105 protein-coding genes, 2 tRNA genes, 1 rRNA gene and 3 riboswitches (1 of these 111 only partly in view) are annotated in these 113,595 nt (G+C 65.9%); of the genes, 35 read left to right on the top strand and 73 right to left on the bottom strand.

Translation table 11 applies throughout. The features are described from left to right. The 4 genes from RW112_RS17870 to RW112_RS17855 all read right to left on the bottom strand — a co-directional run. Positions 1-154: the 5' end (the start) of an SDR family NAD(P)-dependent oxidoreductase gene (locus RW112_RS17870; protein ID WP_317783046.1), read on the bottom strand. Its footprint begins 620 nt before the window's first position; the window shows 154 of its 774 coding nt (coding positions 1-154); it begins with the start codon at positions 152-154; its stop codon lies off the left edge, out of view. 38 nt (positions 155-192) lie between these two features. Next, positions 193-1,575 carry an MFS transporter gene (locus RW112_RS17865; protein WP_411709935.1) on the bottom strand — a complete coding sequence of 461 codons (1,383 nt, stop codon included), beginning with the start codon at positions 1,573-1,575 and terminating at the stop codon, positions 193-195. Between the two features lie 229 nt (positions 1,576-1,804). Further along, positions 1,805-2,512 carry a FadR/GntR family transcriptional regulator gene (locus RW112_RS17860; protein WP_317783045.1) on the bottom strand — a complete coding sequence of 236 codons (708 nt, stop codon included), beginning with the start codon at positions 2,510-2,512 and terminating at the stop codon, positions 1,805-1,807. Between the two features lie 47 nt (positions 2,513-2,559). Continuing rightward, positions 2,560-3,048 (bottom strand): polyketide cyclase / dehydrase and lipid transport, encoded by a 489-nt coding sequence (locus tag RW112_RS17855; RefSeq protein WP_317783044.1) that lies wholly within the window; start codon positions 3,046-3,048, stop codon positions 2,560-2,562. Positions 3,049-3,087: 39 nt separating this feature from the next. Here RW112_RS17855 and RW112_RS17850 point away from each other — a divergent pair, with 39 nt between their 5' ends. Genes RW112_RS17850 through iolB form a run of 3 tightly spaced genes read left to right on the top strand, consistent with a single transcriptional unit; the run spans position 3,088 to position 5,677 of the window. Further along, a complete protein-coding gene (locus tag RW112_RS17850) occupies positions 3,088-3,921 on the top strand; it encodes a type 1 glutamine amidotransferase (RefSeq protein ID WP_317783043.1) in 834 nt (277 codons plus the stop codon). A 53-nt stretch (positions 3,922-3,974) separates the two neighbouring features. Beyond that, positions 3,975-4,715, top strand: a complete 741-nt coding sequence (locus tag RW112_RS17845) for a GntR family transcriptional regulator (RefSeq protein WP_305939894.1) — start codon at positions 3,975-3,977, stop codon at positions 4,713-4,715. Positions 4,716-4,768: 53 nt separating this feature from the next. Beyond that, entirely contained in the window at positions 4,769-5,677 is a 909-nt protein-coding gene (gene iolB / locus RW112_RS17840) for a 5-deoxy-glucuronate isomerase (RefSeq protein WP_317783042.1), read from the top strand. Positions 5,678-5,821: 144 nt separating this feature from the next. Here the strand turns inward: iolB and RW112_RS17835 are convergent, their stop codons facing one another. The 6 genes from RW112_RS17835 to RW112_RS17810 form a co-directional block, all read right to left on the bottom strand. Further along, on the bottom strand, positions 5,822-6,856 hold the full coding sequence (locus RW112_RS17835) for a Gfo/Idh/MocA family oxidoreductase (protein ID WP_317783041.1): 1,035 nt from the start codon (positions 6,854-6,856) through the stop codon (positions 5,822-5,824). Then, positions 6,853-7,974 carry a Gfo/Idh/MocA family oxidoreductase gene (locus RW112_RS17830; RefSeq protein ID WP_317783040.1) on the bottom strand — a complete coding sequence of 374 codons (1,122 nt, stop codon included), beginning with the start codon at positions 7,972-7,974 and terminating at the stop codon, positions 6,853-6,855. The genes RW112_RS17835 and RW112_RS17830 overlap by 4 nt, the downstream gene beginning before the upstream one ends. Positions 7,975-8,102: 128 nt before the next feature. Continuing rightward, on the bottom strand, positions 8,103-9,023 hold the full coding sequence (locus tag RW112_RS17825) for an ATP-binding cassette domain-containing protein (RefSeq protein WP_317783039.1): 921 nt from the start codon (positions 9,021-9,023) through the stop codon (positions 8,103-8,105). A 12-nt stretch (positions 9,024-9,035) separates the two neighbouring features. Next, on the bottom strand, positions 9,036-10,085 hold the full coding sequence (locus RW112_RS17820) for an ABC transporter permease (protein ID WP_305939888.1): 1,050 nt from the start codon (positions 10,083-10,085) through the stop codon (positions 9,036-9,038). Positions 10,086-10,157: 72 nt separating this feature from the next. Beyond that, positions 10,158-11,153, bottom strand: coding sequence for a substrate-binding domain-containing protein (locus RW112_RS17815; protein WP_317783038.1), 996 nt, complete (start codon positions 11,151-11,153; stop codon positions 10,158-10,160). Positions 11,154-11,386: 233 nt separating this feature from the next. After that, a complete protein-coding gene (locus tag RW112_RS17810) occupies positions 11,387-12,616 on the bottom strand; it encodes an MFS transporter (protein WP_317783037.1) in 1,230 nt (409 codons plus the stop codon). A 164-nt stretch (positions 12,617-12,780) separates the two neighbouring features. Here RW112_RS17810 and RW112_RS17805 point away from each other — a divergent pair, with 164 nt between their 5' ends. Beyond that, on the top strand, positions 12,781-13,230 hold the full coding sequence (locus tag RW112_RS17805) for a MarR family winged helix-turn-helix transcriptional regulator (protein ID WP_317783036.1): 450 nt from the start codon (positions 12,781-12,783) through the stop codon (positions 13,228-13,230). Positions 13,231-13,342: 112 nt separating this feature from the next. Here the strand turns inward: RW112_RS17805 and RW112_RS17800 are convergent, their stop codons facing one another. The 9 genes from RW112_RS17800 to RW112_RS17760 all read right to left on the bottom strand — a co-directional run bounded on the left by RW112_RS17800 (position 13,343) and on the right by RW112_RS17760 (position 23,851). Beyond that, complete coding sequence (locus tag RW112_RS17800; protein ID WP_317783035.1) at positions 13,343-14,833, bottom strand: sugar porter family MFS transporter; 1,491 nt, start codon at positions 14,831-14,833, stop codon at positions 13,343-13,345. Positions 14,834-14,843: 10 nt separating this feature from the next. Beyond that, positions 14,844-15,716, bottom strand: a complete 873-nt coding sequence (locus RW112_RS17795; RefSeq protein ID WP_317783034.1) for a sugar phosphate isomerase/epimerase — start codon at positions 15,714-15,716, stop codon at positions 14,844-14,846. Between the two features lie 46 nt (positions 15,717-15,762). Beyond that, positions 15,763-16,776, bottom strand: a complete 1,014-nt coding sequence (locus RW112_RS17790) for a Gfo/Idh/MocA family oxidoreductase (protein ID WP_317783033.1) — start codon at positions 16,774-16,776, stop codon at positions 15,763-15,765. A 35-nt stretch (positions 16,777-16,811) separates the two neighbouring features. Beyond that, positions 16,812-17,723, bottom strand: coding sequence for a sugar phosphate isomerase/epimerase (locus RW112_RS17785; RefSeq protein WP_317783032.1), 912 nt, complete (start codon positions 17,721-17,723; stop codon positions 16,812-16,814). A gap of 37 nt (positions 17,724-17,760) precedes the next feature. Further along, positions 17,761-19,278, bottom strand: coding sequence for a CoA-acylating methylmalonate-semialdehyde dehydrogenase (locus tag RW112_RS17780; protein ID WP_317783031.1), 1,518 nt, complete (start codon positions 19,276-19,278; stop codon positions 17,761-17,763). 44 nt (positions 19,279-19,322) lie between these two features. Beyond that, positions 19,323-21,251 (bottom strand): 3D-(3,5/4)-trihydroxycyclohexane-1,2-dione acylhydrolase (decyclizing), encoded by a 1,929-nt coding sequence (gene iolD / locus RW112_RS17775; protein WP_317783030.1) that lies wholly within the window; start codon positions 21,249-21,251, stop codon positions 19,323-19,325. Positions 21,252-21,290: 39 nt separating this feature from the next. Then, entirely contained in the window at positions 21,291-22,241 is a 951-nt protein-coding gene (locus tag RW112_RS17770; protein ID WP_317783029.1) for a deoxyribose-phosphate aldolase, read from the bottom strand. Then, complete coding sequence (gene iolC, locus RW112_RS17765; protein WP_317783028.1) at positions 22,238-23,239, bottom strand: 5-dehydro-2-deoxygluconokinase; 1,002 nt, start codon at positions 23,237-23,239, stop codon at positions 22,238-22,240. The genes RW112_RS17770 and iolC overlap by 4 nt, the downstream gene beginning before the upstream one ends. A gap of 207 nt (positions 23,240-23,446) precedes the next feature. Continuing rightward, positions 23,447-23,851 (bottom strand): tautomerase family protein, encoded by a 405-nt coding sequence (locus RW112_RS17760; RefSeq protein ID WP_317783027.1) that lies wholly within the window; start codon positions 23,849-23,851, stop codon positions 23,447-23,449. A 190-nt stretch (positions 23,852-24,041) separates the two neighbouring features. Here RW112_RS17760 and RW112_RS17755 point away from each other — a divergent pair, with 190 nt between their 5' ends. From RW112_RS17755 to RW112_RS17745, 3 genes are read left to right on the top strand one after another with little or no spacing between them, the layout of a single operon-like run. Further along, a complete protein-coding gene (locus tag RW112_RS17755) occupies positions 24,042-24,404 on the top strand; it encodes a metalloregulator ArsR/SmtB family transcription factor (protein ID WP_317783026.1) in 363 nt (120 codons plus the stop codon). Then, the gene (locus RW112_RS17750; protein WP_317783025.1) at positions 24,401-24,928 is read left to right on the top strand and encodes an SRPBCC family protein; all 528 of its coding nucleotides are present in this window, start codon (positions 24,401-24,403) and stop codon (positions 24,926-24,928) included. The genes RW112_RS17755 and RW112_RS17750 overlap by 4 nt, the downstream gene beginning before the upstream one ends. Continuing rightward, positions 24,925-25,398, top strand: coding sequence for an SRPBCC family protein (locus RW112_RS17745; RefSeq protein ID WP_317783024.1), 474 nt, complete (start codon positions 24,925-24,927; stop codon positions 25,396-25,398). The genes RW112_RS17750 and RW112_RS17745 overlap by 4 nt, the downstream gene beginning before the upstream one ends. A 175-nt stretch (positions 25,399-25,573) precedes the next feature. Here the strand turns inward: RW112_RS17745 and sucD are convergent, their stop codons facing one another. The 5 genes from sucD to RW112_RS17720 form a co-directional block, all read right to left on the bottom strand. After that, positions 25,574-26,476, bottom strand: coding sequence for a succinate--CoA ligase subunit alpha (sucD, locus tag RW112_RS17740; protein WP_305939873.1), 903 nt, complete (start codon positions 26,474-26,476; stop codon positions 25,574-25,576). An 11-nt stretch (positions 26,477-26,487) separates the two neighbouring features. Continuing rightward, positions 26,488-27,657, bottom strand: a complete 1,170-nt coding sequence (gene sucC / locus RW112_RS17735) for an ADP-forming succinate--CoA ligase subunit beta (RefSeq protein WP_305939872.1) — start codon at positions 27,655-27,657, stop codon at positions 26,488-26,490. Positions 27,658-27,881: 224 nt separating this feature from the next. Next, positions 27,882-28,589, bottom strand: a complete 708-nt coding sequence (locus RW112_RS17730) for a hypothetical protein (protein WP_317783023.1) — start codon at positions 28,587-28,589, stop codon at positions 27,882-27,884. A 14-nt stretch (positions 28,590-28,603) separates the two neighbouring features. Beyond that, complete coding sequence (gene pcrA, locus RW112_RS17725; RefSeq protein WP_411709938.1) at positions 28,604-31,087, bottom strand: DNA helicase PcrA; 2,484 nt, start codon at positions 31,085-31,087, stop codon at positions 28,604-28,606. Between the two features lie 62 nt (positions 31,088-31,149). Next, the gene (locus RW112_RS17720) at positions 31,150-32,028 is read right to left on the bottom strand and encodes an inositol monophosphatase family protein (protein WP_317783021.1); all 879 of its coding nucleotides are present in this window, start codon (positions 32,026-32,028) and stop codon (positions 31,150-31,152) included. A gap of 56 nt (positions 32,029-32,084) precedes the next feature. Here RW112_RS17720 and RW112_RS17715 point away from each other — a divergent pair, with 56 nt between their 5' ends. After that, a complete protein-coding gene (locus RW112_RS17715) occupies positions 32,085-32,705 on the top strand; it encodes a hypothetical protein (RefSeq protein ID WP_317783020.1) in 621 nt (206 codons plus the stop codon). Here RW112_RS17715 and RW112_RS17710 read toward each other — a convergent pair. Then, entirely contained in the window at positions 32,680-33,480 is an 801-nt protein-coding gene (locus RW112_RS17710) for a DUF998 domain-containing protein (RefSeq protein ID WP_317783019.1), read from the bottom strand. The two genes, RW112_RS17715 and RW112_RS17710, sit on opposite strands and share 26 nt — an antisense overlap. An 85-nt stretch (positions 33,481-33,565) precedes the next feature. Here RW112_RS17710 and RW112_RS17705 point away from each other — a divergent pair. The 3 genes from RW112_RS17705 (at position 33,566) to RW112_RS17695 (ending at position 34,553) form a co-directional block, all read left to right on the top strand. Beyond that, positions 33,566-33,638 (top strand) — tRNA-Arg (locus tag RW112_RS17705). Position 33,639: 1 nt separating this feature from the next. Next, complete coding sequence (locus RW112_RS17700) at positions 33,640-34,143, top strand: DUF6314 family protein (protein ID WP_317783018.1); 504 nt, start codon at positions 33,640-33,642, stop codon at positions 34,141-34,143. Continuing rightward, positions 34,140-34,553 carry an NUDIX domain-containing protein gene (locus RW112_RS17695; protein WP_317783017.1) on the top strand — a complete coding sequence of 138 codons (414 nt, stop codon included), beginning with the start codon at positions 34,140-34,142 and terminating at the stop codon, positions 34,551-34,553. Before RW112_RS17700 ends, RW112_RS17695 begins: the two co-directional genes overlap by 4 nt. Here RW112_RS17695 and RW112_RS17690 read toward each other — a convergent pair. Beyond that, entirely contained in the window at positions 34,550-36,463 is a 1,914-nt protein-coding gene (locus RW112_RS17690; protein WP_317783016.1) for an ABC transporter ATP-binding protein, read from the bottom strand. The genes RW112_RS17695 and RW112_RS17690 overlap by 4 nt on opposite strands. Continuing rightward, the gene (locus RW112_RS17685; protein ID WP_317783015.1) at positions 36,460-38,157 is read right to left on the bottom strand and encodes an ABC-F family ATP-binding cassette domain-containing protein; all 1,698 of its coding nucleotides are present in this window, start codon (positions 38,155-38,157) and stop codon (positions 36,460-36,462) included. The genes RW112_RS17690 and RW112_RS17685 overlap by 4 nt, the downstream gene beginning before the upstream one ends. Positions 38,158-38,340: 183 nt before the next feature. Between RW112_RS17685 and RW112_RS17680 the strand changes: the two genes are divergently transcribed. Both RW112_RS17680 and RW112_RS17675 read left to right on the top strand, forming a co-directional pair. After that, positions 38,341-39,081, top strand: a complete 741-nt coding sequence (locus RW112_RS17680; protein WP_317783014.1) for a hypothetical protein — start codon at positions 38,341-38,343, stop codon at positions 39,079-39,081. Then, the gene (locus RW112_RS17675) at positions 39,078-39,812 is read left to right on the top strand and encodes a hypothetical protein (RefSeq protein ID WP_317783013.1); all 735 of its coding nucleotides are present in this window, start codon (positions 39,078-39,080) and stop codon (positions 39,810-39,812) included. Before RW112_RS17680 ends, RW112_RS17675 begins: the two co-directional genes overlap by 4 nt. Positions 39,813-40,010: 198 nt before the next feature. Here the strand turns inward: RW112_RS17675 and RW112_RS17670 are convergent, their stop codons facing one another. The 10 genes from RW112_RS17670 to RW112_RS17625 form a co-directional block, all read right to left on the bottom strand. Next, positions 40,011-43,037, bottom strand: a complete 3,027-nt coding sequence (locus RW112_RS17670) for an alpha-mannosidase (RefSeq protein WP_317783012.1) — start codon at positions 43,035-43,037, stop codon at positions 40,011-40,013. 173 nt (positions 43,038-43,210) lie between these two features. Then, entirely contained in the window at positions 43,211-44,083 is an 873-nt protein-coding gene (gene fdhD / locus RW112_RS17665) for a formate dehydrogenase accessory sulfurtransferase FdhD (RefSeq protein ID WP_317783011.1), read from the bottom strand. 70 nt (positions 44,084-44,153) lie between these two features. Further along, the gene (locus RW112_RS17660; protein WP_317783010.1) at positions 44,154-45,695 is read right to left on the bottom strand and encodes a molybdopterin molybdotransferase MoeA; all 1,542 of its coding nucleotides are present in this window, start codon (positions 45,693-45,695) and stop codon (positions 44,154-44,156) included. Continuing rightward, positions 45,692-46,075, bottom strand: coding sequence for a DUF6457 domain-containing protein (locus RW112_RS17655; RefSeq protein WP_317783009.1), 384 nt, complete (start codon positions 46,073-46,075; stop codon positions 45,692-45,694). The genes RW112_RS17660 and RW112_RS17655 overlap by 4 nt, the downstream gene beginning before the upstream one ends. Positions 46,076-46,151: 76 nt before the next feature. Further along, positions 46,152-46,769: a molybdenum cofactor guanylyltransferase gene (locus RW112_RS17650; protein WP_317783008.1), complete on the bottom strand. Its 618-nt coding sequence runs from the start codon at positions 46,767-46,769 to the stop codon at positions 46,152-46,154. Positions 46,770-46,812: 43 nt separating this feature from the next. Further along, complete coding sequence (locus RW112_RS17645; protein WP_028271305.1) at positions 46,813-47,313, bottom strand: HNH endonuclease; 501 nt, start codon at positions 47,311-47,313, stop codon at positions 46,813-46,815. 223 nt (positions 47,314-47,536) lie between these two features. Then, positions 47,537-48,304, bottom strand: coding sequence for an NlpC/P60 family protein (locus tag RW112_RS17640; RefSeq protein ID WP_317783007.1), 768 nt, complete (start codon positions 48,302-48,304; stop codon positions 47,537-47,539). Positions 48,305-48,458: 154 nt separating this feature from the next. Continuing rightward, positions 48,459-49,133: a C40 family peptidase gene (locus tag RW112_RS17635; protein ID WP_317783006.1), complete on the bottom strand. Its 675-nt coding sequence runs from the start codon at positions 49,131-49,133 to the stop codon at positions 48,459-48,461. Between the two features lie 70 nt (positions 49,134-49,203). Next, a riboswitch (cyclic di-AMP (ydaO/yuaA leader) is annotated at positions 49,204-49,397 on the bottom strand. 113 nt (positions 49,398-49,510) lie between these two features. Then, positions 49,511-50,335 (bottom strand): M23 family metallopeptidase, encoded by an 825-nt coding sequence (locus tag RW112_RS17630; RefSeq protein WP_317783005.1) that lies wholly within the window; start codon positions 50,333-50,335, stop codon positions 49,511-49,513. A gap of 3 nt (positions 50,336-50,338) precedes the next feature. Next, a riboswitch (cyclic di-AMP (ydaO/yuaA leader) is annotated at positions 50,339-50,582 on the bottom strand. A 110-nt stretch (positions 50,583-50,692) separates the two neighbouring features. Beyond that, on the bottom strand, positions 50,693-51,388 hold the full coding sequence (locus RW112_RS17625) for a metal-dependent transcriptional regulator (RefSeq protein ID WP_317783004.1): 696 nt from the start codon (positions 51,386-51,388) through the stop codon (positions 50,693-50,695). A 280-nt stretch (positions 51,389-51,668) separates the two neighbouring features. Between RW112_RS17625 and serC the strand changes: the two genes are divergently transcribed. Further along, positions 51,669-52,799, top strand: a complete 1,131-nt coding sequence (serC, locus tag RW112_RS17620; RefSeq protein ID WP_317783003.1) for a phosphoserine transaminase — start codon at positions 51,669-51,671, stop codon at positions 52,797-52,799. Between the two features lie 24 nt (positions 52,800-52,823). Here the strand turns inward: serC and RW112_RS17615 are convergent, their stop codons facing one another. From RW112_RS17615 to RW112_RS17605, 3 genes are read right to left on the bottom strand one after another with little or no spacing between them, the layout of a single operon-like run. Beyond that, positions 52,824-54,188: an MFS transporter gene (locus RW112_RS17615; RefSeq protein ID WP_317783002.1), complete on the bottom strand. Its 1,365-nt coding sequence runs from the start codon at positions 54,186-54,188 to the stop codon at positions 52,824-52,826. Between the two features lie 41 nt (positions 54,189-54,229). After that, positions 54,230-54,766 carry a DUF3027 domain-containing protein gene (locus RW112_RS17610; RefSeq protein WP_317783001.1) on the bottom strand — a complete coding sequence of 179 codons (537 nt, stop codon included), beginning with the start codon at positions 54,764-54,766 and terminating at the stop codon, positions 54,230-54,232. Positions 54,767-54,774: 8 nt separating this feature from the next. Next, complete coding sequence (locus RW112_RS17605) at positions 54,775-55,158, bottom strand: cold-shock protein (protein ID WP_011690655.1); 384 nt, start codon at positions 55,156-55,158, stop codon at positions 54,775-54,777. Between the two features lie 184 nt (positions 55,159-55,342). Between RW112_RS17605 and RW112_RS17600 the strand changes: the two genes are divergently transcribed. From RW112_RS17600 to RW112_RS17590, 3 genes are read left to right on the top strand one after another with little or no spacing between them, the layout of a single operon-like run. Further along, positions 55,343-55,576 carry a hypothetical protein gene (locus RW112_RS17600; protein ID WP_317783000.1) on the top strand — a complete coding sequence of 78 codons (234 nt, stop codon included), beginning with the start codon at positions 55,343-55,345 and terminating at the stop codon, positions 55,574-55,576. 10 nt (positions 55,577-55,586) lie between these two features. After that, the gene (locus RW112_RS17595; RefSeq protein ID WP_317782999.1) at positions 55,587-58,091 is read left to right on the top strand and encodes a helicase-associated domain-containing protein; all 2,505 of its coding nucleotides are present in this window, start codon (positions 55,587-55,589) and stop codon (positions 58,089-58,091) included. A gap of 40 nt (positions 58,092-58,131) precedes the next feature. Further along, entirely contained in the window at positions 58,132-59,787 is a 1,656-nt protein-coding gene (locus tag RW112_RS17590) for a DNA repair helicase XPB (RefSeq protein ID WP_317782998.1), read from the top strand. A gap of 21 nt (positions 59,788-59,808) precedes the next feature. On the opposite strand, the gene RW112_RS17585 is transcribed toward RW112_RS17590, so the two are convergent. Next, on the bottom strand, positions 59,809-60,657 hold the full coding sequence (locus tag RW112_RS17585; RefSeq protein ID WP_317782997.1) for an FHA domain-containing protein: 849 nt from the start codon (positions 60,655-60,657) through the stop codon (positions 59,809-59,811). Between the two features lie 28 nt (positions 60,658-60,685). Further along, positions 60,686-60,943, bottom strand: coding sequence for a hypothetical protein (locus RW112_RS17580; protein WP_317782996.1), 258 nt, complete (start codon positions 60,941-60,943; stop codon positions 60,686-60,688). A 275-nt stretch (positions 60,944-61,218) separates the two neighbouring features. Here RW112_RS17580 and RW112_RS17575 point away from each other — a divergent pair, with 275 nt between their 5' ends. The 3 genes from RW112_RS17575 (at position 61,219) to RW112_RS17565 (ending at position 63,820) form a co-directional block, all read left to right on the top strand. Beyond that, positions 61,219-61,929: a response regulator transcription factor gene (locus RW112_RS17575; protein WP_317782995.1), complete on the top strand. Its 711-nt coding sequence runs from the start codon at positions 61,219-61,221 to the stop codon at positions 61,927-61,929. Positions 61,930-61,931: 2 nt separating this feature from the next. Further along, positions 61,932-63,413, top strand: coding sequence for a HAMP domain-containing sensor histidine kinase (locus RW112_RS17570; protein WP_317782994.1), 1,482 nt, complete (start codon positions 61,932-61,934; stop codon positions 63,411-63,413). A gap of 116 nt (positions 63,414-63,529) precedes the next feature. After that, entirely contained in the window at positions 63,530-63,820 is a 291-nt protein-coding gene (locus RW112_RS17565; RefSeq protein WP_305939842.1) for a WXG100 family type VII secretion target, read from the top strand. Positions 63,821-63,825: 5 nt separating this feature from the next. Here the strand turns inward: RW112_RS17565 and RW112_RS17560 are convergent, their stop codons facing one another. After that, complete coding sequence (locus RW112_RS17560; protein WP_317782993.1) at positions 63,826-64,788, bottom strand: ribonuclease HI family protein; 963 nt, start codon at positions 64,786-64,788, stop codon at positions 63,826-63,828. Between the two features lie 254 nt (positions 64,789-65,042). Here RW112_RS17560 and RW112_RS17555 point away from each other — a divergent pair, with 254 nt between their 5' ends. Next, the gene (locus tag RW112_RS17555; protein ID WP_317782992.1) at positions 65,043-66,353 is read left to right on the top strand and encodes an ABC transporter substrate-binding protein; all 1,311 of its coding nucleotides are present in this window, start codon (positions 65,043-65,045) and stop codon (positions 66,351-66,353) included. An 85-nt stretch (positions 66,354-66,438) separates the two neighbouring features. Here the strand turns inward: RW112_RS17555 and groL are convergent, their stop codons facing one another. The 5 genes from groL to RW112_RS17530 all read right to left on the bottom strand — a co-directional run bounded on the left by groL (position 66,439) and on the right by RW112_RS17530 (position 71,039). Next, positions 66,439-68,067, bottom strand: coding sequence for a chaperonin GroEL (groL, locus tag RW112_RS17550; protein WP_305939839.1), 1,629 nt, complete (start codon positions 68,065-68,067; stop codon positions 66,439-66,441). 292 nt (positions 68,068-68,359) lie between these two features. Beyond that, positions 68,360-69,673 carry an ABC transporter substrate-binding protein gene (locus RW112_RS17545; protein ID WP_317782991.1) on the bottom strand — a complete coding sequence of 438 codons (1,314 nt, stop codon included), beginning with the start codon at positions 69,671-69,673 and terminating at the stop codon, positions 68,360-68,362. Next, positions 69,673-69,876, bottom strand: coding sequence for a cold-shock protein (locus RW112_RS17540; protein ID WP_305939837.1), 204 nt, complete (start codon positions 69,874-69,876; stop codon positions 69,673-69,675). Before RW112_RS17540 ends, RW112_RS17545 begins: the two co-directional genes overlap by 1 nt. A gap of 163 nt (positions 69,877-70,039) precedes the next feature. Further along, entirely contained in the window at positions 70,040-70,684 is a 645-nt protein-coding gene (locus RW112_RS17535; protein WP_317782990.1) for a LytR C-terminal domain-containing protein, read from the bottom strand. Positions 70,685-70,733: 49 nt separating this feature from the next. Continuing rightward, the gene (locus RW112_RS17530) at positions 70,734-71,039 is read right to left on the bottom strand and encodes a DUF3263 domain-containing protein (RefSeq protein ID WP_317783232.1); all 306 of its coding nucleotides are present in this window, start codon (positions 71,037-71,039) and stop codon (positions 70,734-70,736) included. A 175-nt stretch (positions 71,040-71,214) separates the two neighbouring features. Here RW112_RS17530 and RW112_RS17525 point away from each other — a divergent pair, with 175 nt between their 5' ends. Continuing rightward, on the top strand, positions 71,215-71,982 hold the full coding sequence (locus RW112_RS17525; RefSeq protein WP_317782989.1) for a uracil-DNA glycosylase: 768 nt from the start codon (positions 71,215-71,217) through the stop codon (positions 71,980-71,982). Between the two features lie 15 nt (positions 71,983-71,997). Beyond that, the gene (locus RW112_RS17520; protein ID WP_317782988.1) at positions 71,998-72,837 is read left to right on the top strand and encodes a siderophore-interacting protein; all 840 of its coding nucleotides are present in this window, start codon (positions 71,998-72,000) and stop codon (positions 72,835-72,837) included. Positions 72,838-72,882: 45 nt separating this feature from the next. Here the strand turns inward: RW112_RS17520 and RW112_RS17515 are convergent, their stop codons facing one another. From RW112_RS17515 to RW112_RS17505, 3 genes are all read right to left on the bottom strand, one after another. Beyond that, positions 72,883-74,379 (bottom strand): threonine/serine exporter family protein, encoded by a 1,497-nt coding sequence (locus tag RW112_RS17515; protein ID WP_317782987.1) that lies wholly within the window; start codon positions 74,377-74,379, stop codon positions 72,883-72,885. A 31-nt stretch (positions 74,380-74,410) separates the two neighbouring features. Continuing rightward, a complete protein-coding gene (locus tag RW112_RS17510; RefSeq protein WP_317782986.1) occupies positions 74,411-75,484 on the bottom strand; it encodes a lipid II:glycine glycyltransferase FemX in 1,074 nt (357 codons plus the stop codon). Between the two features lie 116 nt (positions 75,485-75,600). Beyond that, positions 75,601-76,422: a DNA/RNA non-specific endonuclease gene (locus tag RW112_RS17505; RefSeq protein WP_317782985.1), complete on the bottom strand. Its 822-nt coding sequence runs from the start codon at positions 76,420-76,422 to the stop codon at positions 75,601-75,603. A gap of 144 nt (positions 76,423-76,566) precedes the next feature. Here RW112_RS17505 and RW112_RS17500 point away from each other — a divergent pair, with 144 nt between their 5' ends. Continuing rightward, positions 76,567-77,124: a TspO/MBR family protein gene (locus RW112_RS17500; protein ID WP_317782984.1), complete on the top strand. Its 558-nt coding sequence runs from the start codon at positions 76,567-76,569 to the stop codon at positions 77,122-77,124. A gap of 25 nt (positions 77,125-77,149) precedes the next feature. Here the strand turns inward: RW112_RS17500 and RW112_RS17495 are convergent, their stop codons facing one another. From RW112_RS17495 to RW112_RS17470, 6 genes are all read right to left on the bottom strand, one after another. Continuing rightward, positions 77,150-78,586 (bottom strand): L-serine ammonia-lyase, encoded by a 1,437-nt coding sequence (locus RW112_RS17495; RefSeq protein ID WP_317782983.1) that lies wholly within the window; start codon positions 78,584-78,586, stop codon positions 77,150-77,152. 160 nt (positions 78,587-78,746) lie between these two features. Further along, on the bottom strand, positions 78,747-80,075 hold the full coding sequence (glyA, locus tag RW112_RS17490) for a serine hydroxymethyltransferase (RefSeq protein WP_317782982.1): 1,329 nt from the start codon (positions 80,073-80,075) through the stop codon (positions 78,747-78,749). After that, positions 80,072-80,455, bottom strand: coding sequence for a glycine cleavage system protein GcvH (gene gcvH, locus RW112_RS17485; RefSeq protein WP_317782981.1), 384 nt, complete (start codon positions 80,453-80,455; stop codon positions 80,072-80,074). Before gcvH ends, glyA begins: the two co-directional genes overlap by 4 nt. A gap of 210 nt (positions 80,456-80,665) precedes the next feature. After that, positions 80,666-81,814 (bottom strand): glycine cleavage system aminomethyltransferase GcvT, encoded by a 1,149-nt coding sequence (gcvT, locus tag RW112_RS17480; RefSeq protein ID WP_317782980.1) that lies wholly within the window; start codon positions 81,812-81,814, stop codon positions 80,666-80,668. 11 nt (positions 81,815-81,825) lie between these two features. Continuing rightward, positions 81,826-84,684 carry an aminomethyl-transferring glycine dehydrogenase gene (gene gcvP / locus RW112_RS17475; RefSeq protein ID WP_317782979.1) on the bottom strand — a complete coding sequence of 953 codons (2,859 nt, stop codon included), beginning with the start codon at positions 84,682-84,684 and terminating at the stop codon, positions 81,826-81,828. 172 nt (positions 84,685-84,856) lie between these two features. After that, positions 84,857-84,955: riboswitch (glycine riboswitch) on the bottom strand. 104 nt (positions 84,956-85,059) lie between these two features. Next, the gene (locus RW112_RS17470) at positions 85,060-85,599 is read right to left on the bottom strand and encodes a helix-turn-helix domain-containing protein (RefSeq protein WP_317782978.1); all 540 of its coding nucleotides are present in this window, start codon (positions 85,597-85,599) and stop codon (positions 85,060-85,062) included. Between the two features lie 69 nt (positions 85,600-85,668). Between RW112_RS17470 and RW112_RS17465 the strand changes: the two genes are divergently transcribed. Next, positions 85,669-87,273: an MFS transporter gene (locus RW112_RS17465; protein WP_317782977.1), complete on the top strand. Its 1,605-nt coding sequence runs from the start codon at positions 85,669-85,671 to the stop codon at positions 87,271-87,273. Positions 87,274-87,416: 143 nt separating this feature from the next. On the opposite strand, the gene RW112_RS17460 is transcribed toward RW112_RS17465, so the two are convergent. Then, a complete protein-coding gene (locus tag RW112_RS17460; RefSeq protein WP_317782976.1) occupies positions 87,417-87,908 on the bottom strand; it encodes a DNA starvation/stationary phase protection protein in 492 nt (163 codons plus the stop codon). 417 nt (positions 87,909-88,325) lie between these two features. On the opposite strand from RW112_RS17460, the gene RW112_RS17455 reads away from it, so the two are divergent. The 3 genes from RW112_RS17455 to RW112_RS17445 are packed head-to-tail and all read left to right on the top strand — an operon-like array spanning position 88,326 to position 92,001. After that, the gene (locus tag RW112_RS17455; RefSeq protein WP_317782975.1) at positions 88,326-89,360 is read left to right on the top strand and encodes a nitrilase-related carbon-nitrogen hydrolase; all 1,035 of its coding nucleotides are present in this window, start codon (positions 88,326-88,328) and stop codon (positions 89,358-89,360) included. After that, positions 89,357-90,418: an agmatine deiminase family protein gene (locus tag RW112_RS17450; protein ID WP_317782974.1), complete on the top strand. Its 1,062-nt coding sequence runs from the start codon at positions 89,357-89,359 to the stop codon at positions 90,416-90,418. Before RW112_RS17455 ends, RW112_RS17450 begins: the two co-directional genes overlap by 4 nt. Then, positions 90,415-92,001: an APC family permease gene (locus RW112_RS17445; protein WP_317782973.1), complete on the top strand. Its 1,587-nt coding sequence runs from the start codon at positions 90,415-90,417 to the stop codon at positions 91,999-92,001. Before RW112_RS17450 ends, RW112_RS17445 begins: the two co-directional genes overlap by 4 nt. Before the next feature lie 32 nt (positions 92,002-92,033). On the opposite strand, the gene RW112_RS17440 is transcribed toward RW112_RS17445, so the two are convergent. The 3 genes from RW112_RS17440 to RW112_RS17430 form a co-directional block, all read right to left on the bottom strand. Further along, positions 92,034-92,576 (bottom strand): hypothetical protein, encoded by a 543-nt coding sequence (locus tag RW112_RS17440; RefSeq protein WP_317782972.1) that lies wholly within the window; start codon positions 92,574-92,576, stop codon positions 92,034-92,036. A gap of 223 nt (positions 92,577-92,799) precedes the next feature. Then, positions 92,800-93,102: a DUF4193 domain-containing protein gene (locus RW112_RS17435; protein WP_305939816.1), complete on the bottom strand. Its 303-nt coding sequence runs from the start codon at positions 93,100-93,102 to the stop codon at positions 92,800-92,802. A gap of 155 nt (positions 93,103-93,257) precedes the next feature. Next, positions 93,258-93,479 (bottom strand): hypothetical protein, encoded by a 222-nt coding sequence (locus RW112_RS17430; protein WP_317782971.1) that lies wholly within the window; start codon positions 93,477-93,479, stop codon positions 93,258-93,260. Positions 93,480-93,632: 153 nt separating this feature from the next. Here RW112_RS17430 and RW112_RS17425 point away from each other — a divergent pair, with 153 nt between their 5' ends. Then, complete coding sequence (locus RW112_RS17425; RefSeq protein ID WP_317782970.1) at positions 93,633-93,983, top strand: hypothetical protein; 351 nt, start codon at positions 93,633-93,635, stop codon at positions 93,981-93,983. A gap of 40 nt (positions 93,984-94,023) precedes the next feature. On the opposite strand, the gene RW112_RS17420 is transcribed toward RW112_RS17425, so the two are convergent. The 4 genes from RW112_RS17420 to RW112_RS17405 all read right to left on the bottom strand — a co-directional run bounded on the left by RW112_RS17420 (position 94,024) and on the right by RW112_RS17405 (position 96,138). Further along, the gene (locus tag RW112_RS17420) at positions 94,024-94,497 is read right to left on the bottom strand and encodes a GyrI-like domain-containing protein (protein WP_317782969.1); all 474 of its coding nucleotides are present in this window, start codon (positions 94,495-94,497) and stop codon (positions 94,024-94,026) included. Between the two features lie 82 nt (positions 94,498-94,579). Beyond that, a complete protein-coding gene (locus tag RW112_RS17415) occupies positions 94,580-94,921 on the bottom strand; it encodes a hypothetical protein (protein ID WP_317782968.1) in 342 nt (113 codons plus the stop codon). Positions 94,922-95,012: 91 nt separating this feature from the next. After that, a tRNA-Thr gene (locus RW112_RS17410) sits at positions 95,013-95,089 on the bottom strand. A 158-nt stretch (positions 95,090-95,247) separates the two neighbouring features. Then, complete coding sequence (locus tag RW112_RS17405; RefSeq protein ID WP_317782967.1) at positions 95,248-96,138, bottom strand: DsbA family protein; 891 nt, start codon at positions 96,136-96,138, stop codon at positions 95,248-95,250. 180 nt (positions 96,139-96,318) lie between these two features. Between RW112_RS17405 and RW112_RS17400 the strand changes: the two genes are divergently transcribed. The 4 genes from RW112_RS17400 to RW112_RS17385 all read left to right on the top strand — a co-directional run bounded on the left by RW112_RS17400 (position 96,319) and on the right by RW112_RS17385 (position 101,520). After that, the gene (locus RW112_RS17400; protein WP_317782966.1) at positions 96,319-97,818 is read left to right on the top strand and encodes a trehalose-6-phosphate synthase; all 1,500 of its coding nucleotides are present in this window, start codon (positions 96,319-96,321) and stop codon (positions 97,816-97,818) included. Continuing rightward, positions 97,808-98,626, top strand: a complete 819-nt coding sequence (gene otsB, locus RW112_RS17395; RefSeq protein ID WP_317782965.1) for a trehalose-phosphatase — start codon at positions 97,808-97,810, stop codon at positions 98,624-98,626. The genes RW112_RS17400 and otsB overlap by 11 nt, the downstream gene beginning before the upstream one ends. Before the next feature lie 278 nt (positions 98,627-98,904). After that, positions 98,905-99,987, top strand: a complete 1,083-nt coding sequence (locus RW112_RS17390; RefSeq protein WP_309980441.1) for a sn-glycerol-3-phosphate ABC transporter ATP-binding protein UgpC — start codon at positions 98,905-98,907, stop codon at positions 99,985-99,987. Between the two features lie 117 nt (positions 99,988-100,104). Beyond that, complete coding sequence (locus RW112_RS17385; protein ID WP_317782964.1) at positions 100,105-101,520, top strand: DUF4032 domain-containing protein; 1,416 nt, start codon at positions 100,105-100,107, stop codon at positions 101,518-101,520. A 9-nt stretch (positions 101,521-101,529) separates the two neighbouring features. On the opposite strand, the gene RW112_RS17380 is transcribed toward RW112_RS17385, so the two are convergent. The 5 genes from RW112_RS17380 to RW112_RS17360 all read right to left on the bottom strand — a co-directional run bounded on the left by RW112_RS17380 (position 101,530) and on the right by RW112_RS17360 (position 108,935). Continuing rightward, positions 101,530-102,900: an FAD-binding oxidoreductase gene (locus RW112_RS17380; RefSeq protein WP_317782963.1), complete on the bottom strand. Its 1,371-nt coding sequence runs from the start codon at positions 102,898-102,900 to the stop codon at positions 101,530-101,532. Between the two features lie 34 nt (positions 102,901-102,934). Continuing rightward, positions 102,935-104,809: a glycoside hydrolase family 13 protein gene (locus tag RW112_RS17375; RefSeq protein ID WP_317782962.1), complete on the bottom strand. Its 1,875-nt coding sequence runs from the start codon at positions 104,807-104,809 to the stop codon at positions 102,935-102,937. A gap of 2 nt (positions 104,810-104,811) precedes the next feature. Then, on the bottom strand, positions 104,812-105,780 hold the full coding sequence (locus tag RW112_RS17370) for a sugar ABC transporter permease (RefSeq protein ID WP_317782961.1): 969 nt from the start codon (positions 105,778-105,780) through the stop codon (positions 104,812-104,814). Beyond that, a complete protein-coding gene (locus tag RW112_RS17365; RefSeq protein ID WP_317782960.1) occupies positions 105,777-107,468 on the bottom strand; it encodes an ABC transporter permease subunit in 1,692 nt (563 codons plus the stop codon). The genes RW112_RS17370 and RW112_RS17365 overlap by 4 nt, the downstream gene beginning before the upstream one ends. Positions 107,469-107,636: 168 nt before the next feature. Beyond that, a complete protein-coding gene (locus tag RW112_RS17360; RefSeq protein WP_317782959.1) occupies positions 107,637-108,935 on the bottom strand; it encodes a maltose ABC transporter substrate-binding protein in 1,299 nt (432 codons plus the stop codon). Between the two features lie 302 nt (positions 108,936-109,237). Between RW112_RS17360 and RW112_RS17355 the strand changes: the two genes are divergently transcribed. Then, on the top strand, positions 109,238-110,995 hold the full coding sequence (locus RW112_RS17355) for a glycoside hydrolase family 13 protein (protein ID WP_317782958.1): 1,758 nt from the start codon (positions 109,238-109,240) through the stop codon (positions 110,993-110,995). Positions 110,996-111,040: 45 nt separating this feature from the next. Then, positions 111,041-112,072 carry a LacI family DNA-binding transcriptional regulator gene (locus RW112_RS17350; protein ID WP_317782957.1) on the top strand — a complete coding sequence of 344 codons (1,032 nt, stop codon included), beginning with the start codon at positions 111,041-111,043 and terminating at the stop codon, positions 112,070-112,072. A gap of 13 nt (positions 112,073-112,085) precedes the next feature. Here the strand turns inward: RW112_RS17350 and RW112_RS17345 are convergent, their stop codons facing one another. The 3 genes from RW112_RS17345 to rrf all read right to left on the bottom strand — a co-directional run bounded on the left by RW112_RS17345 (position 112,086) and on the right by rrf (position 113,593). Beyond that, positions 112,086-112,610 (bottom strand): N-acetyltransferase, encoded by a 525-nt coding sequence (locus RW112_RS17345; protein WP_317782956.1) that lies wholly within the window; start codon positions 112,608-112,610, stop codon positions 112,086-112,088. Between the two features lie 43 nt (positions 112,611-112,653). Then, positions 112,654-113,145, bottom strand: coding sequence for an SRPBCC domain-containing protein (locus tag RW112_RS17340; protein ID WP_317782955.1), 492 nt, complete (start codon positions 113,143-113,145; stop codon positions 112,654-112,656). A gap of 331 nt (positions 113,146-113,476) precedes the next feature. After that, positions 113,477-113,593 (bottom strand): 5S ribosomal RNA (rrf, locus tag RW112_RS17335). Positions 113,594-113,595: the final 2 nt, after the last annotated feature.

Genomic DNA, 113,595 nt, shown 5'->3' with positions numbered 1-113,595 from the left:
CGGCGGCCTTGGCGTCCTCGGCGTTGATGTCCAGGATCGCGATGGACCAGCCCTCGCTGGCCATCCGGTCCGCGGCCGCGCGGCCGATGCCGCGGGCGGAGGCTGCCCCGGTCAGTACGACGGTGCGTTCGGCGGGAAATGTGCTGGTTGTCATGGTGTATCTTTCGTCGGGATTCGTCGGAATTCGGTAGATCAGGAAGGGACTTTGCCGGTGTTCACCTTCACGGCGGCTGCGGCCGCAACGGCGGGATCCAGGCCGGCGTCACCTTCCGGCCGCTTCCGGGCATAGAGGTAGGTGGCCACGGCGGTCACACACAGGCAGAAGGACAGGAAGAGCAGGCCGCTCTGGTTGTTGCCCGTGGCGTCCTTGAGCAGGCCGACGGCGTAGGGTGCCACGAAGCCGCCAAGGTTGCCCAGGGAGTTGACCAGTGCCAGGCCGGATGCAGCTGCCGCGCCGGTGAGCGCCGCGGACGGCATGGACAGGAACGGTGCAATGGCGCCGTAGATCCCCATGGCGGAGGCGGTGAGGGCGATCAGGGCAAGGATGGGGTTGACCGGGAGCAGGTAGCCCGCGGCGAGCAGGCCCATGCCGGCCAGGACCATGCTGACGGAAGTGTGCCAGGCACGCTTGCCGGTCCGGTCCGCCCGCTTGCTCCAGAAGTACACGAAGACCGCTGCGATGGCGTAGGGAATGAGGACGATGAAGCCCACCTCGGCGGTGGAGAACTTGCCCAGGGCAGCCACAATGGTGGGCATCCAGAGGCCCAGGCCGTAGATGCCGCAGACCAGGCCGAAGTACAGCGCCGAGTAGATGAGGGTCCGCTTGTCCTTGAGGCCGGCCAGGAAGTTGTGGTTTCCGCCCTTGGACTTGGCGGCAAGTTCGGCGTCCATGGTGGTGGCCAGCCATTCGCGCTCGTCAGCGTTGAGCCACTTGGCGTCCCGCGGCCGGTCGGTCATGAGGATCGGGGTCAGCAGGCCAAGAAGGATGGCGGGGATGCCCTCGATGATGTAGAGCCACTGCCAGCCGTGCAGGCCCATGATGCCGTCCATCTGCAGCAGCAGGCCGGACACGGGGGCACCAAGCGCGTTGGAAATCGGCTGGGCCAGGATGAAGATACCCAGGACCGTGACGCGCTGGGCGGCAGGGAACCACAGAGTCAGGTAGAAGAGGATGGCGGGGAAGAACCCGGCCTCGGCCGCACCCAGCAGGAACCGGATGATGTAGTAGGTGCTTTCGCCGTTCACCAGGGCCATGGCAGTGGCGAAGATGCCCCAGGTGATGAGGATCCGGGCGAGCCATTTGCGTGCGCCGAAGCGGTACATTCCGGCGTTGCTGGGAACTTCCAGCAGCGCGTAGCCGAGGAAGAAGATACCGGCGCCAAGGCCGTAGGCTGCGGCGCTGAGGCCGATGTCCTCGCTCATGGTGAGTTTGGCGAAGCCCACGTTGTTGCGGTCAAGGTAGGCAACAAAGTAAAGCAGGACAATCAGCGGCATAACGCGGCGGCGTACCTTACGGAGCGTGCGCTCGCCGAGCTCACCGAGTCCTGCGGTGTGCATGGAGAGTGAAGTCATCATCGACCTTCTGTCTGACGGATGCGGCACCTTGACGGCGGCGGGATCCGAGGGGCTGTTGGGGAATTCCGTCGGTTGACTAGCTAAGTCTGATGTCTGACATCTGACGGAAGAACATGAGAAAGATCATAGAAGCGTGATCCGGGTTACGTCAAGCGTTGCGCGCTTAGGCGCCTCGCGCAAGGCTCTGGGCAAGGGTCAGCGCGCTTGGCTGAGCGCGCAATGCCCCGGGTCAGGGCTGGGAGTGGTGGACGTAACGCTCATAGTCGCGGTACGTCTGGTCCATGTGGTCGTCCATGGTGCGCCGGGACAGTTCGGCGTCGCCGCTGAGGATGCTGTCCATGACCTTCTGGTGATACTCGATGGCGTGCAGCTGGATCTCGGGCACGGCCGACGTTTCCCGCCGGGTCATGTAGAGCAACTGCCCGAGCTGCGCGAACAGGGCACGCACGAACGGGTTGCCGGAGGCTTTCAGCACGGCGTCATGGAAGGCGATGTCAGCCTCCACAAAGCGGTCCAGGTCCCCGGATTGGTGGAAGCGCTTCATGTCCGCGATGCACTGCCGCATCTGTTCGGCGTGCTCGGCCGTATGCCGCTTGGCAGCCAGCGATGCCGCGCCGGTTTCCACCATGCGCCGCATCTCGATCAGCCCCACGGACACCTGGTCCGCACCGTTGCCGTGGGAGGCAGCCTTGAAGATCGCGTCCAGCCCGGTCCAGTTGTCCGAGGGATTAACGAAGGTTCCGCGGCCGGCTTTGACGTAAAGAATGTTTTGCGCCCTCAGCGCCTTGAGTGCCTCGCGGACGGTCAGCCTGCTGACGTCGTAGGCTTTCGCAATGTCGGCTTCAGGCGGGATGGCATCGTGCGGCTTCAGCTTGCCGTCGAGGATGTCATCGAGCAGGCCGTCGACGAGGTCGTCAACGAGTGTCCTGCGGCCCATCCTGGCTCCTGCCGTCGGTCTTGCCCCCTTGTTAGGGTCCTTCAACATTACTGTCGAATGCGGCCCGGATCAGCATCATGGCCCGAACCGGCGACATACTGGTCAAGCTTCGCCAGGGTGGCTTCCAGATTGGCGGGGTGTCGGCGCAGGTAGCCGGCCAGCCGGAGCAGGGACTTCCCGCGGACGTTCCGGGCGTCCCACTCCTCCGTGACCAGCGTGCCGGGAGTTCCCGCGGCGTCGGCGGAGGGTTCCAGCACGTAGCGCCAGACGTGGCCGAAGAAATGCCGCCAGGCGATGCGCCTGCCTTCCTCGAACTCACAGACCGTATTGAGGATCTTGTAATCCACCATGACGTTCATCTCCATACCGAACCTGGCGCCGGCGGACAGCCGCTCCGGGCCCCGCGGCTGCGCCGACTTCACGGTGTCCGACCCGTCAATCACACTGTGCAGGGCAGGGGTTGCAAGGACCTCGAAAATGGCCTCCGGACCTGCCGCGATGAAGCGCTGGCGGGACACAAGGTATCGGCTGTTCATCCGGCAAGCCTAACCGTTCCAGCTGTTGCAGAATGAGTCATGCGCATTCCTCCCCTGCCCGCTGACGGACGCCCCCGGATCGGAATTCCGGTCCGGCTCAGCAGCTCCCGGGACCCCGACCCGCGGGTCGGGGAAGCCAATGAGCTGTTCGGCTACATCGTGGATCTGGTCCGCGAAGGCGGCGGGGAGCCGGTGCTCCTCACCGACGGTTCCGACGCTCACGGTTCGGGCGCGACCGGTTCCGACGGCGGCCGGCTGGCCGAAACGCTCAAGGCGCTCGACGGCGTCGTCCTTCCCGGCGGTGGAGACCTGGACCCGCGCCTCTACGGCGAAAGGCAGGGCACATACTGTTACGACGTCAACCTCGCGCAGGACGCATTGGACCTGGCCGTGGCGCGCGGCAGCATCGAGGCAGGCCTGCCGCTGCTGGGGATCTGCCGCGGACACCAGCTCCTTAACGTCCTCTATGGCGGCACGCTGGTGCAGGACATGGCAGCCGGCCCTGTAACGCACCACCAGCCGGCGTCGGGCGAGGGACCGTGGGCCTGGCACGACGTGGACATCATTCCCGGCTCCAAGGTGGGCCTCCTGTACGGCGCGGCGGGCGCGCCGGAAGGGCTCACGGTCAAGATCGCCTCCGGCCATCACCAGGCCGTTGCCCGGGTTGCCGACGGACTCATGGTGACGGCCGTTGCCGGCGACGGCACAGTGGAAGCATTGGAGGACCCGGCACGCTGGGTGGCGTCCGTTCAATGGCATCCCGAAGTACTGGAGCTCCCGGCCGATGAACGCGTGGCACCCTTTCGGGCGTTCGTGGAGGCCTGCTATTATCGTCAAAAAGGCAGTATGTCCTATCAAGAGAACATACGCTGACATACGCGGGCCCACCGGCACCCCGGAGCTCGCGGAGCACAAGGGAGCGCTCAGTGGCGAATCAACTTAATCTCAGCATCGACCGCTCTTCACCGGTGCCCCTCTACCACCAGGTGGTCCAGGGCATCGAGTCCGCCATCCACACCGGATTACTCCCCCCGGGCAGCCGGCTGGACAACGAAATCGACCTCGCGGCGCAGCTCAACCTGTCCCGGCCCACCATGCGCAAGGCCATGGACGAACTGGTGCGCTCAGGCCTCCTGGTGCGCAAGCGCGGCGTGGGGACACAGGTGGTTTCCAGCCAGGTCCGCAGGCCGCTGGAACTCTCGAGCCTCTACGACGACCTCACCAACAACGGGAGCAAGCCCACCACCGAGGTGCTCAGCTTTTCCCACATCGAGGCCGATGCCGCCACCCGTGAAGCCCTCCAGCTTCCCGCCGGCGCCAAGGTCTACCACTTCACCAGGCTGCGCAAGGTGGGCGGCAAGCCGCTGGCCCTGATGGAAAACTGGGTCCGCGACGACATCACCCCGATCGACGAAGCCCAGCTCGCCGCCCAGGGCCTGTACGCGATCCTGCGCAACGGCGGCGTGAATTTCCGGCTGGCCTCGCAGCGCATCGGCGCCATGGTGGCCAACGACTACCAGGCTCCCCTGCTGGACACCGAGCCCGGCCTGGCGCTGGTGACCATGGAACGCACCGCCGTGGACGACACCGGACGCATGGTTGAAACCGGCCACCACGTCTACCGCGGCGACTCGTACAGCTTTGAAATGACCCTTGTCCAGCGTTAGGCGCCAGCGCTAACCGCTGCGGCAGCAATCACTTAAACGAAAGAACAAAATCTATGGCCAACTGGGTATATCCGCTGGGTTCCGCTGCCGACGGCACATGGGACGTCTCCCTGGGAACGTCAGACTCCGCCGTCGAGGTGGACGGCTGGGCCCACACCGGGCTCAAGGTCGCGACGCTGGCGGCGGGCGCCGCCGTCGAACTTCCTGCCGCCGGCGAGGAACGCATTGTGGTTCCGCTCAACGGTTCCTTCACCGCCACCGTTGACGGGCAGGACTACCGGCTGGCGGGCAGGGCCAGCGTCTTCCACGGCCCCAGCGACGTCCTGTACACCGGCACGGACAAGGCCGTCACCATCAGCTCCGCCGACGGCGGCAGGGTTGCGGTGGCAACGGCACCGGCGAAGACCTCCTACCCCACCCGGCTGGTAACGGCCGCCGAGACCCCCGTGGAACTGCGGGGTGCCGGGAACTGCTCCCGGCAGGTCCACAACTTCGGCACCCCGGCGGCGCTGGAAGCGGACCGTTTCATCGTTTGCGAAGTCATCACCCCGGCAGGCAACTGGTCCTCCTACCCCCCGCACAAGCACGACGAGGACAAGGACGGCGAAACCAGCCTCGAGGAGATCTACTACTTCGAGACCCGTGTGGCACCGGACGGCCCGGCGGCCGCGGCCGGTTCCGGGGCGCAAAGTGACGCCATCGGCTATCAGCGCGTATACGCCTCTGATGAGCGGCCCATCGACGTCTCGGCCGAGGTCCGCACGGGCGACGTCGTACTGGTTCCCTACGGCTGGCACGGGCCGGCGATGGCAGCCCCGGGGTACGACCTCTACTACCTGAACGTGATGGCCGGTCCCGGACCCGTGCGGGACTGGCTCATCAGCGATGACCCCCACCACGGCTGGATCCGCCAGACCTGGGAAAGCCAGGACATTGACCCGAGGCTGCCGTTCGGAGCGTAGGCAGTCCGCCACCCGGGCAGCACGCCAGAAGCCCCTGACCGATGGTCAGGGGCTTCGTCGTTGCCGGGGGCCGGGCCGGGCCGGGGCCTGGGCGGGCGGGGCCGGCGGCCCGCGCCTGGGCCGGGCCGGGCCGCAAGCCAGGTACTAGCTCGCCACTTTCTGCGCGACCCGCACCGGCACACCGGTCACCAGCGATTCCTGGGCGGCGTCGGCCACCCTGGATGCCGCCACGGCGTCCTCGGGGGTGCACGGGTTCTCCCTGCGGCCCAGGATCAGCTCCACGAAGGCTTCCATCTCGGAGCGGTATGCCTGGTCGAAGCGTTCGGCGAAGGTCTTGTGCGGCTCGCCCGCGGGGAATCCGACGCCGGCTTCGGCCGAGTCCATCGCGGTCTTATCGTCCAGCCCCACCATCAGCGAACGGCGCGAACCCTGGATTTCGAGGCGGACGTCGTGGCCCGCCCCGTTGTACCGGGTGGCTGACACGGTCCCGACCGTCCCGTCGTCGAACGTCACCAGTGCAAGGGCCGTGTCAACGTCCCCCACCTCCCCGATGGCGGGGTCGCCGTTGTTGGAGCCCCTGGCGTACACCTCGACGATTTCGCGGCCGGTCAACCATCGCAGGATGTCGAAGTCATGGACGGAGCAATCCCGGAAGAGGCCGCCCGAGCTGGCCAGGTACTCCACGGGCGGCGGCGCCATGTCGCAGGTGACGGCCCGGAGCGAATGGATCCACCCCAGTTCGCCCGCCCGGTAGGCCCGCCGGGCTTCCAGATAGCCTGCATCGAAGCGGCGCTGGTGCCCGATCTGCACCACTCCGTGCCTGTCCCGGATGTACTCCAGCACCGGCAGTGCGTCCGCCACGTTGAGGGCCACCGGCTTTTCGCAAAATATGGGGACCCCGGCGTCCACCCCGGCCTTGATCAGCTCCGGGTGCGTGGCCGTTCCCGTGGCGATTACCAGGCCGTCCGGCCCGGATGCCAGGAGCGCTTCCACTGAGGGGAGGAACTCGGCACCGAGCCCGGCCGCGACCGTCCGGGCGTGGTCTGCGGCCACGTCGGTGAGGCGGAGCCTGACGTTGATGCCTTCCGGGTTGAGGACACGGTTCAGCGCGGCGATGTTGTTGGCGTGCATGACGCCGATCCGCCCCACACCCACCAGGCCAAGGACAACATGTTTCATGCGTTCTCCCCTGCATAGACGGTGGGCGCCGCCCGGAAGGCGTCGAGTCCCGCGACGGCCACGGGAGCGCCCCGCTTGACGGACTCGATGCAGGCCAGCGCCATGGCCAGCGCGCGCCGGGCGTCCGCTGCGCCGGGGGTGAGGGTGACGTCGGACGACGACGGCACACCGTCGCGCTGTGCACGCACCGCGTCTGCGAAGTCGGCAAGTTCGTCCGTGTAGGCCTGCCGGAACAGTTCCACATTGAGCCGCGGCGTATCGGCGGACATGCCCTCCGCGGTGTAGCGGCGGGCAGCGGTCTCCGTGGCGCGGCCGGCCTGGACCATTCCCCGGGAGCCGAAGACCTCGCCGCGGATGTCGTAGCCGTACAGCGCGCTGAAGCTGGCTTCCGCCACGGCAATGGCTCCGTTGCTGTAGCGGATGGTCACCACTGCCGTGTCCAGGAAGCCCTGATCCCGAAGGCCGGGTTCCACCAGCGCGTCCGCCACGGCGTAGACCTCCACGGGCTCTGCTCCTTCGTTGAACCAGTTGAGGGTGTCGAAGTCGTGGATCAGGGTTTCGAGGAAGATGGTCCATGCCGGGACCCTGGCGGCGTTCGGGATGCTTCCGTTCCCGGGGTCCCGGGTCAGCGAACGCAGGAGTTGCGGCGTTCCGGCGACACCGGCCGCAAGGTCCTTCTTGGCAGCCTGGAAATCGTCCGCATACCGGCGGTTGAAGCCGATCTGGAAGTGCACGCCGGCCGCCTCCACTGCGGCGAGGGCGGCGTCCAGTTCCGCAAGCCCCTGGCCGGCCGGCTTCTCACAGAAAATGTGTTTTCCCGCGGCGGCCGCCTGCGCGATGAGGGAAGAGTGGAATCGGACCGGACTCGCGATGATGACTGCGTCGATCCCGGGATCCGCCAGGATGTCCTCGGCGTTGGGAGTCACTTTGGCAGCGCCCAGGGAACGGGCCAACGTCTCCGCGGCTTCAACGTTCGGGTCAGCGATGGCAGCCAGGACGGCGCCTGGGACACGGCGGGCGATGCTTTCTGCATGGAACGCCCCCATCCAGCCGGAGCCGATGAGTCCGATCCGCACGGGGGCCGGAGCTCCGGCGGGATTCTGGGTGATGTAAGCCAAGGGGTTGGTCCTTTCGATGGATATGGCGGCTTGCCCGCGGAACCGCCCCGGGTCCTCGTGGGCGGTGCCAACAACACGGCGGAGCAGGGCCGGTCCCCTTACGGGCTGGCCCTGCTCCTTCCGCGGCATTAGCTGCTGTAGGCCTTGCCGGTGGTCTGGGCCACGTCTGCTACTTCGCTCTTGACTTCCTTGACCACATCGCCGTGGCCGCCGATCTGTTCGAGTTCGTGGGCGAGCTCGGCGAGCTCGGCTCCGCCGGCCATCTGGGCGGTGAGCTCGTCGAGGGTGATGTCCTTCTTCTCGTAGTACCCGATCGACTTGCCGCGCTTGAGCAGCAGGAACCGGTCCCCCACGGGGAAGGCGTGGTGCGGGTTGTGCGTGATGAAGATGACGCCCAGGCCGCGGTCGCGGGCCTGCAGGATGTAGCGCAGCACCACGCCGGACTGCTTCACGCCCAGGGCCGCCGTCGGCTCATCGAGGATCAGCACCTTCGCGCCGAAGTACACGGCGCGGGCGATGGCCACACACTGGCGTTCACCGCCGGAGAGCTGGCCGATGGGCTGCTCCACGTCCCGGAGGTCGATACCCATCTCGGCGAGTTCGTGCTTGGTGATGTCCTTCATCTTCTGGACATCCAGGCTCTTGAACGGGCCAAAGCCGGACGTCAGCTCGGAACCGAGGAAGAAGTTCCGCCAGATCGGCATCAGCGGCACCACGGCGAGGTCCTGGTACACCGTGGCGATACCGACGTCCAGGGCGTCACGCGGGGAGGTGAACTTCCGATCCTCCCCCATGACCTTCAGGACGCCTTCGTCGTGCTGGTGCAGGCCGGCGATGATCTTGATCAGGGTGGACTTTCCGGCACCGTTGTCGCCCAGGACGCAGGTGACGCGGCCGTTGTCCACGGCCATGGTCACGTCGGTGAGGGCGACGATGTTGCCGTAGTGCTTGCCCACCTTGTCCAGGGAGAGCAGGTGCACCGGGGTGTGGGTCAGCGGATCCGTTTCGTTCTGCAGCAGGGTCTTCTGGTCGATCTGTTTGGCGTTCATTTCTCCGGCCCCTTACTTCAGTTCCGCGCGGCGCTTGACGATCAGGTTGACGATGGTGGCCAGCAGCAGCATCAGGCCCAGGAAGAACTTGAACCAGTCGGGGTTCCACTGGGCGTAGACAATGCCCTTGTTGGCCATGCCGAAGATGAAGGCGCCGATCGCGCCGCCCACGGCCGAGCCGTACCCGCCGGTGAGGAGGCAGCCGCCGATGACCGCGGCGATGATGTAGAGGAATTCGTTGCCCACGCCTTCGCCGGACTGCACCGAGTCGAAGGCGAACAGGTTGTGCATGCCCAGGACCCAGCCGCAAAAGCCCACGGCCATGAACAGACCGATCTTCGTCTTGGTGACCGGAACGCCCACAGCGCGGGCGGCGTTGGCGTCGCCGCCGGAGGCGAAGATCCAGTTGCCCACCTTGGTCCGCAGCAGCACCCAGGAGGCCACGGCCACGAGGATGATCCAGAAGAACACGGTGATCTTCACTTCGACGCCGGCAATGTTCACTGAGGAGGCGAAGACGGCGCGTGCGGAGGCAAAGCCGTCCATCTGGGCGATCGAGGGCGAGGAGACTCCGTTGGAGATCATGCGGGTCAGCGCCAGGTTCAGGCCGGTCAGCATCAGGAAGGTGGCCAGGGTGACGATGAAGCTGGGCAGCTTGGTCTTCACCAGGATCCAGCCGTTGACGAAACCGATGCCGAGTGAGACCACCAGGGCCAGGGCCACACCCACCCAGACGTTGAGCGAGAAGTACCACGCGAACATGGAGGCGGTCAGGGCCGAGCTGATGACGGCGACGCCGGTGGACAGGTCGAACTCGCCGCCGATCATGAGCAGGGAAACCCCCACGGCCATGATGCCGATGGTGGAGGAGCCGTACAGCACAGTGGCGAACGAACTCGGCTGGATGAAGGTGGAGGAAACGACTGAGAAGAAAACGAACAGGACAATGGCACCCACCAGGGCGCCGACTTCCGGGCGTCCCAGCAGCTTTTGAAACGGACTGCGGCGGCCGACCCGCTCATCCGGCGCCAGCGGTGCCGGCTTGGCTAACGTCTGTGTCATGGAAAACTCCTTGTTGGTCCGGCTGCGGGAAGACCGGAGACCGGTCCTCCCGCGGCCGGGGCTGCCTGCGACTTAGCGGACGCCCTGCTGGGCGAATTTGAGGACATCGGCGGCGGATTCCTTGTCCACGACGGTGGGGCCGGTGAGGACAGGCTGGCCGCCTCCGAGTTCAAAGCCGCCGCGGTTGTACTGCCACAGGGCGTCAATGGAGCCGTATCCCTGCAGCCAGGGCTGCTGGTCGACGGTGAACAGGACGGTTCCGTCAACGATCTTCTGTGCCAGGTCGGCATTCATATCGAACGATGCCGCCTTCGCGGAGCTGCCGGAGTCCGTGATGGACTTCAGTGCCGTCAGGGTGATGGGAGCGCCGAGGCCGATGATAGCGTCGGCGTCCTTGGTTGCCTGGAGTTTGGCCGTGATGGTGGAAGCCACTTCCGTCATGTCACGGCCGTTGACGTAGAGGATCTCCGTCCCTGCTACCTTCGCTTTCACGCCGGCGCACCGCGCCTCGAGGCCAACGTGGCCCTGCTCCTGGATGACGCAGATGGGGTGCTTGAAGTTTTGCGAGGCCAGTTTCTCACCTACCGCCTGGCCGGCGAGCTGCTCATTCGAGCCGAAGTGCGTGAAAGCGCCAAGCTGTGATGAAACGGATTCGCCGGCATTGAGGCTGACCACGGGGATGCCGGCGTCGGTTGCCTTCTTCAGGGCGTCCTTGAGGGCGTCCGGCTTGGCCAGGGTGACGGCAATGCCGTCCACTTTCTGGTCCACGGCCTGCTCGATCAGCTGGGCCTGGCGGCCGCCTTCAGGATCCGAGGTGTAGAGCAGTTCGACGTTGTCCTTTGCGGCAGCCTCTTCGGCGCCCTTACGGACGATGTCCCAGAACGTGTCGCCGGCTGCGGCGTGGGTGATGAGGGCGATCTTGATCCGGTCAGTCGTTGCGACCTGGCCGCCGCCTGCGCCACCACCGGTTTCGGCGGGCTTGCCGCCGGTGCTTGAACAGGCGCTCAACGCCATCATCGGCACCACTGCTGCAACCAGGGCCGCCTTGCGCCAGGAAAACTTAGCCACCTTAATCTCCTTTGATCTCAGGTCCCGGGCTGCCACTTTGCAACCGCCGGAGCACTGTCTACCTCGATCATGGTGATTCAGCTCACTAATGTCAATAGTTTGTCCTGACATTAGGATGTTTTGACTTGAAATGGCTTCTGGAGGGCGGCAAAAACGCCGGGGATGAAAGTCTCAGCCTTCGTCCCCGGCGCTGCAATGAGGGCACCCCGCATGCACCCCCCGGCGGATTCCCGTCAGCCGACGACTGCCGGCTCCTCGGCCGCGGCGGGAGTGGAGGCTGCCGCCGTCGTCCGGTCTTCGCCGTGCCGTTTGGCGCTGGCCGCGGCGTACGCCATCACGCCGACCCCGAGGAAGGTGATGGCGGCACCGGCCCAGATCGGCGACGTGTAACCGAGACCGGCGGTAATGGTCACGCCGCCGAGCCAGGCACCGAGGGCGTTGCCAACGTTGAAGGCGCCGATGTTCGCGCCGGAGGCCAGGGTGGGCGCGCTGCTGGCGTACTTCATGACCCGCATCTGCAGGCCGGGGACGGTGGCGAAGCCGAAGCCGCCCATCAGCACGATCGAGGCGATGGTGAGGGGCTGGCTGCCGGCGTTCAGCGCGAATGCCACCAGGATGACCACCAGCATGGCAAGGACAACCAGCAGCGTCCGGTCCACGTTGCGGTCCGCAGCCTTCCCGCCCACGGTGTTGCCAATGAACAGTCCCACGCCGAAGAGGATCAGGAGCCAGGGCACGGTGGAGGCCGCAAACCCGCTGACCTCGGTGAGGGTGAACGCGATGTAGGTGAAGGCGCCGAACATGCCGCCGTAGCCCAGGATGGTCACGAGGATGGACAGCCAGACCTGGCCGGACCGGAAGGCGCGCAGTTCGCCGCGGAGCCCGCCGGAGGCGGCACGGCCGGCACCGTCGCCCTGCCCGGTCCGGGGCACCAGGGCCAGGATGCCAATGAGCGCCAGGACCCCGATGCCGGTGATCGCCCAGAAGGTGGAGCGCCAGCCGGCCGCCTGGCCAAGCATGGTGCCGAACGGGACGCCCAGGACATTGGCGGCCGTGAGTCCGGTGAACATGATGGCGATGGCGCCGGCTTTCCTGGTGGGTGCCACCATGTCCGCGGCCACCACGGCCCCGATGCCAAAGAATGCACCGTGGGCCAGGGCGGCAACGATCCGGCCGATCATCATCAAGGAGTAGTCGGGGGCGACGGCGGAGATCAGGTTGCCGGCAATGAACAGAACCAGCAGGACGGCGAGCACGGGCTTGCGCTCAAAGCGCGTCACGGCCGCCGTGAGCAGCAGGGCACCGACGACGACGGCGAGGGCGTAGCCGGAGATCAGCCAGCCGGCCGTGGCCTCGCTGACGCGGAAGTCGGCAGCAACCTCGGGCAGCAGGCCCATGATGACGAACTCGGTGAGTCCGATCCCGAACCCGCCGAGGGCGAGGGCTAACAGGCCAATGGGCATGGCGGAGCTCCTTCAAAACTGTACGGAAAGGGGTAGGGCGCGTAAGCTATTAGTTGCAGACGCGTTATTTATTGTTGCACAAGCAGATACCACGCGCAAGCAACTATTATTTGTTGTGCCCTGTTTCATATCCGTGGGGTACGCGATTCGAAGGGAAGTACACGATGGGCATCAAGGACGACGCCGTTGAAGTCCGCGCGCAGGGGTGGCGGACCCTCGCAGCCCTGCACGGCCTGATCGAGTCGGAGCTGGAACGCTCCCTGCAGGCCGAAGCCCAGTTGTCCGTTGTCGAGTACACCGTGCTCGACGCCCTGAGCCGGCAGGACGGCTGGCACATGCGCATGCAGCAGCTGGCCCGCGCCACCGCACTCAGTGCCAGCGCCACCACGCGGCTGGTCAACCGGCTCGAGGACCGCGGCCTGCTCACACGCATCCTGTGCGCGGATGACCGCCGCGGCATTTACACGGAACTGACGGAGAGCGGCATCAGGCTGCTCGACGAGGCACGGCCCGCCCACGACGCCACGCTGGAACGGGCCCTCGCCGAAGCGCAGGAGATCCCCGAGCTGGCCCCGCTGGTGGACGCGCTGCCCCGGCTGCACGCGCACGCGTAGACCCGTCCCCCAGCCACATCCCAAGCTCCGCTTAAAGAGTTTTTGTCCAGATAATGCCCCTTTGAATCGTTCAAAGGGGCATTATCTGGACAAAAACTATTGGCGGTTGTGGTTACTTTACTGCGGTGCTTACCCGAGTTCCGCCGTCGGACGCCGCGTCCTTGACCGCAGCGTTCTTGAAGTAGTGCTCCAGGTCCTCAAGGCTCTTGTCCTTGGTCTCCGGCACCACCCGCTTCACCCACACGATGGCGGCCAGCTGGACGGCCACGAAGATGAAGAACGTCGTTGAAACGCCAATCCCGGCCACCATCTGGGGGAAGAAGAACCCGATCAGGAAGTTGATCATCCACAGCACGAACACGCAGATGCCCATGCCGATGCCCCGGACATGCAGCGGGAAGATCTCGGACATGGTCAGCCACGTCACCGTGCCGATGCAGGACTGCATGGATGCTAGGAACGTCACCATGAACAGCAGCACCAGGTAGCCGCGGAGCGTGCTTTCCGGGATCAGCATCGAAATCAGGCCGATCGCCAGCAGCGACGATGCCGTGCCCGCCAAGCCCACGATCAGCATGGACTTCCGGCGCACCTTCGTCATGAGCGACATGCCGATGATGACGGCGACCACGGACGTAACGCCGTTGACCACGTTGGCGAGCAGCGCGCCCTGGTCCCCGAAGCCTGAGCTGGAGAGGATCGAGGTGCCGTAATACATGATGGCGTTGACGCCGCTGATCTGGTTGATCACCGCCATGCCCAGGCCCACCACGAAGATGCGGCGGATCCATGGAACGGTGAGGTCCCGGAACGTTCCGAGCTTGGACTGGTAGTCTTCCCTGGCCGCCTGCCGCACTTCATCAAATTCCGTGGAGACGTCCGCCGGCGCGCGGGTCTTGCGCAGCACGTCCAGGACCTCGCCAAAGCGTCCGGCCGATGCCAGCCAGCGGGGGCTTTCGGGAAGGACCAGCATGCCGAACCAGAGCACGACGGCGGGCAGCGTCGCGATGACCAGCATCCAGCGCCACACGTGGGAGGCCTCGGGGAAGGCGTTGCCCAGGACGGCGTTGAACGTGAACGCCAGGAACTGGCCCGTGACGATCATCAGCTCGTTCTGGGTGACGATCCGCCCGCGCTGGGCTGCCGGCGACATTTCCGCAAGGTACACGGGGACGATCACGGATGCCCCGCCCACCGCCAGGCCCAGCACCGTACGGGCCAGCACCAGCAGCTCAGTGGTTGGTGCGAGGGAACAGGCAACGGTGGAGAACGCGAAAATGAGCGCGAGCGCCATGATGGTCCTGCGTCGGCCAAAGCGGTCGGACAGGCGGCCTGCGGTGATGGCGCCGAAGGCCGCGCCGAACAGCAGGGTGGACGTGACAAGCCCTTCCGTCAGCGGCGTCAGCCCGAGGTCCCGCTGCATGAACGGCAGGGCACCGTTGATGACACCGGTGTCGTAGCCGAAGAGCAGGCCGCCGAACGTCGAGAACAGGGCCACCCGACGCATGAACCCCTTGGGATTGGGAGCTGCCGTCGCAGAAGCTGCCGGACCGGCCAGGGACCGGGTCGAACTATCGGAGAGCGTCTTTTCTGTTTGCTTCATAGGGCAGCCGCTACCGTGCCTTCGCGATGTAGTTATTCATCGTGTCCAGCTGGTAGCGGGAAACCTCCGCGGCGTTCTCGTCTTCGGCGAACACGCTGGACACCATCACGGTGTCTTCACGGTCCAGGAAGCCGATTTCCTGCAGGCCGCCGAAGAATTCTTCCCAGTTCACGTCGCCGTCGCCGATTTTCAGGTGCTGGTGGACGCGGACCGGGTTGCCGGGCGGGTTGGTGATGTAGCGCAGGCCGTGCGAGGCGTGGTGGTTCATGGTGTCGGCAACGTGGACCAGCCGGAGCTTGTCCCCCGCGGCGCGCATGATGTCCAGCGGCTCGTTCTTCATGTGGAAGCTGTGCGAGGCCACGTAGACGAGGCCCACGTTCTTGGAGTTCAGTCCGCGGATGACGCGGATGGCGGCCAGGCCTTCTTCCACGAAGTCGTCCGGGTGCGGATCGATGAGGACGTCGAGGCCTTCGCGTTCGATGATGGGCAGCAGTTCTTCCATGGAGCGGTAGAAGGCGCGCTCCGATTTCTCCGCCTTCTCCGGACGTCCGCTGAATTCGGTGTTGATGGTGCCGACGCCGAGGTCCACGGTGATCTGGATGACGCGCTTCCAGTAACGGACAGCTGCTTCGCGGGCATCCTCATCCGGCCCGGACCAGCGGAGCACCGGCAGAACGGAGGCAATCTCGATCCCCACGTCCTTGCAGGCCTTGTTGAGCTGGCCCACCAGTTCGTCGTCAGCCTTCGGGTGGTTATAGAACGGGATGAAGTCGGCGTGCGGGGTCATCTGCATGTACTTGTAGCCGAGGTCCGCCACCACCCGGGGGAATTCGAGCAGGCTGTGCGAGTGGTGGAACGGCGTTGGATCAAGTGCGATTTTCACGTGGAACACTCCATTGTGGATGAGTCAGTTTTCGAACCGGGTTGGCTTAGCTGTAGAGGGCGGGCTTGGCGTTCAGTTTCACGGCGACCTTTTCGCCGTTCTTCTGCGCTTCCACGCCGGCTTCGCAGCATGCTGCGGTGGCGTAGCCGTCCCAGGCGGTGGGGCCGCCGATTTCACCGCGGAGGGCGGCGTCCACCCAGGACTGGATTTCGACGTCGTATGCCGCACCGAAACGCTCTTCGAAACCGGGGGTGACGTTGCCGCCCCAGCGGCCGGCGCTGCGGGTGTAGGGTCCCTTGTCACCGCCGATGCTGACGATGCCGTCTTCGAAGGAGGCCTGCGTGGCCACTTCGTAGCCGAACTTGGCGTTGACGTAGATTTCGACGTCGGCGAGGACGCCGGACTCGGTTTCCACAAGGACGTGCTGGGGATCGTGCTGGCCGGCCGGGGCGTTCTTCGTGGCCTTGCCCAGGCGGACCTGGACGCTGGTGATTTCTTCGCCCGTGAAAAACCTGATGGCGTCGAACTCGTGCACCACCGAGTCATTGATCAGCATCTCGTTGGTGAAACCTGCCGGAGTGGTGGGGTTCCGGTGCTGGTGGTGCAGCATCAGCAGCTCGCCGAGTTCGTGGTCGCGAATGACCTGGCCCAAGGCAGCGTATTCGGCGTCGAACCGGCGCATGAAGCCCACCTGGATGCGCTTGTGGCCCAGCTTTTCCTCGGCCTGGACGATCTTCCAGGCCGACTCGGCGTCGGGCGTGAGCGGCTTCTCGCAGAGGATCGGGATGTCCTTTTCGAGGGCCTTCAGCAGGATGTCCTCGTGCAGGAAGCCGGGCGTGGCGATGAGGACGGCGTTGACGTCCCCGTTGTTGAGGGCCTCGTCGGCGTCGGCCAGGGCCACTGCGCCCGGGATGCCTTCGATGGCTGCCTGCGCACGCGCCAGGTCTACGTCGACGACGGCGGCAACTTCAGCGCCGTGGATCCGCTTGCTGAGGCGCTGGATGTGGTCCGCGCCCATGCGGCCGGCGCCGATGACGGCGACGCGAAGGGTTTCAGTCATTGTTCTTTCCTTACGTTTCGGTGCCTGGGCGGCTGTTAGTTGACTGCCGTGCGGGAGCCGCAGGACAGCAGGTAGTTGCGGGTGCGCTTGGCGATCGGCATGGGGACGTCGAAGGCCACCGGGTACATGTCCTGCTCCACGATGCCGAAGATGGGGCGGTTCAGTGCCTCCACGGCCTCGATGACGGCGCGCAGGTCAGGCAGCCCGTTCGGCGGTTCGGTCATGACGCCGGCAAGGTTGGCTGCGGCCCAGGTCATGTTCTCCTCGTTGACCTTTTTGAGGATGTCCGGGTTGATCTGCTTCAGGTGCAGGTAGCCGATGCGGTCCGGGTAGTTCTTGATGAGCTCCAGGCTGGACGCGCCGCAGTATTCGGCGTGGCCGGTGTCCAGGCACAGGTTCAAGTACTTCGGGTCCGTGGCTCCCAGGAGGGTTTCGATGTCTTTCTGGGCTCCGACATGGGAATCAGCGTGCGAGTGGAACTGCTGCTTCAGGCCGAAGTCATTGAGCAGGGTCTTGCCCAGGCGGTTGTGGCCGGCGAACAGGTCGCTCCACGCCTTTTCGGTGAGCTGGCCGCTTTCCACTGCCTCGCCGGTGACGTCATCGCGCCACATGGCCGGGATGACCACGATGTGCTCGCCGCCCATGGCCGCCGTGAGTTCGGCGACCTTGCGGGCGGGCTCCCAGGCAGCCTCCCACTGGTCCAGGCCGCGGTGGAACGCGGTGAACACCGTTCCCGCGGTGACCTTCAGGTCGCGCTGCTTGAGTTCTTCGGCCAGGCGGGCGGGGTCGGTGGGCAGGTAGCCGTACGGGCCGAGCTCGATCCACTTGTAGCCGGATTCGGCCACTTCGTCGAGGAAGCGTTCCCACGGGGTCTGCTTGGGATCGTCCGGGAACCAGACACCCCAGGAGTCCGGTGCGGTGCCGATGATCAGCTTGTTGTCGGTCATGACAGCGTTGTCTCTCTTTTCTTACCGGCGGCGGGGATCAGTTGGACGGGAAGTTGTAGGAGGCACCCGAGGCGTGGGTGGGCTCGGGCCAGCGTGACGTAACCACTTTGCCACGGGTGTAGAAGGACACGCCTTCGGGGCCGTAGATGTGCTTGTCTCCGAACAGCGAAGCCTTCCAGCCGCCGAAGGAGTGGTAGGCCACCGGTACCGGGAGCGGCACGTTGATGCCGATCATGCCCACGGTCACGGAGCGCTGGAATTTGCGGGCGTTGGCGCCTGAGGAGGTGAAGATGGCGGTGCCGTTGCCGTAGGGGTTGGAGTTGATCAGCGCGATGCCTGCATCCAGGTCCTCCACGCGGACCACGACGAGGACGGGTCCGAAGATTTCCTCGGTGTAGGCGGTCATTTCGGTCTTGACGTGGTCCAGGACGGTGGGGCCGACCCAGAAGCCTTCCTCGTGGCCCGGGACCACCAGGTCGCGGCCGTCCACCACCATGGCGGCGCCGGCGGCTTCCGCTTCGGTGACGATCTTGACGATCCGGTCCTTGGAAGCGGGCGTGATGACCGGGCCCATTTCGGCGTCGGGCGCGGTGCCGTTGTTGACCTTGACGGCGAGGGCGCGCTCCTCGACCTTCTTGACCAGCAGGTCGGCGGCATCGCCGACGGCGACGGCAACGGAGATGGCCATGCAGCGTTCGCCGGCGGAGCCGAAGGCGGCCGCGGCGAGGTGGTCGGCGGCGTTGTCGAGGTCGGCGTCGGGCAGCACGATGGCGTGGTTCTTCGCCCCGCCCAGGGCCTGGACGCGCTTGCCGTGCTTGGTGGCGGTCTCGTGGACGTACTGCGCGATCGGAGTGGAGCCGACGAAGGAGATGCCGTCCACGTCCGGGTGGGTCAGCAGGCCGTCAACGGTTTCCTTGTCGCCGTGCAGGACCTGGAAGACGCCGTCGGGCAGGCCGGCCTGCTTCCAGAGCTTGGCCAGCAGCATGGACGCGGAGGGGTCCCGTTCGGAGGGCTTGAGGATGAAGGCGTTGCCGGTGGCGATGGCCATCGGAGCCATCCACAGCGGCACCATGACCGGGAAGTTGAACGGGGTGATGCCGGCGACGACGCCGAGGGGTTCGCGGAAGGAGAAGACGTCGATGCCGGTGGAGACCTGGTCCGAGTAGTCGCCCTTGAGCAGCTGCGGGATGCCGCAGGCGAACTCGATGACTTCCAGGCCGCGGCCGATCTCGCCCTTGGCGTCGGAGAGGACCTTGCCGTGCTCGGCGGTGATCAGTTCAGCGAGGTCGTCTACATGGGCGGCCACGAGTTCACGGAACTTGAACAAAACGGCGGTGCGCTTGGCCAGGGAGATGTCCCCCCAGGTGTCAGCGGCGGCGCGCGCGGCGGCGACGGTGGCGTCCAGGTCCGCCCGGTTGGCCAGCCGCAGCTCGCCGGAGACCTGGCCGGTGGCCGGGTTGTAGACGGGCTGGGTGCGGGTGCCTTCGCCGGCGGTCTCGGCGCCGTTGATGAAATGGTTGATGGTGGCGGTGCTCTGATGCGTGGTGGTAGTCATGGGACTCTTCCTTGAGTGGTTGAAGGGGGCGGCGTGTCCGGGCGTTAGCCCAGTAGCTTGCGCTGGCGGTTCTTGTGGTCGGTGTAGGTCTGGTACGCCTGCTGCGTGGAGTCGAGGTCGGAGACCTGGGAGACCGGAACGTCCCACCAGGATTCGGAGCTCGGGGCATCCAGCAGGGGGTCCGATTCGACGTGGATCAGGATGGGTCCTCCGCGCTCCGGGGCGGCCTTGGCGTCACGGATGGCCTGTTCGAGTTCGGCGATGACCTTCTCCCCCGGTTCGATCCGGATCACCTTCACGCCGAGGCTTTCGGCGTTCAGGGCCAGGTCCACCGGCAGGGTGTCGCCTTCGTCGAAGCTGTGCTGTTCCTCGTTCAGTGCCCGGTACTGGGTGCCGAACCGCTGAGAACCGAGCATTTCGGAGAGTGAACCGATGGAGGCGTAGCCGTGGTTCTGGATGAGGACCACGATCAGTTTGATCCGCTCGGCGACGGCGGTGACCAGTTCGGTGTGCATCATCAGGTAGGAGCCGTCCCCCACCATGACCACGACGTCGCGCTGCTGGCCCCCGGCTGCGGCTTCCGCCAGCGCTGCGCGCTTAACGCCAAGGCCGCCGGGGATTTCGTAGCCCATGCAGGAGTACGCGTACTCCACGTGGTAGCCGAATGCGTCCCGGACGCGCCACATCTTGTGCAGGTCACCGGGCAGCGACCCTGCCGCGCAGATGACGACGTCCTGGGCGTCCATGGCCCGGCTGGTGGCCCCGATGATTTCGTTCTGGGCCGGCAGCGGCGTGAACCGGGTGTCGAACGCCTCGTCAACCGTGGCGTCCCAGCGCTTTTTCTCGGCAGCAACCTGCCGCTCCAGATCGGCGCCGACGCGGTAGCCGCCCAGCGCCTGGTTCAGCTTGACCAGTGCCTTGCGTGCATCGGCCACGATCGGCAGCGTGGTGCCGTGCTTGTACGCGTCGATGGCAGCCACGTTGATGTTGATGAACTTCACGTCCGGGTTCTGGAACGCGGTGCGCGACGCGGTGGTGAAGTCCTCGTAGCGGGTGCCGATCCCGATGATCAGGTCCGCCTCGGCAGCGATGGCGTTGGCGGCCGTCGTGCCGGTGGAGCCGATGGCTCCGAGGGAGAACTTGTGGTCCCACGGCAGGACGCCGACGCCGGCCTGGGTGTTGCCCACCGGGATGCCGGTGAGTTCCACGAACTTCGCGAGTTCGTCGTTGGCGAAGGCGTAGAGGACGCCGCCGCCGGCGATGATCAGCGGGCGCTTCGCAGCGCGGATCGCTTCGGCGGCACGGCGGATGTCCTCGTCGTCGGCGTCGGGGCGGCGGATGCGCCATTCCCGCTCGGCCAGGAATTCCTCGGGCACGTCAAAGGCTTCCGCCTGGACGTCCTGCGGCAGCGAGATGGTGACGGCGCCGGTTTCGGCCGGATCCGTCAGGACGCGGAGGCCGTGGTGGAACGCGGAGAACAGCTGTTCGGGCCGGTTGACGCGGTCGAAGAACTTGGACAGCGGCCGGAAGGCGTCGTTGACCGTGATGTCGTAGGCGTAGGGCTGCTCGAGCTGCTGCAGCACCGGATCGGCCGCACGGGTGGCGAACGTGTCGCTGGGGAGCAGCAGCACCGGCAGGCGGTTGGTGGTGGCCAAGGCCGCACCGGTCAGCAGGTTCGAGGAACCGGGCCCGATCGAGGTGCTGATGGCGAACGTCTGGCGGCGCCGGGTGTGGCGGGCGTAGCCCACGGCCTGGTGGGACTGCGCCTGCTCGTTGCGGCCCTGGTAGTACGGCATGATCGCCGGGTCAAGCTGCTGGTACTGCTTCAGGGCCTGGCCGACGCCGGCAACGTTGCCGTGGCCAAAGATGCCGAATGTACCGGGGATCAGGCGTTCCCGGTAGTCCAGCCCGCCGACGGAATCAACGGTGTACTGCTTGGAAAGATATTCGACGACGGCCTGCGCGACCGTCATCCTGCGTGTTGCAGTTCCTGTATTCGTCCCCATGGGAAGTTACTCCGATACTTCTGCGGTACGGGCTGATGCCGTGTGGTTAAGGAGGGAGGCGGCGGTGGTCACGGCACCGGCGACGTCGCCGTCCTGCGGGTACAGGAGCGTCCGGCCGACGGTGAGGCCCTGCACGCCGGGAAGGGCCAGGGCGGCTTCCCAGGTGGCGAAAACTTCGTCCTGGGTTCCTTCCGGGTCTCCGCCCAGCAGCACGGTGGGCATGGTGGTGGCAGCCATGACGCGCTCCATTTCGGCCACCACGGGCAGCTTCATCCAGGTGTAGGCGCTCGTGGAGCCGAGGCCTTCGGCGATGGCGATGGACTTGATGACCGCGTTGGTGGACAGGTCGTTGCGGACCTTGCCGTTTTCACGGACGGACAGGAAGGGCTCCACCATCGCGATCAGCTTGCGCTCCGCGAGCGAGTCGATGGCCTTGGCCGTCGCCTCCAGCAGGGAGACGGTGTCCGGGTCTCCGAGGCAGATGCGGGTGAGCATCTTGCCGCCGTCAGCTCCCAGTGCCTCCAGGGCAGCGGCCGTGTGGCCGGTGAAGCGGTCATCGAATTCGTTGACCAGGCCGGAGAGCCCGCCGCGGTTCATCGACCCGAAGATCAGCTTGCCCTCGAGCGCCCCGAGCAGCAGGAGATCGTCCATGATGTCCGGGGAGGCAAGCACACCGTCCACATCCGGGTTGGCCAGCGCAATCTGCAGCCGGTCCAGCAGCTGGCGGCGGTCCGACATGGCCACGGGATCGTTGCCGACGGCGAGCGCCCCGCGGGCGGGGTGGTCCGCTGCGACGATGAAGTTCTGCCGGCCGTACTTGAGCCCGGGGTGGCGGCGGCGTGCCTTGGCAGCGCGGGCCACGGCGTCCGGGTCCTCCAGGCGGATGGTGCTCAGGTGCGCGTACCGGCGGGGGTCGTCGTCCAGGGCATTGTTCGAGGCGAGGGGCGTGAGGGTCACAGTGCTGCTCCTTCGGTGGCAAACTGGCCGGGCACCAGGCGTCCGCGTTCAGCAAGCAGCGAGGTGACCTCGTCCGGCGTCGGCATGGCGTCGGCGCAGGACAGGCGGGACGCGACGATGGCGCCGGCGGCGTTCGCGTAGTCGAGGATCTCGGCGAGGCTCCAGCCGGACAGCAGGCCGTGGCAGAACGCTCCGCCGAACGAGTCGCCGGCGCCGAGGCCGTTGACGGTCTCCACCGGGACGGGGGCTGACACGACGCGCTCGGTGCGGGTTTTGGCCATGACGCCTTCGGGACCGAGCTTGACGACGGCGATCTCGACGCCCGCGGCCAGGAGCCGGTCTGCCTGCTCGTCGGGGGTTCCCTCCCCCACTGCGACGGCGCATTCCTTGTCATTGCCGATGGCAACCGTGACGTGCGGCAGGATCTTGGCGACCTGGGCCCGTGCTTCCTCTTCCGACGCCCAGAACATGGGACGGTAGTCAAGGTCCAGGATGGTGTACTGGCCCTCTTTCAGGCCGGCGTGCGGGCGCGCCTCGTGGGCCTTGATGTGCGCTTCGCGGCTGGGCTCCTGGCACAGACCGGTCACGGTGGACCAGAAGATCCGTGCGTCCCGGATGGCGTCGAGGTCCAGTTCCGCGGCCTTGATCTGCAGGTCCGGGGCCGTGGGGAAACGTCCGTAGAAGTAGAGCGGGAAGTCCTCCGGAGGTTTGATCGCGCAGAACGTGACTGCGGTGGGCCACTCCTTCACCGGCGTGACGAATGTGTCGTCCACGTTGAATTTCCGGAGTTCCCGGTGGAGGTATTTTCCGAAGGCGTCGTCTCCGGTGCGTGTGATCACTCCGGTCCGGCGGCCGTGCCGGGCGGCTGCGACAGCCACGTTGGAGGGTGATCCGCCGAGGTACTTTCCGAAGGACGTGACGTCCTCCAGATCCACCCCGATGTCGTTCGGGTAGATATCAACGCTGATGCGCCCGATCGTGAGCAGTTCGTGGGTCACGGTAATCGCGGACCTTTCTGGTTTGAACTCTGTACCTCTGAACAGATAGAGCTCCGGTTCCTGGCGGGCCCCCGTGAGCGGGGCCACAACCACTACTTTGCCCTAGAATTATTGTCCTGTCAAAGGTTTGTACTGACATATTTACAACTTGGCATAGCGGCTGCAAACCGGCCCTTTCGGGCAGCTCATCAGGAGCCGGAAGCAGTGCTATTTCCGTGGCACAGCCAGCTCGCCGGTGACATACTGGGCCCGCCCGAAGCCGAACGACCAGTCGCCGGCACTGTTTTCCACATAGCCGATGAACACGTCCTCGCCGGCCACCCCCAAGTCCGCCAGCTTCCCGGCGATTGCGGCAAATAGGGACTGCTTTGCCTCCTGGGTCCGGCCACCCTGGGTAAAGATCTGGATCATCACGACATCAGGCGTGCGCTCAAAGCCGAGCCCCGCATCCTGGGCAAAGATCTGCCCGCGGGGGTGCTCGGTGAGGACGTGGAAGTAGTCGCGCTCGGGAATGCCGTACTCGGCCAGGATCGCATCGTGGATCCCCTGGCTGAGACGGCGCAGATCCTCGGGGCTGCGCCCCTGATTGACATCAATTCGTACCAGCGGCACCGTAGCTCCTAAAGTAGTTTGTCCTGACATACTAACAAAGTACGTAGTTTCGGCGCAAGGTATCACGGAACCCCTCTTGCCGCCGCCGGCTTTGAGGCGTAGCCTTAAACAATCAACAGGTTGATAAAGCAATTGATTGATTACACGGCATTCTTTGACGGGTAACGGCGGGAAGGGGTGATTGCAGGCCATGGACACCGGCGACGACGGACTGCTCGATGCAGCTTTCCTGGCCCTTGCCGACCCTGTCCGCCGCCGCATCATCGCCCGGCTCAGCCGGGGCCCGGCCACCGTCAACGAATTGGCGGAACCCTTCGCGATCACCAAGCAGGCGGTCTCGAAGCACATCCAGGTCCTCGAGCAGGCACAACTGGTCACCCGAACACGTGATGCCCAGCGCCGGCCCGTCCACCTGAACCCCGCACGGCTGGAGGCACTCACCGCATGGATCGACCAGTACCGGTTGGTCCGCGAGGAGCAGTTCCGCAGCCTTGACGCCGTGCTTCGTTCCACAGCCGCGGAACGCGGCTCGCAGGTAAAGGAATCACGATGAGCAATTCCCTGAAACTCACTGTTCCCGAGGGGCAGCCCTTCATCGACTATCAGCGCGAGTTCGATTTTCCCGTCGCGGACGTGTTCCGCGCCCACAAGGAGCCGGACCTGATTGTCCAGTGGCTCGGCCCCCGGGGACTCAAGATGGACATCGACCACTACGACTTCCGCACCGGCGGCAGCTACAGCTACCTGCACACGGGGCCCGACGGCGTGGCCTACGAATTCAGCGGTGTCTTCCACACCGTGCGCGAAAACGAGTTCGCCATCCAAACGTTCGAATTCGGCGGCTACCCGGACGTGGTCAGCCTGGAGTACATGACGTTTGAGGACCTCGGCGGCGGAAGGTGCCGGCTGACGGGCCACTCCGTCTACCCCAGCCAGGAGGCCCGCGACGGCATGGCGCAGTCCGGCATGGAGGGCGGCATGACGGAGGGCTACGAGCGGCTCGACGAACTGCTCGGCGGCGCCGCCACAAGCACCTCCACCACCGGTCAGCCGGAAGCCGGAAAGGTCACGGCATGAGCAACGCACTGAAACTGGTGGCCCCGGAGAATGCGCCGTATGTGGACTCGGAACGGGAGTTTGATGCTCCGGCGGCGGCGGTCTTCCGGGCCCACTCCGACCCGGAAGTTTTCCGGCAATGGATCGGGCCGAGGGAACTGAGCACGCGGATTGATGAGTTCGACTGCCGTCCCGGCGGCATGTACCGCTTTATCCAGGAGGGCAGGGACGGCCGCCAGCACGCCTTCCGCGGCGTCTTCCATACGGTCCGCGAGAATACGTTCGTGCTGCAGACCTTCGAGTACGAGGGATACCCGGATGTGGTCACCCTGGAATTCGCTAAGTTCGAAGACCTCCCGGGCGGCCGCTCCAAACTCACCGGCAGGTCCGTGTACCCCAGCACCGAAGCCCGTGCGAGGTTCCTCGCCCACGGCATGGAAGCGGGCATTGCCGCCGGTTACGAGCAGCTGGACGAACTCCTCGTCACATAGCGCGAACGGACACTTCGGGCCCCTCCGCCCGGGGCCGCAACTGTCCGCTCGCGCTTCCCCGGAGGTGGGCGGCCAGGAACTTCGGGTTAAAGAACGACGGCGTCCGGTCACCTTCCCTGGGGAAGGCGGCCGGACGCCGTCGTACTTTGTGCAGTTCTAGCCTTAGGGGCAGGACCTACAGGGCTGCGTAGACTTCGCGCAGGAGCTTGGCAGTCTCGGACGGCGTCTTGCCGACCTTGACGCCGGCAGCCTCGAGGGCTTCCTTCTTGGCCTGGGCGGTGCCGGCGGAACCGGAAACGATGGCGCCTGCGTGGCCCATGGTCTTGCCTTCCGGAGCGGTGAAGCCTGCCACGTAGCCGACAACCGGCTTGGTGACGTGTGCCTTGATGTAATCAGCGGCACGCTCTTCGGCGTCGCCGCCGATTTCGCCGATCATGACGATCGCCTTGGTTTCGGGGTCGGCCTCGAAGGCTTCGAGCGCATCAATGTGCGTGGTGCCGATGACGGGGTCGCCGCCGATGCCGATGGCGGTGGAGAAGCCCAGGTCGCGCAGTTCGTACATCATCTGGTAGGTCAGGGTACCGGACTTGGACACCAGGCCGATGGGGCCCTTGCCCGTGATGTTGTTCGGGGTAATGCCCACCAGTGCCTCGCCCGGGGTGATGATGCCGGGGCAGTTCGGCCCGATGATGCGGGTGACCTGCTTGCCGTCGGCGTCGACCGTGGCCTGGGCCAGTGCCCAGAACTCGGCGGAGTCCTGGACCGGCACGCCTTCGGTGATGACAACGACCAGGCCGATGCCGGCCTCAATGGCTTCAACGACGGCGTTCTTGGTGAATGCCGGGGGGACGAAGACGATCGAGACGTCGGCGCCGGTCTCGGCCATGGCTTCCTTGACGGTGCCGTAAACGTTGATTTCAGCATCGCCGTGCAGGACCGTGGTGCCGGCCTTGCGGGCGTTGACGCCGCCCACAATGTTGGTGCCGGCCTTGAGCATCAGGGCGGTGTGCTTGGTGCCTTCGCCGCCGGTGATGCCCTGGACGATGACCTTGGAGTCCTTGTTCAGATAGATAGACATGGTGCGTCCCTTTACTTAGCTGCGTTGGCGAGCTCGGCGGCCTTGTCGGCGCCCTCGTCCATGGTGGCGGCCAGGGTAACCAGCGGGTGGTTGGCCTCGGCCAGGATGCGGCGGCCTTCCTCGACGTTGTTGCCGTCGAGGCGGACGACCAGCGGCTTGTTCGCGGAGTGGCCCAGCTCGGCCAGTGCTCCGACGATGCCCTTGGCCACGGCGTCACAGGCGGTGATTCCGCCGAAGACGTTCACGAACACGGACTTGACCTGCTCGTCGCCCAGGATGACGTCGAGGCCGGCTGCCATGACCTCGGCAGAGGCTCCGCCGCCGATGTCCAGGAAGTTGGCGGGCTTGACGTTGCCGTGGTTTTCACCGGCGTAGGCAACAACGTCCAGGGTGGACATCACGAGGCCGGCACCGTTGCCGATAATGCCCACTTCGCCGTCCAGCTTGACGTAGTTCAGGTCCTGCGCCTTGGCCTTGGCCTCGAGCGGATCTGCAGCGTCCTTGTCCTCCAGGAGCGCGTGCTTGGCGTGGCGGAACTCGGCGTTCTCGTCCAGCGAGACCTTGCCGTCAAGGGCCACGATGTCGCCCGCGCCGGTCTTGACCAGCGGGTTGACCTCCACCAGGGTGGCGTCTTCCTTCTTGAAGACGTCCCAGAGCTTGAGGATCACGGCGGCGACTTTGCCGCGCAGTTCCTCAGCGAAGCCTGCGGCTGCAACGATTTCGTCAGCCTTGGCCTGGTCGATGCCCACTGCGGGATCGATGGCAACCTTGGCCAGGGCGTCGGGGCGTTCGACGGCGAGCTGTTCGATTTCCATGCCGCCTTCAACCGAGCACATGGCCAGGTAGTTGCGGTTGGCCCGGTCCAGCAGGACGGAGAAGTAGTATTCCTCGGCAATGTCCGCGCCCTGGGCAATCATGACCTTGTTGACCGTGTGGCCCTTGATGTCCATGCCCAGGATGTTGGTGGAGTGTTCCAGCGCCTCATCGGCGGTCTTTGCGACCTTAACGCCGCCGGCCTTTCCGCGGCCACCGACCTTAACCTGTGCCTTGACGACAGTTACGCCGCCGATCTTCTCGGCAGCTGCCTTTGCTTCTTCAGGGGTGTGCGCCACGATGCCAGCAAGCACGGGTACACCGTGCGCCTCGAACATATCGCGCGCCTGATATTCAAACAGGTCCACGGTTTAGTGTCCTTCTACGTCGAAGTAGTTTCTGTACAGCCGGACCCCACGTAATCGCGGTTACCGGGCTGCGGAATAAACGCACCCTGCGACAGGCTTGGAAACGAGCCACACGGCGCAATGCTCCTTTGGGAACTCTAGTCCTTCCTGCGGACCGGCCCGTTCCAGAGTACCCGTTATGTGAGTAAGGACACTATTCTATGAAGCGTAGAAAATCCCCTAGATTACGGGGTTTTTGGCGCCTCTGAGTGCGTCCCTGCGGTCTTTTTGCCGCCGTCGGAAATTAGTTCGTAACGGTCCCGCGAAACGAAGAAGCCAACCCCTGCAGACACGTTTCCGCAGGCCACTCCGCCGTTGTACGCCGAGCAGCGCAGGCCGTTGCGTTCGAGGTTCTGCCCCTCCTCCAGCACGGGAAGCCCGGCCACCGGCCCGTTCCTGCTGCCCTTCGGCCCGAATTCAGCTTCCATCTGCGTGACCCCCGAGCGGCACTCGCCGTATCCCGCCTTGTCCGGCGTGAGCAGCGCGACGCCGCCAAGGTAGCCCAGGCCCGTGCCGGCACAGTCGTCCGTGACGTCCGCGGCCTCGGGTTTGGGATATACGGCCAGCTCGCAGTGTGCCACGGGGACGATCGCAAGCTTGTTGTTGGCAGCGTCGCTGTAGGCGTTCTGCTCGTACGGCAGGTTGAGGTGCTCGCCGCGCGCCGAAGTCAGCGAGCAGACGGCACTGTGATCGGCGGTGACGAAGCTGAGGACGCCGTCCCCCGCGGAGAATGGCGTGGCGTCCGTCACGGGAGCCTGTTCGAGCTGCTCCAGCGCGGGGAGCGGCGGCGGCGGAACGTAGTCCGGGTCCTCCTGGGTGATGGTGCACGCCGTGCAGGCCAGCAGGATGAGGGCGGCCAGGATCCCCGGTACAGTCCGTCGCATGGGCTCCATTATGCCTGTCGGCGCTACGCGTCCAGTTTGGTCAGGGGTGCGTACCTCAGCAGGAGCCGCTTTTCGCCGACGCTGAACTTCACCTTGGCCACGGTCTTGTCCCCTGCGCCTTCAACTGCCAGGACCGTGCCGTTTCCGAAGCTCGTGTGGTTGACCTTGTCCCCCACGCTGACGGCCAGCACTTCCTTTTGCGGCTGGACGCGGTTCTTCGCGATGGCGGCGGGCACATCGGCGTTGAAGCCGGCCGACGGGCTCGGCGCGTTGCCGCGGGCGGTGCCGGCGCCCCAGAACGAACCGCCGTAGCGGCTGGATCCGATGGAGGCGCCGCTCCCCCAGCCGCCCACCTGCCGGCTGGTTCCTTCGCGCCGCCATTCCACCAGCTCGGCCGGAATTTCCTCGATGAACTGGCTGGCCGGGTTGTACTGGCTCTGGCCCCACATGCTGCGGACTTCCGAACGGGTGACGTAGAGGCGCTTCCGGGCACGGGTGAGCCCCACATAGGCCAGCCGGCGCTCCTCCGCGAGCTCCTTGGGGTCGGTGGCCGAACGCTGGTGCGGGAAGAGGCCGTGCTCCATTCCGGTGAGGAACACCACCGGGAACTCCAGCCCCTTGGCGGTGTGGAGGGTCATCAGCGTCACGACGCCCAGCCGTTTGGCTTCCGCCACTGCGGCGTCGATATCCGCGCCCGGGGCGTCCGGGATCTGGTCGGCGTCAGCCACCAGCGACACCTGTTCCAGGAAGGCGCCCAGGGAACCTTCGGGGTTCTCCTGTTCGTATTCGCGGACGACGGCGACGAGTTCAGCAAGGTTCTCCACCCGGGACTCGTCCTGGGGATCGGTGCTGGACCGCAGGCCGGCCAGGTAGCCGGTCTGCTCGAGGACGGCTTCCAGGGCGGCTGCCGCCCCCGACCCGCTGGCCACTTCGGCGAGGTCGTCGAGGAGTTTCACGAAGCCCAGAACTGCGTTAACGGAGCGGGTGGCCATGCCGGGAGCCTGGTCGGCGCGGCGGGCGGCGGCCATGAACGAGGTCCGCTCGCGCTCTGCCAGTGCTGCCACGGCGCCTTCGGCGCGGTCGCCGATGCCGCGCTTGGGTTCGTTGAGCACCCGGCGCAGATTGACGTCGTCGTCAGGGTTGACCAGAACACGCAAGTACGCGAGGGCGTCCTTGATTTCCTTGCGCTCGTAGAAGCGCGTGCCACCCACCACTTTGTACGGCAGTCCGACGCGCACCAGGACGTCTTCGATGGAACGGGACTGCGCGTTGGTGCGGTAGAAGATGGCGACGTCCCCGGGGCGGAGGTTGTCCTCGTCCTGGAGCCGGTCGATTTCCTTGGCGATGAACTGCGCTTCGTCGTGTTCGTTCTCGCCCACGTAGCCGATGATCTTGTGGCCTTCGCCCTCGGCCGTCCACAGCCGCTTCTCCGGTCGGTTGGGGTTGCGGGAGATCACCGAGTTGGCGGCCGAAAGGATGTTCTGGGTGGAGCGGTAGTTCTGTTCCAGCTTGATGGTGCGCGCCTCGGGATAGTCCTTTTCGAACTCCACGATGTTCCGGATGTCCGCGCCGCGGAAGGCATAGATGGACTGGTCCGAGTCACCCACCACAGTGAGTTCGGACGCCCCGGGGCCTTCGCCCACGATTTCGCGGACCAGCGCGTACTGGGCGTGGTTGGTGTCCTGGTATTCGTCCACCAGGACGTGCCGGAAGCGCCGGCGGTAGGACTCGGCGAGCGCGGGAAAGGCCCGGAACATGTACACGGTCTCGGCAATGAGGTCGTCAAAGTCCATGGCGTTGGCCTGGCGCAGCCGCTGGGTGTAGCCCTTGAAGACGTCGGCCACGGCGGATTCGAAGGGATCGTTGTGGTTGGCGGACAAGGCATAGGAATCGGCGTCGACGAGCTCGTTCTTAAGCGCCGAGATCTTGTGCTGGATGGCCTTGGGCGCGAACTTCTTGGGGTCCAGGTCCAGGCTCTTTGACACCTGGGTGACCAGCCGCAGGGAGTCCGCCGAGTCGTAGATGGAGAAGTTGGACTTCAGCCCGACGTTGGCCGCTTCCTGCCGCAGGATGCGCACGCACGACGAGTGGAAAGTGGAAATCCACATGATCTTGGCCCGGCCGCCGACGAGGGCCTCGATGCGTTCCCGCATTTCCGCAGCTGCCTTGTTGGTGAAGGTGATGGCCAGGATCTCACCGTGATGGGCACGCCGGGTGGCGATGAGGTAGGCGATCCGGTTGCTGAGCACGCGTGTCTTGCCTGATCCGGCTCCGGCGACGATAAGCAGCGCGCTGCCGGCGTGCTTGACCGCCTCTTCCTGCTGCGGGTTGAGGCCCTGCAGGAGTTCGTCCGCGCCGGGCAGCTTAGGACGCCGGTGGTCTTCGGATTCCGGCCCTCCGCTGCCGTAGCCTGCCGGATTTTGTGCGTCCCCCGGGCGCGACTTGGTGAGCGCTGCCGCTTGCGGGGCAGCCTTGAACGGTCCGTCAGCATACGGGTCAAACAACATATCCATGGTGCTACAAGTCTAGGCGGTGGGGCCGACACTATCGTCCGGGCCGCCCGGCGTGCTCACTCCACAGAGCCGGCCTCAAGGGCGGTCCGGAGCTGCCGGACCGCCGTCGTTCCGCCCGCCATGAACCATTCGAGTCCGTTGACGCGGACCGTCTCGGCGGCTCCGCCGGCGGCGAGCACAATGGCTTTCCCGGGCAGCCAGTCCCATTCGGGACAGCTGTGCTGGAACCAGCAGTCAAGTTCGCCGTCGGCCACCCGGCCCAGGTCGCAGGACCCTGATCCGAACATCCGCAGCGCCGCTGCAGCGGTGGCCGCCGCGTGCCAGGGCATGGCGCAGAGCGGGTCCGCGAGCCACGTCGGGTGGATATACGTCGCCGCCCCCTGCTCGGCCAGGGGCTTCAGCGGCCTGGCTCCGCCGTCGTCCTGGAAGGAGGTGAGCCGTTCACCGTTGAGGGTCGCGGGACGGGCGCTCCCGCCGAGCCAGAGTTTGTCCTCTTCGGGCTGGAAAATGGCGCCAAGGACGGTGCCGTCCGCGCTCTTGAGCGCGAGCGCGGAGCACCAGTAGGTGGAGCCGTGCAGGAAGTTGTAGGTGCCGTCCACGGGGTCGATCACCCAGGTCCGCCCGCTGCGCCCCTCGACGGAGGCGCCTTCCTCCCCCAGGATGCCGTCATCCGGCCGGCAGCGCCGCAACTGCTCCAGCACATAGGCTTCTGCGGCATGGTCGGCGGCCGTAACCACATCGGAAACCGACGTCTTTTGCTGCCCTTCCAGGCCGCCCTGCCGCATCATGAGCGCCAGCATCCCGGCTTCCCGGACCAGCGCCTCGGCCAGCTGGTAGTCGTCCAGTCCCGCGTTGAGTTCCGCCGCGCTGTGCCTGCCAAGTTTGTGTCTTCCAAGTTCCGTCACGCGTCCCAGCCTATAGGCGGCCGCTGGCATGGAACAGGCCACGCCGGCAGGGAACAGGAACGGGAACGACCAGCGATAATGAACGCATGGCCAAGACACCAGCACAGCGGATCAAGAAACACGGCGCCAAGGCGTCTGTTCCCCAGCACCACCTGCCGCCGGTGATCAACCCCACCACCCAACGGACACCGGAAAAAGCGCAGAACAACAGCAGCCTGATCCTGATCGCAGGGGTGGTGGTCAGCCTCTTCCTGTTTTGGTACCTGCATCTGCTGACGCTGAACCAGCTCACCCAGCTTTCCGGCGGCCTGCCCATGCCCGATTCGCTGGTCGGCGGCTTTGACCAGGGCTTCGTGGACCGGCTGAGGGCGGCCATGAACGAGGACGCCCGCGGCCAGCTCAACTACCTCCACAAAACGGCCGGCACCCTGTTCCCGCTGATATTCGCTTTCACCTGGCTGCTGCTGATCGGGACGAACGTTGCGCGCAAGGCGCTCCGCTGGGCGCTCTGGGCGCTCCCGCTCCTGTTCGCAGCCGTCCGCTTGTGGGGGAACGCCGCCATCGATTCGATGATGTCCGCGTCAACGGCCGACGCCGGCCAGGTAGCGCTCGCGTCCGCGCTCACCGTTTCCGGCTGGGTGCTGCTGGTCCTGAGCCTGCTGGCTGGCGGCGCTGCGGTGTTTATCGGCCGGAGGCCGCGGAAGTAGTTGCCCGGGCGGCTGCCCGCGCAGTTTTTCCCGCCCTCAGTTCCTGCCGCACCCGCTGGGCGATCACCAGCCCCGCAGCGGCCAGGCCGATGGTCACCGGATATCCCATGAACCGCTCCAGGGTGCCCGGCTCCGGGACGTCCATTCCGGTGACCCCGCCGATGACCAGCGCCGCAAAGGAGACCGCTCCGCAGGCAAGGATGAACCAGCCCAGGGGTGACTGCCTTCGCCAGAGCACCCCCAGCAACAGCAGCGCCAGCGCTCCCCCGATGAAATACATCAGGGCCCCGGTCAGGTGCACGGCGAACATTCCGGCGTCTTCGGGCACCAGTCCCACGATGATGGTTCCTGTCCCTGCGGTGAATGTCAGGACTTTGGCGCCGAGGGCCGTGAACCATGGCGCGCGGTGGCCGCTGCCGACGGCGAGCCGGACGCCGGGCCGGGCGGCGACGCACAGGAGTGCTGAGCTGAGGAGCAGGGCCCCCACCAGCATGCCCAGGCCCTGCACCACGAACGAGGCATTCATCAGCAGGTGCAAGGGTGAACAGACGTCCCGGTCTTCATAGGTTCCGCAATGGACGGCCCCGAGGTCGCTGATGTAGCCGGTCCGCCGGTCATAAGGCTCCGGACCCGCCCAGGCCGCGATCACTGCGGACTCGGCCACGAAGTACTGCAGCACGCTGAGCTCCGCCCACGCCCCGAAATATTCGCGCCGGGACGCGATATCCGGGAGGAATCCGGCCCGGTAGGAAGTTGCTGGTGTTGCTGCAGTCATGCCAAGAGCGTAGTACGGGCCGTCACCTTGTATGCTTGTATCCGTGCCCGAACAGGACGGCCTGTGCCAACCGCTTCGGGCGCCCGCCCTCGTAGCTCAGTGGATAGAGCACGGCTCTCCTAAAGCCGGTGTCGTTGGTTCGATTCCAATCGAGGGCACTTGAATTTCCCGCCGTTCCCCGACCTGCGTGCCTACCTGCTGGGCAGCTGGTCCGTGGAACGCACCCTGTGGGACCGCAGCTCCGGCGCCCGCGGGACCTTCACCGGGGTGGCCCGCTTTTCCCCAAGGGACGACGACGGCGGCCTCGACTTCCACGAAGAAGGCACCATGCGTTGGCCTGCTCCGGACGGCGGGACGTTTACAGGCCCCGCCAGCCGGGACTACCTGCTGCAGCCTGCGGATTCCCCCGATGCGATGGACATGGCCTTCCCTGACGGGCGCCCGTTCCACCGGATGAGCTTCCGGGAAACGGCCAGCCAGGACCAGCACTGGTGTGATCCGGACACCTACCGCGTGACGTATGCCCGCCGCGGTCCCGACGAATTCAGCTATTCCTGGGATGTCCAGGGACCGCGGAAGGACCTGCTCCTGGAATCGACCCTGCGCCGGCTCAGGCCGGTTTCGGATGAGCCGGGATCGGATGAGCCGGGGTCGGCGGCATGAGGGACCGCATCGTGGTGTCCGCGGTCTGCGTTTACGACGACGCCGGCCGCCTGCTGACCGTTCGAAAGCGCGGCACGGACAAGTTCATGCACCCGGGCGGCAAACCCGAACCCGGCGAAACCGCGGCCCAGGCCGCCTCGCGTGAACTGCTGGAAGAGGTAGGCATCGCCGTGGCTCCGGAAGACCTGCACCTCATGGGCGTCTGGCTCGCCGACGCCGCCAATGAGGCCGCAACGGACATCGAAGCGACGGTTTTTGCCGCCCCGGGAACCTGGAGTGCGCACCCTTCAGCGGAGATCGCCGAAATCCGCTGGCTGGACCTGGCCGGGGAGCTGCCGTCCGACCTTGCACCCCTGCTGACGGAGCACATCCTGCCCGTCCTGGCAGCGGGCCGCAGTTTCCGGAACTAGAACTCCGGAACGGCCTCTTCCACCACGGCACTCGCTTCCGCGAACTGCGTGCGGTAGAGCTCCGCGTACCGGCCTTCCGCCGCAAGCAACTCGGTGTGGGTTCCGCGCTCCACGATGGTGCCGTCCTCCACCACCAGGATCATGTCCGCGGCCCGGATAGTGGACAGCCGGTGGGCGATCACCACGGCGGTGCGGCCCTCGAGCGCTGCCCCCAGGGCAGCCTGTACGGCCGCCTCGTTGGTGGAGTCCAAGGCTGCCGTGGCCTCATCCAGGATGACGACGCGCGGCTGTGCAATGAGCAGCCGGGCTATGGTGAGGCGCTGGCGTTCGCCGCCGGAGAGCCGGTAGCCGCGCTCCCCCACCACGGTGTCCAGGCCGTCCGGCAGGGACCGGATCATGTACTCGAGCCGGGCGCGGCGCAGGACGTCCCACATGTCCTCTTCGGTGGCGTCCGGACGGGCCAGCCGCAGGTTGGACGCGATGGATTCGTGGAACAGGTGGCCGTCCTGGGTCACCATGCCCAGCGTGGCCCGCATCGAATCGAAGGTGGTGTCACGGACGTCCAGTCCGCTCCCGGGCACGGTGCCGCCGAGGCGCACGGCGCCGGAGTCGACGTCGTACAGCCGTGACAGCAACTGGGCGATCGTGGATTTACCGGCGCCCGAGGAACCAACCAGGGCCACCGTCTGGCCGGGTTCCACCCGGAAGCTGATGCCGTGCAGCACTTCTTCGCCGCCCCGGGTGTCCAGCGTGGACACGTCCTCCAGCGAAGCCAGCGACACCTTGTCCGCTGAGGGGTAGGCGAAGCGGACGTCGTCGAACTCCACCGCGACGGGGCCCGGCGGCACCTCCACGGCGTCCGGCTTCTGCTGGATGAGGGGGTTGAGGTCAAGGATTTCGAAGACCCGCTCGAAACTGACCAGGGCGCTCATGATTTCCACCCGGGCGTTAGAGAGGGCCGTGAGCGGCGCATAAAGGCGGGTGAGCAGCAGCGCCAGCACCACGACGTCGCCCGCGGCCAGCTGCCCCTGCAGCGCCAGGAAGCCACCCAGCCCGTAAACCAGCGCCAGCGCCAGCGCCGAGACAAGCGTCAGCGCGGTGACAAACGTGAACTGCAGCATGGCGGTGCGCACACCGATGTCCCGGACGCGGCCGGCACGGACGGCGAACTCACGTGATTCCTCATCGGGCCGTCCGAACAGCTTGACCAGCGTGGCACCCGGCGCGGAGAAGCGTTCGGTCATCTGGGTGCCCATGGCAGCGTTGTGCTCCGCGGCTTCACGCCGCAGGTCGGCCAGCTTGGAGCCCATCCGGCGGGCGGGGATGAGGAAGATCGGCAGCAGGATCATGGCGAGCACGGTCACGAGCCAGGACTTGCCCAGCATCACCACGAGGGTCAGGGCGAGGGCCACGACGTTGCTCACGACGCCGGACAGGGTTCCGGCGAAGGCGGACTGCGCGCCGATCACGTCGTTGTTGAGACGGCTGACCAGCGCGCCGGTCCGGGTGCGGGTGAAGAAGGCGATCGGCATCTTCTGCACGTGGTCGAACACCTTGGTGCGCAGGTCCACAATCACGCCCTCACCGATGGTGGAGGACAGCCAGCGCGTCACGAGTCCCAGCCCGGCCTCGGCCACGGCCACGACCGCGATGAGCACGGCCAGCCCGATCACGACGTCGGCGCCTACTCCGGCGATGATGGCGTCCACCACCTGCCCCGCGAGGACCGGGGTGGCTACGGCAAGCACTGCCATGGCGATCGAGAGCAGCACGAAGGCGATCAGTTTGCCCCGGTGCGGCCGGGCGAAGCCGAACACGCGCTTCAGCGTTGCCTTGGAGAACGGCTTGGAGCCGCTGGAGGCCCGCGTGATGTTGTAAAGGGAGCTCCAGGCTACCCGGTCCATGCTCATCGTGACTGGCCTTTCGTGGCGCGATCTGCCGCGCCGGGAGATGTTGCGGCGCCGGCGAGCTGTTCGGTGACCACGCCTTCCTCGACGTTCCATCGGACGTCCAGTCGCACGTTTTCCAGCAGCCGGCGGTCGTGCGTGACCAGGAGCAGGGCGCCGTCGTAGCTTTCCAGTGCTTCTTCGAGCTGTTCGATGGCGGGAAGGTCCAGGTGGTTGGTTGGCTCATCCAGGACCAGCAGGTTCACCCCGCGTGCCTGCAGGAGCGCGAGCGCGGCACGGGTCCGTTCCCCAGGCGAGAGCGAATCGACCGGGCGCGAGGTGTGGTCCGCTTTGAGGCCGAACTTGGCCAGCAGGGTCCGGACCTCCGCCGGGGTCAGCTCCGTCAGGACGGCTTCGACGGCGTCTCCCAGTTTGAGGTGGCCGGCCAGCAGGCCACGGGCCTGGTCGATTTCGCCGATGGCCACCGAGGCGCCCATCGAAGCGTTCCCGGAATCAGGCTGCCGGATCCCCAGCAGCAGCCGGAGCAGGGTCGATTTGCCGGCCCCGTTGGGGCCCGTGATGCCGATGCGCTCTCCGGCGTTGAGCTGCAGGTTCACCGGCCCCAGGGTGAAGTCGCCCTGGCGCACGACGGCGTCACGCAGCGTTGCCACCACCGCACTGGAACGCGGCGCCTGGCCGATGCTGAACTGCAGTTGCCATTCCTTGCGGGGTTCCTCGACCTCGTCGAGCCGGGCAATCCTGGACTCCATCTGACGCACCTTCTGGGCCTGCTTCTCCGAGGATTCGGTGGAGGCCGCACGGCGGATCTTGTCATTGTCCGGGCTCTTCTTCATGGCGTTGCGGACGCCCTGGGAGCTCCACTCACGCTGGGTCCGGGCACGGGAGACGAGGTCCGCCTTGGTGGAGGCAAACTCTTCGTAGCGCTCCCGGGCATGGCGGCGCGCCACGGCGCGTTCCTCCAGGAATGCCTCGTAGCCGCCGTCGTAAACTGCCACGGAATTCTGGGCGAGGTCCAGTTCAACGATGGTGGTGACACAGCGTGCCAGGAATTCGCGGTCGTGGGAGACCAGGACCACGCCGCCGCGGAGGCCCTGCACGAATGCTTCCAGCTTGGCCAGCCCGTTGAGATCAAGGTCGTTGGTGGGCTCATCGAGCAGGACCACGTCGAAGCGGCTCAGCAGCAGCGCGGCCAGTGCCACCCGGGCGGCCTGCCCGCCGGACAGGCCGGTCATGAGCGCGTCCGGCCCCACGTCCAGTCCGAGGTCGGCAAGGGCCGGCGCAATCCGCTCGTCAAGGTCCGCCGCGCCGGAGGCCATCCAGCGGTCGAACGCCAGGGAGTAGGCATCATCGGAGCCGGGGGCGCCCGAACCCAGGGCCTCGGCCGTGGACTCCATCTCCGACGTTGCCTGGGCGCAGCCGGTCCGGCGGGCCACGTACTCCGCCACGGTTTCGCCGGCAACGCGTTCGTGCTCCTGGGGCAGCCAGCCCACAAAGGCGTCTGCCGGGGCCAGGCTCACCGAGCCGGACAGTGGCTGGTCCACACCGGCCAGCAGGCGGAGCAGGGTGGACTTGCCGGCACCGTTGGCGCCCACGACGCCCACAACGTCGCCGGGCGCCACAGTGAGGGAAAGTTTTGAGAAGAGTGTTCGGTGGTCGTGACCGCCGGAAAGGTCTTTGGCAACAAGGGTTGCAGTCATTAGTCCATCCTCTCACTGCGGCCCAAAACGGCCTGGAATCCCGCCGGGCATGGAAGAACCCGCTGGTCCGGACTTGGGGGGTGTACGGACCAACGGGTTCGACCATTTAGCATAGTCCATATACCCCCCGCCGTAAAATCGGCCAACGAGACCAGACCCGCCCCACCCTGCAGGAAGCCATTCATGCCACTCCCCGCCAAGGCGTTCCAACGCTGGCTTCACGGAATTGCGCCCCAGGCGAGCACCGCTGACATCTGCAGAATCTCCGGGGTCAAGCGCACCACCCTGGCCCAGCAACTGGTACGCGGGAAGGTGTCCGAAAGCACGGTTGTCAGCATCAGCCGGGCCTTCAACATCAATCCAGTGGCGGCGCTGGCCACCTTCGACAACTACAGCGAGCTCGCCGGAAGCCCCGCGCTTCCCACTGCCGCGGAACTCGTCAGCCAGATTGCCACCATGGATTTACTGAAGGCAGTCATTTCGCGGTCCGCCGCAGCCGGCAGCGAAACCGACAGGACACCGCCGGCTCCGCCGCTCACCCCGGCCCCGCATGCAACATCCGTCAAGAACTGGGTGGACGCGATCGACGACGGTGAACTCCGGCACCGGGTTTCCAGTTCCACGGGCATCGCCCCGCAGAATTACTCCGCGCAGCTGACAGCCAACCGGCTGACCCCCGAGCTGGCCCTCGCAACGTCAAGGGCCGCCGACGTCGGCCTGACAGGCGGGCTGGTGGCCACCGGCATGATCACCGAGTCCGAAGCGGGCTGGCCGCCCGGTGCAAGGCAGGCTGCGCTGGACGCCATGTCCGACGGCGAGCTCGCCGCCTTGGCCGGCGAGAGGCTGCAGGCGCTGGGGAAGACCCTCAAGCGCCAGGAACAAGACCACGAACAAACCAAAACGATCTGGGAGAACCTCGGATGATCGAGATCCTGCAATGGGCCACCCTGGCCGTCTGCTGCACCGCCGCGGTGGCGCGAATTCCCAGTGCCATCAGGGGTGAGAACCGGTCGCTCTTCTATATCTTTGTACTGGCCACGCTGGCGATCCTCCTCAGCATTGACGGACCGTACGTGGCCATCGACGGCCTGCTTGGCGGCAACAACATCGCCAACCTGGTACTTCGGTTCGTCCTCTTCGGCGTCATCTTCTTCATCGGGCTGCGCAGCCTCAGGGCGTTCGGCGCCCAAAAGTCCCGCAGGTTGCTGCTGGGGCTGCCGGGGCTGCTGGTGTTCGGCCTGGTCTCGGCCTTCACGGTTGTTGTCTTCCTCATGATGGATACGTCCGGCTCCTCGGCGGGGATGGTTGCCATCTCCCAGCGCAGCCCCCGGGACGCCGCCCTGGTGGAATACTATGGCGCAGCGGGCCGTGCTTATCCGGCGTACGTTTCAGTTGTGCTGCTCCCGGCCCTGGCCAAGGCCGTGGCCAGCCAATTGCCGACGCTGGTCCGGGTGGGCGCGTTCCTGCTTGCCGTCGGCGGCGTCTGCCTGGCCGGCAGCCTGTTGTTTCCCTTCTTCCCGCCCCAGCTTCATTCGCTGCGGTTCTTCATCAATTACGGGGCCGCCCTGTGCTTCATCCTCGGCCTTGCCGCCTTCTGGTGTGGTCGCGTCCGGGCTGCCGCGCCGGCCACGCGAAGGTCATCTACTGCAAAGTAGGCTGAGCGCTTTCACAAAATCATTAGAACATGAGAGAATCATGAATGTGTGAAAGTGGTGCAGGCTGGGCTAGCTAACGGGCACAATCCGTGGACGCCGGGCCCCCACTGAGCGCTATTGGGGGGATGAGTGGTGGCGGGCCGTTGGGGACCGCCACCACTCAGCCTGTTAAGGCCCTGACTGCAATTAATGGCCGCGTCAGCGGCTAAAGCGGAGGGTGACCAGCTGGAACGGCCGAAGCGCCAGCTTGGCGGAATCCCGTCCGGTCACAACGCCGTGCGCCTCAGCGGGGCGCTCCAGCAGGTCCACTGCCTGCACGTCCGTGGTCTCAAAGTTGGCGGTCACCATCCCTTCGGACCGCTCCCCCAGGGATTCGTAGAGGCGGACAATGACGTCCCCGGACCCGTCCTCCGCCAGCTTCACCGCCTCCACCACGATTCCCTGGTTGAACACCGTGAACAGCGGGCTGACGGGATGTGCCCCCTTCACCATGCGCGGGGCCAGGTTAGTCCGGTAGCCCTCTTCCACGGCGTCGGCAATGGCCGCACCGGGCCTGATGGTCACCAACAGATCGTGCCGGCCGCGGTCGGCACCGGGATCAGGGTACTTGGGGGCGCGCAGCAGCGACGTACGCACGGTAGTCGTGGTGCCGCCGTCGTCCCTCACCGTCCGGGTGACATCGTGTCCGTAACTGGAGGCGTTGGAGACGGCCACGCCGTAACCCGGCTCCCCGACATGGATCCAGCGGTGGGCGCAGATTTCGAACTTGGCGGCCTCCCAGGACGTGTTGGTGTGGGTGGGCCGGAAGACGTGCCCAAACTGGGTCTCGGACGCTGAACGGTCCGCGCGCAGATCGAGCGGGAAACCGATTTTGAGCAGCTTTTCGCGTTCCTGCCAGTCCACGGAGGTCAGGATCCCCAGCGAGCCTGAACCTGCTTCCAGCGAAATCCGCTGGGTGATCGCGGACGATCCGACCAGCCGTTCCACCACGACGACGGCGTCCCAGCCGCCCCGCTCGAGGGTCACCGAATGCGCTTCGGTCAGGGAGGTGACGTTGCGCCGGTAGAACTCGTCGATATCCCACGCGTCCCACTCATTGGGCGTATCGCGATGGAGTTCCAAATGGTTCCCGAACTGGCCGGGGGCAATCGCTTCGCGGCCGCTGGCGTAGTCCACCAGGGACGTCAGGAGTCCGGTGGAGTCCAGCACGGCCCGGATCACTCCGTTGTCGAGGACGTACCCGCCGTCGGATTCGGTGACCGTCACGGGGTGGTCGCTCCGCACCGGTTCGGCGGCTGCCAGCGCAGGCACGCCGCTGCGTTCGTGCGGTGCGGCGTTGAGCAGGAATTCGCGGTTTCCTTCACCGAGGGCGGCGTTCGCGGCGCCGGCGATGATGGCCTCCAGGGCGTCCGCGACGGCTGCATAATTCCGCTCGGCATCCTGGTGGACCCAGGCAATGGAACTGCCGGGCAGGATGTCGTGGAACTGCTGCAGCAGGACCAGTTGCCACAGTCGCTTCAGCTCGGCCGCCGGGTATTCGAACGCGCCCGCGGTCCGGACGGATGCCGTGGCGCACCAGAGTTCCGCTTCCCGGAGCAGGTGCTCGCTGCGCCGATTGCCCCGTTTGGTCTTGGCTTGGCTGGTATACGTGCCGCGGTGCAGTTCCAGGTACATCTCGCCCACCCACACCGGCAGCGGGGAGTATTCGGCCTGCGCCCGGGCGAAGAAGTTCGCGGCGGTCCCGATCCGGACCCTGGGCGACCCTTCGAGGTCGGCGGTGCGGTGGGCCGCAGCGATCATCTCCCGGGTGGGTCCGCCGCCGCCGTCGCCGTAGCCGAACGGGACCAGCGAGACTGTGCCACGGCCGTGGTCCCGGTAGTTGCGCTCCGCGTGCGCGAGTTCCCGCCCGCTGAGCTCGGAGTTGTACGTGTCAACGGGGGGGAAATGCGTGAACAGGCGCGTGCCGTCGATCCCTTCCCAGTCGAAGGTGTGGTGCGGCATCCTGTTCACCTGGTTCCAGGAGATCTTCTGGGTCAGGAACCACTTGCTGCCGGCCGCCTTGACGATCTGCGGCAGCGCTGCGGAGTAGCCGAAGGAGTCCGGCAGCCAGGCCTCGCGGCACTCCACGCCGAACTCGTCGAGGAAGAATTGCTTGCCTTCGATAAATTGACGGGCCATGGCCTCGGCGCCCGGCATGTTCGTGTCGGATTCCACCCACATGCCGCCGACCGGCACGAACTGGCCGGCCTTGACCTTTTCGCGGATGCGGCCGAACAGTTCCGGATAGAACTCCTTCATCCAGGCGAACTGCTGGGCGGACGAACACGAGAAAACGAAGTCGGGAGACTCATCCATCAGTGCCACGACGTTGGAGAACGTGCGGGCGCACTTGCGGATGGTTTCCCGGACCGGCCACAGCCAGGCCGAATCGATATGCGCGTGCCCCGTTGCCACCAGCTGATGGGCCGAGGCGTACGCCGGGCGCGACAGTACTTCGGCCAGTGCTGCACGCCCGGCCGCCGCGGTGCCGGGAACGTCGTCCGGGTCCATGACGTCCAGCATCCGTTCCAAGGCGCGCAGGATCTCGTGGCGTCGCGGCATTTCCATGGGCAGCTCGTGCATTAGCCCGCTGAGGGTCCAGACATCCTGCTGCAGTTCCCAGACGGTCTGGTTGAGTTCGGCGATGGCTATGCTGCCCAGCCGGTACTTGGGGTCGCTCCCCGCCGTTGACTTGTCGCCGTAGGGCATGGCCGCGAATGTCCACCCCTGTGCAACGTCCGGATTCGCGGCAGCCTCGACGTAGAAGTCCACTGCCATCCCGCTGCCGAGAAGCTTCAACGGTATGTACTGGTTCCGCGGCGAGATGGCCTTGATGATGGTTCCGTCCGGCCGCCACGCCGTTCCCTCGCACTGGAAGCCCGGGAGTTCACGGGTGAACCCGAGGTCCACCACGATCTCGACTGCGGTGTCCGGAGCGGTACCCCAGGAATCGGGAACCTCCCCCCGCAGCCTCAGCCATTTGGTGCTCCACGGACGCCCCCATGCCGATCCGTGTTCCAGCGGGACGAAGTCGTGGCGCAGGGCTTCCAGGACGGAAACGGGCTCGTCCGGAACGTCCCAGCTGCTCAGGTTCAGCGGGACGCTGCGGGCATACACCGCGGGGTCCACGCGTTCGCGCATGAAGCGGTCAAGACGGACTTCCGTGATGCGGCGGTCGTCGTGCAATGTGGTCCTCTTTAATGCCTGTGGTTTGGAATCTTAGAGCCGATTCGCGGGTTTACTGGGCGTTGGCTTCAGCTTATGCGCTAGCCCTTGGACTCAGCTGAAGGAGCGTATCGGCGCGTCCATTCGATGGATAAAATCTACTGTGCCGGGCCGCATAAGCCAAGCGCTTTTCCCTATCCGGGGACGGGTGCGGGAGCCGTGATGCGGTGCTGCCCGGCATAGACGTTGAGGGTAGCTCCCCTGCTGAAGCCTGCCAGGGTCATGCCGCTGGCGTCGGCAAGTTCAACAGCCAGGCTGGACGGCGCACTGACCGCCGCAAGCACCGGAACACCGGCGAGCGCCGCCTTCTGGACCAGCTCGAAAGAGGCGCGCCCGGAGACCTGCAGCACTGTGCCGGCCAGTGGCAGCAGCCGCTCGCGCAGCGCCCAGCCCACTACCTTGTCCACGGCGTTGTGGCGTCCCACGTCCTCGCGGAGGCACAGCAGCTCAGCGCCGCCGTCGTCGGTGATCCGGAAGAGGCCCGCTGCATGGACACCGCCGGTGGTGTCGAAGACTGCTTGCGCGGCACGAAGCTTGTCCGGGAGTCCTGACAGCGTCTCAACCGGCACTGTCAGCGGATCCTCCGCCGGGCTGAAATGCGACGACTTGCGGACGGCATCGATCGAATCGGTGCCGCAGATGCCGCACGAGCTTGAAGTAAAGATGTTGCGCCCCCGCTCAGGAAGGACCACATCCGGCCGCAGTTGGGCTTCCACGACGTTAAAGGTCTGCACGCCGTTCTCGTCCTCACCGGCACAGAAGCGCAGGGAGATGAGCTGCTCGGGGTCCCAGATGATGCCCTCGGAGACCAGGAATCCGGCCACGAGGTCAAAGTCGTCGCCGGGCGTCCGCATGGTGACGGTAAACGGGAGGGAGCCCAGCCGTATCTCGAGCGGCTCTTCCACAGCCAGGACATCCTCCCGGTGCCGCACAGGGAACGCGCGGGACTGGGGTGAGCCGTCCAGGACAAACTTGTGGATCTTGCGGCGTTGCGTCATGCGGGCCACGATGCGCTCCTTAAAGTGCGGTTATGACCATCATTGCAAGCCCGGACCGGCTTCACCAGCCGGGGACGTTTCAGCCCAGCAGGGCGCTCCAGTCCACCGGACCGTCCGACGCTGCGGGCTTGCGGGGTGCCTTGCGGGCGGCTGCCTTCGCTTTGGCCGCAGCGGGATCCGCCGTCTGGATCGGTGCGCCCCAGGGCAAGGCGAAGGCCGGTACCGGCTCCCCCAGCTGAACGCCGTGCGGCGGAACCACAAGGACGCCGTCGGCAGCCGCAAGGCCGCGCATCATCCCGGGTCCTGCATGCCGGGCCGGCGATGCCATGCCGTACAGAAGCCTGAAGGGCATGAGCCGGGTCCGTCCCGGTTCAGCGTCGATCATGGTTCCGCAGGGCACTTCGCTGACCGGCGGCAGGGTGCCGTGGCCCAGGGCAGCCAGCAGCGGCGCCCCCACCGTGCAGAGCGCCATCATCGCGGCGAGGGGATTGCCGGGCAGGCCAAGGATGAAGCGGCCGTCCGGCAGTTCCGCGAGGACCGCCGGATGCCCCGGTCGCATGGCGATGCCGTCGATCAGCAGGCGGCCGCCCAGTTCCGCGACGGCACGGCGGAGGTGGTCGGTCCCCGACCGGCCGGTTCCGCCGGTGGTGATGACGACGTCGGCAGGCACCTCTTCCGCGCCCGGCACCGGCGCTCCCTGCGATGGAACGGAACCGGCTTCCGGGCCCTGGCCAGCCTGCATGCCCGGACCGGCCTGCGGTCCGATGTCCTCGGGACCGATGTCTTCCAAGGCAGCAAGCCATTCGTGGTAGTTGTCGCCAATTTTTTCCTGCCCGGCGAAGATGCCGCCGAGCATCCCGACCACTGCCCCCAGTTGCGGGCCGAAGGTGTCGCGTACCTTCCCGGGTGCGGGAAGGCCTGCAGTGACCACTTCGGAGCCTGTCAGGAGGATCCTCACCACGGGCTTGCCCCGGACCTGCAGGGAGTCGTGCCCGGCGAGCGCAGCAAGGGCCATGTGGGCCGGATTGAGGACCGCACCGCTTTTGACCAGGACGTCTCCGGCGGCTGCTTCCTCCCCGGCTTTCCGGATGTGCTGGCCGTTCTTCGGTTCGCCGGGCCGCGCCGAGCCGCCAAGGGCCAAGACCGGGAGCCCTTCGTCATCCGTTGTGATCGTGCCGCTTTCGCTGCGGAGCACAGCCTTGGCGCCGGGGGGAATGAGACCGCCCGTGACGATGGGGCTGGCCTGGTGCGGCGCCAGCCGCTGGCCGGGTTCTGCCAGGATCCACGGCCCCGTCCCGTTGACCGCCCAGCCGTCCATGGCTGATGACGCATAGTGCGGCATATCCTGCAGTGCCGTGATATCCGCTGCGAGCGTCCTGCCCAGCGCGCTCCTGAGCGGCACCGGCCCCGGCGGGATGGGTGTGGCGCAGTCGAACGACGCCTGCCGGGCCTCCTGCCAGGTGTGCGCCGCGTGGGTGTGCCCGGCCCCGTGTGATTCGCCCCCCTGCGAATCGGCAGCCTGGGGTCCGGCTGCGTCGGCGGAGCCTGGGCCGCCGGCAGGATCCCCGCCTTCAAGGACGTCGCTGGCGGCGTCAGCGCCGCCCGGCGGCGCAGCCGTCATGCGCCGGTGTTCCTGCCCGTGGCGGGTGGCACTGCTGCCGGGGCGGTCGCCGGCCCGGACACGGCTGGTTCCGACCCGGATGGCGTCTGCGGCGTCGAGGCCGCCGTGTCCACTTCCGCATAGTCCATCGCCAGCGCCCGTGCCCTGCCCAGGGCAGCCTGCATCGAGGCCGTGTCCGGGGCCTGGCCCGAGCCTGTGGCCATGCCCGCCGCGAAGCCGGCGATGAAGGTGGTCAACGGCGCCGCCGGGCGCACCACAGAGTGGGCTGCCACCCCGGCCAGCGCAAGTACTTCATTGACGTCCACCTCGACGTCCTCCAACTCGAATGCTTGCAGCAGCGCCCGGCACCAGTCTTCCAGCGTTTCTTCCTGGCTCTTCACTGTTGCCTCCAAACTCGAAAATTCAGTTGCGGTGCCACCGCATGGTCCACCGACGGCGGCGTATGCTGTCGGCGGCTCACGACCCCTGGCGGGACACCCCTAACGCGGTGGCATCGTCCCAGGTATCCACGTCGTCCGTGGCACCGGCGGGGACGGTTACAGTCCGCACGTCAAGCCTAGCAAGGAGGGCGAAGACTGATGCTCCCGTAAGCCCTCCGCTCCTGGTCTTTTCCTCGACGGCCCGTTGTAGCGCGCGCGTGCTATAAAAGCCCGCGAGCGGCTGCTGGCGGCCGTCCGGTGAGGCGGCCATGACTCCTTCGGAGCCCGCGCTCCCCGGGGATCCCGCGGTAAGGGCTGCCAGCAGGGCCGCCACGGCCTGGTCCGCTTTGGGCATGTCACAGGCCAGAACCAGCGTTAGGCCTGCCCGAAGCGGACCCTGCGCATGGTCAAGGGCAGCCAGGCCGGCAGCAATAGCCGCGGCAGGGCCGGCGAACGCAGGCTCTTCACGGCACGTCAGGACGCCGGAGGGCAGTGCGCCGGAATCGGGTCCCACCACCACTGTGGCGGTTGCCCCGGCGGCTGCCGCGAGCGACCGCGACAGGAGGGTGGCGCCGTCGTACACCAACTGGGACTTGGGCACGCCGCCCAGGCGCGATGACCGGCCGCCGGCCAGGACTAAGGCATCGAACTCCACAGGGCCAGCCTAGCGATCGAGCCGGCCCTGTGCAGCAGACGCCTCAGGCCGCGGATTCAGGCAGCAGGAAAGGATCCCACGCGGGAGTGGGCTTTTCCAGTTCCTTGATCTGCCAGATGGTGCCGTGAGGGGGCGCGGGCACGAACCTGAGCTTCCAGCCCATCTCGGCCGGGGTGTGGTCGCCCTTCACGTTGTTGCATCTCAAGCAGGCGGCCACCAGGTTTTCCCACGAGTCGGCACCGCCCCTGGATTTGGGGTGGACGTGGTCAATGGTGTGTGCTGCTTTCCCGCAGTAGGCGCAGCGGTGGCCGTCGCGGCGCAACACGCCCCGGCGGCTCACTGCCGTGATGGTGTTGTACCGCGGGCGGATGTAGCGGTTCAGGAGGATCACGGACGGACGGCCCAGGATTTCCTGCGGCCCGACGACAGGATCGTCGCCTTCGGCCACCACGCTAGCTTTTCCGGTCAGCACAAGAACCAGCGCCCGGCGGAATGTCACAACCGCCAGCGGTTCATATCCAGCATTAAGAACGAGAGTGCGCATGCACATACCTCTTCACGGCCGCACCCGTCAGGGGCTCGAGGGCCGGCTGCCCTCTGCTTGTCCGGGCTATGGATCGACAACACAAGAGTAAACACTCAAGTGGCCGATCACCGAATCGGGTCATTACCATACACCCCGTGTCGATAAAAATTCACCTGCCGGAAACGCAAAAGAACCCCTGCCCGAAGGCAGGGGTTCTTTTGGCAAACGTGAGCCGGAGGCTTTAGCCGCCGACGCGGATGAAGACCGGGCCGGAGCCTACGTTGACGCTGAACAGGGAGGTGGTTCCACCGTTCCAGCCGCCGTGCACGGCCTGGCCGTTGCCGACGTAGACAGCGATGTGAGCCATGCCCATGCCGCCGTTCTGGTAGTAGGCGAGGTCGCCCGGCTGCGCCTCGGCTGCACTGACGGTGCGGCCCAGGGAGAGGTAGCCTGCCGGCCAGCCGTGGTAGTTGATGCCCACGGCTGCAAGCGAGTTGGTGGCGAGGGCGGTGCAGTCCTGGGCAACGCCGAGCTGGGCGTAAGCCGCAGCTGCGATCGAAGCGCCGTTACCGCTGGCAGCGGCCGGAGCGGCGGGGGCTGCCGGTGCGGCCGGCGCTGCGACGGTGGTTTCAACGGTGGCTGCCGGAGCGGCCTCGGGAGCAGCTTCCTGGACCTCAACAACAGGCTTGGCCTCTTCAACGACCGGAGCCGGCGAAGTGGATACAGCGGGCTTCTCGAAGGAGATCGCGATGCTGGATGCAGCCGAGATGTTGGCCGGAGCGGAAGACTGGACTTCCAAGGTGGAAGCAGAGGTTGCTTCGCGCTGAACATTGGTGTCGGCAGCGTTGGCTGCGATACCGCTCGTCAGGACCAGGCCGGAAGCAGCAGCGATAACCGCAGCCTGACGGCCCATGCCGCCGGCGTTGTCGCCGACAGCCTTGGCAATGACAGCAAGCGAGTTGGTTTTGGTAACCTCGGCGCGGTGCCGTGCGATGGCACGAGTAGTCATTATTTCTCTCTTTCGTTTTCCTCAGACTGCATGGCAGGCCGCGGCTTTTGGACGCTCCGGCATCTTGGGGGTAAGCCGGAACGGCCCGAACAGGGTTTTTAGCGAAGGACGCGCGCTTCACTGAAGGGAAGCACGCGTTTTAGCGCAGCGTGATTTAGCGCATGGTGTAGAACGCGGACGTGCCCGTGGCGGACACAGCGTGCAGGAGGGTGCCCTGCGACGGGTTCAACGCGCTGATCATCATGCCGTTGCCGACGTAGATGCCAACGTGTGCGCCGCCGTTTTGCATGACAAGATCGCCCGGCGCCGGGGTGGCGGTGGGCGTCATGGCAGTCCATGCGTTGGTGCGGGGGATGCTGATACCGGCCTGGGCGTAGACCCACTGGGTGAAGCCTGAGCAGTCCCAGCCGCTGGGAGTGGTGCCGCCCCAGACGTAGGCACTGCCGATGCCGGTGTAAGCGATGGCAGCGAGGCCCGATGCTGCCGCAGACGAAGCGGCATCGGCAAGCTTGCCTGCCTTGGCTTCCGCGTCGGCCTCAGTGGACGTTTCGCTGGCATCTGTACCGGTGGACTGTGCCCGAACGGTTTCAACCTTGGGCGCTGCCTTCGTGGTCACTGCCGGACGCTCGAAGGAAACAGTCGCTGTCGGTTCCGCGGTGACGGTCAGCTGGGCCGACTGTGAGCCGGACTCCGTGGAAGCGGAAACGCCCAGGTTGGTATCGGCGGCGTTCGCCGGCATTCCAACGCTGAGGATCAATCCGGACGCGGCTGCAATGACAGCCGCCTGGCGACCTACGGTTCCGGCGTTGGCAGTAACAGCCCGGGACACGGAGTTCAACGGGTTCGTTCGAACCGTTTGCGCACGGTGGCGCGCAGAATTGTGACGTGTAGACACGAAGGTAGCCTCTCCCAATGCCTACGAGGTGAGCTGTCGGATTCGGATGGGAGTCACCCGGCCGCTCGGCTTCCTGGGAAGCGTTGCGACTTAACCCCAAGGTCTTCTTGCGAAGACCAAAATTGGTTCCCCCGCCTCTGCCAGACGATGTCATGCGAACGGACCTTGAGCGGTGGCAGAGTTAGGCAATCCACTCAAGAGCGCCAACTTCGGAAAAGTTGGCGTGCTCTAAACGGTACAGGAATTAATAACGAATGTCACATTCAGGTCACGGCATGTCACAGGAATGCGAGAGCGGTCCATCGTTTGGATCAGAGCCAGCCGGTGGGGTCGACGACTTCGCCGTTGACCATGACTTCAAAATGGAGGTGGCAGCCGGTGGAGGCGCCGGTGGTCCCGCTAAGCGCCACGAGGTCGCCACGGCCCACCTTCTGCCCCACCTGGACGTTGGAAGACGAAAGGTGGTTGTACGTGGTTTCCAGGCCGTTGCCGTGGTCAATCACCACGCGGTTTCCGCCGCCGTAAGGATGCCAGCCCGAGAAGGTCACCGTTCCGCTGGCGGCAGCGAGGACGCTCGTGCCGCACTGGGCGGCATAGTCCTGGCCGCGGTGGAACTCACCGGCGCCGCCCGTGATGGGGCTGACCCGGAAGCCGAACGGCGAGGCCGAAACCATTTGTTCCAGCGGTGCCCCGAGGCTGCCGGCGGAGGCCGCACGGGTAATGGTCCCTGCCGACTGCGCGCTCAGAAGCTGCTTGAGCTTGCCGTCCGGATCGCCCTTGGTGGCGACGTAGGTGCGGTTGAAGTCGATTTTGGCACCCGCAGCAGCGGACACTTCCGGCTGGGGCGCAACTGACGCAGCGGCGGCAGCGTTCCCCGTGTCCGCTGTGGACATCGCGGGGCCGGTGGACGGGACGGTCACAGTGAGGACGAGCCCGGTGGCCGCGAGGGCAATGCCTGCCTTCTGGCCCACACCGCTCGCCGAGGCGAAGGCCGTAACCTGGCTGAACAGGCTGCGGCGCCGGCGCGCATCACGGTGCGCATCGCGCGGCCTGACCGTCATAACGGCTTCGGCCACTGGGTACTCCGAAGCGGGACCGGTCGCCCTGCGGCGGCCCCTGACGGTCTGCGTGGTCAAAAATTATCCTCTCTGGAGAGCCTGCGAAGTTAGCTGTCGGATTCGGGTCAGAGAGATCAAAGACCCGGTCCGCCACTGCAAGGCATCTGACACAGGGGTGTCCCTAGGGAATCCTTCGTCGGAGATGGCTTGCCGCTGACGGACTTCACCCCAAGGCCGTTTTTCAACGGCCGGTTGTGGTTCCCCCGCCTCTGCCAGGAGGTAATTCGTACGCTGATCCGCTGGCAGAGCTCGGCTTCGGATCAGGTAACGCTTTAGTATCGGCGCTAGTCCACAACTATAGGTGATTAATCAGCGCGGTAATAATTCCGTTATCTGCGTCTCAGGCAGTTGTAGGTGGTCCTACGAGGTGCGCGGTCAGCTGACCGTAACAAATACGTGGGCCGCGACTTCGGGCGGCAATTCCAGGGCCCCCTCGATCTCGGGCACACGCACCGAGATGTACTCCCCCACGCGTTCCAGGGCGAGGGACGCCCCCGGCCTGATCCCGCCTTCATCGAGCTGCACGAGCAGCTCGGGTTCAACCTGGATCGGTTCAGCCAGCCTGCTCACCGTTACGCGCGAGTCGGCCCCGTACCCTGTCATGGCCTCCAGGAGGTTCACCACGCCGTCGGTGAACGCGGGCGACGGCTCGCCGCCGAGCGCCGCCAGCCCGGGAATGGGATTGCCGTAGGGGGACACCGTGGGGTGGTCCAGGAGTTCGAAGATGCGCCGTTCGACCCGTTCACTCATGACATGTTCCCACCGGCAGGCTTCATCGTGGACGTACGCCCAGTCGAGGCCGATCACATCGGCCAGTAGCCGCTCAGCGAGGCGGTGCTTACGCATGACTTCAGTGGCCCGTTTCCGGCCCGTTTCCGTAAGCTCAAGGTGCCGGTCGCCCGAAACAACCACCAGCCCGTCACGCTCCATCCGGCCGATGGTCTGCGAAACGGTGGGCCCGGAGTGGCGCAGCCGTTCGGCAATCCGGGCGCGGAGAGCCACGATGCTCTCTTCCTCAAGCTCCAAGATTGTCCGAAGATACATCTCCGTGGTGTCGATCAGATCCGTCATCCAGCTCAGCTCCTCGAGCACAGTCCTTGCGTCAGGGACAAGCTTAACCTATTTTGAATTACTCCGGATAATCATCCGGCTGACTCACCGGCAGCCGACCCGTGAACTGCCGCGTCAGTGCGTTGCGCCTCCGGGACCGGACCATGTCTCAGTGACTGGACTATGACGGATGCCGTTCCTTCCCCCGCAGGCGCGTCAGGCAGAATATAGGGGATTCCACCTGCAGTACCCCGTGCACTGCCGGGCCCCTCCGCGTCCACGCCGAAAAATTGGAGCCAATGTGAGCGACACCAGCATCACTATCCCCGCCAACCTCCTGCCCAAGGACGGGCGGTTCGGCGCCGGGCCTTCAAAGGTCCGCCCCGAGCAGATCGAGGCCCTGTCTGCCGCGTCTGCCACACTCCTGGGAACATCGCACCGCCAGGCACCGGTGAAGAACCTTGTGGGGTCCGTCCGCAACGGGCTCAGCGAATTCTTCCGCGCCCCGGAAGGCTACGAAGTCATCCTTGGCGTGGGCGGTTCCACGGCGTTCTGGGACATTGCGGCGTTTGGACTCGTGGACAGCAAGGCCCAGCACCTCTCGTTCGGCGAGTTTGGCTCCAAGTTCGCCTCTGCCACCAACAAGGCTCCGTTCCTGGATGCGTCCTCGATCATCAAGGCCGAGCCGGGGACCAGGCCCGACGCCGTGGCGGAAGCTGGCGTTGATGTCTACGCGTGGCCGCAGAATGAGACATCCACGGGCGTGGCCGCCCCGGTGAAGCGGGTTGCAGGGGCGGACGAAGGCTCGCTGGTCCTGGTGGATGCCACCTCGGCTGCCGGCGGCCTCGACGTCGACGTGTCCGAAGCAGACGTGTACTACTTTGCCCCGCAGAAGAACTTCGCCTCCGACGGCGGCCTCTGGCTGGGCCTCTTCTCCCCCGCAGCCCTGGAGCGTGCCGCGCGGATCAAAGCCAGCGGCCGGTGGATCCCCGATTTCCTGGACCTGCAGACGGCCATCGACAACTCCCGGCTCAACCAGACCTACAACACCCCGGCGCTGGCCACCCTGGTGACCCTGGACGCGCAGGTCCAGTGGCTGAACGCCAGCGGCGGCCTTGATTTTGCCGCCGCACGCACGGCCGATTCCGCCGGGCGCATCTACTCCTGGGCCGAGGCCTCCGACTACGCCACCCCGTTTGTTGCCAAGGCCGAAGACCGTTCCAACGTCATCGCCACCATCGACTTCGACGACTCGATCGATGCAGCGGCCATCGCGAAGGTCCTCCGCGCCAACGGGATCGTGGACACGGAGCCGTACCGCAAGCTGGGACGCAACCAGCTGCGCATCGCCACCTTCGTGGCGATCGATCCGGACGACGTCTCCGCCCTCCTGTCCAGCATCGACTACGTTGTGGGCGAACTGCGGAAGTAACGGGTCCGTGGCGGCGCTGACGCGCTAGCGTTCGACGGCGTCGTCCGGGCTTTGGTCCCGGGCGGCGCCTTCTTCTTTCGGTGCTTTTCCTTCGGCTTTTCCTTCAGCAATGCGTGGGCGGTTGGACGCGCCGGGCACCACGCGGAAATAGCGCAGTCCCCGGGCACGGCGGTTGAATGCGAGCTTCATCTGCCCGGCGCGGATGATCCACACCACGCCGATTGCCGCGGCCAGCAGCCCTGAAGCGGCCGCCACGGACATGGACCAGCGGGGTCCGGCAACATTGGCCACCCACCCCACCAGCGGGGCGCCGATCGGTGTTCCGCCCATGAAGATGGCCATGTACAGGGCCATGACCCTGCCGCGCATCACCGGGTCGGTGGTGGTTTGCACATAGCCGTTGGCGCTGGTCATCATCGTGATGGCGAAGAGCCCCACGGGCACGAGCGCCACCCCGAACCAGAAGTAGTTCGGTGCCAAAGCCGCCAGCCCGGACGTGACGCCGAATGCACCGGCTGCCCCGAAGATGATACGGAGCCGGGGCTTGCTTCGCCCGGCTGACAGCAGCGCCCCGGCGACGGAGCCGATGGCCATGATGGAGTTCATCAGCCCGAAGGCGCTGGCATCCAGCCCGAATTCGGTGCCCACCATGGCTGCTATGAACAGGACGAAATTCAGCCCGAGGGTGCCGACGATGAAGACGGCCACGAGCACCACCACGATGTCCGGGCGGAAGCGCACGTAACGCAGTCCCTCACGGATCCGTCCCTTGCCGGGAGCCGCCCTGGGAAGGACGCGCAGGGACGAAACCGGGATCTTCCAGAGGCTGAACAGAAGTGCCAGGAACGTGAAGGTGTTGATCAGGAACACCCATCCCGGCCCGACGGCAACCGTCAGCACGCCGGCCACAGCGGGTCCGATCATCCTTGCCACGTTGAAGGAGGCACTGTTGAGCGCCACCGCATTGGGCAGGTAGTCGTCCCGCACCAGCTCCGAGACGAAGGTCTGCCGCACGGGGGCGTCAAGGGCGGAGACAAGGCCCAGTAGCAGGGCAAAGGCGTAAACGTGCCAGAGCTGACCGGCGCCCAGGACCACGAGGAGGCCCAGGCCGGTGCTCAGCAGCGCCATGCCGGACTGGGTCATCAGCAGGAGGTGGCGGCGGTTGAAGCGGTCCGCCAGGAGTCCGGCCACAGGTGCGAGGAACAGCTGCGGCCCCAGCTGCAGGGCCATGGTGATGCCCATGGCCCCCGCGTCGTGGTCAGTCAGGTGGTCAAAGACCAGCCAGTCCTGGGCGGTGCGCTGCATCCAGGTCCCGATGTTGGAAATCAGGGCACCAATGAACCAGAGGCGGTAGTTGAGGATTTGCAGGGACTTGAAGGTGGACGTCATCTCCGGCCTCCGTGGTGCCTAGCCCCGCAAGGTTCCAACTGCTAGTCGACCTCGCGGGTGGAGTCGGCTTCTTCCTCCGGGGAGTCGTCGTCGTCCTCTTCGGACACTTCGGCGTCGGACGTTGCAACCCCGGCATTGTCCGCCACGGCTTCCTCGGCACTTTCCGAAAGAGCGGCGTCGGCGTCCGCTTCGTTTTCCTGGGCGTCCTCGGGGCGTACCCGTTCAGCCCACGGCACCCACTCGGGTGCAAGGATGGAGTCGCCGGAGGGCAGCAGGCCGAGCTCGTTGACCGTGATGACTTTGGAACGCGAGTTGCGCGTCACCACCGCGTACCACTGCCACCCCTGGTAGCCGGCCAGCCTGGACTCAAAGAGGTGGGTGACAACACGGTCCCCCTCACTCTTCGCGGCCAGGTGCTGTCCGATCTGTTCGGCCGGGGCGATGCCCTCAACCGCTTCCCGGGCAAGGTCCACCGCGGCAGCGAGCACTGCGTCCGGTTTGCCGGTTCGCCATACAGGCACGCCGGCACGCGGCTTCGAAGCCGGTTTGGGGGTGCCCTGGTCAGGTTGGGAAGTCATGCGGATGCCTAGGCGTCCAGCTCGTCGGCAACCTTACGGAGGGCAGCGGCGATCGCCTTGGCCTTGTTGCCTTCCGGGTACTTACCGGCGGACAGCGTTCCGGACAGGTTGTCCAGCACGGTCACCAGATCCTGGACGAGGGGTGCCAGGTCCTTGGCGCTGGGACGCTTCGCCTTGGCAATGGACGGTGTCTTGTCCAGCACGCGCAGGCCGAGGGCCTGGGCCCCCTTGCGGCCGTCAGCCACGCCAAACTCCACCCGGGTGCCGGCCTTGAGCTCCGTGACGCCCTCAGGCAGGGCGGATTTGGGCAGGAACACTTCCTGGCCGTCCTCACCTGCGAGGAATCCGAAGCCTTTTTCCTTGTCATACCACTTGACCTTGCCGGTAGGCACGTAATCAACCTTCTTCGTTCTGGACTTGCTGAGACACGGCCGGCGGCCACCGCATCCGCATTGATATGCGGGTTCAGGGTATGACTGCCTGGACCATGTTGGTCTGTATCTTCAAGGTTATCCTGCCGGGACCCGGATTCCCGCTTTGCGGCACGGGCACAGCGGGGCTGTTAGCGTTACTTCCATGACACCCTCGCGCTACCGGCGGCCACTGATGATAGTTGCGGCGGTTACTGCTGTCCTTTCGCTGGCTGCCGTGGGCGCCGTCATGGCAATAGCCTTTGGCGGCGGCACGGCGCCCGTGTGGGTGACGTCCCTGGCCCTGTACGGCCTGCCGCTGGCGTTCCTGCTGATGATCGCCCTGGTGATCGACGGCGTCGCGGCCCGACGCCGGGCAGGAAAGTCCGGCGGGCGGTAACGTTGGACTGATGTCCCTTATACGCGCGCTCAGCAAGGAACTGGAGGCACGCAGCGACGACTCGTTGCGGGCCTTGTTCTCCGCGCGGCCGGACCTGGTCTCGCCCAACGTTCCGGACTTTGCTGCCCTCGCCGCCCGGGCTAGTGCCAGGGTCAGCGTGCAACGGGCCCTGGAGCGGCTGAACCGGCCGCAGATGCAGGTGCTGGAGACCCTCCATCTCTGTACCAACACGGACACCGCCCACAGTGCTTCGGCCGCCGGCCTGAAGAAGCTCATCCGCGGCGCTTCCCTGTCCGCCATCGAACGGATCCTGCACTCACTGGAAGAGCTGGCCCTCGTGCACCGTGCCGAGCCCCCGCACGGTGCCGCGCTGCCGGCAGGTCCCCGCCAGCGGTTCTACCTTCCCGTGGGCAGCCTGCGTGACGTGGTGGGAATCTACCCGGCAGGGCTGGGGCGTAGCTACACGGAACTGGTCCGGCTGCAGCCGGCGTTCGCCCAGAGGGTGGTGCAACTCGTGGGCGAACTGCACCACAGCGGAGCCAACATCCATCCCGCCGCCACACCCATGGAAGCGGCCCTGTCGCTGCAGCACTGGACGGCCACTCCGGAGGCCCTGCAGCAAATCCTCGCCACCGCACCGGAGCGCACCACGGCGCTCCTTGCACGATTCGGGAACTGGGCCATGGGGGCGGTCCCGCAGGCGCAGAGGAGGGCGTCGGTCCTTAACGAAGGGTCCGACGTCGGCCCTGTTGACTGGCTCCTGGCCAGGGGCCTGCTGGTGCCGCTGGACGCCGCGCACGTGGAACTGCCCCACAGCGTGGGGATCGCCCTCCGCGGCGGCGCCGTCATTGAGGACTTCACCACCACTCCCCCGGTGCCCAGGCTTGGCCAGACCACGGCGGCGCTGCGGCGCAACGCCGCCCTGGGCGCCATCGCCGAAACCCTTCGCCTGACAGGGGAACTCCTCTACAGCGTGCGCGAGCAGCCGCTGGTCACATTGCGCAGCGGGGGCGTCGGAGTCCGCGAGATGAAGCGGCTGGCCGACTCGCTCCGGATCGAACTGAACCGCGCCGGCCTGCTGGTTGAGCTCTGCGCCCTGGCCGGACTGATCCGGCTGGACGTTGACAGCTCCGCCTGGGTCCAGCCGGAGCAGCTGGAGTGGCTGACGCTGCCGCGCCAGGAACAGTGGCTGTGGCTCGTGAACGCCTGGCTGGCCAGTGAACGTGCACCGTCACTCGTGGGCCAGCCCGTCACGGGTCCCGGCGCGGCGCCCGCGCCACACCGCGCAGCTGCCGGCACCACCATCAACGCCCTCTCCGCCGAAGCCCAGCGGCCGGACGCACCCGTGGTCCGGAAGAGGATCCTGGAGATCCTCAACGAACTCACCCTCGAGGCCGAGGAAGCGGACGGCAAGGCCCCGGTGCTGGACGCTGCCGCGGTGCTTCAACGGGCTGACTGGGCCCAGCCCCGGATGGCCAGGCGCTTCAGTTCGCTGATCCGGGGTGTCCTGGCCGAAGCGGAAATGCTCGGGCTCATCGGTTCCGGCGCGCTCAGCCAGCTGGGTTCGGCCATTGCCGCGGAGCGGCCCGACGAGGCGCTGGATATCCTCGGAGAGCATCTGCCGGCCGCCCTCAACCACGTTTTGCTGCAGGCCGACCTCACCGCGGTGGCGCCGGGCTACCTGGCCCCCGAGTTGAGTGAAAAGCTCCTCCTGATGGCCGACGCCGAAGGCCAGGGCCCCGCCACTATCTACCGCTTCTCTGTGGCGTCGGTCCGCCGCGCCCTCGACGCAGGCCATGACGCCGCCAGCGTGCTGGGTTTCCTGCGCGAGCATTCCGCCACTGCCGTGCCGCAGCCGCTCGAATACCTGGTGGAGGACACCGCGGCCCGGCATGGCAGGCTGCGGGTGGGTGTGGCCTCCAGCTTCATCCAGAGCGATGACGAAGATGCCCTGCTGGAACTGGTCAGGGAATCCAGTGCAGCCGGACTGGGGCTGGTCCGCATCGCTCCCACGGTCCTCATCTCCCGCGCGGGCACCAAGGAAACCGCGCAGGTCCTTCGGACGCTCGGCCTGTCGCCGGCCGTCGAGGAGCCGGAGTCAGCACTCATCCGGCTCCGCCGGACAACCGCCGTTCCGGGCAGTGGACGTCCCGTGTACAGTGCGCCGCGGACGGCGCCGGCGGAGGCCGACGTCGACGCCCAGCTGGCGATTCTCCGCAGCCACGCGGATACCCACGGTGCACACGCCAACGGCGGCCACCGGCCGCCGTCGGGAGCCACCGGAGAGGAAGCAACACAGCTCGGGCTCGAGACCCTGCAAAAGGCCATCCGGCTCCGGCAGGCTGTGGTGATGAACGTTGTGGACAGCCAGGGGAATTCCAGCAGGGAAACGGTTGTTCCGGTATCTGTGAACGGCGGACGGGTCCGGGTCTTCGACCCTGCCCGCGAAACCGAACGTGTGCTCTCCATCCACCGGATCATCGACATTGAGGCGGAAGAGGAATTCCAGCAGTGACCAGCACCCCGCGACCCCGCAGCATTCGGGCTTTGGCACCGTGAGCGACGGCCCCCTGATCGTCCAGAGCGACAAGACCATCCTGCTCGAAGTGGACCATGAGAAGGCAACTGAAGCCAGGCACGCGATCGCCGCCTTCGCCGAACTCGAGCGCGCGCCGGAACACGTGCACAGCTACCGGCTCACTCCCCTGGGACTCTGGAACGCCCGCGCCGCCGGGCTGGATGCGGAACGGGTCCTGGACACCCTGCTGAAATACTCCCGCTTCCCCGTGCCCCATTCCCTGCTGATCGACATCGAAGAAACGATGTCACGGTACGGCAGGCTGCGACTGGAAAAGGACCCGCAACACGGGCTGGTGATGCGGACCAGTGACTACCCCGTGCTCGAGGAGGTCTCCCGGGCCAAAAAGATCCAGCCGTTGCTGGGGCCGCGCATCGACGGCGAGACAGTGGTGGTCCATTCCTCTCAGCGGGGCCCGCTGAAGCAGCTCCTCCTCAAGATCGGCTGGCCCGCCGAAGACCTGGCCGGCTATGTGGACGGCACGCCGCATCCCATCATGCTCAACGAATCCGGCTGGAAGCTGCGGCCGTACCAGAAACTGGCCACGGAGAACTTCTGGGCCGGCGGCAGCGGCGTCGTCGTGCTTCCCTGCGGTGCAGGCAAAACGCTGGTGGGCGCGGCGGCCATGGCGACGAGCTCCACCACAACCCTGATCCTGGTGACCAACACCGTGTCCGCCCGGCAGTGGAAGGACGAGCTGGTCAAGCGGACCTCGCTGACCGCAGACGAGATCGGCGAGTACTCCGGTTCGGTCAAGGAAGTCCGTCCGGTCACCATTGCGACGTACCAGGTGCTGACCACCAAACGCGGCGGGCTGTATCCCCATCTTGAGCTGGTGGACGGCCACGACTGGGGCCTGATCATCTACGACGAAGTCCACCTGCTGCCGGCGCCGATCTTCCGGATGACAGCGGATCTGCAAGCGCGGCGGCGGCTCGGACTGACAGCCACGCTGGTGCGGGAGGACGGCCGCGAAGGCGAGGTCTTCAGCCTGATCGGCCCGAAACGGTACGACGCCCCGTGGAAGGACATCGAGGCCCAGGGCTACATCGCGCCGGCGGACTGCGTGGAAGTCAGGGTGGACCTCCCCCATGACGAACGCGTGGCCTACGCTATGGCCGAGGACGCTGACAAATACCGGCTGTGTTCCACGTCCGAAACGAAGACCGCGGTGGTGGAACAACTGGTGGAACAACACCGGGGTGAGCAACTCCTGGTCATCGGCCAGTACATTGACCAGCTTAACGAGCTGGGCGAACGGCTCCAGGCCCCGGTGATCAAGGGTGACACGTCCGTGAAGGAACGGCAGAAGCTGTTCGAGGCCTTCCGGGCGGGCGAAGTGCACACCCTGGTGGTTTCCAAGGTGGCGAACTTCTCCATTGACCTTCCGGAGGCGTCAGTGGCCATCCAGGTGTCCGGTTCGTTTGGTTCCCGGCAGGAGGAAGCACAACGGCTGGGCCGCCTGCTGCGCCCCAAGCAGGACGGCCGGGCCGCCCGGTTCTACTCCCTGGTGGCACGGGACACGCTCGACCAAGACTTCGCGGCAAAACGCCAGCGGTTCCTGGCCGAGCAGGGATACGCCTACCGGATCATGGACGCCAAGGACGTCGGGCGGAATCCCAGCGCGACATGAGCGGTGAGCGGCGCTGGTCCGTCAGCTGATCCCCCGCGATCCGTCCCGTTCCGTAGTTCCCGTCCGCGGATCAAACTGCGGAGCCTGATAGGCCAGTTCGCCGCCGCTGCGTCCGCCGAAAGGACGGCCGTGGTCTGCGAACTCTTCCCGGAAGTAAGCCAGGCACCACTGCCCCATCTGGATCCGGGCGCCGGTCCTGAGGACAGACTCCCCGGTCGACGCGACGCTTCCGGCGACCTTGCCGTGGGGCACCAGGACGTACTCGTCGTCAGCGTTGTGGACTATTTCCGCGTGGAGACCCTCCAGCCCGGCAAGCTGGACGTCCGAGGACGCGTCACTGCCGATCCTGACGATCTCGCTGCTGAGTGTGAATTCCCGCGGCACCTGGCCGTTCCACGTGGCGGAGTCCTGCACGAAGATGAGCCTCGGCCGGCCGCTCCCCCGGGTGTGGTGGGTGGTGGTGATGCGGCGGACGATGCTCCGCCTGACTGTCGGCATCAACGGCAGGGGCGTCTGCGGCGGCAGCAGCGAGAACCGTCGCGCCGGACCCCGTCCGCGTTTCAGGAGCGGCGCCAGTGCACCGAGTTTTCCCAGCTTGATGTGGGGAGACCGGGTGATGAGCCGCTGCGAGGCCGGGCTTGCGACCGCACCAAGGCTCACGATGTGGCCATCGGGACCATCGACGACGACGGTCAGCCCCCGGTCAGCGAAGGTCTTCGCCAGTGGACGCATCTCCTCCAGCGACGGGATTCCGCCAGCACTGAACGACTCCAGGCCGTCCACGGCGACGCGTATTTCGCTGCCGCCGGCCCGGGCCGTTCCCCGCGTTACCGCGCCGGACTCATCGGTAAACGAAAAGTCCAGATCCATGTCGAGGCGGAATCCGTTCACAACCGGTTCAGCTCCGGTTCTCGTCTGACCCCGAGGCGTCTTTGTCACTGGTGGTCACCCGGAGGCTGCCGTTGAGCTTCCAGGTGGCGCGCGGTGCGTCCGGGCCGATGTCCCGCGGAACCTCGACAGTCATGTCGATGAAGTTGTAATTGATGGCGGCGCCCTTGCCCGTCAGGTAGGACCACATCTCCTCTGCCAGGTCTGCCCAGTCGCGGATGCTTCGGTCTGCTGTGCCGGTGGTCTCAGGCGTCTGTATTTCCGTCATGGTGATAGATCCCCTTCATTGGGTGCCGCATGAACGATTTGTCCCGAATCCCCAGGACTCGGTGGCCCAACTCTAGTACTGGCTGGTAGCGCTGGAAACCCTTCGCCGCGTGAACGAATTGCTTGGGAAAAGGGTTCCCTCCAGGCGTCAGTCGGTGGTACCCGGGCGATCACAGCGCTAGCCCCCGCCCACCGAAGGCCAAGGTCGGCGTCCACTCATGGGACACTCAACTTTCATTCAGAAAACTCCCAGATTCTGGGAGCATCATGGGAAGTATGAAAAAGAACGGTCCCGAAGCCAAGCTCCTCGTCGTCGATGATGAACCGAACATCCGCGAGCTGCTCTCCACGTCGCTGAGGTTCGCAGGCTTTGAGGTCGTCTCGGCGGGCAACGGACGAGACGCCCTCGCCGCCGCCGAGCTGCACTCCCCCGACCTTGCAGTGCTGGACGTGATGCTCCCCGACATGGACGGTTTCACCGTGACCCGCCGGCTGCGCGCCTCCGGCAAGCACTTCCCCGTCCTGTTCCTTACCGCCAAGGACGACACGGAGGACAAGGTCACCGGCCTCACCGTCGGCGGCGACGACTATGTCACCAAGCCCTTCAGCCTGGACGAGGTGGTGGCCCGGATCCGCGCCGTGCTGAGGCGCACCCAGCCCCTGCTCGACGACGACGCCGTCATTCGCGTGGATGACCTTGAGCTCGACGACGACGCGCACGAAGTCCGCCGCGGCGGCACCGTCATTGAGCTCTCACCCACCGAGTTCAAGCTCCTGCGCTACCTGATGCTCAACCCGAACCGGGTCCTGTCCAAGGCCCAGATCCTGGACCATGTCTGGGAATACGACTTCAACGGCGACGCATCCATCGTGGAGTCGTACATCTCCTACCTGCGGCGCAAGGTGGACATCGACCCCGCTGCCCCGGCCCTGATCCAGACCAAGCGCGGGGTGGGCTACGTACTCCGGACAGCCGAGAAGCGCTGACCTTGCTGCAGCGTTGGAAGTCGGCCTCACTGCGTTCCCAGCTCGTGGCAATCATGATGGCACTGATGCTGGTGGCACTCGCCGTGACCGGTTCCGGCACGTTGACACTCCTGCACAGCTATCTCCAGGGGCAGGTTGACGACAAGCTCAAGGTCGCCGTCAATTCCGTGAAGCAGCAGCAATCCTTCAGCCAGCTGCTGCAGCAGAACCCGAACATCCCCACGGATTATTCGCTCATGCTGCTGCGCCCGGACCAGGAGGCGTTCCCCTTTGGCGGCAGCAAGGAGTCCCACCCGGACATCGACAGCCTGTCACCGGCAGAAGCCAACAGGCTCGACCTTGCCCCCTTCCAGGTCCGGGGCACCGACGGGCGGAACTGGCGGGTCGTGGCATTGAACGTACTGGACGGCAACCAGCGCAATGCCGTCGTCATCATCGGCCTGCCGCTGGCCCCCGTGGACTCCGTCATGGAACACGCCTCGCTGGTGGTCATCGGTGTTGGATTCCTCACCCTGGTGCTGGCCTTCTTCATCGCAACCTGGACGGTGTCCCGGTCCTTCCGGCCGTTGGCGCGCGTGGAGAAGACCGCGGCGGCCATCGCCGCCGGCGACCTCTCGCGCCGCGTTGATGTGGAGAACCCCGCCACGGAAGTTGGCCGGCTGGGCGGCTCGCTCAACGCGATGCTCAGCCACATTGAGTCCGCCTTCGCGGCCCGGATGGCCTCCGAAGAGCGGATGCGCCGCTTTGCCGCCGATGCGTCCCATGAGCTTCGAACTCCCCTGGTGACGATCCGTGGCTTCTCCGAGCTGTACCGCCAGGGTGCGCTGTCCAATGAAGAGGACGTTGCCACGGCGATGGGACGGATTGAGAGCGAGGCCAAGCGGATGGGCTCCATGGTGGAGGACCTCCTGCTGCTCGCCCGGCTGGACGAGCAACGCCCGCTGCAGCAGAAGCCTGTGGACCTCCTGCTCCTCGCCAACGACGCAGTGGTGGACACCCAGGCCAGCGACCGGGACCGGCAGATTTCGCTGACAGGGCTCGACGGCGGGCCCCCGTCCCCGGCCCCGGCGCTGGGCGATGAGGCAAAATTGCGCCAGGTGGTGGGCAACCTCCTGGGCAACGCCCTCCGCTACACTCCCGCCGGGACACCCATAGAGATAGCGGTCGGGGTGCGGACCGGGGAGGTCGGCCAACGATCCTCCGTCATCGAAGTCCGCGATCACGGTGCCGGGATCCCGGAGGGCGAGGCCGCCAGGATCTTTGAGCGCTTCTACCGGGCGGATACCTCACGGACCCGCGAAACAGGCGGCAGCGGCCTTGGCCTGGCCATCGTGGCTGCCATCGTGGCATCGCACTCCGGCTCCGTCCGTGTGGTCCCGACCGATGGCGGCGGCGCCACCATGGTGGTCAGCCTTCCGTTCCAGGACGAGAAAGAAGACGCCAAGCACGACGGCGGCGGCGACGGCGAAGTTGTCCACATATAGGCAGCGGCTGTAGCGCGGTTTTCGGCCCGATTCCTAAGCTCGACGTAACGGCTTGAACAGGCAGGCCGCCCCGCAAGCTTGAACAAGCTTTCGAACAGCGTCGAAGGGCACTAACAATGAGCATCATCTCAGTTGACACCGAACTGCTCCAGCTCAAATCAGCCAACGTCAAAGCCACGGTTGACCGAATCAGCGCGGACGTCCAGGCCATGAAGAGGGGCCTGGACGAGCTGCAGGGCACGTGGCGTGGATCGGCGGCCACCAACTTCCAGGGACTCATCACGGAGTGGACCCTCACCCAGGGGAAGGTGGAGGCCTCCCTCGCTTCCATCAACATGGCCCTGGCCTCCGCAGCCGCCACGTACGCCCAGGCGGAACAGGGTAATACGCAACGGTTCAGCGGCTGACCGGATTAAGCCTCCGGCGTGCCTTGGTGGAAGCGCAGGCGCCACCGGGTGCCGTCGAGCACCCAGAGGGAACTACGGAGCGCGGATCCCGTCCGGTCCTTGCTGCGGTAGGTCAGAAGCACTGCTTCGGGCCCTACCCGGTCCGCCCCGATGATCTCCAGTTCAACAGCCGCACCCGGGTTCTCCTCGAGTGCCATCATCATGGCGTCCCGCGTCCAGAGCCGCCCGGAGCTGCCGATTTCAGTAAACTCCGGGTGCAGCAGCACACCGGTCCGGCCAATATCGGCCCGGGTGTCCGGGCTCAGCAGCTCCCGTTCCAGTGCCTCAACCACTGCCTCGGGAGCTGCTTCGGGCCCCGCCTGGGTTGCGAAGGGATCCGTGTCCAGTTCGCTGAAAAGGTCCGGCTCGGCGAAGAGGTCCGGCTGGCTGCGGCTTCCCGCCAGGGTGAGGGATTCCTTCCGCTCCGGCACTTTGGCAGGGGCGGTTGCGGGAGTGCCGGCCGCGCGGACAAAGCCCGGCCCTGACCGTACCGCAATGCCCTGCTGGTAGGCAGTGGCCGCAGCGCGCGCGCGGTCGTCGGCGGCCTCGTTCAAATCATGTCCGGCATGGCCGCGGACCCACTCAAAGCGGTATGTGCGTCCACTCAATGCCTGGTCGATTTCCCGCAGGATCTCCACGTTCAGGACGGGCTTGCCGTCGGCCTTCCGCCAGCCCTTGCGCTTCCAGCCGGGCATCCACTTGGTCACTGAGTTGATGACGTACTGGCTGTCGCACAGGATATGGAGCTCCTCTTCAGCAAGGTGCTCCGTGCAACGGAAGAGATCCAGCACGGCCATCAGCTCACCCTGGTTATTGGTGCCGTGCGGCCAGCCGCCCGCCCGCCAGCAATCGTCGTTCACATACCAGGCCCATCCCGCCGGACCGGGGTTTCCTAAAGCCGAACCGTCGGCTGCTGCAGTAATCGTCACCGCACTATCCTGCCAGACCTGCCCGACATTGTGGTTTGCCCTCCGCCGCAACGTTTCCTCCTACCCACTGGAAAACGCTTACCCGAAATCGTTGACACCCGGAAAGCGCGCGTGCAAGAATCGAAATTCGCAGCGAGAAAACGTTTTCTCATCTCGTTTCCCTTGCATGTTTTGCAAGTCCGCCCTGCAAGCTCACGGCGCGGTTCCGGCCGTGCCAAACCATTTCCACCGGCAGTACACAGGAAGGCGTATCAATGAAGATCTCGTCCGGAAGCAAGCTACGACTGAAGATAGGAGCCACCGCCGCTGCCCTTGCACTGCTCGTCACGGGATGCGCGGGGTCAGCAGGCTCCGGCGGAGACAAGGAAGTCACCTTGACCTTCGCCTGGTGGGGCAACGAATACCTCAATGCCCAGACCCAGAAGGTCATTGAGGCATTCGAGGCAGAGCACCCGAACATCAAGATCAAGGCGGCGCCCGGGGAATGGGGAGGGTACTGGGACAAACTGGCAACCACCACAGCGGCCAATGATGCGCCGGACGTGATCCAGATGGATCAAAAGTACATCGCCGAGTACGGGGGCCGCGGCGCCCTTCTGGACCTGGCCAAGCAGGACGGCATCGACCTTTCCAAAATGGACAAGGAACAGCTCGCCTCCGGCCAGTACGACGACGCCCAGTACGGCCTCAGCACCGGCAAGAACGCCTACGTGATCATGGCTAACACCAAGGTGTTCGAGGCCGCCAACGTCCCGTTGCCCGATGACTCCACCTGGACCTGGGACGACTTCAACAGCATCGCTACGAAGCTCACGGAGTCGGGCGGGGGCACCAGCTACGGCGCTGCCTATGGCAGCAACGAAGCCGACCTCATCATCTGGCTTCGGCAGCACGGCCAGAACCTGTACTCGCCGGACGGCAAGCTGGACTTCGACACGGCGACGGCGGCGTCGTTCTGGGAGCGGTTGAAGAAGCAGCGCGATTCGAAAGCGAGCCCGCCGGCAAGCGTCGCAACCGAGGACGCCGGAGCGGGACTGGAAGAGAGCTTGTTCGGCACCAACCGGATCGGCATGGCGTGGTGGTGGACCAACCAGCTCGGGTCCCTGGAGACCACCACGGGAAGCAGCATCAGGATGCTTCGCGCCCCGAGCATGGACGGGCAGGCCGCAGACAACGGCATGTATTACAAACCGACCATGTTCTGGTCGGCGTCGTCGAGGTCGAAGAACCCGGAGGCGGCCGCAACGTTCATCAACTACCTGGCAAACAGCCCCGCCGCGGGAGCCATCCTGATGACCGACCGCGGCATCCCTGCCAACTCAGAAGTTCTCGCAGACATCACGCCCAAGCTCAAAGCGGCTGACACCACCGTGGTCGGCTTCCTCCAGGACATCAACCCCGACATGGCCGAGGCACCGCCTGTGCCGCCGGTCGGGTCGGGCAGCGTGCAGAACGTCATCAAGCGCTACACCGACGAGGTCCTTTACGACCGCAAGTCGCCTTCCGCCGCCGCGGAGGAGTTCAAGAAGGAGGTCGAAGGGATGCTGGCCTCCGCCCGCAAATAGTCCCGGGCCTTCCTGCTGCAAAAAAGTGCGGCCCCCTCGAAATGAGGGAGCCGCACTTTTTGCGCGTTGGGCGCGGTTGGGAGGATTAGAACCCGCCCATGCCGCCCATCTCGTCGCCGCCACCCATGGCCGGAGCGTTCTTCTCCGGCTTGTCGGCCACTACGGCCTCGGTGGTGAGGAACAGGCCCGCGATGGATGCAGCGTTCTGCAGGGCAGAGCGCGTGACCTTGACGGGGTCGTTGATGCCGGCAGCCAGCAGGTCAACATACTGTCCGGTTGCGGCGTTCAGGCCGTGACCGGCAGGCAGGCCGCGGACCTTGTCAACAACAACGCCCGGCTCGAGGCCGGCGTTGAAGGCGATCTGCTTCAGCGGCGCGTCAATGGCAACGCGGACGATGTTGGCGCCCGTTGCTTCGTCGCCTTCGAGCTGCAGGTTGGCGAATGCCTTGGCGCCGGCCTGGATGAGGGCAACGCCGCCACCGGCAACGATGCCTTCTTCAACGGCAGCCTTCGCGTTGCGGACAGCGTCCTCAATGCGGTGCTTGCGTTCCTTGAGCTCAACTTCGGTTGCGGCACCGGCCTTGATGACTGCAACGCCGCCGGCCAGCTTGGCCAGGCGTTCCTGCAGCTTCTCGCGGTCGTAGTCCGAATCGGAGTTCTCGATCTCGGCGCGGATCTGGGAAACGCGGCCGGCGATCTGGTCGGCGTCGCCGGCACCCTCGACGATGGTGGTCTCGTCCTTAGTGACAACAACCTTGCGTGCCCTGCCCAGGAGTTCGAGGCCGGCGGTCTCAAGCTTGAGGCCGACTTCCTCGGAGATGACCTGGCCACCGGTGAGGATGGCGATGTCCGCGAGCTGCGCCTTGCGGCGGTCTCCGAAGCCCGGAGCCTTGACGGCGACGGACTTGAAGGTGCCACGGATCTTGTTGACGATCAGGGTGGCCAGGGCCTCGCCCTCGATGTCTTCGGCAATGATCAGCAGCGGCTTGGAAGACTGCATGACCTTTTCGAGGACAGCAACCAGTTCCTTGACGTTGGAGATCTTGGAGTTGACGATCAGGATGTACGGATCCTCGAGGACCGTTTCCTGGCGCTCAGCGTCGGTGACGAAGTAAGCGGAGATGTAGCCCTTGTCGAAGCGCATGCCTTCGGTGAGCTCAAGCTCGAGGCCGAAGGTGTTGGACTCCTCGACGGTGATGACACCTTCCTTGCCGACCTTGTCCAGTGCCTCAGCGATCAGCGCGCCGATTTCGTCGTCACCGGCGGAGATGGACGCGGTGGCGGCGATCTCTTCCTTGGTTTCGATTTCCTTGGCGGAAGCGAGCAGCTCGGTGGTGACGGCTTCAACAGCCTTCTCGATGCCGCGCTTCAGGGACAGCGGGTCAGCGCCGGCAGCGACGTTGCGCAGGCCTTCCTTGACCAGGGCCTGTGCGAGCACGGTGGCCGTGGTGGTGCCGTCGCCAGCGACGTCATCCGTCTTCTTGGCAACTTCCTTGACCAGCTCGGCGCCGATCTTTTCGTAAGGATCGTCCAGCTCGATCTCCTTGGCGATGGAAACACCATCGTTGGTGATCGTGGGGGCGCCCCACTTCTTTTCGAGGACGACGTTGCGTCCACGCGGGCCGAGGGTGACCTTGACGGCGTCGGCGAGGATGTTCAGGCCCCGCTCAAGACCGCGGCGTGCCTCTTCATCAAATGCAATGATCTTGGCCATAACGGCAGTAGTCCTTTCGGGACAGTCGTTAAGAATGAACCTTCGCTGCGGCGCCCGCGACGGACGACCCTTCACCGGCGGCCTCTGTATGCCACGCGGATGGGATCTCACCCAGCAAGGTATTTCTTTCGCTCCTGGTCCTTCCGCCCTCTTCGCAACCGGCCGGAACCGGGCATCGAGTTAGCAGTCAGTCCGTGGGAGTGCTAAGTCAATAATTAGCACTCCCCCGGGGAGAGTGCAAGCAGGGATTGCCCGGAAAGCGCTCCTGCGGCCTGCACTACGCTAGTAGCGATCAGCCGCCGGCACGGGCGGACCTTTCACTTCCGCTCATCCGGGCCCTGTTGTCTGCGCCGTAGGTGAACACCATGTAGTTGGCGGCGGTGATATCGCCGTTGCTATCGAAACTGATCGGCCCGGACTCGCCGTCGTAATCCGCGGGGTTGCCGGCCCTGATGGCACCGGCACAATCCTTGTAGCTCTTGCACGGCTGGACAGTTCCCTTGTCGACACCGCCGGGGCCGCGCTGTCCGGAGACCCCGACCAGCTGCGCGGCAATGGACGAGCCCGCGTCGTCCTGCGCCGCGGCCGCTGCAATGGCGGCCAGGTTCACGGCGTCATATGCCTCCGCGGCAAACGTCATGTCCTTGAGTCCGGGATCAACCGCCACCAGCTCGCCCTGGAAGTGCGCGGACGGGAACACGCCAGGCAGGATGCCGCGGGCACCCTCGAGGGCCTTGGATCCGAGGGCCGATCCGTACTGGTTGATTGCACCGTCGCTGAGGATCAGTTTGCTGCCGGCCAGCCCCGCGTTGTTGAGTTCGGCTATGGCGCCCTGGGCTCCGGCGCGGGCCACCAGGACGACGGCGTCAGGGCCTGCGGCTTTGGCGGCTGCAGCCGCCTGCTGCGCCTGGCCGGACGTGAACGCGGCCTCTGCCACGGTACCGAGGCCGGCCGCCTTCGCCGCGGCGGCGACGGCAACGGAAACGTCCTTGCCGTAGATGCCGTCCTCGTGCAGGATGGCGATTGTCCGGGCCCCGCTGTCCTTGGCCAGCTTGACCAGCACGGGAGCCTGGGCAACGTCGGCCGCCGACGTGCGGAAGTAGTATCCGCCGCTCCGGTACCTGGTCAGTCCGTGCGCAGTGTTTGCCGGAGAGATGACGGCCACCTTGGCCCGCGACAGGACGTCGATTGCCCCCGGGGCCCGGCTGGAGTCGGTCGGACCGATGACGACATCCGCCTTGGCCGCCACGAGTTCCTTCGCCTGGGCGGTTGTGTCCTCGCTGATGTTCTCGGGGAGGAGCTCCACCGGCCGCCCCTTGTGGCCCCCTGCGGCGTTGATCTCCTGGACCGCCAGTTTCGCCGCGGCAAGCTGCGCGGAGTTGAGGAAGGACTGCTTCCCGGTGTTGTCCAGCATCAGCCCTATCCGCAGCGTGCCGTCACCGCCGGCGTCCACGGCATCAACCCGGACGTTGCCGCTCGGACCGGAGCAGCCAGCAAGCACGAGCGCCGTTCCGGCCGCAAGGACCAGCGTTGCGGATATCCGCAGCCGGGGCCGAACGGGGCGGGCGGGGACGCCTGTGCCGTGCATTGCCGCGGTGGAGAGCATCAGGCCGGCCGGACGTTTTCTGCCTGCGGACCCTTCTCGCCTTCACCGACTTCGAACTGCACCCGCTGTCCTTCGTCGAGGGCGCGGTAGCCCTCGCCTTCGATGGCCGACCAGTGCACGAAGACGTCGTCTCCGGAGGCGTCAACGGTGATGAAGCCATAGCCTTTTTCGGCATTGAACCATTTGACGGTTCCCGTTGCCATGTTGCCCACTTTCCGGTTGCTTTGTTCGGCCCACCTCACTGTGCGCCGTTGGGACGGTCCGCTGTGGTGCGGCATCCGGAATCACTGTAGCCATTGCCGTTTGCCGGGCGCAGGATCGCGGCCTGCGCGCCCTCAATAGTTATTCAGGCGTAACCGAATTCCCTTACTGGAAGCCGGGCCCGAGGACCACGACCACCGGCTGTTGGAACTCGGCGGAGTCCACCAGCGAGGTGATGTTCAGGAGCTCCCCCAGCGCCTCGGCGTTCGCTTTTTGCTCAGCGCCGCTGTAGTAGATGACGGAGGATTGCTGCGGCATTCCGCCCCAGTTGCCCACCGGGCCCAGGGTCCAGCCCTCGCCTGCCACGGTGCTGCTCACACGGCCGGCAAGCCCCGCGGTGGTGGTTCCGTTGTAGACCGCCACTGCCTGGGACTTATCGACGGCTTGCGCCTCGGCAGAAGGAACTTCCGAGGGCGGGCTGCCGGCGGACGGCGTCTCGCTGGCGGAGGGCACCGCGCCCGGGTCTGCGCTGGGTTCGGCACCCGGGGACGCCGTGCCTTGGGGCGTCTCCGCGGAGGCCGAAGGGCTGCTGAGCGCCGACCCTGCCGCCATCAGCGGGCTGCCGGAAGGAGTAATTCCCAGCTTCGGCAGGAAAAGGAAGGCAACCAGTCCGATGGCCAGCGCCACAACGCCGACGGCCAGGATCGGACCCAGCCTGCGCCGGGAGGACTCGGAGGCGACCCGGTGTACACCCTGTCGTGAGGAGGTCTCCGGGACCCTGTCGAATTCATCCCGAGCGTATTTGGTCATGGTAAAACGATGTCCTTGTTGGTTCTCGCTGGTTGCCCGGCCCTGACTGTTAAGCGTCAGAACCCAAACGGCGCGCCGTGCGTGCCCGTTGGCGTGACGTACGTAGTCTACGCAATCTCTTCACGAGCATGGGGTCGTGGGCCAGGGCGTCCTCGGTGTCAATCAGCGTGTTGAGGATCTGGTAGTAGTGCGTGGCGGAGAGGTCGAACAGCTCCCGAATTGCCTGCTCCTTGGCCCCTGCATACTTCCACCACTGCCGTTCGAGCGCCAGCATCTGCTGGTCCCGCCCGCTCAGCCTGGAGCCCGGCTGCGGTGCGGGGAGGGAGTACGCGTTCCCCGCATTTTCGCTGCCTATGCCCGCCAGTGAGAGGTCATCGCGCACTGGTTCGGCCACGGCAAAATCCTTCACTTGATCCGGTCAAAGTCACTTTCCATGGTACGGGCGAATAACACGCCTGTCATTTACGCCGGGTGACGTGCACTTGTGAGGCCCGCCAGCTTCCACAGCACAGCACTGAGAGAATGGACTCGTGTTTGATTCCGAAGCCTTGTTTGAGCTGGAGCCTGCCGTTGAGGCGGTGGGATTCGCTGAGATGGCGGGCCTGCCGATGGACCGCCTGATGGCGGCAGACTGGGCCGCCGCGCTGGCTCCTGCCGAGGCGGAGCTGCGCAGCGTCCTGGAATACCTTGCCGCTGAAGTGGCGGCCGGGCACCAGGTGCTGCCGTCGCCGTCGTACGTCCTGCGCGCCTTTCAACGGCCGCTGGCCGCTGTCAAGGTCCTCATCGTGGGCCAGGACCCTTACCCGACGCCGGGCCACCCCATCGGACTGTCATTCGCAGTGGAGGGGCACACCAGGCCCATCCCGCGCAGCCTCGCAAACATTTACAAGGAACTCGAATCCGACCTGGGCCTTCCAGCGCGCATCCACGGGGATCTCACCCGGTGGGCGGACCAGGGCGTGCTCCTGCTGAACCGGGTCCTGACTGTCCGCGCCGGGGCCGCAGGATCGCACCGTGGCAAGGGTTGGGAAGCGATCACGACGGCGGCGATCGCCGCCGTGGCCGGGCGCCGCGCTGCCGACGGCAATCCGGCGCCCCTGGTGGCCGTGTTGTGGGGCAAGGATGCCGAGGGTGTCCGCCCGCTTCTTGGAAACACTCCGGTGCTCACCAGCGCGCATCCCAGCCCGCTATCCGCCGCACGCGGATTCTTTGGATCGCGCCCGTTTAGCAAGGCGAACGAGGTGCTCCGTTCACAGGGTTCGGAGCCTGTCGACTGGGAGCTTCCGCCGGTTTCTTAGCCTAGGCTTACTTTCATGACTTCCCTCCCTGCCGCCACGTCAGCAAGCCGAAAATCACGTCCCCAGACGAACCTCACGGTCCTGCGGCGCGAGGAACTCTCACCGCACATGGTGCGGATCGTGGCCGGCGGGGACGGCTTCTCCGGCTATGTGAACAACGATTACGTGGACCGCTACGTGAAGATCGCCTTCCCGCAGCCCGGCATCGAGTACCCGCTACCCCTGGACCTTTGGGCCATCCGTGAATCCATGCCCCGCGACCAGTGGCCGCACACCCGGACCTACACGGTGCGCTGGGTGGATGAAGAGGCCCGGGAACTGGCCATCGACTTCGTCATCCACGGTGACGAGGGCCTGGCGGGTCCCTGGGCGGCGACAGCCCGCCCCGGCGACAGCCTGGTGTTCACCGGTCCGGGGGGCGGCTACAACCCGGACCCGGCCGCGGACTGGCACCTCTTCGCCGGTGATGAGGCCGCCTTGCCGGCCATCGCCGCCGCCATCGAGTCACTGCCGACGGACTCCCGCGGCCTGGCGTTCCTTGAAGTGGACAGCGACGCCGATATCCAGCCCGTCAAGGCCCCGGCCGGCCTGCAGGTCCAGTGGCTGGCGCGGAACGGCACCCCCGCCGGAAGCAGCCGACTCCTGGTCAGCGCGGTCCGGGACGCCGAGTGGCCCGGCGGCCGGGTACACGTTTTCGCCCATGGCGAGCGGGGCTACATGAAGTCCCTCCGGGAGGTTTTCTACCGTGAACGGGGCCTTGAACGCTCACAGGTGTCCTTGTCCGGTTACTGGGCCACCGGGCGGGTGGAGGACGACTTCCAGGCCGAAAAGAAGCTTCCCATCGGCCAGATCTAGGCTACGCAGCTGGTAGCTGCACCTCCGGCCCCCGGACAGGTGCAGCTAGCGGCGCCGGGCGCGGCGGCGCTCGTTACTGGCCAGGCTCCGCGTGAGCGGGCGGGCAAGCGTGTCCCCGAGGACGATGCCTGCGGCCACACCCAGCACGATCGCACCGGCGTTCAGCATTCCCCCGGCGCCCACCAGGATCTCCGACTCCTCGATGGTTAATACATACATGGAGCGGAATATAGTGAGGCCCGGGAGCAAAATCAGCGCCGCGGGAACGGCCACCACCAGCTGCGGGGCTCCCATCCTCAGAGCAATCACCCTGGCCATGAGGCCGATGACCACGGCCGCCACGGCTGGCGAAAACCTCGCACCCATACCGATCAGCTCAGCGCCGAGCAGCACCATGTACCCCACGACGCCCACTCCGGCGGTAGGTAGCAGGAGCTGCCACGATGTCTGTTCGGTGACGCCGATGGCTACGACGGCGATGGCGATCAGGATCACCACAACCCAGAAGTCATACGCGGGCGGGAATGTCTCCGTGACGTCGATTTCCTCCATGCCCATCATGGTTCCGAACACGAAGGCCACCGAGATCCCGGCGACGAGGGCGCCGAAGGTCAGCATGGTGGACAGGAACCGGCCCGCCGCCGTGACGGGGAAGCCGTTGATGGCGTCCTGGACCGAGGAGACAAGACGGCCGGTGGGCAGGAGCAGCAGGATGCCGCCCACCACCACAATCGCCGGCGCGATCTGGATGCCGATAGGGCTGCCGAACCGCCACAGCAGCAAGGCGATGAACGTGACCAGGAACGCGCACGACGCCGTCGTGAAGAAGTCAGGCACACGCCAGCGGCCCAGTTGCCGGGCCAGCAGGCTGACCAGCAGGTTCGAGCCGAACGCGATGGCTGAGGCACCCGGGCCGCCGCCGAGGACACCCACGAACACCGCGGCGAACACGCCGAAGGCAACCGTAACCATCCAGCGCGGAAACGGCTTGGACGCCCGGACGATTTCGTCCAGCCGGCGGACTGCCTCATCCCGGCCCACCCCGCCTGCCACGATGTCGGTGACGAGCTGGTGCACCTGGGCCAGGCCGGCGTAATTGTTGGTCCAGGAGCGCACCACCCGGAGCAGCGAGATGGGTGGCTGGTCCTTCGGCGCATAGTTGATGGCCACCGACTGGTTGGTGATGTCCACTTCGATGTGCTTCAGGCCCAGTGCCGCCGTGACGGCGATGATGCTGGTTTCCACTTCGAGGGCACCGGCGCCGTAACGGAACATGGACTCGGCCAGGTGGAGCGCGAAGTCGATGGTCTTGCGCGCGGAGGTATCCACTCCCCCGACCTGGATCATGGGGTTGGCGTACGGGCTGCCCGCAAGCCGGTCCACGATGCTCATGGGGGCTGTCGGCGGGTTCTCGCCCTGCACCAGCCGGCGCAGCATGCGCTTGGCGGCGGCGTTCTGCCGCACCTGGGACGCCGTGAGCGGCTGGGTCGGGGGCAGCGGCGTCGTAGGCGGCCTGCGGCGACCGTCGGGTGCTTTGGTCATTGCGGCCTCCTCAAGGGCTTAACACAGGAATTTAGTAGAACTGCCGGCCTGTTCGCCGGGTGTACAACTGGCGGGCGACACGTTCGCCGGCCGCCGTCCAGGCTTTGTATTTCAACGGGCTGATGACCTGGTCGTAGCAGCCCACGAAGTCGGTCACCGTCTTGCTGAAGCTGGTCTTGAACAACCCCAGGCCGTGGAACGGGTTGGACGTGTCCTTGAGTTTGTCGCTGGGCGGTGTGCCACAGAAGTCGTATTCCGTGCAGCCGAGTTCCTTGACCTGGTTGATGGCAGTCCACTGCACCAGGTGGGAGTCTCCGTACTGGCTGCGCTTCTGGAGGGAACCGCCGTCCTTGTATGTCCCTTTCCGGCCGTAATTGATCACGAAGGCCCCTACGGAAGGGACGCCGTTCTCGTAGACGAACAGCAGCCGCCCCTGGCCGCGACCGATGAAGTTGGTCCAGAACTGCCGGTAATAGTCGTACTCGCGGACCCGGACCTGCGACTTCGCTTCCACCGTGGTGGTCATCAGTGCATACATGGCCCTGAAGTTCTCTTCGGTGGGCTCCACGTTGTGGACTTCCACGCCCTCGCGGATGGCCCGGCGCACAGCGTTGCGTCCCCTGGAATGCAGGTTCCGAAGCAGCTGGTTCTCCTCCGGCGCGATGTCCAGCAGTGCGGTGGAGTCGTTGGGCTGCAGGTTGGGCGTCTTAACCAGCCCGGCGCCCTCGATCACGCGCCGTGCGTCCTCCGAGAGGATGATGTCCGGCTCAATCTTGATGGCAAAGACGCCCAGCCTTGCGCGCTTCACAAACTCCGCGTTGGCCGCGGCAATGCCCGGGATATCTTCAACTGCTGCCACGTCCGGACCCTTGATGAGGTACCAGAGCTTGCCCAGGACCGGGAAGGATTTCTCCAGCACCAGGTTGTAGCTCGTGTAGTCAGCGGTTTCGTAGACCAGGTGGAGGGGCTTCCAGCCGAAGTGTTGTTTGACCTCGGCAAAAGCCTCAGACTGAAGCAGGTTTCCGCCGTTCGGGTTCGCAGTCACGTGGGTGTCCCAGTTGGCGACCTCCTCGGCGGAGGCAAAGCGGGCGGTAAATTCTCGCAAGTGCGCGGTGTCCAATCTTCGCGGTCGGTGCTTCGGGTGCATGCCGGGCATGCAAGCCACAAGTCTATCGGCCCACCCTAGGAGGACGCTGACCGGAGGTTCCCTGACGGCCGGGCTCAGAGTCGGAGCTGTTCCAGGGATTCGAGCCGGACGGCCAGTGGTTCCTTGCCCAGGGATCTCTGGCTTTTTGCCAGCCGGTCCGCATTTTCGAGCCTGGACAGGCTCAGTCCGGTCATTTCGGTGATCCGGGCAATCGGGACCTGGAACGTGCGGAAGGGGCCCAGCGGAGGCGGCTCATCGGCCAGGAGCCGTTCGCGGATAGCCTTCTTGAGCTCCACTTTTCCCAGCAGCGGCGACTGGTCCAGCACGAACCCCGCAGCAGCGAGTTTTCCGTCCGTGGTCCAGGCCGCGATCTTCCAGAACTTCCGGGGTATCTGCACGCCGCGGTACGGCAGGTCGTCGTCTGCCAGCACCGGTCCCGTGAAGACGGTGAGCTTGGCGTCGTTGAGGTCGGCGTGATTCAGGACGTGGTTTTCCAACCCCACCCACAGCTCCTTGCCCTGGTTGAAGTCGTCAACCTGCGGGGCGGCGTTGGTGAAGGCGAAGGTGTCCTGGTTGGCGGCCTTGGCAGTCTCCGGATCGCCCCACACCGGGTCCAGCCGCCGGACCAGGTGCCCCCGGTCAAAGGCGTTGTTCTTGTAGACGTCCGGCCCGGCCTGGTGCTCCTGGGGAACCCGGGGATCGAAATGCCAGGTCCCTTCCCGGGCCAGCGCCACCAGCTCGCGTCCGTGGATGTTGACGCCGACGACGGCGGCTAGCTTGCGCGCCGGCCGCAGCCTGACGGAAAAGTGGATGTAGTCGAGCAAAACCGTTGCTGCCGGCGGACTGGGCAGCTCAAGGCGTGCCCGCAAGAAGTCCCGGTCATATCCCCCAGTCATAGTTACATAGTGGCACTCCAGTCACACAGTGAACAGAGCCCGCGACGGAAGCTGCGGGACGGGGTCCGGGAACCTGCTGCCGGACCGATTCGCCCGTGTCCACTCCGGCTTGACTCGGCCTGCCGGACTGGCAAGGGTTGAAGCATGCAGGCCCATCACGAAGAGTCTTTGTCCGGTTCCCGCGGCGGGTCCGGCACCGGTCCCGGGCATCGCAGCGCAGGCGTCCAGCTGATGGGCCTGGTTGCGTTCCTCGGTGCTTCGGCCTTAGTCGCCTGGTTGGGTGCGCTGGCCACCCTGAACAATGTGGACGGCTGGTACGCCACGGCGGACAAGGCGCCGTGGTCACCGCCCAACTGGGTGTTCGGCCCTGCCTGGACGCTGCTCTATACGGCCATGGCCGTTGCCGCGTGGCTCGTGTGGCGGCGCCGCTCGGAACGCACGGGACCAGCCTTGGCTGCCTACGCCGTCCAGCTCGTGTTGAACCTGTCGTGGACGCCCGTGTTTTTCGGCCTCTATCCGGTGATGGGCACCGCGGCGCTCTGGCTGGGTCTGGCCATCATCATCGCCCTGGTCATCGCCGTGACCGTGACCGTGCTGTTTTTCGGCCCTATCAGCCGACCGGCCGGCCTTCTGCTGTTGCCGTACATCTCGTGGCTGGTATTCGCCACGAGCCTCAACTGGTGGGCGGCCCTGCACAACTGAAGTAACCCCGGCGGGGACTACCGGCTCAGCATTCGACGACGTTGACGGCGAGGCCGCCCATGGCCGTTTCCTTGTATTTGGAGGACATGTCCCGGCCGGTCTCGCGCATGGTCACGATCACCTCGTCCAGGGACACCCGGTGCGTTCCGTCACCCCAGAGCGCCATCTTCGCGGCGTTGATGGCCTTCGCCGCGGCGATCGCGTTCCGCTCGATGCAGGGGATCTGCACCAGACCGCCGATCGGATCACACGTCAGGCCCAGGTTGTGTTCCATCGCGATCTCCGCCGCGTTCTCCACCTGCGCAGGAGTGCCGCCCATGACCTCGGCCAGGCCGGCCGCGGCCATCGACGACGCCGAACCCACCTCGCCCTGGCACCCCACCTCGGCACCCGAAATCGACGCCTGCTCCTTGTACAGCACACCAATGGCACCGGCGGTCAGCAGGAACTTCACCACCACATCATCCCGGTCCGCCTGCGTCGCCTGATCCATGCCCGGCGCGAAATGCAGGGCGTAATACAGCACCGCCGGAATGATCCCCGCCGCCCCGTTCGTCGGCGCCGTGACCACCCGGCCGCCGGAGGCGTTCTCCTCGTTCACCGCCAGCGCGATCAGGTTGACCCACTCCTGCCAGTACTTCGGATCCCGGTACCCCGGGTCCTGGGAATCCTGCTCCCGGGTCTCCTTCATCAGCCGCTCATGCCAGTCAGGCGCACGACGGCGGACCTTCAGCCCGCCGGGCAGCAGCCCCTCACGCTGCAGGGACACCGCGACGCACTCCTCCATCACGGAATAGATGTGCAGCAGCCCCTCGCGGATCTCCTCCCCGGACCGGGACGCCCGTTCATTGACGAACATGATCTCCCCGATGGACAGGCCCTTGGACTGGCACCGGCCCAGCAACTCCGCAGCGGTCCGGAACGGCAGCGGCAGCTCCTTCTTGGACTCCTCCAGCTCCTGCCGGGCCGCGTCCTCCTCGCCCTCACGGACAATGAACCCGCCGCCGACGGAGAAGAACGTCGCCTGGTGCAGCACCTCACCGCCGGCGTCCGAAACCGTGAACGTCATCCCGTTCGTGTGCCGCGGCAGGATGGTCAACGGCCGCAGCACCATGTCCTTCACCCCGTACGGCAACGCCACACCCTGCCCGTCACCGGCGCCGGCCAGCTGCAGCTTCCCGGTCTCCGCGATCGCCGCCAGCCGCTCCTCCACCTCAGCCGGCAGGATCTTCTCCGGATGATAACCCTCCAGCCCCAGCAGGATCGCCGTCATGGTCCCATGCCCGTGCCCGGTCGCAGCCAGCGAACCGTACAGATCCACCCGCAGCGACGCCACCCGGTCCAGATCACCGGACGCCTTCAGCTCCTCGGCGAACACCGCGGCAGCCCGCATCGGACCCACCGTATGCGAACTCGACGGACCGATTCCAATGGAAAAAAGATCAAACACACCAACAGCCATAGCCGGGGTCCTTACTTGGTCTAGCTGTGGTCCGGCAGATGGTCCTGCCGGAGGGCGGTGCAGCCGCCGGTGGGCGGCTGAACTGCCGGATGCACGACGACGGGCGGCAGCTTATGGCGGCCGCCCGGCGTCGTGATCTGTTACTTCTGTAATACGGCCTCTAGCCCAGGTTGGCAACCGAGGGGTACAACGGGTGGGCGGAGGCGAGGGCCTCAACCCGTGAGCGCAGGCCGGAAAGGTCCGCGCCGGCGTCGGCGATCAGCGCCTCAGCGATGATGTCCGCCACTTCGGCAAAGGCTGCTTCGCCGAAACCGCGGGTTGCGAGGGCCGGTGTGCCGATGCGCAGTCCCGAAGTGACCATCGGCGGCCTCGGGTCGAACGGCACGGCATTGCGGTTCACGGTGATGTCGATGGCCGCGAGGCGGTCTTCCGCCTGCTGGCCGTCGAGTTCGCAGTTGCGCAGGTCCACCAGGACCAGATGCACGTCGGTTCCGCCGGAGATCACGCTGATCCCCCTGGCGGTGACGTCCGGCTGGACCAGGCGGTCAGCCAGGATCCGGGCACCGGCAAGGACGCGTTCCTGGCGTTCCTTGAACTCCGGGGATGCGGCGATCTTGAATGCCACGGCCTTGCCGGCGATGACGTGCTCCAGGGGGCCGCCCTGCTGGCCGGGGAACACCGCCGAGTTGATCTTCTTGGCGATGTCGGCGTCGTTGGAGAGGATGATGCCGCCGCGCGGACCGGCGAGGGTCTTGTGCGTGGTGGACGTGGTGACGTGTGCGTGCGGCACCGGCGACGGGTGCAGTCCGGCCGCGACGAGCCCGGCAAAGTGGGCCATGTCCACCATCAGGTAGGCGCCCACCAGGTCGGCGATCCGGCGGAACTCGGCAAAGTCCAGCTGCCGGGCATAGGCGGACCAGCCCGCGACGATCAGCTGCGGCTTGTGCTCCAGGGCCAGGCGTTCCACCTCTGCCATGTCGATCCGGTGGTCCTCTTCGCGGACCTGGTACGGAATGACGTTGTACAGGCGGCCGGAGAAGTTGATGCGCATGCCGTGGGTCAGGTGCCCGCCGTGGGCAAGGTTCAGGCCCATGATGGTGGCGCCCGGCTTGATCAGTGCATGCATCACCGAGGCATTGGCCTGCGCCCCGGAGTGCGGCTGCACGTTCGCGAACTCGGCGCCGAACAGGGCCTTCACCCGGTCAATGGCCAGCTGCTCGATCACATCGACGTGTTCGCAGCCGCCGTAGTAGCGCTTGCCCGGGTAGCCTTCGGCGTACTTGTTGGTCACCACGGAGCCCTGGGCCTGCATCACAGCCTTGGCGGTGTGGTTCTCCGAGGCGATCATTTCCAGGCCGCTGCGCTGGCGGGCCAGTTCGTCGTCGATCTTCGCTGCGATCTCGGGGTCCAGCGCGGACAGGTCCGCGTCCAGGGACGCCGAGACTACCTGCTCGAACGCGACGGTGCCTGCAGCGCCCGCCGGGCTCACAGTTCGCCGCCGTTCTTGGAAGCGTATTCCTCGGCGGAGAGCAGCGGGCCGTCCGATTCGGCGGCGACCTTGAAGAGCCAGCCGGCGCCGTACGGGTCGCTGTTGATCAGCGCGGGGTCGTCGACGACGGCGGAGTTGGTTTCGGTGACCTCGCCGGTGACCGGGGAGTACAGGTCCGAAACGGACTTGGTGGACTCGACCTCGCCGCAGGTCTCCCCTGCGGTCACCGTGGCGCCGACCTCGGGCAGGTCAACGTACACAATGTCGCCGAGCGCGTCCGTGGCCACGGCGGAAATCCCGATGGACACGAGGTTCCCGGTTTCCCGCGCCACCCACTCGTGCTCGTCGGAGTACTGGAGTTCGGGGGCTACTTTTGCCATGTGTTTTTTCCTTTAGTTTGGTTTGCGAAAAGTGAGAGAGCGTTGGCCCAAACACTGCAGGAAGTGAGAGAGCGTTGGGGCTGGGATCCGGCAGCGTGCGTCAGAGCGACGTGGGCCCACGCCGGCAGGGTTCCCTTGCCGAGCTTGCGAGGCTAGGGAGCCGGTGGGGAGCAGCACGCAGAGGATCCCAGCCCCAACGCACCCCGAAAGCTACTTTTGGCGCTTGTAGAAAGGCAGTGCGACCACTTCGAAGGGCTCGGCCTTGCCGCGCAGGTCGATGTCCAGGGCGGTGCCCACCTCGGAGTGCTCGACGTCGACGTAGGCCAATGCCACAGGGTAGCCCAGAGTGGGGCTTGGCTGGCCGGAGGTCACTTCGCCAACAACGTTGCCGTCCTTGAGGACCGGGTAGTGGCCGCGGCCGGCACGCCGGCCCAGGCCTTTGAGGCCCACCAGCTTGCGCCCGCTCGTGGAACCGGCTCCGCCGGCCTTGAGTGCTTCGAGCGCCGCACGGCCCACGAAGTCGCTTTCCTTGGCGAGTGAGACAACCGGGCCGAGGCCTGCTGCGTAGGGGTTGCCGTCGCGGGAGAGCTCGTTGCCGTAGAGCGGCATGCCGGCTTCCAGGCGCAGCGAGTCGCGGCAGGCCAGGCCGGCCGGGACGAGCTCGCCTTCCTCGGCCACAGCTGAGATTGCCTGCCACAGGGCTGCGGCGTCGGCGTTGTCCACGAAGATCTCGAAACCGTCCTCACCGGTGTACCCGGTGCGGGCCAGCAGGAGGTCCTTGCTGCTGCCGGCCACCATGAAGGGAACCTCCACGGCGGCGTAGTACTTCAGGCCGGTCACCAGCTCGTGCAGCGCCGCGGGAACCAGGCGAAGCAGGATGGCCTCGGCCTTGGGGCCCTGGACGGCGATCAGCGAGGTGTCAGCGGAAACGTCGTCCACTACGACGTCGAAGTTTGCAGCCCGTTCGGCCAGGGCAGCGGCGACGACGACGGCGTTGCCGGCATTGGGGACCACCAGGAACTTGTCCGTGCCGTCTTCAGCAACAGGGCGACGGTACGTGATGAGGTCGTCGATGATGCCGCCGTCTTCCTGGCAGATCAGCGAGTACTTTGCCTTGCCCACGGACATGGCGGAGATTTTTCCGACCAGGGCATAGTCCAGGAACGCCGCAGCGTCCGGGCCGGTCACCCAGACTTCGCCCATGTGGGAGAGGTCGAACAGGCCGGCGGCGTTGCGGACGGCGTGGTGCTCGGCCAGCTCGGAGGAGTACTTCAGGGGCATCTGCCAGCCACCGAAATCGGTGAAGGACGCGCCCAGTTTCTTGTGCTCTTCGTAGAGCGCGGTGTAGTTCTCAGTCAACGGGGGAATCCTTAGTTTTCGAAGTCTTCGATGGGAGGGCAGGAGCAGATCAGGTTGCGGTCCCCTGCTGCGCCGTCGATGCGGCCCACGGGCGGGAAGTACTTGTCCTGCTTGAGGTGGTGGACCGGGAAGGCGGCCTGCTCGCGCGGGTACTCTCGGTTCCAGTCGGAAGAGACGACGGCGGCCGCAGTGTGCGGTGCGTTGCGCAGCGGGGAGTCCGCCACGGTGAAGTCACCGTTGGCCACCTGGTCAATTTCCTGGCGGATGGTGATCATCGCGTCGATGAAGCGGTCGATCTCCACCAGGTCCTCGGACTCGGTGGGCTCCACCATGAGCGTGCCGGCAACCGGGAACGCGAGGGTCGGTGCATGGAAGCCGAAGTCGATGAGGCGCTTGGCAACATCTTCCGCGGTGACGCCGGTCTTGGCCGTCAGTTCGCGCAGGTCCAGGATGCACTCGTGTGCCACGAGTCCGCCTTCGCCGGTGTACAGCACCGGGAAGAACTCGTTCAGGCGGGACGCGATGTAGTTTGCCGCCAGCAGGGCCGACTTGGTGGCCTCGGTCAGGCCGGCGCCGCCCATCAGCTTCACGTAAGCCCAGGAAATGGGCAGCACACCGGCGGAGCCGAAGCGCGAAGCGGAGATTGCCACGCCGTGACCGTCCTCGTGTGCGGCCTTGTTCGCGTCCCCCGGCATGAACGGCGCCAGGTGGGCCTTGGCTGCCACCGGGCCGACGCCGGGGCCGCCGCCGCCGTGCGGGATGCAGAAGGTCTTGTGCAGGTTCAGGTGGGACACGTCGCCGCCGAACTTGCCGGGTTGGGCCAGGCCCACCAGCGCGTTCAGGTTGGCGCCGTCAACGTAGACCTGGCCGCCGGCCGCGTGCACCGAGTCGCAGATTTCGCGCACGTCGGCGTCGTACACGCCGTGGGTGGACGGGTACGTGATCATGATCGCGGACAGGACGTCCTTGTTGGCCTCGATCTTCGCCTGGAAGTCGGCGTGGTCGATCGTGCCGTCGGCAGCGGTGGCCACCACAACCACTTTCATGCCGGCCAGCACGGCGGATGCCGCGTTGGTGCCGTGCGCGGAGGCGGGGATCAGGCAGACGTTGCGCTGGTCATCGCCGCGGGAGAGGTGGTAGCCACGGATCGCCAGGAGGCCCGCGAGCTCACCCTGGGAGCCGGCGTTGGGCTGGATGGAGACCTGGTCGTAGCCGGTGATCTCGGCGAGGTCCGCTTCCAGGCCTTCGATCAGTTCACGCCACCCCTCGGTCTGGGAGTCCGGCGCGAAGGGGTGGATGGAGGCGAACTCCGGCCAGGAGATGGCTTCCATCTCGGCGGTGGCGTTCAGCTTCATGGTGCAGGAACCCAGCGGGATCATGGTGCGGTCCAGTGCGAGGTCACGGTCCGAAAGCTTGCGGATGTACCGCAGCAGCTGGGTTTCGGAGCGGTGCGTGTTGAACACCGGGTGCTGCAGGTACTCCGAGGAACGCTCGACGGCGGCCTCGAGGGCGAAGCCGGCGCCCGCATCCGTTCCGGCCACCTCAGCGCCGAAGACGGCGGCGACGGCGGCGACGATTTCCGGCGTCGTGGTTTCGTCGACGGAGACGCCGACGGTATCGGCATCGATGCCGCGCAGGTTGATGCCCCTGGCTTCGGCGGCAGCAACGATTTCAGCGGCCTTGCCCGGAACGCGGACGGTGACGGTGTCGAAGAAGCTGCCGTGCAGGACTTCGAGGCCTGCGGTCTGCAGGGAGGCTGCGAGGGTGCGGGCGTGGTTGTGGACGGTCTCGGCGATGGCCTTCAGTCCGTCGGGGCCGTGGTAGACGGCGTACATGGAGGAGACGATGGCCAGCAGTGCCTGCGCGGTGCAGATGTTGGATGTAGCCTTCTCGCGGCGGATGTGCTGCTCACGGGTCTGCAGGGCCAGGCGGTAGGCCGGAGTTCCCGCGTTGTCCTTGGACACACCCACCAGGCGGCCGGGCATGGAGCGCTCGAGGCCCTTCTGGACGGCCATGTAGGCGGCGTGCGGACCGCCGAAGAACAGCGGCACACCCAGGCGCTGGGTGGAGCCGACGGCGATGTCCGCACCCTGCTCGCCCGGAGGCGTGATGAGGGTCAGCGAGAGCAGGTCAGCCGCGACCGTGACCAGGGCGCCGCGTTCCTTGGCGGCGGCGATGACGGCGGTGTGGTCGAACACCCGGCCGGAAACGCCCGGCTGCTGCAGCACGATGCCGTTGATGATGCCGTCGGGAAGTCCCTGGGACAGGTCCGCAACCTCAACTTCGAAGCCGAGTGCCTCGGCGCGGCCCTTGACGATGGCGATGGTCTGGGGCAGCACATCGGCGTCGAGGACGGTTTTGCCGTCGTGGGCGGTCTTGTTCTTGTTGGCGCGGCGCATCATCAACACGGCTTCGGCCACAGCGGTGGCTTCGTCCAGCAGGGAGGCGTTGGCGATGGGCAGCCCCACGAGGTCCTGGACCATGGTCTGGAAGTTCAGGAGCGCCTCGAGACGGCCCTGGGAGATTTCCGGCTGGTACGGGGTGTAGGCGGTGTACCAGGCCGGGGATTCCAGGACGTTGCGGCGGATCACCGGCGGGGTCACGGTGTCGTAGTAGCCCTGGCCGATCATCTGCACAGCCGTCTTGTTCTTGGCAGCCAGCTTGCGCAGCTCGCCGAGGACTTCAACCTCGCTGAGGGCGTCTTGAAGGCGGAGGGCAACGTCCTGGCGGATGTCGTTGGGGACTGCGGTATCAACCAGCGAATCGACACTGTCGTAACCGACAGACTTGAGCATGGTGTCGATATCGGCCTGGCGGCGGGCGCCAATATGCCGGTCGACAAAGGTGGTGGAGACTGAACTAACCGTCACGAAGGAACTCCATTACTAATGGCAGCGCCGGATGCGCCGCAGTGGTTCGGGTTCCTCCCCGCTCTGTATTGGACCTGAGAGTTTCCGCGGGGACCAGCTTACGCATGGCTCCGCTTGCACCGTCGGTGAGCAGGCACGTCCCAGCGGACAGCCTGCTGCTTTCCAGAGTTGCCTTGCCGCGGCGGTACATGGGCCTGAGAGATTCCTGGGGAGGGTTTGCTCCTACGGCGCCTGCTTGTACCTACTTGCAGAACTCTCCCGCCGCAGATCAAAGGCATATTTAGTTAGCGGTGACAACAGTCACAGCTGCAATTGTCCTACGCGGCGGTCCAGTCTGCAAACTCTGACGTCCAGCCCGGCGCCGCATGACGGACGTCAGCCGCGGAGCCGGTCGACGGCGGCCAGGAGGTTGTCGACGTCGCCACTCATTTCCGGCGGGGCCGTGCCGGGGCCGCTGGCCAGCATGGCGTTGTAATAGAGGCCGTCGCCCATGTAAAGGACAGCCTTGGCCATGGCCGGCCCGACGTCGCCGGCCAAAAGCTCCAGCCAGCTCCGCTGGACTGCCGCAAACCGGTGCATCGTTTCCGCGTGGGCCACCTCGGCGAGCCGCGTGGCAGCCACAAACACGCGGTCCAGCGGGGTTCCTGCCCAGAGCGAGGACCGGATGAAGTAGGCGGCAGCCCCTTCCGGAGCTTTTGCCATCACGTCCAGATCTCCCGCTACGAGCAGGTCCATCCGTTCCAGCAATGCCGAAATCAAGGCCTCCTTGTTCGGGAAGTGGTACAGCAGCCCGCCCTTGGAAACCCCGGCGCGCCGGGCAACGGCGTCCAGCGTGGCGGCACGTTCGCCCACTTCGATCAGCAGGGATTCAAAGGCGTCCAGCACAGCTTCGCGCGCAACGGGTTTTCTGGCCATGGTTCCTATCATGCCCGGTGGGAGGGGCTGGATTCTTAACTGTACCGTCCAGACGGTACAGTTATTGTCATGGGAAATTCATTTGCATCCTCGACGCCGGTCACGCCGACTTTCACACAGAGCCCCGCTGCACCCGGCCGCCCTGTTGCCGGCGGCAGTTTCCGCGCACCGAAACGCGGGCAGGACTGGCTTGCACTGGCGTTGCTGATGTTCCCGGTATTGCTGGTTGCCGTAGACAACACCGCACTGACATTCGCGCTGCCCGCCATCGCCGGCAGCCTCGAGCCCACCGGCGTTCAGCTGCTGTGGATCGTTGACGCCTATCCCCTCGTCCTGGCCGGCCTCCTGGTTGCCATGGGAAGTTTCGGCGACAGGATCGGACGCCGGCGGCTCCTGTTGATCGGCAGCTTCGGGTTCGCCGCGGTGTCCGCCGCCACGGCATTTGCCCCGAGCGCGGAGTGGCTGATCACAGGGCGCGCCGCCCTCGGATTTTTCGGCGCGATGCTGATGCCTTCCACTTTGTCCCTGATCCGGAACATCTTTCCGGATCCCAACCGGCGCCGGCTTGCCATCGCCATCTGGGCGGCGGGCTTCTCCGGCGGCGCCGCGCTCGGGCCCATCTTCGGCGGGTGGCTCGTGGAGCATTTCTGGTGGGGCGCCATCCTGCTGGTGGCCGTGCCCATCATGCTGCCCATCCTGGCCCTTGGCCCGGTGCTCATTCCGGAGTCCAGGGATCCCCGGCCAGGAACAGTGGACGTTGCCAGCATCGCCCTCTCGCTGCTGACCATGGTTCCGCTCGTATACGGCATCAAGGCGCTGGCAACGGAGGGCTTCGGCGCTGTGCCGGCGGCAGTCACCGGCCTCGGACTGCTAATGGGCTATGCCTTCGTCCGGCGGCAGAAACGGCTGCGCAGCCCCCTGCTGGATATGAGCCTGTTCGGCAACAGGATTTTCAGTACGGCGATTACGGCCAATGTCCTGGCACTGTTTTCCTTCAACGGCTTCATTCTTTTCCTGGCGCAACACCTCCAACTGCTCGAGGGCCGGCGGCCCACGGAGGCCGGGATCTCCATGATCCCCGCCCTGCTTGCCACTGTGGTTGCCGGACTGCTGGTGGTCCCGCTGGTGCGCAGGGTAAGGCCCGGATTCGTTGTGGCCGGCGGACTTTCCCTCAGCGCCACCGGCTACTTCATCGTGGCGTTCGGGGATCATTCCGGCGGGCCTGCCCTGCTGCTGGGTGCACTCCTGGTCCTGGCCCTGGGGGTGGGCGCTGCCGAGACGATTTCCAATGACATGATTCTCGGATCCGTGCCGCCGGAGAAATCAGGAGCAGCGGCCGCCATTTCGGAGACCGGCTACGAGATCGGCTCATTGCTGGGAACGGCCATTCTCGGTTCGATCCTGACGGCGTCCTACCAGCGGAACCTCGTCCTGCCCGAGGGCGTCAGCGCCGCCGGCACCGGGGAGGGGACCGCACAGGCCCGGGAGACGCTGGCGGGGGCCATGGAGCTGGCGCATACGCTGCCGGCGCCGCTGGCCGATGCGCTGACGTCCGCGGCCAGGGCCGCGTTTGAGTCGGGCGTCCATATGACGGCGTCCATCGCGCTGGTACTGATGGCCGGGGCGGCAGCCCTTGTCGCCGTCGTACTGCGCGGAGTCCCCAAGGCGACCTAGATCCGCCCGACGCAGCCTGCTACGAGGGGCAGGCGGCAGCATCCCCGGGACAGCAGGAAGCCCGGCGCCGGAACAGGGTCCGGCGCCGGGCTTCCTGGCGATGGCCGGCGACCGGAGTCGCCGTAGTGCTACTGCCGGCGGGCCTACTTGCTGCTCGGCTTGCTGTCGGGAGTGGTCACGCTGGTTGAAGCCTTCATGTTCTCAGCGCCCACCATCCAGGCGTACTGCTCGAGCTTCGAAATGAACTCATGCAGCAGATCCGCCGTGGTGGGATCCTCCTCGTCAACTTCATCGTGGACCTTGCGCATGGTTCCCACAGCCGCTTCCAGGGCCGCGACGATGCGGTCAACGGCGTCCTTGGTGCTGATCAGTCCCTGCGGGAACTGCGCAAGGCTGGTGGTTTCGGCCACAGTGGCGCTGCGGCCGTCCGGCAGGGCGTGGAGGGCGCGCATGCGCTCCGCCATGTCATCGGCGAAGTTCCTGGCGGCATCGATGATTTCATCCAGCTGCAGGTGGAGGTCGCGGAAGTTGGTTCCCACGATGTTCCAGTGAGCCTGCTTGCCCTGGATGTGCAGTTCAATCAGGTCCGCGAGCACAGCCTGCAGATTGTTGGTCAGCGTCGGTGAAGCTTTCATGAATCCTCCTCGATTGGTCCAGTAGTCCTGACGCTATCAGCCACGCGGGGCGGCGGAGGAGGGCTGCAGGAAATTTCTCAGTGAGCTTAGTAACTGACAGCTGGCTTGCGGCCGCCGCCGGACGGACGCGTTTGGCCTGAACACAGACCGCGAGCGCCTGGTGCGGCTGCTCTTCCAGCCGGTATTGGTTGCGTGGGCCCTGTGGTGCACGGGGGCATGGAAGGAACTGCGAGCGGCGTTGCGGACAGGTGGCAACCGGCCCTAGCTCCGGGCACTCCCACGACGCCACCACTCCCCGCGGCCGTTCCCCGAAATAAAAGAACGCAATTCATTTAACCCTTGCGCCGACGGTTTGCGACCCTCATACTAAATGAACGTCATTCATTTAGTGACGGTCGTCTCACTGGAAGTAAGCACATGATTGAAATTTCCTGCCTCGACTCCCCTCCTTCCCTGGCCCGGACAACGCCGTCCGCACGCGCCGCCCTGAGGGTGGGCGTGGTGCAGCACCGCTGGCACGCAAACCCGGACGCCCTCCTGGCCGAACTCGACGAAGGCATCGGCCGCGCCGCCCGGCTGGGCGCCACGGTGGTCTTCCTGCCCGAACTCACGCTGTCCCGCTACCCCGCGGACACCCGGCCGGAGAACGATACGGCCCGGCCCTGGGCGCCGCGCCCCCGCCCGTCGGACCTTGCTGAGGACCTGCTGACCGGGCCCACCTTCCGCTTCGCCGCGAAGGCCGCCCGCCGGCACGGCATCTCCGTCCACGCTTCCCTGTACCAGCGCGCGGAGAACCCGGACGGATCGGATGACGGCCTTGGATTGAACACTGCAATCCTGGTATCGCCGGGGGGTGAACTTGTTGGCCGCACGCACAAACTGCATATCCCGGTGACCGCCGGCTACTACGAGGACAAGTTCTTCCGCCAGGGGCCTGCCACCGAAGGTGCCTACGAGGTCCATTCCCCGGCCGAACTGGGCGGGGCCCGGCTGGGCATGCCCACCTGCTGGGACGAATGGTTCCCGGAACTTGCCCGGCTGTATTCCCTGGGCGGGGCAGACATCCTGGTCTACCCAACCGCCATCGGCTCCGAACCGGACCACCCGGAGTTCGACACCCAGCCGCTCTGGCAGCAGGTGATCGTGGGCAACGGGATCGCCAACGGCCTGTACATGGTGGCCCCCAACCGCTGGGGAAACGAAGGAACCTTGAATTTCTACGGCTCCTCCTTCATCTCGGACCCGTACGGCCGGATTCTCGTCCAGGCGCCCCGCGACGCCTCCGCCGTCCTGGTGGCCGACCTGGACCTTGACCAGCGCAGGGACTGGCTCACCCTGTTTCCTTTCCTGGCCACCCGCCGCCCGGACACCTACGGCCGGCTGACCGAACCGGTGCGGCACGACCAGCCGCTGGGCGGCGAAGCCCGCACCTACCACGAGGTGACCGGATGAGCCGCTGGCGCATGCCCGCCGAGACGGCGCCGCAAGAACGCATCTGGATGGCATTCCCCACAGGCGGCTACACGCTCGGTGACACCGCCGGGGAGGCACACGCCGCACGGTCCGTCTGGGCCTCCGTTGCCAATGCCGCCGTCGAATTCGAGCCGGTCACCGTGGTGGTGGCGCCCGACGACGTCGGCACCGCCGCAAGCTACCTGGATCCCGCCGTCGAGGTGCTCACCGCGGACCTGAACGATGCCTGGATGCGGGACATCGGCCCCACCTTCGTCCTCGACGACGACGGGCGCCTGGGCGCGGTCGACTGGGTCTTCAACGGCTGGGGCGGGCAGGACTGGGCGCGCTGGGACAAAGACGCTCTGATCGGCGCTGAAGTAGCGGGCCGATCCGGGGCCCGCCACCGTGCTTCCTCCTTGGTCAATGAAGGCGGCGGCATCCACGTGGACGGCGAGGGAACCGTGCTGGTGACCGAAACCGTGCAGCTGGACCCGGGCCGCAACCCCGGACTGTCCAAGGCGGACGTGGAGGCCGAACTCGCACGGACCATCGGCGCCACCCACGTCATCTGGCTGCCCCGCGGCCTGACCAGGGACTCCGAACGGTTCGGAACCCGGGGGCACGTGGACATCGTGGCCGCGATCCCCTCCCCCGGAACGCTGCTGGTCCATTCGCAGCAGGACCCGGAGCATCCCGATTTCGAGGTCAGCCGCGAAATCATCGCCTACCTGTCCACTACCAGGGACGCGGCCGGCCGCGAGTGGAACATCATCGACGTTCCTGCTCCCGCCACGCTGCGGGACCACGAGGGCTTTTTCGTGGATTACAGCTACATCAACCACCTGGTGGTGAACGGCGGCGTGATTGCGTGCACGTTCGCCGACGCCAACGACGAAAAGGCCTTGCGGATCCTTGCAGACGCCTACCCCGGCCGCCGGATCGTGGGCATCGACGCCCGCGAGCTGTTCGCAAGGGGCGGCGGCATCCACTGCATCACCCAGCAGCAGCCTGCTGCCTCACCTAAGATGTTGACTCCCAGAAAGGCCCGGACATGACCCAAACCATCCGCCGCTCCACGTCCGGCGCAGCCGGCACAAAAGCAGCCGGCGCCGGTTCGACCGGCGCTGACGCGCCGGGCACCGCGCACGGCATCACCGGAAAGGGACTGAAGGGCGGGCAACTGGGCCTCCTCGCCGTCGTCGTCCTTGGCATTTCGACCATCGCGCCGGCCTATACGCTCACCAGCGCCCTTGGCCCCACCGTGAACGAGGCCGGGCTGCAGCTGCCCGTCATCTTCCTCATCGGTTTCATCCCCATGATTTTGGTGTCCCTTGCCTACCGGGAGCTCAACGCCGACTCGCCGGACAGCGGCACCACCTTCACCTGGGTCACCAAGGCCTTCGGCCCGTGGGTGGGGTGGATGGGAGGCTGGGGACTCCTCGCGGCGAACATCATCGTGCTGTCCAACCTGGCAGCGGTGGCGGTGGACTTCTTCTACCTGTTCCTAGCCCAGCTCACCGGGGCTCCGGAACTGGCGGACCTCGCCGCCAACAAACTCCTGAATGTCGCCACGTGCTTCGTGTTCGTGGCCTTGGCCGTCTGGGTGAGCTACCGCGGCCTGCACACCACCAAGATCGTGCAGTACGGCCTGGTGGGATTCCAGTTGCTGGTGCTCGGCCTGTTCGTGGCCATGGCCTTCGCCAACTGGTCGTCCTCGGAAACCTCCATCCCGTTCAGCTGGGAATGGTTTGACGTCACCAAGATCGAGACCTTCGGGCAGATCGCCGCCGGAATTTCGCTGTCCATCTTCGTGTACTGGGGCTGGGATGTGTGCCTCACCGTGAACGAGGAAACGGCCAACGGCAAGAAGACCGCAGGCATTGCCGGCACGCTCACCGCCGTGGTGGTCCTGGGCATCTACCTCCTGGTCACCATCGCCACCATGATGTTCGCCGGCGTGGGCACGGAGGGCGTCGGGCTGAACAACGAGGAGAACCACGCAAACATTTTCACCGCGCTGGCGTCCCCCATCATGGGTCCGTTTGCGATCCTCATGTCCCTGGCGGTCCTGTCCAGCTCAGCGGCTTCGCTGCAGTCCACGTTCACCTCGCCGTCCCGCAGCCTGCTGGCCATGGCACACTACGGTGCCCTGCCGAAGCCGTTCAGCCACATGAGCAAGAAGTTTTCGACGCCGGGTTTCGCAACGATCGCTGCCGGCGTCCTCTCCGCGGGGTTCTATGCGGTGATGCATGTGGTCAGCGAAAACGTCCTGAACGACACCATCCTGGCCCTGGGGCTGATGATCTGTTTCTACTACGGGCTGACGGCGTTCGCATGCGCCTGGTACTTCCGCAACAGCGTCTTCAGCAGCGTCCGCAATTTCGTGCTGCGGCTGCTATGCCCCCTGCTGGGCGGGCTGGGACTGCTGGTGGTGTTCCTGCAGACGGCCGTGGACAGCTGGGCGCCCGAGTTCGGCAGCGGCTCCGAAATCTTCGGCGTGGGCCTGGTGTTCGTCCTTGGCGTGGGGATCCTGGCCCTCGGCGCGGTGTTCATGCTCATCATGGCCAGGCTGCGCCCCGGGTTTTTCCGCGGCGAAACCATCCGCAAGGACACCCCTGCCCTGGTGGTTCCGGAGTAAAGCGGGCAGCTCAGCAGCAGCCCGCCAGCTGCTCACCAGTAATGGGCAACGTCAACCACAAAGCGGGATCCCGCCCCGGGTCCGTCCAAGGTGAACACCCGGAAGGGAAGGCGTCCGCGGACACCAAGGCCCATGCTCGAGTAACCCTCGAAACTTCCGGCCCAGGCAACCTGGCGGAAGGTCTGGTAGCCGCCAACATTGGTCAGTTCTTTCGGGTCCGCAGGCTTATACGTGGGGTTACTTCCGTCGTCGTAGGCCGGTGAGTTCACGGTGATCTGCAGGAATGCCCGTCCCCGCAGTGGAACCGGGAGGCCCGAACCGTCCTGCACCACCGTGGGGACATACCGGACCGTGTAGCCTTCCACGGGTCCGTTGAGGTCAACCACCATGCGGTCGAAGCAGTAGTGCTGCCCGGTCCGCACGTTGGTGACCTGCCCCGTGCCCATGGTGTCGTCGGATTTTGCCAGCGATCCCCACACCAGGCCGCAGTAGGAAGCGGACGCTGGTGCCGGGGCCACAAGTCCCAGCCCGGCGGCCATCAGGATTGCTGCGAGCCACACGTGAAATTTCTTCATTTCAGCCACCCCTGGAAGCGATGAGATATCTCAAGCGTAGGAGCCCGGACAGGCAATGACGAGGGTCCACGTCCCTTCGGCGCCCAACCGTTAACCTGCCGCCGTGCAGGTTACGGAACGGCACACAGCGAGGCGCCGGCAGCCCCTGCGGGCTGCCGGCGCCTCGCGTGCCGTGCGTTTGGAATTGTTAGGCGCGTGGAACTGTGGCCGCGCCGAAGGCCTCCTAGCCTTCGCAGTCGCGGCAGTACTTCAAACCGTTCTTTTCCTTGGCAACCTGGGACCGGTGACGGACCAGGAAGCAGGAGGAGCAGGTGAATTCATCCGACTGCTCCGGAACAACAGTGACCGTCAGTTCCTCGCCGGAAAGATCCGCCCCCGGAAGGTCAATGCCTTCGGCGGTATCGTTCTCGTCGACATCGATAACGGCGGTCTGGGCTCCGCCGCCGCGGGACGCCTGGAGGGCCTCCAGCGATTCAGCGGGAGACTCTTCTTCTGTCTTGCGTGGGGCGTCGTAATCGGTAGCCATAGCGTGGTTCACTTTCGTTGCTGCGCAGCGCCGTCTCGGGCACCTCAGTGAAGCAGTTTAGGCCATTATGACGGCAGTTGAAGGAAAGTGTGTTCAACCCGACACATTAGGCCCGCCAGCAGGGCAACCAGACCTCCAGTGCAGGACGCCGGCGGCTATCCTTCGCTTGCCGCGGCAGCCCTTTCCCGGTGCGCGACCGCCGCGTGGTCGGCTGCAAAGGACACCCCGCTGAGGGCCGGCAGCCAGCCCCACCTGGTGACGTCTGCGATGGCGGCATTGCCTTGCTCCCAGGCGGCGTGGTCCGCAGGGTCCGCAGCGGCCGGTGTGGGCCGGGCCTCGAACCACGAGGCAATTCTGGTGAGCAGGCGCGTTGTCATAGGGCCAACGTAGGTGCCGCATGTTGTGGGCACGTTTCGCCGCAGTCTCCGCGGCGTTACATTTCCAACATTCGCCGATGGAGAGGTGTTGGCGGCCCGTGAGCCGTGGATTTAGCCTTGATGCACAGCATCCGAGACCTCCGGAGGTATGGCATGGCCACGAAACTCAACAAGAAGGCACTGGAGCACGCCCGCAGCCTCGTCAAGGACGGAAAAGTTGTCCACGATACCCGGGACGACTGGAGCGAGCACGCACCGTCGGCGGACCAGGAAAATGCCTATATCGACAAGCACGGCTTTCCGGAATTCTCCAAGTGGCACCTGGGCCTGGATCCGGACGATTCGGAAGGAACCAAGGGCAGCGTGAGTTTCCCTTTCGGGGATTTCAAGAAGGTCCACCGTTGCGCGGTGGTTTCCCTGGAAAGCCGGGCTGCCCAGCACAACCACCATGAAATCGCCAAGGCCGCCAAGGACCTGCTCGAAAAGATCGACGCCGAGGACTAGGCGAGGACTAGGCGACGGGACTCAGCACGGCCCCCGGTCGCTACGACTCGGCCACGGGCCACACAACCAGGGTCTTCCACGTGGAAGAATCCGGCTCCGTGGCGGGGTCGCTTAAATAGTATTCCCACATAGAACCAGCCGGGTTGAACCCCTCTTCCGTCATCCGTTCCTGGATGGCGTCGTACGTTGTGCTCAGGGTGTCGTACGGACCGGTGTGGGTCGCTTCGAAGGCCTGGCACGCCGGCAGGGTCCCAGCCGCCACTCCTGCGGCCGCAGAGATCGGCGCCGAGACCGGAAAGCCTGCCTCGACGTCGACGGAGTCGGTGGGCATGTTCAGATACCGGCCAAAAGGCGGGCCGGCCAACTGCACGCCCTGCTGTTGGGCCGCTGACATAACAGCGCCATAAGCGCGGCCGAAGAATTCCGGCAGCTCGTTCATGGGCACTTTTTCGCGGACGACGGCGGTGGCCTGCTCGGTGCGCTGGACCAGGCGGATTTCGGTTTCATGGCTCATACGCCAACCATCCGCGGCGCGTACGCTGCAGCCTAGGGTCGAAGGACCCTGGGCCGGGTGCATGCCAGGCAGCCCGCGGGGCTCAGTGATCGGCGCGCACGCCCTCTTTGAGCCACAACGTGTCGCCCTCAACCCGGTCGAGCTCATCCGAGGCGATGTACGCATGCCCGGCGAACAGACCGGACCTGTCAACCTTCACATAGCCGATCCGCAGCAGCCTTTCCGCTGTGTGGCGGGGCAGACTGGAGGTCGCGGCGAAATGGTCGATCACCGCGCTAACCAGGCCTCCTGTTTCAGCGTCGGTCTGGCCGTCCGAGGTAACCGCCTCCGGATCACCCATCTTCAGGTCCTCGACCTTGCCGATCTTCTTCCCGTCCGGTGCAACCACGTGCATTCCCTCACGTACCTGCTCAATGACCGCCATGACGCCCTCCTCCATGCCTTGCACCGCTGGATGCAACACAGTGTAGGCCTGACGGGGAGCCAGCAATAGGCGGGAAGAATGGCCGCCTTCGTGGAGCCCCCTGTCGGATTCGAACCGACGACCCCCGCTTTACAAGAGCGGTGCTCTGGCCAACTGAGCTAAGGAGGCGTTCCTGTTTCTGCCGGACGGATCCGGCTCAACAGCGGCACCAGGTGCAGTGCTAGATAAGGGTAGCCCAAGGACGCCCCGCTGGTAAAAACGGCAGCGGCCCGGCTCCGGAGGGTTCCGGAGCCGGGCCGCCGGGCTGTTGCGCGGGGCGGTGGTTCCTAGCCCTTGGCGTCGATGGCAGCCTGGATGAACGGGATCAGGTCAGTGTTGGCAGAGTCGCCCTTGCCCCACTGCTTGCCGTCCACGAAGGCGGTGGGGGTGCCGGTCACGCCGATGGCCGCGGCTTCCTGGGTGGCCACCTTCACGTAGGGCCGGAATTTCTTCTCTTCCACGCACGAATCGATGCTCTTGGCGCCCACGTCCGTGGCCATCTTCTTCAGTTCGTCGTCCGAAAGGCCCGCGCCGCCCTCTGAGGGCTGCTTGTCAAAGAGCGCATTGACGAAGTCGGCATACTTTTCCGGCGATTCATTGACCACACAGGCTGCGGCGTTCGCCGCGCGTGAGGAGTAGTTGGTGGTGGACTGCTGGTCCAGGAAACCGAGGGCCCGGTATTCCACCGAGATCTTGCCTTCGTTGCGGAGGCTGGTCAACTGTTCGTTGTAGGTGGTCTCGAACCGCTTGCAGACGGGGCAGATGAAGTCGATGTAGACGACCACCTTCACCGGCTTGCCGGCTTCAGCCTCGGCGCCGGGAGCCGTCACCTCGGCGGGCGGCGTTTCCGGCTTGGCCGGGACGTCCTTCACGTTGACCGTGGCGGGCTCGGACTTCGCGACCTCGGAGTTGGCCAGCAGCGTCACGCCGCCGTGGATGTTGCCGTTGGCCGGGGTGGGACCTTCGTCCGCCACCGGGGCGTTGTTCCGGATGTTGGAACTGACAACCAGTGCCACGATCGCGAGGATGGCTACTACCGCCACCACGATGCCCCAGCCGATGAGGAGCTTGTTGCGCTTGTCCTTCTTTAGCTGCGCCTCACGGATCTCACGGGCTTTCTCGCGGGCCTCGGCAGTGCGTTCTGCTTTGGATTTGCGGGGTTCGTTTGCGGCGCTCATCAGTTCCTCGGGTCGATCGGCCAGGTGCGGACCACATCAGTGGCAACTTTTTCAGTCTAGGGGAGAAACCTGAGAGCTTGCGCCTTCAAGTTTCCGTCCGTCTGCCCAACGGATGGATAGCACGGAAGATTCCGTCCGACTAGGGTTGACTTCGAGCCATTAGCAACCCAAGGGACACCAATGCACACTACGCACCGTGAAAAGTCCGAAGCAACCGCCGAAGGAAAGCCCGCCCACGCCGGCCACGCGGCTGCCGCGCTCTACGACTTCATGGTGGTGTCCAACCGGCTGCCGGTTGACCGCTGCTCCCCGGAAGACAGGGGTTGCGAGGACGGCTGGCGCCGGTCGCCGGGCGGCCTCGTTACTGCCCTGGCCCCCATGATGACCAAGACCGACGGCGCGTGGGTGGGCTGGCATGGTGCCCCGGATGAAACCGTCAAGCCCTTCAGCCACGGCGGCATGGACCTTGTCCCGGTGCAGCTAAGCACCGACGACGTCGAGCTCTTCTATGAGGGTTTCTCCAACGCCACACTCTGGCCGCTGTACCACGACGTCATCGCGCCGCCGGAATTCCACCGGACCTGGTGGGATTCCTACCGGAAGGTCAACCGGCGGTTCGCCGACGCCGTCGTGCGTCACGCCGATCACGGAGCCACCGTCTGGGTGCAGGACTACCAGCTGCAGCTGGTTCCCAAAATGCTCCGCGAAGCACGCCCCGACCTCAAAATCGGGTTCTTCAACCACATCCCGTTTCCCCCGCCGGAGATCTTTGCCCAGCTCCCCTGGCGCCGCGCCATCATTGACGGCCTCCTCGGTGCCGACCTGGTCGGTTTCCAGCGGAGCAGCGACGCCGGCAACTTCATGCGTTCCGCCCGGCGTTTCCTGGGTGCCAGCGTCAAGCAGCAGCAGGTCCATGTCAAGGGTCCCGACGGCGAAACCACCCACATTGCCCGGGCGCAGGCGTTCCCGATCTCCATCGACGTCAAACAGATCAGCGAACTGGCCCGCAAGCCCGAGATCATCGAGCGCGCCCGCCAGATCCGCCGGGACCTCGGCAGCCCCAAGACCATCCTCCTCGGCGTGGACCGCCTCGACTACACCAAGGGCATCCGCCACCGGCTGAAGGCCTATGAAGAGCTGCTGGCCGACGGCAAGGTCACGGTGGAGGACGCTGCCCTAATCCAGGTGGCGAGCCCCAGCCGGGAACGGGTGGAACAGTACCGCCTCCTCCGCGAAGAAGTGGAAGGCACCGTGGGCCACATCAACGGCACCTACGACACCATGCAGAACACTGCGGTCCGGTACCTCCACCACAGCTACCCGATCGACGAAATGGTGGCGCTGTACCTTGCCGCCGACGTCATGCTGGTCACGGCACTGCGGGACGGCATGAACCTGGTCGCCAAGGAATACGTGACCGCCCGCACCAACAATGACGGCGCCCTGGTGCTAAGCGAATTCGCCGGCGCCGCGGACCAGCTCAAGCAGGCGCTGCTGATGAATCCGCATGACATCGACGGACTCAAGGACACCATCATGAGGGCCGTCAACATGCAGCCGGCCGAGGCGGCCCGGCGGATGCGGTCAATGCGCAAGCAGATCCTGGACCACGACGTCGACCACTGGTCAGCCGAGTTCCTTGCAGCACTCAAAGAGAAAGTGGTCCGCGATGACACCTGATGCAGCCCCCGGCAAGGCGCCCCTGACGCTTCAGCCCGAACTCCTGGCCGCCCTCAAGACAGTTGCCGCCACCGAGCACCTTCTGGTGGCCATGGATTTCGACGGGACCATCTCCCCCCTCGTTGACCATGCGGCCGATGCCCGCCCGCTCCCCCGTTCCGCTGCCGCCTTCACCGCCCTCGCGGCTCTTCCGCGAACGACGACGGCACTCATCTCGGGCCGGGCCCTGGACAGCCTCCGGGCGGTCGCTTCGCCGCCCCCGGAGACCCTTCTCATCGGCAGCCACGGGGCAGAGGCCTGGCTGGGACCGGGCTCGTCCGAGCTGACGCTCGACCCCGAGCAGCTTGCCCTGCTGGCGGAGGTCCGCCGCATCCTTGAGGAGATCGTGGAGCAGGCGCCTGGCACGCTGCTGGAGGACAAACCTGCCGGGGTGGTGCTCCACACCCGCCTCGCGGCCGACGACGTGGCCGAGGACGCCGTCGCTGCCGCCCGGGCAGCCCTGCAGGGCCGGCGGGACGTATACCTGAAAAACGGCAACCGCGTGCTGGAAACGTCCGTGGTCCACGCGTCCAAAGGCGAGGGCATGGCCTTCCTGCGCCAGGCCACCGACGCCACGGCCGTGGTGTTCGCCGGCGACGACACCACCGATGAGGACGCACTGGGACGCCTGTATCCGGGCGACGTAGGGGTGAAGGTGGGGCTGGACTTCACTCAGGCGCAGTTCCGCGTCGAGGCACCCGTGCATATCGCCGAACTGCTGGAGACCCTGCTCCGGGAACGGACCCGGGCCCTCGCCGAATCCCCGTAAATCCCCGTAAATCCGTGTAATTCCCCGGCCGAGCCCCCGGCACCACACGGCACCTGTTACGAATCTCATATGTGACGCCCGTAACATTTGCACCCAATTGCATAAAATCTGACATACTCTGTTTGTGATGTGGCGCACAGACACCGTGCGGCGTCACGCGATACTCCTCGGCTTCGGCCGGGGAGTACACGGCTGAAAAACCGTGGACAACTGAATAAACATGAACCATTCACAACGGATCGTCCGGCACGTACCTGCCGGTGAAGGGATTGATAACTGTGGCAACAGTTACTTTTGATAACGCAACACGTCTGTACCCGGGCACAGATAAGCCCGCCGTCGATAAGCTCAACATCGACATCGCCGATGGCGAATTCCTGGTCCTCGTCGGACCCTCCGGCTGCGGTAAGTCCACCTCCCTGCGCATGCTTGCAGGTCTTGAGGACGTCAACGCAGGCCGCATCCTCATTGGCGACCGCGACGTCACCGATGTTCCCCCGAAGGACCGCGACATCGCGATGGTCTTCCAGAACTACGCCCTGTACCCGCACATGACCGTTGCGGACAACATGGGCTTCGCGCTGAAGATCGCCGGCGTCAGCAAGGAAGAGCGCGCCGAGCGTGTCCGCGAAGCAGCCAAGCTTCTTGACCTCGAGCCCTACCTGGACCGCAAGCCGAAGGCACTCTCCGGCGGTCAGCGCCAGCGTGTCGCCATGGGCCGCGCCATCGTGCGTAACCCGCAGGTCTTCCTCATGGATGAGCCGCTTTCCAACCTTGACGCCAAGCTCCGCGTCCAGACCCGTACGCAGATCGCGTCCCTGACCCGCCGCCTGGGTGTCACTACCGTCTACGTGACCCACGACCAGGTCGAGGCCATGACCATGGGTGACCGCGTGGCTGTGCTGAAGGACGGCCTGCTGATGCAGGTTGACACCCCGCGCAACCTCTACGACAAGCCCAAGAACGTGTTCGTCGCCGGCTTCATCGGCTCCCCGGCCATGAACCTGCTGGAACTCCCCGTCGTCGACGGCGGCGTCCAGTTCGGCGGAACCGTGTACCCGGTTCCCCGCGACGTCCTCGAAGAAGCACACGGCCAGACCGTCACCGTCGGCTCCCGCCCGGAAGACCTCGAGACCGCACCGCAGGGCGAAGGCCTCCAGGTTGAGGTCGACGTCGTCGAAGAGCTCGGCGCCGACGCCTACGTCTACGGCCACACCACGCTCGACGGCAAGGACCACGACATCGTGGCACGCGTCGACGGCCGCAGGCCCCCGATGAAGGGCGAGTCCATCTGGGTACGTCCCCAGTCCGGCCACGTGCACCTGTTCGACACCAAGACCGGCCTGCGCCTCGGCGACTAGCCTTTAGCACCAACCGACGGCGGCCCCTCCTCACTGGACGGGCCGCCGTCGTGATTTAAGCGCGGTTATCCCCGCTATGTTTAGGCGGGCCGCCCCTACGTACGGAAGAATTGGCACATGACCGAGGAAAGCAACGCCCAATGGCACGACGAACCCACCGACTACGGCCAGATCGGCAAACTGCCTCGGTTTGAAGCGGCCAGCGCCAACGACGATAAGAGTTCCAGCGTCTCCAGCAACCTGAGCATCACCGCCGCCTCGGCTGATCCCGAGCTCCTGGACCTGCCGTGGCACATTGCCTTGGAGGACTGGCCCGCGGAATACCTCGCGGCGCTCCCCCGCGGTATTTCCCGGCACATCGTGCGCTTCGCCCACCTGGGCGGATCCGTGATCGCCATCAAGGAAACGTCCGAACACGTGGCGCGCCACGAGTACCACATGCTCCGCAAGCTGGCCCGCCTGGACGTGCCGTGCGTTGAGCCGGTTGCCGTCATCACGGGCCGCACCACGCCCGACGGCAGGCCCCTGAACCCGGTCCTGGTCACGCGGCACCTGAAGTTCTCCATGCCATACCGGGCGCTTTTCTCCCAGATGCTGCGCAAGGACACGCTCACCCGCCTGATCGACGCCCAGGCGCTGCTGATGGTGCGGCTTCACCTGATCGGGTTCTACTGGGGCGACGTCTCGCTCTCCAACACCCTCTTCCGCCGCGACGCCGGTGCTTTCGCCGCCTATCTGGTGGACGCGGAGACCGGCGAGCTGTATCCGGACCTGTCCACGGGCCAGCGTGAGTACGATCTCGAGATCGCCCGGGTCAACATTGCCGGTGAGCTGATGGACCTGCTGGACGGCGGCCTGATCGAGGAGAAGGTGGACCCGGTAGCCACCAGCGAACTCATCATGGACAGCTACCGGCGGCTCTGGACCGAGCTCACCGAGAAGGAATCCTTCGAGATCGGCGAACGGTGGCGGGTGGCCGCCCGGATCCGGAAGCTCAACGAGCTCGGGTTCGACGTCGAGGAATACGCCATCAAGACCACCCAGAACGGCTCCACCATCCAGCTCCAGCCCAAGGTAGTGGACGCGGGCCACCACCAGCGCCGCCTGTTGCGGCTTACCGGACTGGACGCCCAGGAGAACCAGGCCCGCCGCCTGCTCAACGACATGGACTCGTTCCGCGCCGACAACAACCCGGCGATGGACGAGGAATACAGCGCCCACCTGTGGGTCAGCCAGATCTTCGAGCCCATTGTCCGCTCAATCCCGCGCGACCTTTCCGGCAAGCTCGAACCCGCGGAAGCTGTCCACGAGGTGCTGGAACACCGCTGGTACATGTCCGAGAAGCAGGAACGGCACATTCCACTCGCCGAAGCGGTGCAGTCCTACATCGATTCCATCCTCCGGCACCGCCGCGACGAGGCGGCAATCATGCTCAACCCCGACACGGAGCTGCTCAAGATCCTCGAAGTCGAGACCGAGCAGTCCCGCTACGGCGACGACGACATCGACGAATACCCGGACGCAGACGACTAAGCCGCCGAGCTAAATCGCTTTTCCGGGGTTCAGGATGCCGGCCGGATCGAAGAGATGCTTGATCCGGCGCTGCAGTTCCCGGACGGGTTCGGGCTGTTCCAGGCCCAGCCAGCGCAGTTTGTACTGCCCGATCCCGTGCTCGCCCGTGATAGTGCCGCCCATGGCCAGGGCCACCGTGATTGACCTGTCCATGCAGTCGCCCAGCCGCTGCATGGCGTCGGCATCCACCTCGTTGTCCACGCGGTCCACCCAGAAGGTGGGGTGCAGGTTGCCGTCGCCGGCGTGCGCCACCACTTTGAGCTGCACGCCGTGCTCCGCGGCCATGGCTTCGAGTTCGCCGACGTAATCCACCAGCCGCGAGCGCGGCACGGCAACGTCTTCCCCCACCCGGTATTCGTCGTCCACTTCCACACCGCGGCTGTTGCGCCGGAGTTCCACCAGCCGCTCGGCTTCGGCGCTGGCCTCGGTTGTCACCGTGGCTCCGCCGGCGGCAAGGACCTCGCGGACCACGTCTGCCTCCGCAGCTGCCCCGAAGCCGTCTGTCTGGATCAACAGGAGCGAGGCTCCGCGGGAGCTCAGGTCCGAGCCGTGGATCGCGTCCAGCTGAAGCAGCGAACCGCCGTCGAGCAGCTCCATGATGGCGGGCTGCACCCGCGATTTCCCCACAGCCAGCACGCCCGCCGCAGCGCTGCGGAAGTCCGGGTAGAACGCGGCAATGGTGTGCACTTCGCGGGGCAGGTATTTCAGCCGCACCGTTGCCCCCACCACGATTCCGAGCGTCCCCTCGGAGCCGACGAACAGCCCGGTCAGGTCGTAGCCCGCAACACCCTTGAACGTCTGATGCCCGGTGTGGACGAGGGATCCGTCCGCCAGCACCACGTCGAGGGCCAGCACCGAATCGCGCGTGACGCCGTACTTTGCGCAGCGCAGGCCGCCCGCGTTGGTGGCCACGTTGCCGCCGATGGTGGACGTCCGGAAGCTGGCGGGATCCGGCGCGTACATCAGCCCGTGGGCGGCAGCGGCGTCGTTCAGGGCGGCGTTGATCACGCCGGGTTCGACGACGGCGGTCTCGTCGTCCGCGTTCAGGGCAAGGATTCGGTTCATCCGTTCAAGGCCCAGCACGATGCACCCCGGGCTGGCATGGGCGCCGCCGGAGACACCTGTACCGGCCCCGCGCGTAACGATGGGCACGCCGCGTCTCGCACAGGCGCGGACCACAGCCTGCACGTCCGCGACAGTTTCGGCCCGGACGACGGCCAGCGGCAGCTGGTAGTCCACCACCGGGGCCTGGTCCACGGCGTAGGCCGCCAAGGTCATCTCGTCCACGGCCAGTTTGCCGGGCTCCAGAATGGTTTTGAGCTCGTCAACAATATTGCCCACGCGGCCTCCAGGTCCGTCGAATCCGGCCTCCAGTCTAGACGGCGGGCGCGTCCGTCCCCGGAAGCACCCAGACAGCGGCCGCTGCTTCGCCCGCACGGATGCTGGAGCACCCGTTCCCGGCCGCGGCGCTGACGCTTCCGACGCCGAATGCGGGTTGGCCTGCAAGGGCGGCCAGCTGTGCCTGGGACAGTGAGCCGGCCGCGACGTCGGACCGTGCGGCCGCGCGGGCCACGAACACCAGGACTGCACTTCCCGCACTTTCCCGGATGTAGGCGATCGCATCACCTTCCGCATACAGCCAGCGGATTCCGCCCTCGGTGAGCGCCGGCTGCCCCCGCCGCAGGGCTGCGAGGGCCGCGTAAGCCACACGAAGGTCCTTCTGAACCCGGCGGGAGTCATTCCAGGGCATCGGCGTCCTGGAGTCTTCACCGTTGGAGCCCTTGAGTCCGAATTCATCCCCTGCGAAGACCACCGGGACACCGGGAAGGGTGAACATCATGACGGCCCCGAGCAGCTGCCCGCCGTCGATCATCACTGTGGCCGCCCGTGCCGTGTCGTGGCTGTTCAGGGCGTTCATGTTCTGCAGCCGGAGGTCCCAGCTGAAGCCCGACGCCAGGTCCAGGTGGGTGGCAAGGAAATCCTCTGCGCCCACCCGGTTCGGGCCGGCGAGGGGCGTGCCGAAGAAATTCACGTGCGCGGCGTCCCCACCAAGCCACGACCACAGCGGCCGGGTGAAGTTCGCATAGGTCATGGCCCCGTGCCAGTGTTCGCCGGTGAAGTCCGGCGCGGCGTCGTTCGTGGCTTCGGCCAGCAACGCGGCGTCGGGGTTGATCGCCCGCACCCGCTCCGCGATCAGCCGGGCCACGTCGCGGTTGAGGTCCGTGGCACCCAGCCGCCCGGTCATATTGCCGACGTCGATCCGCCAGCCGTCCAGGCTGAACGGCGGCCTGAGCCACCGCGCCACCGCTGAATCGTCGTCCAGCACGAACCTGCGCTTCAACCCTGCGGAGGACCAGTTGAGCTTGGGCAGCGAGGACACGCCGTACCAGGATTCGTAGGTCCGGTGGTCCGCGCTGAAATAGTAGTAGCCGGCATCCTCTGATTCCGGATCCGCCAGCGCCTGCCGGAACCACTCGTGGGCGTCGCCGGAATGGTTCGCCGTGAGGTCGCCCAGCACTTTGATCCCGCGGGCATGGGCCGCTTCCACGAGCGCCACGAGCGCACCGTCCCCGCCGAGCAGCGGATCCACCGTAGTGAAGGTTGAGGCGTCGTAGCGGTGGTTGGAGCGTGCCGGGAAGAAGGGCGTCAGGTAGATGACGTCGGCGCCGAGTTCCTGGATGTGGTCCAGCCTTTCCGCCACCCCGGCAAGGTCTCCGCCGTAGAACTGGAGCGGTGTTGCCGGTCCGGCTCCCTCCACCGGGGTGTGGTCCCAGTCGGACGGGACGGCCCAGTCGGGCGCCGGATGCGAGCCGGCCCCTGCCGAGCGCGCGAACCGGTCCGGAAACACCTGGTAGATCGTTCCCCGCCGCAGCCACTGCGGCGCAGGCTGGAACGAGGTCAGGCGGAAATCCGCGTAGTCGGAGACGTCGCGGCGGAACAGCCCCTGCGCGTTGAGGCTCCAGTACCCGCCGTCGGCCTCCATCAGGAAGCGGTACCGGGCCACCGGGTTGGTGACGGTCATTTCCGCTTCCCACCATGTCCAGCCGTCGCACTCCCCCACGATGCGCGCGGCGTCGTATCTCGGTTCACCGTCATGAACGGACCGGAGCCAGATCCTGGCGGCACGTCCCCACGCTCCGGGGACCCTTACCCGGAGCCGGGCAGTATCGCCAAGTTCAGTGCGCCGGGGTGCGTGCAGGGGCGAACCGTCGTGGTGCGGGAGGGGGTGGCGCTGGACTGGCGGGATCACGGTCAGCCCTTGACCGAGCCCTGGGTCAGCCCGCTGACAATGTAGCGCTGGAGGAACAGGAACAGTGCCATCACGGGGACGGCTGCGAGTACGGCGCCGGCGGCAAAGACGCCCCAGTTTTCCGAGCGCTGCTGCGCGACAAACGAGTAGAGTCCGACGGCGAGCGTCTGGCTGTCCGGGTCTGTCAGCACCACGCTGGCGATCACGAATTCGCTGGAGATGCCGATGAAGGCAAGGAGGCCCACCACGGCGAGGATCGGTGTGACGAGGCGCAGAATGATGCCGAAGAAGATCTGCACGTGGCTGGCGCCGTCGATCTTTGCCGCCTCATCCAGGGACTGCGGAACGGTGTTGAAGAAGCCGTACATAAGGTAGGTGTTCACGCCCAGGGCACCGCCGAGGTACACCATGATCAGGCCTAGCTGGCTGCCCAGGCCCAGGGCAGGGATGACCTCCGAGATTCCGCTGAGCAGCAGGAAGATAGCCACCACGGCCAGCAGCTGCGGGAACATCTGGAGCAGGAGCAGGCTCAGCAGTCCTATCCGGCGTCCCTTGAAGCGCATGCGGGAGAATGCGTACGCGGCCATGGCACCCAGGAAGACCGTCGCGGCCGAGGTCACGACACCCACCACCATTGTGTTCACGAACCAGCGTCCGAAGGGCCGGGACGGGTCGTTAAACAGGGCGGTGAAGTTGCCGAAGTCCAGCTTGCTGAAGAGTGCGTTCGAGCCCACCAGTGTGCCGGTGGAGTTGAACGCGGCGGACAGCACGTAGAGCAGCGGGAAGATCGCGAAAATGGTCACCACGATTCCCACGAGGTGCCGCCAGCCCTTGTCCTTGAACCAGGCACCGAAGGTGCGCCGCCGCTGCAGCTGCTTCAGCTTTTCGACGTCGGTGGTGCCGGAAGCGGTGACAACGGAGCCTGCGGCGGATGCCGCCGTCGTGCCCGTGCGTGCCGTTGACCCGTTCATGAGTTCACGTCCTCGAGTGCCTTGGTCTGCTTGAAGCTGATGGCCGAAACGGTGGCCACGATGATGAAGATGATGATGGCCAGCGCGCTGGCGAGGCCGTAGTCGCGCCCTGTGCCCTGCCCGAACGCCACCTTGTAGACGAGCGTGATCAGGATGTCCGTGGCCCCGATGTCGCGGTCTGTATCCGCGAAGCGCGGTCCGCCGCCGGTAAGCATGTAGATCACGTTGAAGTTGTTGAAGTTGAAGGCGAAGGACGAAATCAGGAGGGGTGCGATGGAGACCAGCAGCAGGGGCAGCTTGATGGACCGGAACACCCGCCACGGTCCGGCACCGTCCATGCGTGCAGCCTCATCGAGTTCCGTGGGCAGCGACTGGAGGGCGCCGGTGCACACCAGGAACATGTAGGGGAACCCAAGCCACAGGTTGACCACCAGGACGCTGATCTTGGCCAGGAACGGGTCCGTCAGCCAGCCGATCGTGGCACCGCCCAGCAGCGTCTGGTTGAGCCAGCCGAACTGCGGGTTGAGGATGCCGGACCAGACAAGGCCGGAGAGGAACGCGGGGAACGCGTACGGCAGGATCATCAGGATCCGGTACACCTTCTTGCCGCGCAGGTCTTCGCGGTTGAATGTGACGGCCAGGAAGAGTCCCAGCGCAAAGGTCAGGCCCACGGAGGTGACGGCGAAGGTGAAGGTCCACAGGATGACGCCCAGCAGCGGCCCGCGGAGGCTCGGATCGGTGAAGGCACGTGCGAAGTTCTCCATGCCGACGTCGATCTTCCAGCCGGTGGTGAGGGTTTCACCGTTGCTGTCCGCGAAGGCGCCCTTGCCGTTGTCGCGATAAACGGTGCCGGTGTCCGTGTCGGTGAACGTGTCGGCTGCCGCGTCATACGTCAGCGCCGGCTTGAACTCGTAGGCGTTGCTGCCGTCAGCCGTGCGCAGCGTGCCGTCAGCCGGGTCGTCGGAGACGGGTACGGTGAGGGCCAGGATTTCCTGCTGGTTGGCGACGATTTCCTGGAAATTGAGTGTCCGGTACCCGTCAACAGAGTTGGCCTTGCCGGTGGAGTCGGTGCCGGCGTCGGGGACTTCCTGCAGGGGCGTGCCGGTGCGGCCGATCGAGGCCTTGCCGTCCGGGTCGGTGAACAGCAGGTAGAAGTCGCTGCCCTTGGTCAGCACCGCTGCCTTGTAGGCGGGCGAGTCCGGGACGCGTTTCTGGGCGGTGAGCTGGATGGCCGCAATGGCGTCGTCCTTGGTGCTGTTGTGCCCGTCGCCGTAATTGGTGAAGGCAATGTAGCCGCTGAACAGCACCACGAAGACCTGGAACACCAGCAGGAACAGCACGCCCGGTGCCAGGTATTTGGCGGGCAGTCCCCCCTTGCGGAGGTAAATCCAGTTAATGGCCAGTACGACGGCGGACGAGACCGCCAGGGCACCCCAGGACTGGCTCAGGAAAAGCATCATCAGGACATAGACAGCCAGGGCGTCGACCAGGCCCAGGAGCACTATCTTGGCGACGGTCCCCCTGGTGGAGTCATGGCGGGAGCGGCGGTTCGGCAGTCCCGGATGCCGGCCCTGGGGGCGGCCGCCCGGTGTTGTTGCGGCTCCGGACGTTGGTTCGGCTCCCGACGTTGGTTCGGCTCCCGACGACGGGGGCGGCGGGGAATCCTGGAAAAGGTCTGTTTTGGGCATGGCTGTCTGTGGTCCTTGGGAGAAGCGGGGCCGTGAAGAATTCGGGGCGCTGCCGGGGCGGGCGACGGCGGGGCCGCAGCGGGGCCGTTGCGGGGCTGCAGCGGGCAGGCCGGGCGGCGAGGTAGCCGCCCGGCCTGTCACTGGCAGGAGCGAGCCTGATGGACGGCGTCAGCCGGCGATTTTTGCCTTGATGCTGGCAGCCATCTTGGCCCAGTCGGCAGCGGGGTCGCCCTGGCCCTTGATCAGGGCAAGTTCCGTGGCTCCCCAGTCGGCCCAGACGGCACTCATTTCCGGGATGGCCGGCATGGGAACACCGGTGGCACCGATTTTGCCGAATGCTTCAACGACGGGGTCGCTGGCGGCCTTCTCGAAGGAGGACTTCAGCGCCGGCGGGCGGCCGCCGGCCTTGTACATGGAATCCTGTGCGTCCTCGGAGGTGAGGTAGTTGGTCACGAACTCGTTGGTGGCCAGCGCATTGGCGCTCTTGGCGCTGATGAAGAAGCCGTTGACGCCGATGAATGGCTGGGCGGGCTTGTCGCCGGCGGTGGGCAGTGCGTCAACCGCAAACTTGATGCCCTTCTTCTGGACGTCCGGAACATTCCACGGGCCTGTCAGGAAGTACGGGGATTCGCCGGCCAGGAACTTCTCCTTGGCAATGTCTCCGGTGATGTTGGAGTTGATGATCTTTTCACCGCTGTCACCCCAGGCCACCAGCTTCTTGGCGAACTCGACGCCCGCGGCGTCGCCGATGAGGAGCTGCTTGGGGTCGTAGCCGCCGTCGGCCGCCTGGCCGAAGACCTGGGAACCCATGGACGCCTGCAGCGGGTAGAGGTGGTACGGGTCGCCCTGCTTGGGGTCCATGCCGACGAGGAACGGGAACGTGGCCTTGCCGTCAGCAACAGCCTTCTTGCCGTTGGCCACTACCTCATCCATCGTCGCCGCACTCTCGGCCACCAGGTCGGTGTTGCGCAGCAGCGCAATGTTCTCGATGGCGTAGGGGACGCCATAGACGGAACCGTTGAAGGTCATGGCCTTGATGGAGGAATCCTGGAAGGACGACGACTTGTCTCCGAGTTCGATCGGAGCGATCACACCGTTCTGGACGAACTTGCCTACCCAGTCGTGGGGTCCGACGATCAGGTCCGGCCCTTTGCCCGTGGGGACCTGGGTGATGAAGTCATCGCGGACAGCGGCGAAGTCCTTGACGACCAGCTTCACCTCAATGCCGGTATCGGCCTGAAACTTAGCGGTGATGTCCTTCAGCGCAGGTGACCGTTCGGCGTCGACCCACATGGTGATCGTGCCGGCACCGGCGGATTTCAGGTCCGGCTTGGCGGTGGCGGTTGCCGGTGCGGTCGCTGACGCGCCGCCGCAGGCGCTGAGCGCCAGGGCCGCCACTACGGAGAGCGCGCCCGCGGTAAAGACGCGGCGGCTGGTCCCGCTCGTGAGGGTGTTCTGCACCTTCATTGGTGTCCCTTTCATAAAAAATACTGCATCCACGCGTTGGCCCTCGGGCCCTGTGGCATCGTCGGTGATGTGGCTCACAGCTGCAAGCGCTTCCAAAGTACACGGAATGCTCCATGTTGGAAAGTCACCCTACTCGGCAGTAGCTAGCTGCACCAAACCGGCGGAGAGTGGGCTTGGGGCGGCTGGGGCGCCATCGCGCGGCAGTTGACCCCGCGAGTGGATCTCGAGCGAAACCCGATGAGGCGCACGTCACAATTGGAAGCGTTTTCAATTTCGTGCGGTTCCGTCTTACGATTACCGGCATGTCCGTTGACTCAATGCTCCAGGCCCCCGCCGCCGCGGCCGGCCCGCTGACCCTGGTCCACCACGCCGATGAAGCCTCGGGGTGGTGGCGGTCGGCTGTCATCTATCAGGTCTATCCGAGGTCTTTCCGGGACATGAACGGGGACGGCATTGGAGATCTCGCCGGCATCACAGCAGAGCTGCCGCAGCTGGCCCGGCTCGACGTGGATGCCATCTGGCTCTCGCCGTTCTACCGCTCCCCGCAGAAGGATGCCGGCTACGACGTCAGCGATTACTGCGACGTGGACCCGCTCTTCGGCACTCTGGCCGACTTTGACGCCATGACGGCGGAAGCAACCCGGCTGAACCTGCGCGTGATCGTGGACCTCGTTCCCAACCACTGCTCGGACCAGCACGCCGCTTTCCAGGCCGCCCTCGCCTCCCCTGCCGGCAGCCCCGAGCGTGACATGTTCATCTTCCGGGACGGCACCGGCCCCTTTGGTGCGGAGCCGCCCAACAACTGGCAGTCCCACTTCGGCGGGCCTGCCTGGACCCGCGTCACGGAGCCGGACGGCCTTCCCGGGCAGTGGTACCTCCACCTCTTCGACACGTCCCAGCCCGACTTCAACTGGGACAACCAGGCCGTCCACGAAGAATTCGAGCGGGTGCTGCGCTTCTGGCTGGACCGTGGTGTCTCCGGATTCCGCGTGGACGTTGCCCACGCGCTGGTGAAGGCTCCCGGACTGCCGGAGTGGGGCGGCAGGGCAGACGGCAACAGCTGTGACGGCTACCCGGGCCACGATGCGCCGATGTTCGGCCAGCCGGCCCTGCACGACATTTACCGGGCCTGGCGCCGCATCCTGGCAGAGTACGGTCCGGACCGCATCCTGTGCGCCGAAGCAAACGTGGATCCACTCCCCCGGCTGGCCGACTGGGTCCGCCCGGACGAAATGCACCAGGCATTCAATTTCCCGTACCTCCACGCGGGCCTTGACGTGCACCGGCTCCGTGGCGTCATCACCGACTCGCTGGTTGCCCTTGACGCCGTCGGTGCGCCCAGCACCTGGGTGCTGTCCAATCACGACGTCGTCCGCCACGCCACCCGCTTCGGTTACGACGGCCCCGCACCGCGGGACGGCGACGGGATTGGACCCTTCGACCAGCAGCCCGACATTGCCAGGGGCAGGTCGCGCGCAGCGGCAGCCTCCATGTTCATGCTGGGACTGCCCGGCGGCGCGTACCTCTATCAGGGCGAGGAGTTGGGCCTTCCCGACGGCATCGACATACCGGACAGCCAGCGCCAGGACCCCACCTTTGCACGGACCGGCGGAGAACGGCTGGGCCGCGACGGCTGCCGGGTGCCCCTGCCGTGGCGCGCCGCCGAACTCCACGCCGGTTTCGGGTCGGGACAGGCTCCCTGGCTGCCCCAGCCGGAGAGCTTCACCGAACTGGCGCGGGATGCGCAGGCGGAACAGCCGACGTCGCATTTGAATCTCTATCGCCGGATGCTGGCGATGCGCAGGAAGCTGGACCTGGGCCGGGGTTCGCTGGCCTGGCTGGAAAGCTGGTGCAGCGAGACGTGCCTCGCCTACGTCAACGGCACCACCGTGGTGGTGATGAACGTGGGCCGGGATCCGCTGGACCTCCCGGCGGGCCGCGTGCTGCTGCGTAGCTCACCGGCGGCATCCGAGCACCTCCCGGCCTCACCGGGAACGCACGACGGCGGTCATCAGCTAGGCTCAGGTGAGACGGCCTGGCTGAGCCTTCCGGCCGGGTGACGCCGCTGTCGTTGAATCCGCAGTTGAGAACATGGAGAACTGAATATGCCCGGCATCAAGGACGTAGCTGAGCGCGCGGGCCTTTCCATCGCCACTGTTTCACGGGCGCTGAGCGGCAAAGGCAATGTGTCCGCCCGCAGCCGCGAACGTGCGCAGGCTGCCGCGGCGGAGCTCGGTTTCGTGCTGTCGTATCACGCCTCCAGCCTGGCTTCCGGCCGAAACCACAACGTGGGGGTGGTGGTCCCTTCCGTGCACCGCTGGTTTTTCTCGTCGGTGGTGGAAGGGGTCTCGGCAACGTTGCTCGACGCCGGCTACGACCTGACCCTGTACAACGTCAGCGAAGGACCCGACCGGCGGCACAGTGTCCTGAACGACTTTCTGCTGCGGAAACGCGTGGATGCGGTCATCGCCGTGTCACTCGAACTCAGTGAAGCCGAGATACGACAGCTTCTGGCCATCCACCGTCCTATCGTGGGAATTGGCGGCCCTTTGCCGGGCGCCTCGACCATCAGGATCAATGACTCCGGCATCGCCGAGGCAGCAACCAACCACCTCATACGGCTGGGCCACTCCCGCATCGCCCATATGACCGGTGATGCCTCGTACCAGCAGGATTTCCGGTTGCCGGGTACGCGTCAGGGCGGGTTTGAAAAGGCCATGGCGGTTGCCGGTCTGCAGGTCCGCCCGGAGTGGCAGGTCACAGCCGATTTCACCATCCAGGGTGCCTACTCGAGTGCCAGGCAGCTCCTCGGCGGTAGTTCCGAACGTCCCACCGCTGTGTTCGCTGCCTCGGATGAGATGGCCATCGGAACCATCCTCGCGGCCCGCGATTTCGGCCTGCACATCCCCCGGGACCTGTCCGTCATCGGCATCGACGGCCACGAGCTTGGTGAAGTGTTCGGCCTGACCACGATTGACCAGGACGCCCGCGGCCAGGGGGCCCTGGCGGTCCGGCTCCTGCTCGCAGGCCTTGAAGACGCAGCCGACGGCGGTGCAACCGATACGGAGTACCCCACCACGTTCGTGGTGCGGTCCAGTACGGCCGTGCCGCCGGTCGAGACGGCTCCGGGCCGCTAGCTGCTCCCGGCTGCTAGGCGGCTCCCGAGTGCTGGACAGTCCCCGACTGTTGGACGGCCGGGACGGCCAGCGACAGCGGCCGTTCCATGATGATTTCCTTCTTGCTCGTATCGAGCGGGTAGGCCACCCGGAGGCCGGTGTCACGGAAGCCGTGGCGTGTGTAGAAGGCAAGAGCCCTCGCATTGTCCTGGTGGACGCCCAGCTGCAAGATGCCGGCCCCCAGGTCGCCTGCTGCGGCGTCCATGGCCCCCGTCAGCAATCCGTCCGCAAGGCCGCTACCCCGATAAGGTGCGGCCACATAGACGCTGATGAGCATGGCCTGAAGCGGCCGGTTGGCTTCCTGGAGGTGTTTCACCACCACGCGCATCAGGCCGCAGCAAATGTTGGCCGCCGACCCGTCTTCAGCCACGAAAGTGATGCTCCCGGGGCCGGTCATCGCAGCGGCGCGGCTCCGCCACTGCCCCTCAGTCTGTGCCAAGGCCGAAGCCAGCGACTCCACATAGGCCGTAGGGGTGTCCGCGAGCATCTCAAGCCTCACGGCGCGCAGAAGTTCCCATTCCCCTTCGGTCAGGCGCCGCACCCTAGCCAACGCGGCCGCCCATGAACCGGACGAAACGGGCCAGAACCACGGGCCATCCGGCGTCGTATTGCTCCCGGGCGAGGGCAGGGTCCTCGGCGCCCTCCCACCCGTCGTGCACAACCCGGACTTCGGTTCCGCCCTCAACAGCGCGGAAAGCGACGCGAACCTCCGTGGACCACAACGCCGTAGTCCCGGGATGCCAGCTGGCGTGGAATGACAACGGTGGCTGCCAGTCGTCTATGGTCCCCCAGACCGCAGTTCGGCCATCGTCGGCGGTTTCCAGGACCAGGTTCTCTTCGAACTCAACGTACGAGCCGGCACCGAACACGCCCTGCTCCCCGAGTGGCCACCAGAGGTGGGTGTGTTCGGTGAACCCGATGAATGCCTTGGAGACTGCACCGGGCACCACCACGGTGTGCACCACGGCGTCCAGGTCATCCACGGGTTCGGACGCCCCGTCGGCAGGGGACGCGTGGCTGAAAAGGTTGTCCATGGTCAACAACTTTACCCGGCGGCAAGAACTCCCCGGCTTCCGCTCTCCCCCCTGCGACGCTCTCGCAGTTCCTGCCGGGTTTCGCCGGCACGCTCTCTCAGTTCCTGGGGGTTCCCCCGGCACGCTCTCTCACTTGCTGCCGGGTATCCCCGGCACGCTCTCTCAGTTCCTGCCGGGTATCCCCGGACGTTCTCTCAGTTCCTGCCGGTGTTCGACGGCGGGCGGGCCGGTCGGGGTGTGCCGCGTCCTGGCCCGGGTTCGGGGGTTTGGTTGGGTGGTTAAAGCGGGAGAGCCTCCAAACGGGTGTTTGGAGGCTCTCGACCTAATGGTTGTCCGGCGGTGACCTACTCTCCCACACCCTCCCGGGTGCAGTACCATCGGCGCTGTGGGTCTTAGCTTCCGGGTTCGGAATGGGACCGGGCGTTTCCCCCACGCTATGACCGCCGTAAC

Source organism: Arthrobacter sp. B10-11 (assembly GCF_033142195.1).
GTDB lineage: Bacteria > Actinomycetota > Actinomycetes > Actinomycetales > Micrococcaceae > Arthrobacter > Arthrobacter oryzae_C.
Note: the sequence above shows the minus strand (reverse complement) of the source record. Positions and strands in the feature narration are given on the sequence as shown.

What these genes read in the sequence shown, in the direction of transcription:
- RW112_RS17695 (WP_317783017.1), top strand. Translation starts at nt 34,140, where the DNA reads ATGAGGGACCGCATCGTGGTGTCCGCGGTCTGCGTTTACGACGACGCC.
- RW112_RS17350 (WP_317782957.1), top strand. Translation starts at nt 111,041, where the DNA reads ATGCCCGGCATCAAGGACGTAGCTGAGCGCGCGGGCCTTTCCATCGCC.
- sucD (WP_305939873.1), bottom strand. Translation starts at nt 26,476, where the DNA reads ATGTCTATCTATCTGAACAAGGACTCCAAGGTCATCGTCCAGGGCATC.
- RW112_RS17855 (WP_317783044.1), bottom strand. Translation starts at nt 3,048, where the DNA reads ATGAACAGCCGATACCTTGTGTCCCGCCAGCGCTTCATCGCGGCAGGT.
- RW112_RS17805 (WP_317783036.1), top strand. Translation starts at nt 12,781, where the DNA reads ATGGGCATCAAGGACGACGCCGTTGAAGTCCGCGCGCAGGGGTGGCGG.
- RW112_RS17575 (WP_317782995.1), top strand. Translation starts at nt 61,219, where the DNA reads ATGAAAAAGAACGGTCCCGAAGCCAAGCTCCTCGTCGTCGATGATGAA.
- RW112_RS17730 (WP_317783023.1), bottom strand. Translation starts at nt 28,589, where the DNA reads ATGGAGCCCATGCGACGGACTGTACCGGGGATCCTGGCCGCCCTCATC.
- RW112_RS17445 (WP_317782973.1), top strand. Translation starts at nt 90,415, where the DNA reads ATGACCCAAACCATCCGCCGCTCCACGTCCGGCGCAGCCGGCACAAAA.
- RW112_RS17400 (WP_317782966.1), top strand. Translation starts at nt 96,319, where the DNA reads ATGCACACTACGCACCGTGAAAAGTCCGAAGCAACCGCCGAAGGAAAG.
- groL (WP_305939839.1), bottom strand. Translation starts at nt 68,067, where the DNA reads ATGGCCAAGATCATTGCATTTGATGAAGAGGCACGCCGCGGTCTTGAG.
- RW112_RS17615 (WP_317783002.1), bottom strand. Translation starts at nt 54,188, where the DNA reads ATGACGTCCACCTTCAAGTCCCTGCAAATCCTCAACTACCGCCTCTGG.
- RW112_RS17595 (WP_317782999.1), top strand. Translation starts at nt 55,587, where the DNA reads ATGTCCCTTATACGCGCGCTCAGCAAGGAACTGGAGGCACGCAGCGAC.
- RW112_RS17820 (WP_305939888.1), bottom strand. Translation starts at nt 10,085, where the DNA reads ATGACACAGACGTTAGCCAAGCCGGCACCGCTGGCGCCGGATGAGCGG.
- RW112_RS17710 (WP_317783019.1), bottom strand. Translation starts at nt 33,480, where the DNA reads ATGACTGCAGCAACACCAGCAACTTCCTACCGGGCCGGATTCCTCCCG.
- RW112_RS17785 (WP_317783032.1), bottom strand. Translation starts at nt 17,723, where the DNA reads ATGACCGACAACAAGCTGATCATCGGCACCGCACCGGACTCCTGGGGT.
- RW112_RS17680 (WP_317783014.1), top strand. Translation starts at nt 38,341, where the DNA reads ATGCCACTCCCCGCCAAGGCGTTCCAACGCTGGCTTCACGGAATTGCG.
- RW112_RS17415 (WP_317782968.1), bottom strand. Translation starts at nt 94,921, where the DNA reads ATGGCGGTCATTGAGCAGGTACGTGAGGGAATGCACGTGGTTGCACCG.
- RW112_RS17495 (WP_317782983.1), bottom strand. Translation starts at nt 78,586, where the DNA reads ATGGCTGTTGGTGTGTTTGATCTTTTTTCCATTGGAATCGGTCCGTCG.
- RW112_RS17610 (WP_317783001.1), bottom strand. Translation starts at nt 54,766, where the DNA reads ATGACTTCCCAACCTGACCAGGGCACCCCCAAACCGGCTTCGAAGCCG.
- RW112_RS17435 (WP_305939816.1), bottom strand. Translation starts at nt 93,102, where the DNA reads ATGGCTACCGATTACGACGCCCCACGCAAGACAGAAGAAGAGTCTCCC.
- RW112_RS17545 (WP_317782991.1), bottom strand. Translation starts at nt 69,673, where the DNA reads ATGCTCTCCACCGCGGCAATGCACGGCACAGGCGTCCCCGCCCGCCCC.
- RW112_RS17675 (WP_317783013.1), top strand. Translation starts at nt 39,078, where the DNA reads ATGATCGAGATCCTGCAATGGGCCACCCTGGCCGTCTGCTGCACCGCC.
- pcrA (WP_411709938.1), bottom strand. Translation starts at nt 31,087, where the DNA reads ATGTTGTTTGACCCGTATGCTGACGGACCGTTCAAGGCTGCCCCGCAA.
- RW112_RS17450 (WP_317782974.1), top strand. Translation starts at nt 89,357, where the DNA reads ATGAGCCGCTGGCGCATGCCCGCCGAGACGGCGCCGCAAGAACGCATC.
- RW112_RS17585 (WP_317782997.1), bottom strand. Translation starts at nt 60,657, where the DNA reads ATGGATCTGGACTTTTCGTTTACCGATGAGTCCGGCGCGGTAACGCGG.
- RW112_RS17500 (WP_317782984.1), top strand. Translation starts at nt 76,567, where the DNA reads ATGCAGGCCCATCACGAAGAGTCTTTGTCCGGTTCCCGCGGCGGGTCC.
- RW112_RS17685 (WP_317783015.1), bottom strand. Translation starts at nt 38,157, where the DNA reads ATGACTGCAACCCTTGTTGCCAAAGACCTTTCCGGCGGTCACGACCAC.
- RW112_RS17470 (WP_317782978.1), bottom strand. Translation starts at nt 85,599, where the DNA reads ATGGCCAGAAAACCCGTTGCGCGCGAAGCTGTGCTGGACGCCTTTGAA.
- RW112_RS17340 (WP_317782955.1), bottom strand. Translation starts at nt 113,145, where the DNA reads ATGGACAACCTTTTCAGCCACGCGTCCCCTGCCGACGGGGCGTCCGAA.
- RW112_RS17455 (WP_317782975.1), top strand. Translation starts at nt 88,326, where the DNA reads ATGATTGAAATTTCCTGCCTCGACTCCCCTCCTTCCCTGGCCCGGACA.
- RW112_RS17850 (WP_317783043.1), top strand. Translation starts at nt 3,088, where the DNA reads ATGCGCATTCCTCCCCTGCCCGCTGACGGACGCCCCCGGATCGGAATT.
- RW112_RS17640 (WP_317783007.1), bottom strand. Translation starts at nt 48,304, where the DNA reads ATGACTACTCGTGCCATCGCACGGCACCGCGCCGAGGTTACCAAAACC.
- RW112_RS17720 (WP_317783021.1), bottom strand. Translation starts at nt 32,028, where the DNA reads ATGCCAGCGGCCGCCTATAGGCTGGGACGCGTGACGGAACTTGGAAGA.
- RW112_RS17580 (WP_317782996.1), bottom strand. Translation starts at nt 60,943, where the DNA reads ATGACGGAAATACAGACGCCTGAGACCACCGGCACAGCAGACCGAAGC.
- otsB (WP_317782965.1), top strand. Translation starts at nt 97,808, where the DNA reads ATGACACCTGATGCAGCCCCCGGCAAGGCGCCCCTGACGCTTCAGCCC.
- RW112_RS17780 (WP_317783031.1), bottom strand. Translation starts at nt 19,278, where the DNA reads ATGACTACCACCACGCATCAGAGCACCGCCACCATCAACCATTTCATC.
- RW112_RS17385 (WP_317782964.1), top strand. Translation starts at nt 100,105, where the DNA reads ATGACCGAGGAAAGCAACGCCCAATGGCACGACGAACCCACCGACTAC.
- RW112_RS17465 (WP_317782977.1), top strand. Translation starts at nt 85,669, where the DNA reads ATGGGAAATTCATTTGCATCCTCGACGCCGGTCACGCCGACTTTCACA.
- RW112_RS17600 (WP_317783000.1), top strand. Translation starts at nt 55,343, where the DNA reads ATGACACCCTCGCGCTACCGGCGGCCACTGATGATAGTTGCGGCGGTT.
- RW112_RS17865 (WP_411709935.1), bottom strand. Translation starts at nt 1,575, where the DNA reads ATGATGACTTCACTCTCCATGCACACCGCAGGACTCGGTGAGCTCGGC.
- RW112_RS17555 (WP_317782992.1), top strand. Translation starts at nt 65,043, where the DNA reads ATGAAGATCTCGTCCGGAAGCAAGCTACGACTGAAGATAGGAGCCACC.
- RW112_RS17460 (WP_317782976.1), bottom strand. Translation starts at nt 87,908, where the DNA reads ATGAAAGCTTCACCGACGCTGACCAACAATCTGCAGGCTGTGCTCGCG.
- RW112_RS17790 (WP_317783033.1), bottom strand. Translation starts at nt 16,776, where the DNA reads ATGACTGAAACCCTTCGCGTCGCCGTCATCGGCGCCGGCCGCATGGGC.
- RW112_RS17800 (WP_317783035.1), bottom strand. Translation starts at nt 14,833, where the DNA reads ATGAAGCAAACAGAAAAGACGCTCTCCGATAGTTCGACCCGGTCCCTG.
- RW112_RS17420 (WP_317782969.1), bottom strand. Translation starts at nt 94,497, where the DNA reads ATGAGCCATGAAACCGAAATCCGCCTGGTCCAGCGCACCGAGCAGGCC.
- RW112_RS17690 (WP_317783016.1), bottom strand. Translation starts at nt 36,463, where the DNA reads ATGAGCATGGACCGGGTAGCCTGGAGCTCCCTTTACAACATCACGCGG.
- RW112_RS17860 (WP_317783045.1), bottom strand. Translation starts at nt 2,512, where the DNA reads ATGGGCCGCAGGACACTCGTTGACGACCTCGTCGACGGCCTGCTCGAT.
- RW112_RS17430 (WP_317782971.1), bottom strand. Translation starts at nt 93,479, where the DNA reads ATGACAACGCGCCTGCTCACCAGAATTGCCTCGTGGTTCGAGGCCCGG.
- RW112_RS17625 (WP_317783004.1), bottom strand. Translation starts at nt 51,388, where the DNA reads ATGACGGATCTGATCGACACCACGGAGATGTATCTTCGGACAATCTTG.
- RW112_RS17440 (WP_317782972.1), bottom strand. Translation starts at nt 92,576, where the DNA reads ATGAAGAAATTTCACGTGTGGCTCGCAGCAATCCTGATGGCCGCCGGG.
- RW112_RS17755 (WP_317783026.1), top strand. Translation starts at nt 24,042, where the DNA reads ATGGACACCGGCGACGACGGACTGCTCGATGCAGCTTTCCTGGCCCTT.
- RW112_RS17425 (WP_317782970.1), top strand. Translation starts at nt 93,633, where the DNA reads ATGGCCACGAAACTCAACAAGAAGGCACTGGAGCACGCCCGCAGCCTC.
- RW112_RS17745 (WP_317783024.1), top strand. Translation starts at nt 24,925, where the DNA reads ATGAGCAACGCACTGAAACTGGTGGCCCCGGAGAATGCGCCGTATGTG.
- iolD (WP_317783030.1), bottom strand. Translation starts at nt 21,251, where the DNA reads ATGACGGTCGCGCAGGCCGTCGTCGAATATCTTTCCAAGCAGTACACC.
- RW112_RS17540 (WP_305939837.1), bottom strand. Translation starts at nt 69,876, where the DNA reads ATGGCAACGGGAACCGTCAAATGGTTCAATGCCGAAAAAGGCTATGGC.
- RW112_RS17535 (WP_317782990.1), bottom strand. Translation starts at nt 70,684, where the DNA reads ATGACCAAATACGCTCGGGATGAATTCGACAGGGTCCCGGAGACCTCC.
- RW112_RS17565 (WP_305939842.1), top strand. Translation starts at nt 63,530, where the DNA reads ATGAGCATCATCTCAGTTGACACCGAACTGCTCCAGCTCAAATCAGCC.
- iolB (WP_317783042.1), top strand. Translation starts at nt 4,769, where the DNA reads ATGGCCAACTGGGTATATCCGCTGGGTTCCGCTGCCGACGGCACATGG.
- RW112_RS17365 (WP_317782960.1), bottom strand. Translation starts at nt 107,468, where the DNA reads ATGCCCAAAACAGACCTTTTCCAGGATTCCCCGCCGCCCCCGTCGTCG.
- RW112_RS17370 (WP_317782961.1), bottom strand. Translation starts at nt 105,780, where the DNA reads ATGAACGGGTCAACGGCACGCACGGGCACGACGGCGGCATCCGCCGCA.
- RW112_RS17520 (WP_317782988.1), top strand. Translation starts at nt 71,998, where the DNA reads ATGACTTCCCTCCCTGCCGCCACGTCAGCAAGCCGAAAATCACGTCCC.
- RW112_RS17505 (WP_317782985.1), bottom strand. Translation starts at nt 76,422, where the DNA reads ATGACTGGGGGATATGACCGGGACTTCTTGCGGGCACGCCTTGAGCTG.
- RW112_RS17355 (WP_317782958.1), top strand. Translation starts at nt 109,238, where the DNA reads ATGTCCGTTGACTCAATGCTCCAGGCCCCCGCCGCCGCGGCCGGCCCG.
- RW112_RS17515 (WP_317782987.1), bottom strand. Translation starts at nt 74,379, where the DNA reads ATGACCAAAGCACCCGACGGTCGCCGCAGGCCGCCTACGACGCCGCTG.
- RW112_RS17645 (WP_028271305.1), bottom strand. Translation starts at nt 47,313, where the DNA reads ATGCGCACTCTCGTTCTTAATGCTGGATATGAACCGCTGGCGGTTGTG.
- RW112_RS17660 (WP_317783010.1), bottom strand. Translation starts at nt 45,695, where the DNA reads ATGACGGCTGCGCCGCCGGGCGGCGCTGACGCCGCCAGCGACGTCCTT.
- RW112_RS17405 (WP_317782967.1), bottom strand. Translation starts at nt 96,138, where the DNA reads ATGAGCGCCGCAAACGAACCCCGCAAATCCAAAGCAGAACGCACTGCC.
- RW112_RS17715 (WP_317783020.1), top strand. Translation starts at nt 32,085, where the DNA reads ATGGCCAAGACACCAGCACAGCGGATCAAGAAACACGGCGCCAAGGCG.
- RW112_RS17835 (WP_317783041.1), bottom strand. Translation starts at nt 6,856, where the DNA reads ATGAAACATGTTGTCCTTGGCCTGGTGGGTGTGGGGCGGATCGGCGTC.
- RW112_RS17825 (WP_317783039.1), bottom strand. Translation starts at nt 9,023, where the DNA reads ATGAACGCCAAACAGATCGACCAGAAGACCCTGCTGCAGAACGAAACG.
- RW112_RS17750 (WP_317783025.1), top strand. Translation starts at nt 24,401, where the DNA reads ATGAGCAATTCCCTGAAACTCACTGTTCCCGAGGGGCAGCCCTTCATC.
- RW112_RS17360 (WP_317782959.1), bottom strand. Translation starts at nt 108,935, where the DNA reads ATGAAGGTGCAGAACACCCTCACGAGCGGGACCAGCCGCCGCGTCTTT.
- gcvH (WP_317782981.1), bottom strand. Translation starts at nt 80,455, where the DNA reads ATGGCAAAAGTAGCCCCCGAACTCCAGTACTCCGACGAGCACGAGTGG.
- RW112_RS17810 (WP_317783037.1), bottom strand. Translation starts at nt 12,616, where the DNA reads ATGCCCATTGGCCTGTTAGCCCTCGCCCTCGGCGGGTTCGGGATCGGA.